Here is an 86844-nt window from a genome sequence, read left to right on the forward strand (position 1 = left end):
TCGAATCATCGCTGCACGGTTTTTGAGGATAAAGACCTATTATTTGTGCATTAATTATAGCAAATATCGCCAAAGAAATATTCATAATCAATGGGTTGTATTTACTGAGCAGGCTCTAAATAGCTTTTTTCTTCATTGGGCCCGAAGCGCCGTTTGCACGGCGCTTCGGGCCTTCAATAAACCGAACGGGGTTTCTCGGGAGCAACCATTTCCGTTCCGTTCGCACCGCCGTTTGCTGTCGGGGATGCGGCCGAGTGCACGCCGAACACCGACGTGAGCGCGGCAGTAACCAGCTACTGCACGTCCGAGCAAACAAACCGGGGGCGTAAGTAAGACCCCAAGCGATCGAGAGCACTTGTTGCCGGCATTTCTGATCATCCATGATCTGTAATTTGCCGTATTGGCCATGCCGTAACCAATATGAAGAGCCTGGTGAGCAATAAAGCGTCCCTACTTATCCCAAACTCCGATATGACTAAAGACGTCTTTTTTACAAGAATCGTCGAAACTTCTTTGGGCTTTCCTAACAAGCCGGACTGGCATGCTCATTGCCTTATCCAAAACAGCTTCGATTTAATCGGAAAAATGATTTCCCGCAAACCGTGCGAGCCGATTCATATCAGTACACTCTTCGCAAGCGCATAAAATTTCTTCCGCTCATTGATGCCGTTTAATCCTCCGTTAATCGAAATACTGATGAATTCGACCGGTGACACGTCATGCACCACCCCTCCATATTTCTTCTTCAGAATATCGCTATCGGCATGATTGGCGGCATCGTTCAAATGCCGCCCGCCCCAAAACTCACAGGCGCTCCAGACTGCATATTCCGGCTGCTCGAGCAATTCGGGGGAATTAATGAACAAATCATCCTGGCCTTTCTTGACGCCCAGTTGCAAATAATTCGCACGCCCGGTGGTTTGAAATATACCCCGCCCCTTGAATCTTGAGCCGTCTCCGGTGTGCGTATTGCCCAAATCCTTACGGCCTTCATAGGCATTGCCCGATGCATACTCTTGGAGCGTTCGGAAACGGTCGGTCTCGTGACAAGCCTGCGCCAAAAAATGCGCGTATTCCTGCGGCGTATCAATTTCGTAGCCGGGGCATGTCTTATTGATCCAATCCGCAAGCTCTCCCATCATCTGTGTGGATTTTCCCGCAATGGCGGCCAGGTGTTCTTCGGTAATTATGAATGCCATAAATAAAATAATTCCTCATACAAAGCAAAATCAGTTATCTTCTCAACCGAGGGCACATTCCGAATTCAGTGGCTGAAAATAATTTTTAACGCAATGAAAAATTTTTGCCATGATCAATTCAGCGCATAGGAACAAACCTTCCAATCCGCGGCGGCCCACAATTCCCCTTCACCACACTGATTTTTAGTATAAATCATCGGAAAGCCCATATATACCGATAACACTCCGCTCTTTTTCTAGCCGGATGCGGGAAACTTTCATGAGCCTAACGATCGCTATCTAGCGTTTTTTATATTACTCCTTTTTTACCCGCATACAAGAATAAACTTACGTGCTAGCCTTCTTAAATCCAGTTCCACGCCCCGACATTACGTGAAATGTTGCCTAACGTCATTCGACCTTGAACGTACTCATCATGCCGGCTTCGGCGTGTTCGAGAATATGGCAGTGGTTGGCCCATAGACCTTTATCGAGCGGCACCAAACCGACATCAACCGACTGCTTGGGTCCGACCAGCAGCGTATCGCGCCAGAAATTCTCCTGCGCGGGCTCGCCGTCCACCGCAAGAAGTTTGAAAAACTGGCCGTGCAAATGCATCGGATGCAGGCGGCCCGATTTATTGGTATAGCGCAAGCGGCTGAATTTACCGTAAGGCAGTGTCGCCGCCACATTTTCGTGCCCGATCTTGCCGTCGATGGTCCAACTGATGCCATAAGGACCGCCACGTTCCGCATTCAGGATAAACTCATGCGCGACAGGCGCGGCAAGCGCCTCAGTCCAAGCCGGAAAATGCGCCGCCTTCGGAGGCTCGAATGTCGGTGTTTTGACAACCGTTTTCGTCGCCACATCCAAAAAGGCAAGCGTTTGCTGTGAGCGACCAAAGCGATTGGACACGACCAGCAATTTACCCGCCGCTTCTTTCGGAATCACCAGATCCAGATCGAGACGATTGCCCGGCGCCAGATTAAACTGCGACAAAGGAAAGGGCGCGCCGGCCGGCATACCGTCGACCGCAATCACTTTAGGCGACAAGCCGTCAAACGCCGGCGAGAAAACGCGTCCATTGGCGGCATTGATCAGCCTGATCCGCAGCCTTTCACCGGCTTTTACCGGAATCGACGGCAAGTACTTGCCATTCACGGTCACGACATTGCCCCAGCGCCCGTCATGCGCGAGATCATGGCCGGTCACGAATTGCCCATAAATGCTGGCGCCATTCTCGAACAACCAGTCATCCATCACCCAGACCAGATCCTGCGAATAGCGGGGCTCCTTCGAGTCTTCCACGATCAACGCGCCATGCAGCCCGCGCTCGATCTGTTCGGGCGAATTCAAATGCGGATGAAACCAAAAGGTGCCGGCGTCTTTCGGCGTAAATTGGTAGGTAAAACTGCCGCCGGGTTTGATTGGCGGTTGCGTGACGCCGGGAACACCGTCCATCGCATTCGGCACCCTGATCCCATGCCAATGCATCGTGGTCGATTGCGCCAAATTATTGGTCAATTTGACCTTCAACGTTTCGCCCAGCTTGATGCGCAGCACCGGACCCGGCACTGTGCCGTTATAGGCCCAGACGGCGGTCCGGTAGGGCGGCACGACGCCCCATTCGGCCGGAGCGGCAGTCAACTCGAAACTTCTGACCTTGCCGACCGGATCAAGGCGTTCGCTATACGCACCTTTGAACTCCTGTTCCAGTTGCTGCGCGAGCACGCCGGTATCCGCCGACGGCGTTGCGGCCGCGAATTCGGAAAAGGTAAGAAGCCCTGTCAGCAAAACGCTGACTGTTATCGGTCCTGGAAATTTGATCATTACGCTTTGTATTTTTGCAGAAGCCGCCGTTTGCGAATAGTGGATATTTTAACAGAATGACATAGACCAATGCGTGCAGGTTCCCTGCTCGGCAAAGATCATGAATTTGATAGGCAACAGTGCACAGAACGCTCCCGCAAACTCCCGCATTTGCAATAACTGATTGTAAACTTTGACGCTCTTTTGCTGCCCTGCTTTGAGTGCCGTTTTGCAGGAGTGGGGAGGTATCGCGCAGTTCCATTCCTCGCTCACGCCAAGTGAAAAAACGGCATCACAGCGTTTTAACATGTTGTAATTAGAAACAAAGTTTTTTCCGCCAAGCCCTATCGAATGGGTTTATCGCTCTTGAGAGCAAGGCGTATCCCACGGAGAAACAACGGCGGAACAGGCTCCTGCAACCACGCCAAGAGTCCAATGCCCTCCCCTCAGTTATTGGTCCAATTCGGCAAATCCGCCTCCACGCGGAATTGCGTATGAACCGGCTCTTTCATGTTTATACTGCCAATGCGGCTCAGACTGAAGAGGCCGCGCCATGGAGACGCCATTTTATAAGACATGCTACCCGACACTCCATGGGGAACGAAAACGTCCCGGACATCGGAGTCGTAAGGCGTCCAGCCAGCGCAAATTGCGTCGTTGAAATCGTCGAAGATGGCGGCGCGGACGGAGGAAATTCCCAAAGGCGTCGAGAAATCCGCAAATAGGGAATGCCGATATGGAATGATAAGTTCCAAACAGATAGTTCGATAAACTCATTGCCTATGACTCTCCTGTATGATCTGACTGTGACGGTGCGACGCAAGTTGCGAACCTCCTTCCACGAGATACCGTTAGCTTCCCATGCAATATTTGTTTTATTATGACCCGTATTGCGCTAGACTTTAGTTTCGATTCGATACAAAATTCCAGTACGGCCATAGAGGTGCACCATGAAACACAAGATACTTCTTTTGCTGAGTGTGTTGTTATTCAGCGTAATAGGATTCTGCGGCATCGGAGTTGCCAGCACGGATAAACCCGAGTTTGAACAACTCAAGAAGAATTATTATGACGCGCACCCCGGCAAGGGCTCGCACGCCGCCTTTTGGGAACCAATTCCGATCCAGAAGTACTGGAACCCCAAAGATTTCTACAAGCCGCCCAAAACCGTGCAGGGCGAATTCGGACGCGATTCCTGTATCGCCTGCCATGAAGCTTCCAGCCCGGGCGCGTTCCATGCCTGGAAAAATAGTGTCCACAGTAATCTGGCCGCCATTCGAAATCTGCCGGACAGCGATGTACGCGCCTACAAAAAGCAAAAACTGGCCGAAGTGGAAGCCAACCTCGTCAAATTAGGCCTCCTTGAAAATGGCCGGCAGCTCGATCAGGTCGGCTGTATCGATTGTCACGGCGGCGTCGGCAAGCAAACCATCAACCATGCCGAGAATCTGGTGATGCCGGACCGCGCCGCCTGCGGCACGTGCCACTTGAATGAATTCGCCGAAGCCGAATCGGAAAAAAACCAGGAATGGCCGCAGAAACAATGGGGCAAAGGCCATCCATCCCACGCGACCGACTGGGAAGCGAACGTCGAAAACACCATCTGGGCTGCGATGCCGGAACGGGAAGTCGCGCAAGGCTGCGACATGTGCCATTACCAGCAAAACAAATGCGACGGCTGCCATACCCGCCACACCTTCTCGGCCGCCGAGGCCAGGCAGCCGGAGGCCTGCTCGACCTGCCACAATGGCGCGGACCACAACGAGTTTGAAAACTTCATGATGTCCAAGCACGGCACCGTGTACCAAACGCAGGGCAAGGCCAAGTGGAATTTCGAAGTTCCGCTGAAAGACGCCATCGCCAAAGGCGGCTATACGGCACCGACATGCCAGGTCTGCCATTTCGAATACAAGGGCGGATACTCGCACAATTTGGTCCGTAAAGTACGCTGGGCGTTCAACCCGACACCGGCGATCGCTGACAACCTTGGCCATCCCTGGTTTGAGGACCGTAAAGCGGCGTGGGTCGACACGTGCAGTCTGTGCCATTCGGCCAGCTTCGCCAAGGCCTATCTGGATGCAGCCGATAAAGGCACCATTCAGGGCTTGGCCGTGGAACAGGAGGCAAAAAAAGTCGTCACCAAACTTTATGACGACGGCCTGCTGGTCGGCCAGAAAACTAACCGTCCCAATCCCCCCGCTCCTGAAAAGGACGCGGCGGCCGGATTCTTCCAGTTGTTCTGGGCGAAAGGCAACAACCCCAGCCGCGTGGAACGCATCCATGCCGACATGTGGGAGCATGACGTGATTAAACATTACAAGGGCATTTTCCACGCCAATCCGGGCGGCTTCACCTACACCGAAGGCTGGTCGAATCTGATGAAGGACTATGCCGAAATCATGGATGAAGATACGCGCCTTCGCGAAAAGACCGGCAAATCAGCGGCTGTCAAGGCAGCACCGGCGGCGACAGCTTCTTCTGCAAAGAGTGAAGAAAAAAGCGGCGGCCTCGGCATCGGCGGCCTGCTCTTAATCGTGCTCGGCTTGGGCGTGGCTTATAAGGTGTTCGGCCCTTTTGGAAGTAAAAAAGTAGAGGACGAGCAAGGCGAAAAACCTCAATGATGCCTGAAAAACTCAGCAAGGGCCTGCTTTTGATGACTAGTATCATGCTGCTTGCAACGGGCGGCATGATGGTGTACCGGCAATGGATATTCGCGCCATCGGCGACGGCGGATGGCGTGAAAGACGCTGAGCAACTCAGCACCCGACACGCGCCGGAACCACAAACTGCTATACAGGGGCATTTCCCCGCACAGTCGGTCGAGCGCTATATCTTCAGCCAGGACGGCAAGGATTTATTCGAGTTGCTCGTTGCCCTTTATCAGGATAAGGACGGCGTTCGGCAGAGCGCTGTCTTGTTTCCGAAGGACGCGCAGGCTATTGCTTCCAGCCCAACCGGATCGCGCCACGACATTTGGCATGCGGCAGCCGAGGTCATTGCCCGCAAGGCGCCGAAAGACGCTCTGTTTTTAAGTTGGTGGGACGACGGCCAGCGCCTGCATTACCTGAGCGGCAAGGATCCTTGGTTGCGCAAGCCCGCCATGAAGACCTTTGCGAATCCGGTCTGGAATGCACTGCGAGATACCCTTCCTTTGGCATCGGATGAGGAGAACGCACGGCTGACGCAAATGGCGCGCTGGCTGTCCATGGACAGCGACAAAGCCATTGCCGAGATCGCCGTATATTTCGGCGCATCAAGGCCGATCTATCTGCTGGTCGATAATGATCTGCTGTTGCATCTGGCCGAGTTCAGCGCCTACGGCGGCACACCGTTGCTGCTCGATTCGAAAAATATCCCGGCAAGCAATGACCTGCACGGAGACATTGCTCAAGTCAAACGCTGGGCCCACGAAAGCGGTGACGGCAATTATCTGGCGCAGAAAGAAGGCAATTATTACCGCGTCTGGTCCACGCCCGATACGAAAGCCAAAAATACGCTGCTGGTGAGATTGCTGCCTTTTGTCGATTCGCTAAAGAAATTGCCCGAGGGCGTCAGTCTGGTCTACCAGAGCCATTGGGGCGGTTTTTTATCTGTTTACAAGATTGATAAGCAGCCTGGACATTGAAGTCATCTGTTACGTCTTGGATGCTAAATCACTATAGCGTGTATGTTAAACGCCATGATCTTAAATTAACAAAGTGTCAATTTGTACCTAAGCCCCAAAGCCATTATTGAAGATTTTTTACCCGGGGTAGCTGATGGCTTGAAGCGCCATAACATGACCCGTAAATTTATATCACATAATCAATCAACGTCCGCTAAAACCAAATTTCAAAACGAAGATGCAGGCTTTCCTGATCAAGATCATAAGGATGTGACTTCGCGATTTCAGACTCATGCGGCAAAGGCGGTTTTACCCCGCTCAAATAACACGGGGTAAAAACTAGAGCAGCCCTCCTCATGGGCGATTTTTTGACGTTTTATAGATGGTCTGATTGCTACTGAGTGATGCCTGCTCCATCCAGGAACAAAAACGCCTTCAAACCCCAGCTTTGGGTGAATTAATTTACCAACTCTTTGTCGAATTTCCATTCGATTTGAAGTTTTTTCGTACAATAACCCGAGGGGAAGGGAAAATATGGACAACGACATTCTGATAAATCAAGCGCGGCGCCTCTACGCTGTATTATGCGTCGAACAATTTACGTTATCCATAGACAACAAAGCGCGGTTTGATCGTCTTGACCTCCTCGTAAGGCACGCTTATTGCCGATATCAGCGCCGGTTAAATCGCTGCGTTATATGTTATCGGCAGCGGATACACGACTGCAGGCGGGATATGCGGTCTCGGTGTAGTAAAAGACATCCAAGAACGCTGACGCCAGCCCCCTCGATGCCTCAAAGCTTCATCGAGGAGGCCTGACTGAACGAATAAAACCCATGTCCTTACACACAAGTTCATCATTCCGCCATACCCGCAAGACGAGGGGATTGCCGAAATTCAAGGCTGAGAAGCATTCTGGCTTGCCTCTTGGCGCTGGTTACAGTGCATAAACGCCCATTGTGGTCGATAGAGCCCATGCCTTTATACATAAATGCCGCCATACCCGCCGGGAAATGGGTCGACTTGTGTATAAGGGTAAGTCGATAGCGTCGATAATTTACTTCATGAATGTCCATGCGGCGAATGTGAGTGATACCCAAGTGCTGGCATGATATTAGAAGGCGCGGTGGATAAAAATAAATCCATCATGGCTTTTTCAGGGAATGCGGGATACCGAGAGGCAGCGGTGAAATTTAGCGCCAAAACCCTGGAACGGCCGTTGCCTATTTCGGAAAAGATTGAAGGGAAACGGGCTGTATTGCCCACGGAGGGCCGTCGATGGGACCTTTTCCTGGCTCGGCGGTTTTCGCCTCTTGGCTAAAGATTTCAAAATATTACCGCAAACCTCCGAAAATTTCATTCCCATCGCTATGATGAAAATAATGCTGGCTATATGCGGTTAATGTTTTGTCCGACAGCTTCTAAAAATTGCTTGATTAGGCGTTTTTTAAGGTCTGGACCGAATGCTCTGCCCTACCTTTCACGCGCGACAATATGTCACATTCAAAATATAAGTAACACCTGATATTCTATTAAACATTGCTTATGCTCATAGCAATACTCCCTTCTCTCAAATCCGGCTTCGCGCCGGATTTTTTTTGCCTGGAGATTTGATGTTGCCGCAAAGTTGGTTGATACCTGTAATAGCCATAAGTGCTTCGCATGAAACTCGTTTGCAATAGTCATTTGGTAAATCAACGACTTGCACTATCCTAGTAACACAAACGAATTTCTGCTGCCCACTTAGAACTGAGATGACTGATGAAAGAGTTTTTATGCTCTTAAATCTATGCCTGAAATGGTTTAATACATTCGTAGACTTCTAATGGCGGACTTTATAATGCACGCAGAGCGATCAAGAAAAAACTCCGATCCTTTATTTTCTCTGTTCTTTTCATGACTATTTTTAAAAAAAATTATCGAGGTGGCTATGCCTGTCAAGCTTCAACAAATCGGCCTTGCTTTCAGTTTTACTCTGGTACTGTTCGGTTGCGCCATAAACAACTCAGCATCCGCGCCTACCAATCCGCCCTCAACAAGCGCTCAAGCGACACTCGAAAAGATCAAGACTATAGTTGTGATCTACGCAGAAAATCGTAGCTTTGATAATCTCTATGGACTTTTTCCAGGAGCCGACGGCATCCGTAACGCCTTAAAACAACCCGCTACCTATTTACAACTCGATCGTGACGGCAAGATGGTTTTACCCACTTTACCGCCGGTTTGGACCAGCAACGATCCTAACTGGTCCTTTGTCGGCCGTTTACCCAACAAGCCATTTCGGATCGATGCCCCTCCGGGAGGCACGCCCTCGGCTAACGGCATCAAAGTTTCATCGCCGGATTTAGTGCACCGGTATTACATCCATCAAATGCAGCTTAACGGCGGCAGTAACAATCAATTTGCGGCGTTTTCAAATGCCGGCGGCTTGACGATGGGATACTACGACGGATCAAGTATGGCGATGTGGCAGCTTGCCAAGGAATACACGCTTGCCGACAATTTTTTCATGGGCGCATTCGGCGGCTCGTTTCTTAACCATTTCTGGCTGGTATGTGCCTGCACACCTGTTATGAAAAACCCACCAGCCGACCGGATTTCGATTCTGGATGAACATACCGGCATGCCGGCGTTCAAGCGCACGAGCGCGTTAAAGGCTGCCCCGCAATATACGGGCGATTTAACTTTCACGCCGGCGGATAAAACAACTTCGCTCAGTTACGCGGTGAACGCTGTGCAACCTCCGTTTCAGCCTAGCGGAACCAAGCCGGCTGAACATGGCGATCCAGCACTTGCAGACCCTGATGCCACAGGCGAGGCATTTGTGCTCGAACCTCAAACCGCTAAAACCATCGGCGACACCTTGTCGGACAAACAAATCGATTGGGCTTGGTACGCTGGGGCCTGGCATGCGGCTGTCGCCGACGGTATGCAAAGCCCTTCTCAACCGCGAAAAGTCATTTATAACAGTTCCGCAGGCTCCCCCAACTTTCAAGTGCATCATCAGCCTTTTAATTATTTCAGCCGCTTTGATCCCGCCACCCTTAAAGGACGCGAGCAACGGGCTGCACATCTGAAAGATTACACCGACTTGCAGATAGATATTGCTAAGGGCAGTTTGCCGCCCGTGGTTTTTTATAAACCTCAAGGCACTTTGAATCAACATCCGGGCTATACCGATGTGATGTCAGGCGACGCGCATATCGCCGAGGTCGTCAGGCAGTTACAAGCCGGCCCTCAATGGCCGGGTATGTTTATCATAGTAACTTATGACGAAAATGGAGGACTTTGGGATCATGTACCACCTCCTAAAGCAGATCGTTGGGGACCTGGTTCACGGATTCCGGCAATTTTGATTTCCCCGCTCGTGAAGAAACATACTATTGACCACACCCTTTACGATACGACATCCATCATCAAATTCATCACCCGCAGGTTTGGACTTGATCCGCTGCCGGGTGTGCGGAAAAATATGGGGGATTTCACGAGTAATCTCGAATAAATGAAATAACGCGCAAAACATTGCTGGTACCGACTGGATTTTGACCAACCGGGCCGGTTGAAATTTGATCAAGCGTTTTTCTTCAACCTTTTAAATTTATAGGAAGACTCTTGTCAGTTCCTTGGCCGATAAACATAAAGTGTTAATTTCGTTATCACTCTGCCTAATTGAAGGAGGTAAGTATGAAGCAGGATAACCACCAAATTGTTGTTTATTACGATGGCGCCTGTCCGAAATGCGTCAAGGACAGGCAAAATTATGAAAAACTGGCGGGTAAAGCGGGCGATAATGTCTGCTGGATAGATATCACCGGCAAGGAAGAAGAGCTGCGTGAAATCGGTATTGACCCTCGCAAGGCGTTAACCGAACTGCATGTGAAAGACGAGAATCAGCAGATTTTTTCCGAGATGGATGCTTATATTTTGCTTATGAATAAAGTGCCTTTGCTGAAACCTCTTTCATGGCTTGCCGGGATGCCGCTTATTCGTCCGTTGCTCGCCAGAATCTATCACTGGCAAGTTAACCGGCGACTAAGACTCAGCGGACGACTGTGATAGCTATCGGATTGGTTAATCGTGAATTAAAAAATCCAAGCTACAGTCGTCACGGTTTCCGAACTTGCGTCTTCAGTTATTCATCTGATCGAGACTAACCATGAAAAGAATCAAATGGAGTATTTCCGCCCTATTGCTGGTGCTGACGAGCTTATGGTTACTTGCCGATACCTTGGCCCCAACCCCTTTTACGTATTTTTCGTTTCGCACCGTACTGATCCAATTTACCGGGGTCATCAGTATGGGGGCCATGAGCGTCGCCATGCTTTTGGCCGTGCGACCGAAATGGCTGGAACCTTACCTGGGTGGACTCGACAAGATGTATCGCCTGCACAAGTGGCTGGGGATTACCGGGCTGGCAGTTTCCATCATTCACTGGTGGTGGGCCCAGGGCACCAAGTGGATGGTAGGCTGGGGCTGGTTGGTCAAGCCGGCTCGCAAACCGGCCGCTAATGAAGCCCAGGGCATGATGGAGACTTGGCTGCGCGGGCAGCGCGGCCTGGCTGAATCTCTCGGCGAATGGGCTTTTTATGCGGTAGTGGCACTGATCGCCCTGGCCCTGATCAAGCGCGTCCCCTACCATCTGTTCACCAAGACTCACAAATGGCTGGCGGCGTTCTACCTAATCTTGGTCTATCATACTCTTGTCTTGTTCCGATTTGCCTATTGGTCCCAGCCGGTAGGCTGGTGCATGGCGGCGTTGATGCTAGGTGGAACGGGGGCAGCGCTGATAGCGTTGTCTGGCCGCATCGGTGCCAGCCAGCGAACCCAAGGCAGGATCGAGTCGCTGACCTACTATCCCGAGCTACGTGTTCTCGAGACATCCATCCAATTGCAGGACGATTGGGTGGGGCACGATGCCGGACAGTTTGCTTTTGTCACTTCCAACAAAAGGGAAGGAGCGCACCCCTATACCATTGCCTCTGCCTGGAATCCGAAAGACCGGCGTATCATATTCATCACCAAGGCGCTGGGCGACCATACCAGCAAGTTGCACGACAACCTGAAAGTTGACCAGGCAGTGACGGTGGAAGGTCCCTACGGCTGCTTCGATTTTCACGATCAACGTCCGCGTCAAATCTGGATTGGAGCCGGCATCGGCATCACGCCGTTTATCGCCCGGATGCAGCACCGCGCGCAAAACCCAAGCGCCCAGATAATCGACCTGTTCCATCCGACGGCCGATTTCGAGCAGGCGGCAATCGACAAGCTGACAGCCGACGCACAGGCGGGCAACGTCAGGCTACATTTGCTGGTGAGCGGCAATGATGGTCGACTCGATGCCGATTTCATTCGCAATACCGTGCCGGAATGGCGATTGGCCAGCATCTGGTTTTGCGGCCCCCCCGGATTCGGTCAGGCGTTGCGAGAAAACTTTGTTGCCCACGGCTTCGCGGAGGCTGATTTTCATCAGGAAGTATTTCAGTTGCGATAAATCGGTTTGCAAAACGGCGTATGATATTTGCCAGCTATTGATCCGGCCCTTTAATGTTTGAGTTTTCCCGCCTTTAGCCATTCGCAAGTCCATGCTAAATAAGGCTTCGGCAAGGCCAAATCAGTCTTTTAAATGATCAACAAATCTTAGGGTAGACGTTTCGGCGACTTGGCTGATCTTGCGCCATGAAGCATTTCCTTGTCTGATGAGATGCAAGACTTCTTCGGAGGCTAAAAATCTTTCGGAATCGTAGAAAAAGTCCGCTCCCGGTTCATGTCTTTCCGAAAGCTTAATTTCTTTGCTTCTGCGCTTCCAAGCGGCGACAGTATCTTGCGATGCCTTAAGGTCATTGAAAATGCCAATGATCGATTTTCGGTATTCAACGATATACGACTTGGCATCTGAAAGTTTATAGGTGCCCCATTTCCGGTTTACCTTGAACAGCTTGCTCCAGACCGACACGGTAACATCAAGACTATCAAAGCAATCAGCTGTCCCGGACAGGATTCTCCTGGGCTCGAATGCAGCCATATAGACTTTGCCTTTGTTTAATCTGATCCGTTTCGATCCGGTCGCCTCGTAGATTGATTTTACTATGTCGTAGAACCGCTCTTTAGCCGTAATGGAAAGGGTATCGATCTCCTGATCTGACAAACCTACTCTCTTGAGCCATCGATAGGTCAATACCGCTTCGAATTTATTTCTAAATTGCCGGTGGAAATATTCCACCGGCAAAATTTCCATTTGATATTCAAAGCCGCTTTTTTTAAGGGTTTTAACTAAATGACCAAACAAATTAAAGAATTGTTCGGTTTGCCCATTGACGCCACCTAGCAAATTTGCGCCTTCGGACATATAGCTGTAATTGACATGGTGCGCATCGGGAAACACAAAAGTAGCCATATCTATACTTCCACCACAGGACGTCTTGTTGCCGAAAGTCGGAGAGCCGTGTACGGCATGGACATCGAAATAAACTGCCGCGTTTTCCGCCAATTTTGTTACAACTAAGTCCAGATATTTCCGTATATCCTCGACAGTGATGGGATGGTCTAATGAAAACCCCATATCCCGTTTTAGAGCATACTCGAAAATTTTTTTTAGAAGTGCAGGACTATCCGAAAAATAGAGAAAATGCGCAAACCGCAAATGGTTGCCTACCCGGACAATGATTGCCGCCTTTTCATTATCGATTTCACGATAAAAGGGAAGCTCGATGACAGCCAGGACGCCAGCCGTATTGATACCATTTTTTCTTGCGGCAGCGCTATAAATATACTCATGGACAACTTCAGTCATGCTTGCCATGCCGTCCTTATGGCTTTGCCTGGGATGGTTGAACCATGCCAAGGGAGTAACCCCCGTCCCTTTTAACACCACATCCAAATATCGAAAACTCCCGGGGTGTGGCTCACTGACAATTTCTCCTACCCAAATTGCACGCCCATCGCCCAAGGCACTCCCTTCGGATTTGTTGTCCGAATCTTGATAGCGGGTGGCAAAATAAGTCTTGACGGTTTTACTGTCGGTTATTGGACCACTTTGTTGGTCTGCGCATTTAAACCAAGCAAAGTTTTCGAGCATGATCCTTTCAAGCTCTTCATCGGACTCAGGCAAATCGAGATTCAATTCTTGTGCTAAGTCCCTATTGAAAAGAATCAGCCGCGCTCCAGGTATATTTTCGACATTGATATCGACGTAATAATCAGACCCCAGCGAACGGTAAGAATGGTTTCCATTAGAAATTTCGGTAAAAGAACAATGGGATTCATGAGCTCGATTTTGCGATTTTGCAAGCCACGACAATAAAAGTGAGCGCATTCTTGTATTTATATGACGAGGATTAAAAACAAACTGTTATAACCAGCTCCGTCATGTCGGCATACCTTGAAGGACACACTAGTGGATTCATGACAGGCTTCAGCCAAGCCATCAAGGATTAATCCAAATCCGCTCCTAGCGGATTGGCGTCGATTTCCAAGCACCAGGAGCAGGTTTGGAACCCATGATGATGGATACCCGCTCCCAATGATTATAAAAGGCATAGGTGCAAGAGTGCCCAAAAAATCGGATTCAAGTCAGTTGCCTGGATGGAGCTTGCGGAAGCGGGGGAAAACTCAGCATTTAGCAAAGAATTTGATTGATGAAGCTGGAAACATCCTCTATTTCCTTGCCACAAGTTCGATGTCCGATAGGATATTCATGCCACTGGACCGGATAATATCGTTCTTGCAAGACGTTAAACGCTGCTTTGCCGCTTTCTATTGCTACCGACGTGTCCTCGGTACCGTGGGCCATAAATATTGGAATATCTGCATTGGCGGCGGAAGCTTTTTTGGCCAACACGTCAGCCGTTGACAGATACGTCGACAGGGCGACAATCCCGCCTAACCGTTTCGGATAACACAAGCCAGTGTGCAACGCGATGCAGCCACCTTGCGAAATCCCCATCAATAAAATATTTTCACTGGAAATGCCCGCCGCTATTTCTTGGTCAATTAATTGGTTAATCGACCTAGCCGATTGGTCAATACCTTTGTAATCTGCCCTTGCGTTTAAAACGATTTCTGAAATGTCATACCAGGAACGCATGGTTACACGCCGCTCCCCGCTGGTCATCATCTCCCGAACCGGCGCATTCGGCGAGATAAAGCGGATATGGTCGCGTTTGTTTAATTCTAATTCCGGCGCTATGTTGTCAACATCATGTCCGTCAGCGCCAAAACCATGTATCCAAAAAATTGAATAAAACGCTGTTTGGCTGCTAGGGATCTCAACGAAGCTTAGAGCCTCCCCCGCTCCCCCTTTATCCTGCTTAAAAAAATTAATGAAATAGTTATACATTTTAAGATCGCATATCAGACTTGTTGTTTGCAAAAAGCGCGCGGTAAGAGCGCCGAGTTCAACGACTGGTGAAAGGCGAGAGCCCATCTTATTCAGGAAACTCCAATTTTTCGCCAAATATCTGCTGGGCTAACTGGTTTCCGGCTTCGACCAGCGGATGAATCGTAAAGTCCGCGCCGAGCTGCCTCAATTGCTGTTGCTCTTCGGGAAGATAGCAAATCGTACCTATTCGCTCTTGATAACCCCTTTTTCTCAGCTGGCGTACCGCCGAGCAACGCGCATCAAATTCGGGCAGAGCCAGAATAATGCCTTTCACCCTGCCCAACGGCAGTCCCGACCAGAGCTCGGGGTCTTCGGCATCCCCGTAAATTACGCGCCGCCCCTCGGCCAGATGACTTTCCACCACGATCGGGTCGGCATCCAGGCCGACAATCCGCTTTTCCCGCCTGTACAAAGCCAGATAAGCCGACAAGCCGGTACGTCCCATGCCTACGACCAGCCATTCCGCTACGCCGATGGACTCGGGAAGCCGGTCCGGATGCCTGGCTTTTTTCTCGAAACGGATCAGCAGCGGCTCGTACCGTAAAAACAACTCATGCGAGTTCCGGTTGATCGGCGCCGCGACCGCCAACGATCCAGCCACCGCCAAGGCCATGATGGAATTCCAATCCGGCTCCAGCAGATTCGCCTTCACCATCGTGTCGGTGACGATTAGGGCGAACTCACTGTATGTCATCAGTGCGAGCGTCGAGATAAAGGCGGTGCGAGAACGCAAGCCGGCCAGCAAAAACAGCGCGAAGAACAAGATGCCCTGCAACGGCAACATTCCCAGTAACCCGAACGCGTAGATGACTTGAATGGGATTCGGCAAGTCGGCCAGGCCGATTTGCAGAAAAAAAGCGACCAGAAAGACTTCCTTGAGACTCCAGAGTTTCTCGGAAAGATCGCCGATTTGAGGATGAGCGGACAGCATCACGCCCATCAACAAGGCACCGATATCGGGTGAAACGCCGGCTTTTTCCGCCGACAAGCCGCCGGCCAACGCGAGGGAAACGCCCAGCAGCAGCCTCAACTCATTGCCCTGGCTAACGTTGAGCAATCGATGCGCAAAGGGACGCAGCAGCGGCAACAGCAATAAGGCGAACGCCCAAAACGAGAACTGCCTGCCATCGGCAAAAGCGAGCAAAGCGATCGCCACGATATCCTGAAGAATCAGGATACTGAGCACGTCCCGGCCGTGCAAGGAAGTCAGCTCGCTATTGTCTTCCAGTACCTTGATCGCCAGCACGGTACTGGAAAAAGCGAGGCTTGCGCCCAGGATTAATCCGCCTTCCGTCTGCTCACCCAGCAGCAGAAAAATGATGCCGGATACGCCGGTGACAATAACCAGATGCAAACCGCCGACGCTTAACACTTCCTGCCGCAGCAGGGAGCGCAAATTAAGCTTCAAGCCTACCGTAAACAGCAACAACTCGATGCCGATGTCGGCCAGATGCGTCAGGGTTTGAGCAGACTCTACCCCGAATATGTGGAGAATATAGCCGGCTGCCAAATACCCGACCAGCGGCGGGAAAGACAAACGGCTGGAAACCAGACCGCCGAAATAAGCTGTACCAACCCAAACCAATTCCATCATGTGTTATATCCTCTTTTATTTGAGTACATTCCTGATATCGTTTGATGATCTTGCCCTGATCTAGCGGACACCCGGCCAAGAGAGTAATCTCTAACTCTGGAGTTAACAATGAAAACCAAATCGAACTTTAAAAGGGCATTGTTCGTCCTTCCCAGTCAACATGAGAACGAAGGGTTGCCCTCGCCAAGGCATCCTCGGCCTTATGCCAACCTTCACAACTATTGCGTCCCCTGCGGCCTCTTGTCAGATTAAGCAGGCTTTTGGCTCTGGCGTAGATCATAAAAAACAGAAGAATCAGTCGTTGCTTCCAAGGAGAAATTGGTAAATAGCTACATATCAGTTTGTCGTCATACACCCCCTGGTCGATCATTCTAATCGCCCCCAAAGCAGGAACTTTTACCGTTGCACCCAATGGAAGGCGCGGCCCGAGTACTACGGCATCCAGAAGATCGCCGTCCAGTCCGATGAATGCCGGAACCGATCCATAGTTGAATGGGCAGGGAAAGGGAGAGATAAAATCCAACTCTCCGGTGGAGCCTCGCTTCAAAAAATTACCCTGTGGTATCTCGATGATGACGTCAACCAGGGGGGCTTCTTTGTGTATATCCATTGAAATCATTGATGCAGATGGAATTTCTGGTTTATTTGATCCTATCAATTAGCAGGCATTCCTAAGTTAAAAAAAGAAAAAACCCACTATGATCTTACTCATTCCAAAGTGGTAAGGACAAGATGAATTTCATAACTATCTCTCAAAACCGATCTATTTTCAAAAAATATCCTGTCGTTTATTCATGCTGCTGAACGGGATCTGTTTCGCGCTGGAAGCCATCGCTGAACTCCAGCTCATCTCGGATGATTTTTCCGCTAGCCAAATCGCATAGCACACCCCACTTCGAGCCATCATGCGTAGATATTTCAAAGATCATCCAAAAATTTTCACCAGAATGCAGTTCGCGTTGCACCTCAACAAAGCCTGCATGCAAAATCTGCACATCTCGATTGCATGATTCGAGGTAAATTTTACTGGGTGGCAACGCGTAGCGTCCGCTATCGAAAGCATCCGCGCCGGTGCCGGTGGTTCCCAAAAAGACGCCCAGAACCAGCAAGTAGGGACAAATTTTCATCGCTGAAACTCCCCTCTACTGAATAGCATCTAAAACCAGATTCAATGTCAATACGCTGCCCCGAGGCTCTCGGAGAAAACTCCGCTGCCGGCCTTCGGTACGCGTCTGCACCATTTCTTGAATCTGCAACTGCATTGAAGGGGTGTTCCGAACCGTCCTGTACCGAAATTCTCCTTTCCGCACTTCAGACAAAAACAGCGTCTTGATCGAATCATACATTTTCCTCTTCGTACAGACGGTAGCCTATACCCGCTTCGGTCAGCAAATATCGAGGACGTGCCGGATCGGATTCAATCTTGTGGCGTAATTGCCCCATGTAAATTCGCAAGTAGTGGCTATGTTCGACATAGGAAGCTCCCCAGACTTTTTCGAGCAATTGCCTGTGCGTGACCACGAAGCCGGCGTTACGAACCAGTTCGGAGAGCAACCGGAACTCGATCGGTGTCAGATGGACTTCCTGATCAGACACAAAAACCCGGCGTTTGGTCAGTTCTATTTTCAATTCACCGGCCTGAAAAACTTCCTGAACGCCACCGGGATGCTTGACAACACGCCTGAGCAGAGCTTTTATGCGGGACATCAGTTCGGCATTGCTGAAGGGTTTCGTCAGATAATCGTCGGCGCCATTATCCAACGCCTGGGTAATATCAGTTTCCCGATTACGGGCCGAAACTACGATGATAGGCAACTCGGACCACTTGCGCAGGCGACGGATAATTTCTTGTCCGTCAATATCCGGCAATCCCAGGTCAAGAAGTAGCAAGTCGGGTTGTTGGCTGCGGGCCGCAATCAATCCCTCTTTTCCCGTTTCGAGGGCAAGCACCCGATAATCCTGGTTTTCCAGCGTAGTGGCCAACAACAGCCGAAACTGTGGATCATCTTCAATGAGTAAGAGTAATGGGCTTAACGCTTTCATGGCATCTGTTCGTTTTCTTCCGGGGCTATCGTCGGAGGGCATTCCAGAAACGGTAGATGCAACTGAAACACCGCCCCGCCTCCCCTGCGATTGGTTACCTGGATATCGCCGCCATGCGCTTCCACAATGGCACGGCAAATGGACAAGCCCAAACCCACACCGCTTTGCGCGCTTTCCGGATGGATGCGGAAAAATTTGTCGAAAATCTTTTGCTGTAACGCCTCGGGGACGCCCGGCCCGTTATCCGCCACGGTAATCGACAGGCCAAAGGGTGTGGTTTCGACAGCAATATCGATGGGACGCCCTCCGGGGGAGTATTTGGCAGCATTGTCCAACAGGTTCACCAAGACCTGTTGCAGCAATACCGCATCGACCTGGATCAACGACAAGCCATCCGCCATATTGACATTGAGCTGCCTCGTTTTAAGCTTTTTGTCGAGTCGGCGCAAGGCGCTGCCGACAATTTCCTCGGGCGAATACCACTGCCGGTTAAGCACCACTTCGCCCGCTTCTAGCCGTGCCATTTCCAGAATTTTGGTGGTCAGCTCCGACATGCGCTGAGCTTCCTCATTAATTGCGCCCGCCAATTTTCTTTTGGTGTCCTCGTTCAGATGATCGTCCGTTTCCAGTGTGCTAGCGGCACCAATGATAGTGGCGAGTGGAGTCCTGAGGTCATGGGAAATACTGCTCAGCAATGAGTTGCGCAGCGTCTCCGCCTGCATTTTCAAGGTGGCTTCCTTGGCCTGTTCAGCGAGGCTTGCCCTTTCCAATGTATGGATGGTTTGATTCACGAAGGTATCCAGCAACTGCCGTTGCTCGGGCGAAAAGAGTTGCCGCAAGTTGACCGCTTCGAGCACCAACACGCCGATAGTTCCCGTTGAGCCGTTGAGGGGCATGTATACCGCGGCCTCATCTGAAAAGATCTCCGTGCCGTTACCGGCCATCTGTCCGTGCTGAAATACCCAGCGAGCCACCTCCAAATCGGCGCCTTGCAAAGAAATGTCCAAGGGTGGTTCGTCTGGATAATCCACTTGGCCATTGTGATCAGGGAACAAAAACGTATTTCGCCCGCCAAATTCGGCATGGAGATGACGTACACCGATTTCGATAATTTCTGTTTCCAAGCGGGCCTCGGCCAACTCTTTGCCTAATCGATAAAGGACAGATGCCCGCCGTTCCCCTTGCTCGGCCACACGGGCTTGGTGGCGGACATTTTCCGCCAGCTTGCTGGTCACCGCACCGACCAACATCGTGACCGCGAGCCCGGCAAGATTTTCCGGTTCGGCAATGGCCAATGAAAAAATCGGGGGGGCGAAAAAATACGCGAAGGCGGCGGCATTGGTCAACGATGCCAGAATGGACGGCCAAAACCCGAAGCGGATGGCGACAAAAAACACCCCCAGCAGATAGAACATCAGGATGTTGCTGGCGGTGAGGATGTCGCGGAAAGGCCAGTCGATTAAGGTCAGGACCAAAGGAATGGCGATGCCCCAGAACCAATGCTTATAGTTGTGTTCGGCTCTCATAGGGTTTAACGAGTTATTCACCGATCTGGCCTTGGTTTTCAAGACAAGTGGACCTTCAGCTTCAGGAAGATAAAAATCAGGGTCTGGACCAGACATGGCACACCGGCAAAAAGAAGGGCGTTACGATGTCCAGTGTCTTTTCGGAAAACCGGGATTCTTCCTGAAAACCAGCCCTAAAAAAGCCAAGCAAACGTCCCTCAACACATAGCGGATAATTTCCATAAGACTTCTCGGTTATACGAAATATTACTGCGAAGCCGCAAAGGCTTTACTCATGTGTTCCTTTAATTGATTGTCATTGTCGTAGATGAGCAGCACTTTGAGCTTCTCCGCTTCCGCGATTCGAGACGCTTCCTCCTCGCCCATGCACAGCAGGGCGGTATCCCAAGCGTCTGCCCAAGCCGGATCGTCGTGCATCACGGTAACCGAGCGCAGGTGGTGAGTCACCGGCCGACCGGTCTTGGGGTTCAGGATATGAGAATAAGTTTGCCCGTTCTCCTCGAAGAAATGCTGGTAGGTTCCTGCCGTCATGATGGCGATACCCTGTTGCTCCCTGACGTCAATGATCTTTTGTATCTCTCGTGTTAATGGCGTGGGTTTTTGGATGGCAACCCGCCAGTCATCGCCATTGGCCTTGCGGCCCTTAACCAGCATTTCCCCGCCAATTTCCACCAGGTAACTTTTTATACCTAAAGCTTCCAGGCGGCGAGCGACTAAGCCCACACTGTATCCTTGAGCAATGGAAGACAAATCGATCTTGAGCTTGGCATCTTTCTTCCTAATGCGCTGATTGGTCGCGTCCACCTCCAGAAGTTGCATGCCCACATGCGGCAGAAGCGTGTCAATTTCGTTCTCAGTAGGAACCCGATTTTGGTGGCGGGAAAAGCCCCACAGATCAAACAACGGCTTCACGGTCAGATCATAGCAACCACCCGAGCGTTCATAAACCGTCTGGGCGATGACCAACAGCCCCGCGATCTGTTGCGGCACCGGCTGCCACTCGGTGTTTTCCTGCCGGTTAAGACGTGAAATCTCGGAATCTTCGCGGTAGTTGGACATTTGAGCATCGATTTCGGCCAGCGTCGCGGAAACTTCTTGCCGAACGTCCTCCAAAGATGTTGAGGTACCGTCCAGAACAATCTTGATGTGGTAAGTCGTCCCCTGCGCCTCTCCTGATATTGCGGCATCATTAGACGACTGCTGGCATCCCGGCAGGGCAAAGGTCATCAGCAATACGGCAAAACCCTTCTTCATTTACAGCAAGTCCTCTCATATCTGAATTACAGCGATCCCATTACAGGAATTCGTCAAAACTGGACGACCGCATCAATACCCAACAGAACCTGGTCGATCTGATGCCCAGCATCGAAAGGAGCGAGTTGTGCCTCGCTCCAGTCGTAACGCACTTCAGGCCGGATCATCAACCAGCCCTTAGGTTTCCAATTTAACCCCACCGTCATCGCGTAATAGCCCGCCTCGCCCGCCGAATAGCGAAATCCGTTTTGATCGCGGAACCACTCCCCGCGTAAACCGACGCCCAATTGATCGTCAATGTCATAGGTGAGGTATTGGACGATGGAATACCAATCGGCATTCTGTCCCTGAGCGATGGCATTCTGTTGGGCTCCCCGGTCATGCTGCAGCACGTAGTGCCATTTTCCGAGATTTTGCTGGAGAATCGCCGAATAATACACCAGTTCAGAACTCTGGTTTTTGTAGACATCGCCCTGCATTATCGAAAAAGAAACCGTGGTGCCGGTGTCGGCATTCGTCCAGGTCAGTCCGCTCATGTGGCTCCAGGCACCTAAATCCCTATCGAAATTGTCCGCGCCGGTCACCGCACCGAGGTTTACGCTCCATTGCTCGTTGAGCGCATAGCTAAACAGCGCGCCGGTCGTGGTAAACGGTGAGGACTTGAAGCTGTAGGTGTGAGAGGAAAAGAAATTCGGCGGCGACGGTACCGACTCGTAGCCGATGATGGTATAAAAGTGCCCAAACTTTCCGCTCAGGCCGTTACCGATGGGCGCAAACACTTCCACGTAAGCCTGCGGCAGGGCGATGTCATAAAAGCGCAGGTCGCGTTGGCTGATCAGCCCCATATCCCAATGCCCGGTCGCTTGGGTATAGCGGGTATCGGTGCCGAACATGAAGTCGAAGCGTCCTCCCACATCCCAGGTGGAAGCCTTGGTGACGGCTTTTTCGATAAACAGATTCAACTGATACAAATGAAACTCTTCGTTCCGGTCAGTCATTGATACCGGGCCGTTACTGCGATCACTGGGGTTATTAATGTTGTAATTGATGCCGCCAGCCGCCCAACCGCCGATATTCACCCCATATTTTTGCAAACCGGTCCAACTGGAAGCATCCCTCCCTGTTAGCGCTTGACTCATGCCAATTGGAGTCGCCTCATCGGCGCTAGCCACAAGAGTGACAGCCATGAACCCGCAGGCACCAAGCAGAGATTGGACATTAAGGCGGCGCAAAAACATCATGTTGTTACAGAGGGCTGTTAATTGGAGTTTGGGGACTGCATGTTATTTGGGAGTAAATGACTGTCTTTTAGCTAAGGGTAAGCAACAGGGCTTAACGCTTTAGTGAATCGAAAAGGCTAAAGGCTGCGTCTCATCAGCGCATTTTTCAACGGATCAGTCATTCCCCTGAGTCTGATATTGCGACCAGCAATGCGGCGACAATACCGACGGACATGAGACCAACGCCCCAGAGATAATACTTGAACATCAAATCATCGCCGTCGTACGTCCGTTTATGCCGAACCAGTATCCGATAACTGACAACGAAGGAGGCAAGGGCTGGCACCTGCAACATTGGACTGAAAAAGCGGTGCCAGGGATCGTGCGGTAAATCTCGAGAAAATAGCGCCAAGGCCAAGAAAAATGTCGCAATTCCAAAACAAATGGCGATCTGGAATATCCAATAATGCCTGATCCTATCCAGGGCAGACCGAGTTAGCCATGTTCCGCAACTGCATTGTTGCGATGTTCCTAGCCGTCCAGTGCCGAAATGGGTTTTACCGCATTTCGGACATGAACAGCGGTCAATTCGATTCATCTACAAAGTTCGCTATAGTATCGATAAGTCCGAGAGCCTTTAACTTCTCTTTTACATCCTCTGATTGCTTACAACTTGGATGATATGAGGAGAGTTCTCCCAATCACTGTGCAAAACAGAATCAAAAATAAGCGGCATTGATCCAAAAATGGACAGCAATACTGGCGAAATAGCCTAGCAAAATCATCGGCATCCAGCGGAGGTGCAGTCCGAAGGTGTAGTCTTTAATCTGGCCGAGCAAACCCACTCCGGGGGCCGATCCGATCGCGAGCAGACTGCCGCCCACGCCCAACGTCAAGGTCAGCAATAACCATTGCCCGGGTGGAAGATCGGGATGCATGCTCAACACGGCAAACATCAAGGTGCCGTTATCGATGAACGCCGAGGAAAGGCCGATCATGATGTTAGCCATCGTCGGGCTGATCTGCCCAAACAGGAAATGTGCAATCGCGTCGAGGTAGCCGATGAAACCCAACGCGCCGATAATCATCATCGCCCCATAAAAAAACAGTAGCGTATCCCATTCGACATTAGCTACATTCTTGAACACGTCAAAATCTTCTTTTCTATTATTCGTCGGGCCGTCAAGGTGGAAAAACCTGTAGACATGGTCATAATCGCCTTTGTAATTTTGTGCCGTCTTGGTCAGATAAAAGCTGAAAAACTGCAATAAACCGAGGCCAGCCATCATGCCGGCGGCAGGGGGCAACTCCAGGGCGACATTGGACCACACGGTGATAATCAGCGTTACGATAAAAAGAAAAATAACGCGTTTGCTTCCACGGCGAAGCCAAATGCAGCTGGCGGAAGCTTCCGGGGTTTCTTTGGGGATGAAAAAATGCATGACAACGGCGGGTATAAGAAAGTTAACCAGGCAAGGAACCGCTATCGAAAAAAACTCGGTGAAATGCAGGATATGCTTTTGCCAAACAAACAGGGTGGAAATGCCGCCCAGAGGGCAGAACGACCCTCCGGCATTGGTCGCCACAACAACATTCACGCAGGCCAAACCCACGAATCCCGGTTTATCTTTACCTACTGCCGCCGCTACTGCGCCCATGATTAAAGCCACCGCCAGACCGCTGATCACGGTGGATAGAACAAAAGCTAGAACACCGGTAATCCAGAACAGTTGCCGGTAACTGTATTGGCGGCTTAACAGCCAAATCCGAAGTCCGTCAAAAATACCGCGCTCTTCCATGGCATTCAGGTAGGTCATCGACACCAGGATAAACAGCAGCAGCTCGATATAGGCGAGTAGATTGCTTTCAAACGCCAATGCCGCCGTCTTGGCTTCTCCATGCAGCGCATAATAAATGCAAATCGCAAACCAGATAACAGCCGATCCCAGGACCATGGGCTTGGACTTGCGCAACTCGATCACATCTTCCGACATGGCGGCCACATAAGCACAAACGGTAACAAACAGAGAAAGGTAACCTATGACGTGGCGGGTTAGGTTTAATGCTGCGGTCGAGTTGGCAGCAGTAGTCTCTTCCGCATAACTCAACGAGGGCACGAGAAAGACCAAAATCAGAACTACCAAATGGCGAACATGGATAAGGGTGTTGAATTTTTTCATTTGAACTTGCTTTTGATCTTAAATATTAGGCAACCGGACAAGGGCAGCAAGACGATGAAATCTTCTGGGCACACTGGATATTCATAGATTCACAGCCGTTGCCAAAGCTAAAAAATACAGGTTTATTAGCCTACCTGTAGATTTAGCTGATAAATACGGTTTTAACGGTGGGGAATATTAGAAGTTCCTAGGTAAAAATTCTGTTTATATTTGATTTCTATTTGTTGATAGTCTGTTTTCTATTATTAAACAATTAACGATGAGTGGCAAGACATGAGCCGTGAGTCTGTGATTGCCATGAATACAGCATGGATTCGGCAAGCCCTATTCTCGACTCCTTGCTGACATCGTCTTTGAGGGGAAACACAGAATTTGGAAAAATAGTACGCTAAGAATTTCTGAACGGTCGTAGCGGCTAAATTTGCTACGCAGCAACGACATCCTGCTGCAAAATCCGCTTTTCTGCCTCGTCACTGAACTTCACCTGTTTCTCGGTCGCCAAGTTCAAGGCCGCGCCGGCCAGACTGAATGCAGCTCAATCTTTCATATTAAGTGTGGCCTTGCCCAATGAAAACTATATATAGTTGTAATTTTTATATTTTCATCCATGTATAGTGTTTTTTGTTGACATAGATAATTCGCCAATGTTAACTTAAAAGGCGTACGGTTCTCACGATCAATTTGAAAGTGAATTAAAAGGGAATCCGGTGACAGATAAATCGACACGTTCATCTTAAAACCGGAGCTGCCCCCGCAACTGTAATCGAAGAGTGTGAAGTCAATCATGCGCCACTGAGTCGGATACCATTCCGGCTTGGGAAGGCCGAACTCATGCGATGACCCGAGAGCCAGGAGACCTGCCGTACATTTTTGTCAACACGTTTGAGGCGGGGTGTCCTCGGCAGATGGTCAGGTTCAGTTTGCGTATTTCCTCGTAAGCTCTTCCTCGCCGCCATGCTGGTCTCTAAGACTGGCGCACGGTTCAGTACCGCTTTATCGATAAGTTTCCAAACTTGTCGGGATGCAAAGGGTTGCCGGACTGTCGCGTCTTTCCAGTCATTCCCGCTCCTACTCTTAAGGAGCTATCCATGTACGATACCGTAATCCCTACACCATCGGGTGTATTTTCAAATGCGAAACAGCCTTCATCGAATTTACCCGTATTACAAGTGATTCGACGCAATGGCGAGGCCGTCCCGTTTAACCCGGGAAAAATCTCCATTGCCATCAGCAAGGCATTTTTGGCGGTCGAGCATGGCCATACCACGCTATCCAGCCGAATGCGCGAACAAGTCACTGTGCTGACCCAGACGGTTATAACCGCACTGATGCGCCGCTTGCCTTCCGGCGGCTCGGTGCATATTGAGGACATTCAGGACCAGGTCGAATTGGCTTTAATGCGCTCAGGGGAGCACGACGTCGCAAAAGCCTATGTCCTATACCGGGAAAAACATGCCGCCGAGCGGGCCAGCCGGACACACGACGCAGCACCATTGCATATCACGGTTAATGGCAACAGGCAGCCATTAGATGTCGTCAAACTGACCGAAATGGTGATGGAAGCTTGCCGGGATTTAGGCGCAGACGTCAGTCCGAAGCTCGTGGTCGAGCAAGCCGTGCGTGATTGTTATGACGGCATTTCGTTTAACGAAGTGCGCCGCGCCTTGATCCTTTCCGCCCGCAGCCTGATTGAGCGTGAACCGGCATACAACTATGTCACCGCGCGTTTGCTGTTGGATCTGATTCGATCCGAAGTGTTGGGCGAAAGCGTCGATCATGGCGCGATGCAATCCGGTTATGCCGAGTATTTTCCACGCTACATCAAGTTGGGTGTCGAAACCGGCTTGCTGGATAAGCGTTTGGCGCAGTTCGACTTGACCCGATTGGGTCAAGCATTGGTGGCGGACCGCGATTTCAAATTCGGCTATCTCGGCCTGCAAACCCTCTATGACCGCTATTTTTTACATATCGAGGAGCGGCGTATCGAGCTGCCGCAAATCTTCTTCATGCGCGTGGCGATGGGGCTGGCGATTAACGAGATCGAGCGCGAAGCCCGTGCCATCGAGTTTTATCAGGTGTTGTCAGGCTTCGATTTCATGAGTTCCACGCCGACGTTGTTCAATAGCGGCACGGTGCATGCGCAGCTTTCATCCTGCTATCTCAGTACCGTCGATGATGACCTCGACGGTATCTATCAGGCGATCAAAGAAAATGCGTTGTTGCAGAAATATGCCGGCGGCATAGGCAACGACTGGACGCCGGTGCGCGCCTTGGGCTCGCGCATCAAAGGCACCAACGGCAAGAGCCAGGGCGTGATTCCCTTCCTGAAAGTCGCCAACGATACCGCCGTGGCGGTCAATCAGGGCGGCAAGCGCAAGGGCGCGGTCTGCGGCTACCTGGAAACCTGGCATCTGGATATCGAAGAATTTCTGGATTTACGCAAAAACACCGGCGACGACCGCCGCCGCACGCACGACATGAACACCGCGCACTGGATTCCCGATCTGTTCATCCAGCGGATCAGCGACAACGCCGAGTGGACCTTGTTCTCGCCCTCGGATGTGCCGGATTTACACGACAAGTACGGGCATGCCTTTGCCGCGGCTTACCACGAATACGAGCGCCGCGCGGATCTCGGCGAAATCAAATTATTCAAGCGCGTCCCGGCCCTGCAACTGTGGCGCAAAATGCTGTCGATGCTGTTTGAAACTGGCCATCCCTGGATTACCTTCAAGGACGCCTGCAATCTGCGCTCGACGCAACAGCATGTCGGCGTCGTGCACAGCTCCAACTTGTGCACCGAAATTACGCTGAATACCTCCGCGACTGAAATCGCGGTGTGCAATTTGGGTTCGGTGAATTTGCTCGCGCATCTAAAAGAAGAAAACGGAACATTGGCGCTGGATCAAGCCAAGCTAAAAGCCACCATTACTACCGCGATGCGCATGCTGGACAATGTGATCGACATCAATTTCTACGCGGTAGGGAGTGCCAGAAATTCGAATCTCCGCCACCGGCCGGTGGGTTTGGGCATCATGGGCTTTCAGGATTGCCTGCATGCACTGGCCATCCCTTACGCCTCAATGGATGCGGTCGAATTCGCCGATCACTCGATGGAAGCGGTGTGTTACCACGCGTACTCGGCATCGAGCCGGTTGGCGGAGGAGCGCGGTCCGTATTCCAGCTTTAAGGGCAGTTTGTGGGATCAGGGTATTTTGCCGCTGGATACGCTGAACCTGTTGAGTGAAGCGCGTGGCGGCCAGGTGGAGGTCGATCGCAGCAGCACCTTAGATTGGGAATCCTTAAGAGCCCGCATTCAGCAACACGGAATGCGCAACTCGAATTGCGTAGCGATTGCGCCGACGGCCACGATTGCCAATATTGTCGGCGTTTCCGCGAGCATCGAACCGGACTATCAAAACCTGTATGTGAAATCCAATTTATCCGGTGAATTCACCGTCGTCAGCGAGGCATTGGTCAATGCGCTCAAGGCGCTGGATTTATGGGATGAGGTGATGGTCGCCGACCTCAAATATTACGACGGCTCGCTAGCCAAAATAGACCGAATCCCTGCCGAACTCAAAGCGCTCTTTGCCACGGCTTTCGAGATCGATCCGGCCTGGCTGGTGGAGGCGGCAGCGCGGCGGCAAAAATGGATAGACCAGGCGCAATCGTTGAATCTCTACTTCGCCATTCCTTCCGGCAAAAAGCTGCACGACACCTACCTGCTGGCATGGCGATGCGGTCTGAAAACCACCTATTACCTGCGCTCGCTTGGAGCGACCTCGGCCGAGAAATCAACCGGGGCCGGCGGTGGGCTCAATGCGGTTGCATCCGTCATCCCTGCACCCAAGCAATGTTCGATTGAAGATACGACCTGCGAAGCCTGCCAATAACCTTTGCGTACACGCCATTTAAAGTTTACAAGGAAATACCATGTTATTATTCGAAGAAGATATTGTTACCGAAGAAATGCCGGACACGCTCAAACCCGTCTCAACGCCGGTTTTGGAACGGCCTTCGGCCAACCCGCCGTCTGCATCCGGCCGCATCAATGCCCACGACAAGCGCGTGATCAACGGCCAAACCGACGTGAATCAACTGGTGCCGTTCAAATACCATTGGGCTTGGGATAAATACCTGGCGGGCTGCGCCAATCACTGGATGCCTCAGGAAGTCCCGATGAGCCGCGATATTGCTCAATGGAAAGACTGCACGGCGTTGACCGAAGACGAGCGCCTGATCGTCAAGCGCAACCTCGGTTTTTTTACCACCGCGGATTCATTGGCGGCCAACAACATTGTGCTGGGGACTTATCGCCACATCACCGCCCCGGAATGCCGTCAATACCTGCTACGGCAAGCCTTTGAAGAAGCCATCCATACCCATGCCTACCAATATGTCGTCGAGAGCCTGGGCCTGGATGAGAGCGAAATATTCAATGCCTATCGGGAAATTCCCAGCATCCGCGATAAGGATAATTTTCTGATTCCGTTCATCAATACCTTGACCGATCCCGCCTTCAAAACCGGCACCTTAGCCTCGGATCAGCAATTATTGCGCTCGCTGATCGTGTTTGCTTGCATCATGGAAGGCTTGTTTTTCTACGTGGGTTTCGTGCAGATTCTGGCGCTAGGGCGGCAGAACAAGATGCAAGGGGCGGCGGAACAGTATCAATATATCCTGCGCGACGAATCTCTACACTGCAATTTCGGCGTCGATCTGATCAATACCATCAAACTCGAAAATCCGCCGCTGTGGACCGGCGAATTTCGCGATGAAATCAAGGCGCTGATACGACAGGCCGTGGAACTCGAATACCGTTATGCCGAAGACACCATGCCGCGCGGCGTACTCGGCCTGAATGCCGGCATGTTCAAGGAATACCTGCGTTTTATCGCCAACCGCCGCTGTCAACAAATAGGCTTGGACGCGCTGTATCCGGGCGCGGCCAACCCGTTTCCGTGGATGAGCGAAATGATCGATCTCAAGAAAGAGAAAAACTTTTTTGAATCGCGGGTAACAGAGTATCAAACGGGGGGCGCACTCAGCTGGGATTAAGCCCGTTCACCCCAGGCCGCAAGGATGCGGCCTGGGGTGAAGTTAAAGCGCAATCACCCCTTCGACTGCGCATGCGCAATCAACCACTGAATATATTCCAATTGCACGTCTTCGTGACGGGTTGCCAGATACATGGTTTTAGTGAGCGGCAAGTTGTTAAACCTTAGGCTGACCACATCCGGATTTTTAAGTTTATCGGCCAGCAGCCATTCCGGCAGCAGGCAAACGCCGCGCTGGCTGGCTGCCAGTTGCAACATAATATCGGTTTCTTCCACGGTGACATGCGCAAGCGGTTCAATGCCGGCGGGTTGCAGGACTTTCCTGAACATATCCAGACGCTCGCGTTCGACGGGGTAAGTCAGAATGGTCTCTTGCTGTAACTCGGACGGCTCGATGAATTGACGACCGGCCAACCGGTGTTGCCTGGAAACAATCAACACCAACTCAAAATCAAATAACGACTGGTAATGCAGCACACCGTTAAACACCGGGTCGGACGTCAACACCGCGTCCAGCTTGTATTGCTGGATAGCCTCGAACGAATTAAACCGGTAGCGAGAGGTAACTTCGACAGCCAAATCCGGCCAGGCTTGCAGATAAGGCTGGAGAATGGTGCGAAACCATTCGTAGCAGGCGTGGCAGTCGATGCCGATAATCAATTTTCCGGTCTTTCCTGCGGCCAGCAGAGTCAGGTGCTGTTCGGCGGAAGCCACGGTCGCAATGACCGATTCGGCGACCTCGGAAAGATAATGCCCCGCCTGGGTCAGCACCAAGGTGCGTCCTTGTTTGCGCCAAAGAACGATGCCTAAACGCTGCTCCAGGTTTTTCATCTGGTGCGATAAGGCCGATTGCGTTAAATGCAGCGACTCGGCAGCCGCACTCAAGGTGCCGCATCGTTTAAGTGCTAACAGAATACGAAAATGGATCAGCTCCATATTGATGAAATTTCCTCATAAAAGCGTGAGAAACTATCAATATTTAACATATTACACAAGCGCTACAATGTCGTTTTTGTTAATAATCACATTGTGGAGCCGTATTGATGACTAAAACGCATAACCTGGGATTTCCGCGTCTGGGCGAAAATCGCGAACTCAAATTTGCTCTGGAACGCTATTGGCGCGGCGAAATCGATCACAGCATTTTACACGCGACGGCGGCCGAACTTCGCCAACGTCACTGGAAACTGCAAGCCAACAGCGGACTGGATCTGATTCCGGTCGGGGATTTTTCTTACTACGATCAGGTTCTGGATACCAGTATTATGCTCGGCGTTATTCCGGAACGATTCGGATCATCCATCAACCTGGATACCTATTTCAGAATGGCGCGCGGCCGTGCCAACGATGGCGTTCCCTTTCGAGCTTGCGAAATGACCAAATGGTTCGACACCAATTATCATTATCTGGTGCCTGAGGTGGCAGCGGATCAGCAATTTGAACTGTCCAGCACAAAATTATTCGATGAAACGCGCGAACTGCAAGTGCTAGGCTATCAGCCGAAACCGGTTTTACTGGGACCGTTAACTTGGTTATGGCTGGCGAAAACGACCGGCGACTTCAATAAGCTCGATTTATTGGAGCGCTTGCTGCCGGCTTATAGCAACATTCTTCAGCGCTTGGCCTACCAGGACGTGGAATGGGTGCAAATCGATGAACCGATTCTGGTATTGGATTTGCCTAATGCCTGGCGAAACGCATTTGAGCTCGTCTACAATCGGCTGCAAAGTTGCCCGGTTAAAATCCTGCTTGCCACTTATTTCGGCGAACTGGGCGAACATGCCTCATTGACTTGCAAGCTGCCGGTTGCCGGACTGCATGTCGACTTGGTCAGAGCGCCGGAACAATTGACGGCCGTTTTAGACAACTTCCCTAATCATAAAATATTGTCATTAGGCCTCATCGATGGCCGCAATATCTGGCGCACCGATTTAAACGCCGCACTGGCAACCGTCAGCGTGGTACGGGAACGCTTTAAAGGCGAGCTTTGGCTGGCACCGTCCTGTTCCTTGCTGCATGTGCCCATTGATCTGGAACTCGAAAAAGATTTAGAACCGACCATCAAGTCCTGGCTGGCGTTCGCGCGGCAAAAACTCACCGAGTTGGAAGTTTTACGCCTGGCTATAGAAGAACCGGAAGCAGCCGAACCGGAGTTGGCCGCTTCAGCGGCGGCAATCCGTGCACGCCGGGAGTCCGGTTTGACTCATAATCCGGCAGTGCAAACAAGGCTCTCGACGATTAACGACTCGCTGACGCAACGCCAAAATCCCTTTCCTGTGCGCCAGGAGCAGCAGCGGGCCAAACTCAATCTGCCCGCTTATCCGACCACGACCATCGGATCTTTTCCGCAAACGCCTGAAATCCGCAAAGCCCGTGCTGACTTCAAACGTGGATTGATTAGCGAGGCCGACTATATCAGGCAAATGGAACAAACGATTGAATTCTGCGTCAGGGAACAGGAAGATCTGGGGCTCGATGTGCTGGTACATGGCGAAGCGGAACGCAACGACATGGTTGAATATTTCGGCGAACAACTGGACGGTTTTTTATTCACCGCCAACGGCTGGGTGCAATCCTACGGCTCCCGTTGCGTCAAACCACCGATCATCTATGGCGACGTGAGCCGGCCGACACCGATGACGATCCGCTGGAGCCGGTATGCCCAATCGCTGACGGCCAAACCGATGAAAGGCATGCTGACCGGGCCGGTAACCCTGCTGAACTGGTCGTTTGTGCGTGACGATCAGCCGCGCGCAACTACGGCGTATCAATTGGCATTGGCATTGCGTGACGAAGTGACCGATTTGGAACATGCCGGCATCCCGGTCATTCAAATCGATGAGGCGGCGTTCAGAGAAGGCTTACCGCCACGGCAATCGCGATGGCACGATTACCTGGATTGGGCGGTACGCGCTTTCCGCATTTGTTCCAGCGGGGTGAAGGACAGCACGCAAATCCACACCCATATGTGCTATTCCGAGTTCAACGACATCATTACCGCCATCGCCGAGTTGGATGCCGACGTGATTACCATCGAAACCTCCCGTTCCAACATGGAACTATTGGATGCTTTCATCGATTTTAATTACCCGAACGAAATAGGGCCTGGCGTCTACGACATACACAGCCCAAATGTGCCGACAACCCAAGACATGATTGCTTTGCTGAAAATAGCTGGAGAAAGAATTGAACCCGACAAGTTATGGGTTAATCCGGATTGCGGTTTGAAAACACGTCAGTGGCAAGATGTTAAACCGTCATTAGCCAATATGACCGCGGCTGCCCACACATTAAGATCGAGTACATAGAAATCTTTTACAATCGCCAAAGGCGGCATTCGAAAATTGGTTGCCTCTTGCCGGCCGCCTTTGCCCAACGGACACAAGCTTGAATTGTGAAAGCTGTATCGATGGCGTCCGCTACTGACGACCTAGCTCATGTCAATGAAGCGCAAAATAATCCGCTGCAGCCGGATATTTATTACTGCGGCTTCGTCGCTTCCCCTTTGCTCGGCTTGCCGCAAGGTCTTTTCGACCTACGTGAACGGCGTCCGCGTCAACGAGCCGTTCGGGGATTCGGTCAACTGGGATCTGATTCCGCGCGGCGCAATCGATACGATGGAACTGTATCCGGGCTCCAATCCGTTGTACGGCTTGAATAGCCTGGGTGGGGCCATTTCCATGAAGACCAAGACCGGTTTCTCGGCGCCGAAGCATCAGTTCGAGGCGTACGGCGGTTCCTGGGACTGGCATTCGGAGGAATTGACCAGCGGCTGGAATAACGCCACCTTCGGCTGTTTCATCGACCTGCATCACTTCGCCGAGCAAGGCTGGCGCAACTTTTCGCCGGCCGAGGCGAATCAAGTTTTCAGCAAGTAGCCTCGATGGAGCTTGCGGAATCGAGGATAAACGAAGCCGCATGCCTTAAAAAATCTCCCTGTCGTTTCTGGTTGAGACTTCGATGGCTTCCGTTGGACAATTGTAACTTGCCGGTTTCGATAACCTCGATTCCGCTGACGCTTCATCGAGGCTACCTTACTGGCGCAACTTTTCGCCGGCCGAGGCGAATCAAGTTTTCAGCACGCTGAGCTGGCGGGGCGACAAGGGTACGATCGATCTGACTCTGGGTGCGAACGACAACGACATGCGCGGCAACGGCGCGATACCGATTCAGTTGCAGCAGCAAAATCGGGAGGCGGTGTTTACCCATCCCGACCAGACCATCACCCGGATGTTTTTCTCCGAATTAGCCGGCAGCTATGTGCTGACCGACAAGATCGAATTGAGCAGTAATGCTTTTCGCCTATTAGAGGTGATTTCATGGGCATGAAATGCCTAGTGTTGGTAATCCCAACTGCTGTCTACGTAATCGTTAGACCTTGGCGGCTTGACAGATCGGGGTTTGCAACACCGGCCCTAGATGTCCTTGCTACTTTGATAAAACGATACGAACGGGTTTAGCCGGGGGTTCGGTTCAGACGACATAGACCTGCCAGGTTTTTAAAGTTTGATAGGCCTATGATAGGGCAATTATTTTAAACCCATTCCTTAGCCGCCGGTTTTTCGAGGCGGCGCGATTCTGAATGACGTCAGCCAGGTTTCGATTTGTTGCGCATTCAATGCGCCGCTGACGCCGACCCGGTTGTGCTGTGGGTCATAGAAGTAACTGCGTGGCATTTCGCCGTACCAAGCCGGATCGATCATATAACGCAGGCGTTCCGCGCTGGTCTGCGAAAACACCCAGGCGTCGGTGATGGCGAGGCGATACTTCACCAATACAGAGGAGATTTGTCCGGAAAGCTCGGCCGGGTCGGTGGAAATCAACACCAGATGTAAATCGGGATGCCGCTTCTTGATCTTGCCGAGCAAATCCAGTTCCTTGCGGCAGGGCGGACAATCGAGCGACCACAAGACCAGCAGGAAAGGCCGGCCGGCATAAGCGACCTGAATCTTTTCGAGGCTGTCGGTTTCAAAAGCGCGTAAGGATGTCCCGGCAGCGGCCGGTTTGGCGGTTGCACAAATCAAAATCATGCTGAGAATAAACAGCAGCATGCAGACGAACGATTGCATTTTTACGGTCATCTTAGAGCCCTATTTTAAGCAGCCGAATGCGTTTGGCCTGCGTGTCCAGCCAGGAAAAATAGGCATTGCCGCCGGCCTCTGCCAAGGTCGGCAGATTCGGCCATTCGAAGCCCGTTTCCCAGTTGGGCTTGCTCAGTTCGCGTTCCGCAAGCACCTGTCCTGAGGCCGATACCAGCGCGGCTTGCAGCGAGGGACCCTCGGGCGTGGTGCGAATCCACTGCACCAGCGCATGATCGTCATCGATCATCGCCATCTTGACTTCGCCCTGCGGCTGATGCTTAGGGTCGACATCGATCGGCGCACTGAAGCTTTTGCCGGGGTCGCCAGCAAAGGCCGCCTGCACCTTGCCTTTGCCGCCCGCCGCGGTAAACCAGGCGACGCCGAGCCGGTTCGCGGAAGCGGCGGCGCCGACGTTTTGTCCGGGACAGCCGTCCAGCACCCAGTTATCCGGATGCACGCGTACCGGTTTGGCTATCTGGATGCCGGGCCAGGGCAGCACTGCAATGTCGCGCACTTCGCCGGGCAGCCGATCGCGGTAGGTCACGTAAAGCTGATCCTTATAGCGGATCGGCAGCAATTGGCAGCAGGAGCAAATGTCGTCATCGACCGCGAAATCGTGCTCGACCTGCCCCTTGGTCTCCATCACCGCGCCCATTAGATACTGCGTGCCCCGGTCTTTTTTGCGGTGCCGTGCATCCGACCAGAATACCGCCATCCTGCCTTCGGGCAGCGGTGCGATATTCGCATTGTAGCGGGCGGTTTTTACCTTGCGGTCGCTGTTGGCCTTGACCGGTTGGCTCCAGGTCAGACCGCCGTCCGCCGAATGCGCGACATAGACTTCATTACTCGTCTGCTTTTTGGATTCGGCCAAGGTGCCCCACACCGCGCCGAATGCGCCGTCGTCGAGCTCTATCACTTTCGGCAGATCATAAATGGCGGGCAGGCTGACGACGTCGCGCGGCGCTGTCCAGGCTTTGCCGTCGTAAAGCGCAAATTTGAGGGTTTTTCTTGATTTTTTACCGGGCTCGACCCAACTCAAAATCAACTTGCCGCCGCTGCCTGCCGACAGATGCGCCTGGCTGCTCTGTACGGGGCTGGGCGCTTCCATGTCCTGCACCGAGAGCGCGGGAACAGGAGCCGCCACGGTCGTCGGAGCGGCAAACAGGCACAAGGACGCCCAGGCCAGGGCCACCAAGGCGCTTGTCCTTTGGCGGGCGAGCCCTGGAATAGAAAGCGAACGCTTCGGTTCGCCGGTGATTGGTTGTCTCATGATGAGGTCTCGTTGCTAAAACGTAGGTAAAAAACCGGATCAACATTTAGGTTTTGCTGACGCTATTAAGACGTTTCAGAGCGGCAAATACCTACCCGGTTCAGGAAAATTTTTATCCGTCCGTGCTTCTTCGAAGAAGGCGTAACCTTGTTTGTCAGCGACTCCTCGACGCAAAAAGTCATTGAGTATGCCAAACGAAACGGCTGAGTCATATCACCCAGATCCATTGCGGCAAATGACACAATTTTGTTCGCCAAGGTGGGTGGACCCCGCGGAAACCGGAAAACCCGTAGGCGGCGCGCATTTTGCACGCAAAATGCGCGCCGGACCTAACTGATGAATGCCGGCGGAATATCTCGCCAACATCACGGATAGCATTTCTTGAACGCCGACGCATTGTTTCTGGATCACCGCGAATCGCTGACCGCGGTCATTTTCCGTATTGTTGGCTGTCCGGAAACCGCAGAGGATCTGGCTCACGAAGCGTATCTGCGTTTTACCCAAGCGGTGCAAAATCAGGACATCGCCGCGCCCAGGCCGTTCCTGTTTCAGGTCGGCAGAAATCTGGCGCTCGATCATCTGCGCAAGCAAAAACATCGGCAGGCCGTCGACGACGACGGCGAAGATTGCGTTGACAGTATTTGGGAGCGGCTGCCTTCGTCCGTGCCGACACCGGAGCAGACGTTGGAAAATCAACAGCAGGTGCAGTTGATGATCCGAGCCCTGGAAGGTTTGAGCGAACGCCGGCGGCAAATTCTGCTGCTGCACAAATACCATCAGTGGACTTACGAACGCATCGCCAGGCATTTCGGTCTTTCGCGCAGCGCGGTCGAAAAAAATGTGCGCGCGGCGCTGGCACATCTATTGGTGGCGCAAAGCGGAGGGGGCTAGGGCGGATGCCGCGCGTCGGCGTTTCGGTTCGTCTGCTCATGTGCGCATCGGCTCGTTTCAAACGTCTTATCTTGATAAAATCCCGGCTTGCCATTTTCCTGACTCGTTTCGATTACCTTGAACTCCCTACCCGATCCTGCCCCAGAGTCAGCCGCCGTACTGGATGAAGCGCTGACCTGGTTCGCGCGCCTGCAGGACAGCAAGGCCGGGCCGGAGGTGCGGAGGGCTTTCGCCGCCTGGCGCGACGCCTGTCCCGAACATGCCGAAGCCTATGCGCAGGTGATCGAGTTGTGGCAAGCGCCGGCCTTGGATGCCGCGTTGGCGCATTATGCGGTGATACCGTTGCCGGTGCGGCGAACACCGCTGCGGCTGTGGGCGGCGGCCGCCTGTCTGTTATTGACGATGGGATGGGGGCTTCATGCCGGCGGCCTGCTCGACCGCTGGCGCGCCGATTATGTAACCGTGGCTGGCGAGCAGCGCCGCATCATGCTGGCGGATGGCTCAGCGGTAACACTGAACACTGATACCGCCCTAGTCTCCGACTTCGACGGCGAACGACGCGGCATCCGGATTCTGCATGGCGAGGCTTATTTCGAGGTCAAGCCGGACAGTGCGCGGCCGTTCATTGTTACCGCGGAGGCTGCGACGGTCCGCGTCGTCGGCACCCGCTTCACGGTGCGCGCCGGTGGCGATACGCTCGTTGCGGTCGAAAGCGGCATCGTCGCCTGTGCCGCTGGCACCGGCGCTACGCTGCGGCTGACCGCCGACCAGCAGGCCGCCATTTCCGCGCACGGCGTCGAAAAACGCAGCGATGCCGATAACGGCCCCGCTTTCGCCTGGCTGCAAGGGCGGCTGATTTTTCAGGACCGGCCGCTGGCCGAAGTGATCGCCGAACTCGACCGCTATCATCCGGGCATCATCTATCTGGCTGGCGGCAAGCTGGCTGTGACCCGCATCACCGGCAATTACAAACTCGGCGATACCGGTGCCGTGATCCGGAGCCTTGCCAACATTACCGGCGCGCAGGTCATGCATTTATCGCCGTATTTGACGGTACTGAAGATGTAGTTTTTACGGTAGTCGCGCCGAAGGCGTCACTCCCACGACACATTCACGGTAATAGCAGTGCCGCTCGACCAGCAATATAAAATATTTCTTCTGCTCAGGTATGTGATCGTCCTGTTGAAACGTCTCTTTCTCCATCCGCGCCGCCATCGCGCGTTGAAAACTTTTTCAACCCACAGGAGAAAGCATGACCTATACCGACACCACCGCGCGGCCCGCACCCGGCGCCTGGCACAAACTGACTGCCGCGATCGCCTTGACCTTGCCGGCCGCGATCGCGCCGCAGGCCCTTTACGCCGGCGGCGTTGAAAGCCATCCGTCAGCGCTTGGCGTGAAAGCTGTCGACTTCAACATCGGAGCCAAACCGCTGGCGGGGGCGATCAATGACTTCATCGCGGTCACCGGCTGGCAAGTCGGTTTCGCCTCCGCGTTGACCCAAGGTGTTCGCAGCACTAGCGTCGTGGGCCGCTATACGCCCAGACAGGCGCTGGAAAAACTGCTGGCGGGTACCGGCGTGAGTTATCGTCTTGGCGGCAGCGACAGCGTGATTTTGGAGCGGGAAACCGAGCCGTCGGCGCCTGCCGGTCAGTCCGGCGCGGCTACCCTACCGGCGGTGCAGGTCAACGCCGATGCAGGCTATGATGTCCATGATCCGTACAACAAGGACTACGCGGCGACGGCAGCTTACGCGGCAACCAAAACCGACACGCCGCTGATGGAAACGCCGGTCAACATCCAGGTCGTCCCAAAAGCCGTATTGGACGACCAGCAAACGATCCAGATGACCGCGGCGTTGAAAAACGTCGCCGGCGCGTCGGTCAGTTCCGGCTCCGGCGGGCTTTCGGACGATATTTTCCTGCGCGGTTTTCGCACGTCCACCTATTTTCGCAACGGCTTCAGGATCGACAGCCAGTTTTCCTCGATCGGCACCCGGCAAATGGCCAACGTGGAGCGTCTGGAGGTGATCAAGGGCCCGGCGTCTATATTGTACGGGCGCATGGAGCCGGGCGGCATGGTCAACGTGGTCACCAAGCAGCCGCTGGCGAAGCCCTATTATGCTCTGCAACAGCAGTTCGGCTCTTTCGATCTGTACCGCACCACATTGGATGCGACCGGACCCTTGATGAAAGACAAGTCCCTGCTGTACCGATTCAACGGTTCCTTTGAAAGCGGCGGCTCGTTCCGCGAACTGGTCGATAACGAAAGGACGTTCCTGGCGCCGGTACTGACATGGAACATCGGTCCGCGGACCCAGGCAACGTTGGAGCTGGAATACCGGCACGACAATCTGAATTACGATACCGGCGCCTGGCCTTACATCAACGGCCAATTCATTCCGATGCCACGGTCGCGCAACCTGATGGAGCGCACGCCGAGCGGTGTTGAAGAAAAACTGATCGGCTTCAATTGGTCGCACCAGTTCAATGACGACTGGGCCATCAAGCAGCGCTTCGTCGCCGACTTGCTCGATACCGAGCAACGCTGGACGTCCGCTGCTTCCAGCGCTTTAAATCATGGCAACACCCTGCCGCGCAGCCTCTATTATATTCCTGGCCGGAACGCGACCTATTTCACCACGCTGGATTTGACCGGGCATTTCGATAACGGCATTTTCAGACACACGCTGCTGGTCGGCGGCGACTATTACCGTACCGACCACAGCGGGCATCCGTATGTCGCGAGTTTGGCGCCGATCGATATTTACAATCCGGTGCACAATCCGACGCCGATCACCCCCTTCACGACCGCCTGGTCGCCGAGCGACAACAGCGCCGATTACTTCGGCCTGTATGCGCAGGATCAGATCAAATTGCCTTACGGCCTGCATGTGATGGGCGGTTTGCGCTATCAATACGTCAAGCAGTGGGATAATCTGGCGAAAACCGAACAACCCGCCGACGATGCGGTGACGCCTAGGGTCGGCGTGCTCTGGCAGGCGCGCGACTGGCTGAGTCTGTACGGCAACTATGTCGAAAACTTCGGGGGGTCGAATCAATGGGCCAGGACCCGAAGCGGCAAGCCGTTGCCGCCGGAAAGCGCGCAGCAGTGGGAACTCGGCAGCAAATTCGAATTTTTCGGCGGGAAACTCAGCGCCACCCTGGCTTATTACGACATCACCAAACAAAACGTCGTGACCCGCGATCCGACCGATTCGACCGGCAATTTATCGATCGCCGCCGGGGAAGTCCGCAGTCGGGGGCCGGAAGTCGAGGTTCGCGGCGAAGTGCTGCCGGGCTGGAACTTGATCGCGACTTATGCCAATTTCAACACGCGGGTCAGCAAGGACAACAGCGGTCTTCTGGGCAACCGCCTGTACGCGGTGCCGAGAAACCTCGGCAGCCTGTGGTCGACCTACGATTTTCAGCGCGCCGACCTGAACGGCCTGAAAGTCGGCGGCGGCATCAATTTGCGCGACGGCGCCACCGACGGCTCGCGCAACGGCTACGAAACCGCCGGTTATGCGACGGTCGATTTGCTGGCCGCCTACAGTTGGAAAGCCGGACCGTCGAAACTCACCGCACAATTGAACGTGAACAATCTGCTCGACAAAACCTATTTTTCCGACGCCTATCTGTGCGGCGCATGCAGTTCCCGCACGATCGGCACGCCGCGCGCGTTTTTGGGATCGATCAGGGTGGAGTTTTAAGTGTGCAGGATGGGCTGCCTGCCATGGCAGCCCAATATTGATTGCGTTGCGCAGTGGAGCCGGTCCATACGAGTGTCCTGGCCGATGCGCCATCCAATGAATCATTTCCGCCAGCCTTCCAGGTGGACTTACCGAGACGTTACTGTTCCACCGTCACAAACGCCAACTTGGTGATGCCGGCATGTTGCGCGGCGGCCATCACTTCCGCTACCTTTGAATAAGCCCTGTAAGTCGGGCACGCTTTTTGTGCTCGACATTTCGATATGTCTGGAGCCTAACGCGTAAGGAGGATGCACGTCACGGCAGCAAGGATGCTGGAGGTAGAGTACTCTTTGGCAGGTCGTGGCTTGTAACCTGATTTGACTACTTTGCCAAAACGTTACGGACGGGTTTACGAAACCCGTCCAGCCGGAAGAAAGGGAATTAAGGGGTATTAATTTTAGCCCCCCCCTATCCCCTCTTTTTCAAAGAAGGGACTGAGCGCTTACCTGGGATGCAGGTCGAAAAAGGAATCGTTTTAATGGCAGTTGCATGTAATAAGACGTATCAGCTTGCCAAATCCTCGCCCTCGGTGAAAAAAGTTTTTATCTGCCTGGGATTTTCGAAGCGGTCAGGATACTGGCAATCGATGCGATATCGGCAAATGACAACGGTCAAGAAACCGCAGATCTTGAGGCATATCACTCGGAGCGACTGCGGCAGAAGAGGGCGGCGATAATGTGTTCGAGCACTTGCCTTCGGTCCTGCCGACGCTGGAGCAAACGTTTGAGCGTCAACAACGGGTGCAACTGCCGATTCGAGCGTTGGCGGTTGGTTGGGGCTGCCTGTTGGCGGGTTGCTTGACCGCTGGCGCACCGATTATATCACCACGGCAGGCGAGCAGCGCCAAATCGGGCTGGCGGACGGTTCCCACTTCGTTAAGCATGAATGCGCCGGCGCTTTTTCAACCAAATCACGACGCCGGTGACCGATAACGTCACAATCGACACGCCGAGAAGGCACACGAAAATCCGGTACGGCAGCCCGAACACGTTGGCCATGTGCAGCGCCGAAAGCCAGCTCGTGATCGTCGTGCCGTTATATTGGCCGCTCGGCAACAACAGCATTTTTTGTTCGCCGGTATTGGCGTCGAGGATAAGGCGGGTCTGGCCGTTTTTATCCTGAAAGTCTTTATCGCTGCGCATGCTCAGCGCGTAAAATCCTTTGCCGGCGTTGTACCAAACGGCGGCCGGCGCTTCAATCTTGAAACCTTGTTCAATAGCTGCTTGCGCGAATTGCCGGCGGCCGAGCCGATAGGCCTCTTTAAGACTCAGCGCCGGATTTTCCAGCGGCTGCTCCAGCGTGGCCATGTCGCTCCACGGCTCGTGAAAATCGCTGACCGTTTGCATGACCTTCTGATAGACCGTATCGGCCATATTCATATAGACGCTGGACCAGGCAAAAATCAACAGGACGAGCCAAAGCCACAAGCCGCCGGCGCGGTGCAGGTCGTAATTGATCCGAAACGCGGAGCCGCGCCATTTGATCGACCACGACCGCTGCCAGCGTCGAGGCCACGGTTGCGACGCGGAGCCCGCGCCGAAAGCCGGCAAGGTCAAATAAAAACCGACGAAACTGTCGAGCGTCCATACCAAGGCGGTAATGCCCAAAATCCACATGCCGGTATCGTCGAGCGCCAGGTTGAAATGCAGCTTGTAAATGAATGGCATCAAGTTGATCGTGCCTTGGGAGATGGCGCCCCAGGTTCGGCGGCCTAATTCCTCTCCGGTATAGGGATCGAGAATCAATTGGTCGTAATCCAGGGCGTAGGGTTGGCCGGTGTCCGGCTTGGAGCGGGGCGCAACAGAAAGGTTCGCGGCGTTGGGAGTGAGCCACAACGAGCGGATTTGCACTTCCGGAGCGTGGCCTTCGGCTTTTTCGATCAATATATCGAAATCGAGAGGGCTGCGCCCGTCGGCATCGACGTAAAATGAAGGATTGACGGCGCGGTCCAGCTCGGCATAAAACGCGAGCAGGCTGCCGGTCAAGCCGACGATGATCAGAAACACAGTCATCGCCAAACCTGCATAGCGATGCGTCAGCACCCAAAACGGGCGAATTTTCATGGCAAACTCCGTAAATAAAATCGTAGCGGTGAAGGCGGGTATGCGAAGGCAACCCGACCTGACTTGGAGCCAGGTGCTTTTCTACGTTAAGACGAATGAACGCTCAAAAGTCCCACCCGGAACAAAAAAATTTCCGGACTTTTTGTTCATCGAGCGAATAGCCAATTTGAACCCTGTCATACCGAGAGGATCGCAGTCCGGTAGATCGGACACGCTTTGTGTACCCGACATTTTCGATGAGGTGATAGGAGCCGCGTAGGTTAGGGTGCACCCTTCGGGCATAAAACGATAGGAATCCAAACAATCAAGCATACGGGGCGACCGAATTGTTGGGGTTCGCACTCTCGCCCCAACCTATGCGTTAGATAATCAAATCTTCACAATTAAAACTGTAACCTTATCGATCCCATCACCGAAAGTGGATTGCCGGTAACAATCGAATTGCGTGAACTTGCCCCCACGTAATAACCTTTATCCAACAGATTATTGATATTAACTTGCGTGGTCAGACGCGTTTTGCCGACAGGTATCGTATAAGCCGCCATAGTATCCATCGTGACATATCCTGGCAAATCAACAGGATTGTTATTGTCGCCATTACGTTTGCCTACAACTACACCACCGATTCCAGCTTTAAAACGCTCGGTAAATTGATAAGTTCCCCACAAACTGGCTTGGTTTTCAGGGACACCGATAGGACGCTGACCGAGCAAGTTTGCATTAGCATTAATATAACGAATATCCGTAAAAGCATAGGTCGTAACCAGATTTAACTTTTCAGTTACCTGCCCTTTAATATCAATTTCTACTCCGCGGCTTCTGACCTTGCCTGCGGTAACTTGGAAAGTAGGATGAGCAGGATCGGTGGTTGTCGTATTGGCTTTAGTCAAGTCATAAAAAGAAACAGTACTTGAAAGTCGTTTATCGAAAAACTCAGTCTTGAAGCCAGCCTCATATTGCTCTCCGGATTGTGGTTTAAAATTCTGACCGGTAAATGAGAGGCCGGAGTTTGCCGAGCCCAAAGACTCCGTGTAGCTAGTAAACAAAGAAAGCCATTGCCAAGGCTGGTAAAGCACACCTACGCGCGGACTGAATTTCTGGTCTTCTTGGTCACTGTAATTGGCCTTTGCCAGATCAAAGGATTTACTATTAGAACCTGTGCCATAAGTGACCCAGTCATAACGGCCGCCGCCCATAATATGCAGCTTGTCAAACAGCGTAATTTGATCTTGAAAGTAAACGCCAAATCTTTCTTCTTTGCGGAGAAAATTCCAGCTGATAGGTAATGCATCAAGTGTTGCCTGACTAATGACATTATAAATCGGATTAAAAATATTAATCGGCGTTGTCGCAGTGAAATATTCATTCTCACCATTAAAAGCATTATTGTAATAATCTCCACCCAAAAGGACATCATGCTTGGTTCCAAGCAGGTTAAATTTGCCTGACAAATCCAGATTAGTTGAATAGGTTTCCTGATTTGCAGGCCCACTAAATACAGTACGATTTAGAGTTTGGTTATCGGCCCGTAATGCACCAGAACCACCTATATCGTTATATTGCATATCCCAGTTTTCCCATAGAAAACGATTTTTAAGTTTCCAGTCGTCGTTAAACTTAAATGCCCAATCATAAGCCACTAAGGTAGTGTCACTGACAGGCCCGTTAGCGCTGTCCAGATAACTGCGGCTTAAAGGTACAGGAGCGGGGCGGTTGCCGATGGATGGAATACCGAAGTCATTTACTTTTTTCTCGTGCTTATGTTCGAATTCGAGATTAGCGTCAAAACGATCATTAGGGCGCCAGCTTAGCGTAGGAGCAATGAAGTAACGCTCATCATTAACAAACTGCTTAAACGAACCAATATCCTGATAAGACATATTGACGCGGTAGCGTAATTTGCCGTCTTTATCGATAGGCCCTGTGGCATCGGCGGTGGTACGGTATTGGTCATAGGAACCGAATTGCTGCTGCACGGAATAAGTAGGTATATCCAAGCCTTTTTTGGTGACGTAATTAATCAATCCACCCGGTTGAGCCCGCCCATACAGCATGGAAGCGGGACCTTTGATGACCTCGAATTGTTCGATGTTGGAGGGGTCGTAAGTGTTAAAACCGCGTAATAAACCATTACGGTATATATCGATGGTTGAAAAACCGCGAATGATAAACCTTTCGTATATATCGCCTGAGTCGTGACCGGCTTGGACGCCGCTGACATTCTTAGTTATTGCATCGACAATATTGATGTCTTGCTGATCGTCCATCACGGATTTAGTCACCACTTGAATATTCATCGGCGTTTCCATGATCGGCGTGTCGGTCTTGGTGCCGGTGGTGGCATTCGGCAGGCTGTAGTCCGTATTGTAAGGATCGGCCGAATCAAACTCCGCCTTTCCCGAGACCGTCATCGGCTGCAATGTTTCCACATGGGCTGCCTGTCCGGCTGTAATCGCCACCGCTTTATCGCCGTTAAACCTGTGGCTTAAACCGCTGCCGGACAACAGCCGCGCCAAGGCTTGTTCGGCAGTGAAACGGCCGGCTACCGCGCGGGAATTTTTACCAGCGGCAATGGCATCGGAATAAAACGGTTTGATGCCGGTCTGCCGAGCCAAGGCGTCCAACGCGGACGACAGCGGCTGCGCGGGTATGTCGATGTCATAGGTTTGCGCCTCGGCAAGAACGGCGGCGGAACAAAGAGTAAAGGGCGCGGCCAGCAGCAGGTGTCGGTTCAAGGTCATCGGGTCTCCTGATTGAATGAAGGGTTTCCCGTATGAACGTTTGATCCGATGCAAGCACCTCAAGAAATTTTAAAAATTTTGACGTTTTTTTGATTGGGCGAATGAATTCGCCCCTACGGACAGGCCCGTGATGATTCCGGCTGGAGTCCAAAGCTTGCTTTGGTTGTGCGCGGGAACCATCCAACGCGAGCTTTGAACTTCGGCGTGCCGCTTCACCGATTCGCCCCGAGCACAATACGCGTCGGCGACAGCCGCGTGACTTTGACGCCCAGGCCGTTGGCCAGCGTGTGCAGGCTCTCGTCCAGATCGCTGGTCGAAAAGCGGCCGCTGACCTCCAGGGTGTGCAGTTTCGCATCCGGCAGCTCGAATTCGACCCGATGGTAGCGGGCGAGTTGCCGCAGCACTTCCGGCAAGGTTTGCCGCCGGAAGATCAAGAGTCCTTGCCGCCAACTGCCGGCGGCATTCGCATCGCCGGCAGTGACCGGGCGGAGCCGGCCTTCGGCGTCGAAGCCGCTTTGCTGGCCGGCTTTGACCGACTGTTCGGGGCCGGCGTCGGGGCAGAGCGCCACTTCGCCTTCCGTCACTTCGACCGCAGTACTGCCCAAATCGTTGATCACGTTGAAGCGGGTGCCGACATCGCGGATGCGGCCGTTGCCGACGACGACCTCGAACGGATGCGCCGCGTCGTGTTCGACATCGAACCAGGCTTCGCCGCGCTCCAGCCAGACCGTGCGCGCGCCGAACAGGCGCGCAACGCGCAGGTCGCTGTCGGTGTTCAGTTCGATGCGGCTGCCGTCGGCCAGATCGATCGCGGTCTGTTCGCCTTTGGCGGTCTGGTAGCGTTCGGCGGTGAGTTTTAACGCCAGTTGGGGTTGCAGAACGCACAAGCTGACGGCAAGAGCGAGGGCCAGCAGGGTGGTATTGCGCCTGCGGCGCGCGGCCTGGGCTTTTTGCGCATAGCCGCGCGCATCCTTCAGCCGGGCGCCGGCGGCATCGGTTAGGCCGCCGAGCTGCTGCCAGAATTGTTGCGCCTGGACATACGCTTCCGCGTGTTCGGGCGCCGTAGCGAGCCAGTCTTCGAACGCGTGCCGGTCCTGGTCGCTGCACGCGTTGTCGCGCAAACGGGACAGCCATCGTAAGGCTTGCCGTTGCGGTTCGGACAGTGCGTTGTGGGTTGGCGAATTCATCAATTACACACTCGATGTGACTTGGGCGAGCGAGGCGGCGAAGCAATGCTCCAATGCCGTATAAAAATGCCGCTCGACGCTGCTGCGCGAAAGGCCGAGCAATTTGGCGATCTGAGGATAAGTCAGGCCGTCAAAGCGATGCAACAAAAAAACCGTGCGCGGCAACGGCGGCAACGCATCCAGGGCCTGCAGGCAGCGCTCGAGCATTTGCCGATGATGCAGCACCGTTTCCGGGCATGGCGCGAGCGAAGGGACTTCGTCGATCTCGTCGAGATCGGCATGGTATTGGGCACGCACGGCCGCTTTGCGGTGATGGTCTATCACCGCATTTGCGGTCAACTTGTAGAGATAGGCGCGGTGGTTGGCAATCGTGCCGATGTCCGGGTGTTGCAGCAGGCGCAAAAACGAAAGCTGGACCAGATCTTCCGCCGCGTCGCCGGCCCTCTGGCCGGCAAAGCGGAGCAATTCTTGATGGTGGCTGCGAAACAATTGGTCGAGAAGTGCTTTAAGGGTCATTCCGGTTTGATACTTGCGCTCAGGATTCAACGATGGCCATCGGATGAAGAAGGGTATCAGCAACCAGCAGAATGTGTGCCAATGATAGGAAGGTCACGCAAGCAGGGGCTTCGGAAAGGGGCGGACGGGCTTTGATTGTGGCATCTCACGCAACGCGGCTTACGGCGGTTTTGATCAAGGCGGCATTGCAGATCGGAGTGAATACGCCGGTTGGGTAATAGGGGTGTGTGATTTGACGCAGTGGCTGTGTCAAATCACACAGGGGTTGCGGAAGCGGGTGGCGATGGCCTTGGCTTCCGTAACACGCGATCGGCTTAGCTTAATGGCAGTGAGGCGACCGCAACCTACTGTTCCACCGTCACGAACGCCAGCTTGGTAATCCCCGCATGTTGCGCGGCGGCCATCACTTCCGCTACCTTTGAATAGATGACGCCCTGGTCGGCGTACAGATGCACCGCCGTTTCCGGGTTGTTTTTGAGTTCTTCGGTCAACGCGGCTTCCAGCGCGGGCAGGTCGGCGAGCGGCTTTTTGTTCAGCGTGACCAAGCCCTGCGCATCGATGCCGAGTTGCAGCGGCGGGTCTTTCACGTCCGGCGTCGTTTCGGCTGTTTTCGGCAGGTTGACCTTGACCGATTGCGTCAAGAGCGGTGCGGTTACCAAGAGAATGATCACCAGCACCAGCATTACGTCGACCAGCGGTGTGACGTTGATGTCGCTGATCGCGTCCTGTTCTTCCGAGGATTGCGTATTAAAGGCCATCGTGGTTACCCTTGGTTGCCGTCGGCGTTGAATACCAGATGCAGAAAGCTGCCGGCGAAATGGTCCAGCGCTTGGCGGTGTTGTTTGGCGCGGCGGCCGAAAAAGTTATAGGCCAGCACCGCCGGTACCGCGACTGCGATGCCGACCGCGGTCGCGATCAAGGCGTCGCCGATCGGGCCGGCCACCACGTCGAGGCTGGCCGAGCCGCTTTGGCTGATTTCGTGCAGCGCGTGCATGATGCCGAGCACGGTGCCGAACAGGCCGACGAACGGCGCGGTGCTGCCGATGCTGGCAAGCAACGTCAATCCGCTTTCGAGTGCGCATTGCTCTTCCTGCGTTTGGATGCGCAGAGTCTGGCCAAGCAATTCTTCCGGCGAACCGCGGAATTTGAGCGCCTGTGCAGAGGTTGAGCGCATTTCGCTCAGCCAGCCGAAACCGCGTTGTGCGATGCGCGCCTGCGGGCCGCGAACCGCCATGATCGGTATCGCTTTCGCGCTTTCTAGATCGGACGCTTCCCAAAATGCGTTGCTGAAGCGCCGGTTCTGGTAGCCGTTGCGGGCAAACTGCCAAATTTTGAACACGATCAGCGACCAAGTGGCGATCGAAAACGCCAGCAAGGTATAGAGGGTTCCGTCAACGATGACGGCGGGATGGATGTGGTGGGGCATTGATGTCTCCTGCTATCAATTGTTTAACGTGAAAATGATCGGCACGATCACTGAACTGGCGACCGCTGTGCTGCCGCGCATCGCCGGAATGAATTTCCATTTTTCGACCGCCGCGACCGCCGACTCGTCGAGGATGTCATGGCCGCTGCTGCGGTGGATTGCAACACTGTCGCTGAAGCCTTCGGCGGAGACCTGGACCTTCAGCAAGACTTTGCCTTCCCAGCCACGGTTGCGCGCCAGGCGGGGATACTCGGGTTTCGGGTTGAAGCCGTAATTGGCGCGGAAATTCGCTTCGGTAAAGGTTTCCGCGGGCGCTGCGGCGGTTTTGACCGGCGGTGATGGCGGTGCGGGCGGCGACGGCGAGGTCTCCGGTTCGGCAGCCTGGGTTTCCGCGGGTTTAGGCAAAGCCAAGGCATCTTTCGACAACGGCTTGGGTGGCTTGCGCACGTCCGGCTTCTTCTTCGCGACGGGCTTTTTCTTCGGCTTGGGTTTGGGCGGCTCCGGCGGTTTCGGCGGCGCAGGCGGAGCGACATTGGGCTGCTGTTTCGGCGCGGCGACGAGCGACACTTCCATCATCAACGGTTTGGCCTGGGCAACCGGTTCGCTCGGCGCGAATAGCCAAAGCAGCGCCGACACGTGCAACAGCAAAACCACCAGCACGATTTCGCCGAACAGATAGCCGGGGCGTTTTTCACGGCGCAATGCTTGAAGCAGCGCCTGCCACGAAGAATGCGGATCGGTTGCCGCGCCGCCCGGATAAGCGAAATCCGGTGCTGACGGCCCGCCATCCCGGCTATTGAATAGTTGCATAAAAATTTTACCGTACAATCATGGAGTCGTTTGATCGGCGCGGGGCAATGGGGCGTTCGATCCCCCCCTCTCCTCTCTATTCATGTCCAGCCTCCCTTCAACATCATTAGTGACGAACAACGAAGCAGGGCTTGGCGTATTTTTTTACCCGACCCTTAAATTAAGGATGCGCCTAATTGTTATAAGACGTTTCAGAACACAAAAACCCCACCTCAGTGAAAACAAAATTGTGTCATTTGCCACAGTTGTGCTGGACATGGCCTAGCGGGCGGGACAACCGTGCTTGGGTATTAATGGCTTTCGAGTTTCTTTTTGCCGGCTTCGGCGTCCTTGCCGACCTTTTCGATCGTTGCACGGTGCTCGGCCTGCGCGGCATTGGCGCTGTCGGCAATGATTGCGTTGTCGGTGTTCGCCTCTTTCACCAGGCATTCGTAATAGGTCTTCGCCTGTTGCTGCCAGGCATTGACCTTGGCGACGCTTTTGTTGAACACTTCGACGTTGCTTGGTTCGATCACGGGCGTTTCGGGTGGGTTGCCGCAGTTCGAGGGGGTCCATTTGCCATTCGCGATCGTGCCGGCGTTGGCGTGCATGGCACCAGTCAAGGTGGCAGTCAGTATCAGCAGAGTGTGTTTTATCATGTTATTTCTCTGGTCTTGAATTGAATTGATTTAATAGTTCGTTTGAAGAGTCCCGGCGCAGCCAGCGCAGCAACCATTGCACGCCGTTGTCGAAATCCTGCAGCACCGCATAACAGGCCGGAATCAGGATCAACGTCGCGGCCATGCCGAACAACAGGCCGAAGGTCAGCGACAAGGTCATCGGCACCAGAAATACCGCCTGCTCGCTGGTTTCGAACAGCATCGGAAAAAAACCTGCCAGATTGGTCAGGGCGACCAGCACAATCGGCCGGAAACGGCTTGCACAGGCATCGACGATCAGCGCACTCAGGGACGACGTATCGGCGCGGCGCTGCCGAATGTAGTCGAGCAGCACGATGCTGTCGTTGACGACCACGCCGCTGGCGGCGACCGCCCCGATCACCGATTGAAAGGTCATCGTCATGCCTAGAGCCCAGTGGATCAGCAACGCGCCGAGCCAGGCTACCGGCACCGCCAGCATGAACAGCAAGGGCTGCGAATAGGAGCGGAAGCTGACCGCGATCAGCGCATAGATCGCGACCAGCGAAATCAGCGTGTTGCGCTTCAGTCCTTCGGTCACCCGGTCGGCTTCTTCCTTGGCCGCGCCGCCGGAAATTTCGAGGCCAGGATAACGGTTCTCCAACGTTTCAAAGGCGTCAGCCTGCAGCTCCTTGAAGATTTGCTCGCCGGTGATCGCCTGGCGTTTGTCGAGACGGGCCTGGATCGAGACGATGCCGCGCCGGTCTTCGCGAGTCAGTTCACCGAAACCGGGGGCGAAGCCGATCTTAGCCAGTTCGCCGAGCGGGGCTTGGCCGCCGTCCGGCAGCGCAACCGATAACGCACGCAGGCTTTGAAAATCCTGCCGTTCCGCGCGCGGCGTGCGGATCATGATCTTGATCTGATCGCGTCCGCGAATGAAGCGCTGCGCTTCGTCGCCGAAATAGGCATGGCGCACCTGTTCGGCCAGTTCGCGCAGGCGCAGCCCCAGCCGCTCGGCCGACGCAGTCAATTCGAGGCGCAATTCGGGCTTGCCGGGGCGGCGCGAGTCTTCGATTTCGGTCACGCCGGGAAAGGCGGCGATTTTATTTTTCAGTTCATCGACCGCCGCGCCTAGCGAGACCGGATCAGGCCCGGTCACCTCGAGTTCGAGATCGATCACATCCTGTTCGGTCGGGGTATGGAAATCCGGGCGAAAGTCGCCGACATCGCCGACGTGGTCGTACCAGCGCTTGATCAGATCACGGATGTGAAAGTTTTTGCGCGCCTCGCTCGAAAACTCGACCCAGATGGTCGGATCGGTTTCCTCGATGAACACGTCCAGACCTTCGACCACGCTCGGCGAGCCGGGCGGCTGGGTTTGATTCAACTCCTGTTCGGCCTTTTTTAGCGCCGCCACGAATTGCTCGATACGGGCGCGTGTTTCCGCGTAGGGCGTGCCGAGTGGCGGGCGCAGGTGGATGTGAAAATTGTCGTAGCTGACGTCTTCTTCGAGCGACAGCTTGACATAATCGTGCTTGACCAGGGTCAGGCCGACGATCACCGCGCCGGCGAACAGCGCGACGGTGGCATAACGCCAGGCCAGCACCCGACGTAGGAACGGCTGAAAGCCGCGTTCGTTGCAGAAAGCCAGGCCGCCGTTCAACGCCACGCGCAGGCGCACAATCCGGGGCCAGGCCTTGGCCTGTTTCGGTTCGTGTGCGAGATGGGCCGGCAGGATCAACAGCGCCTCGACCAGCGAAAACGCCAGCGACAGAATCATCACCACCGCAACCGGCTTCATGAACTTGGTCGCCCAGCTCGGCGGCACGAACAGGCCCGGCAAAAAAGCGATCAGGCCGATCAACACGCCGAGCGTGACCGGCACCGCGACGTCGCGAACGCCTTTGATCGCGGCTTGCAGCGCGCCGACGCCCCGACATTGCAGTTCGTGAATGCGTTCGCTGACGATGATCGCGTCATCGACCAGAACCCCCATCGACAACACGAAACCGAACAGCGACAGCATGTTCAAGGTCACGCCGCAGGCCGGCATCCACCACAAGGCGCCGAACACCGAAATCATCACTCCGACCGCGGCCCAGACCGCGACCTGGGTGCTCAAAAACAGCCACAGCACCAGCAACACCAGCAAAAAACCGCTGACGCCTTCGAACATCAGCGTGTCGAGTAGTTCGGAAAACGAGCGTGCATTGTCGCGTCGGGTTCTGATCTGAATGCCTTCGGGCAGGGTTGGGCGCAGGGTTTCGACGTAGCGGGCGACCTGTTCGGCCGCGCCGACCAGATTATGCCGGGCGATCACGCCGATCGTTTCGGACGGCTTGCCGTCGCTGTAATATTCGAAGCCTTTTTCGGCATAGCCGTCGGTCACGGTGGCGATGTCGCCCAAGGTCAGGCGCGTGCCGTCGGGATAGGTGCGGAGCGTCAATGCCAGCAGCTTGTCGCGCGTGTCTGCGGTGCTTTTCGCACGCAACTGGAATTCACCGGTCGGCGCTTTCATCACGCCGCCGGCCAAATCCAGAGATTCCCGGCGAACCGCAGCAGCCACATCGTCTAGCGTCAATTGCTGCTGCTTGAGTCGCTCGGCCGGAATTTCGACCGCGACCTCGAATTCGACTTGATTCCATAACTCGGCCTTGCGTACCTCGCCCAGTTGCGCCAGATCGTCGCGCACCGTCTCGGCTAGACGGCGCAAAGTCAGTTTGTCGGCATCGCCGGACAAAATCACCGAAATGGCCGCATATTCCCAACCGGAATCCTCGATATCGATACGCTCGACTTCTTTCGGCAGGTTCTTGATCGCCTGCACCCGAGAACGGATCGCGCCGGACAATTCGCGCAACGGATAGTCCTGCAACACCTGCACGCTGACTTCGCATTTGTCGCCAGTCGCGGTGCTGTTTAGCTTTTTGATGCCTTGCAGGTCATGAATCGCTTCCTCGATAGGGATGCAGACGCTTTGCTGGATTTCGGCCGGACCTGCGCCCGGATACGGCGCGGTCACGCCGATCCGCTCCGGCGCGAAACGCGGATAGGCTTCGCGGTCGGTTTGCTGCAAGGTGTGGATGCCGCCGATGAAAATCAGCAGCATCAATAGATTCGCCGCGACCGGATTGCCGGCAAACCAGCCGAGCAGCGAACGGCTGCCTCGGGGCCGCGTCATGACCGTCCTCCCGGCGCAACCGTCTTGATCACGACCTGCATGCCGTCGATCGGCAATTCGATGCCCGAGACCAACACCCTTTCGTCCGCATTGAGGCCCTTGCCGATCACCAGCCGGTCGGCCTCCGTGCGTACGATTCCGACATGGCGCATACGCAAGCGATTGTCTCGATCGACGACGTAGACCTGATAGCCGCCATGCAGCGCCGCGCGCGGAATATTGATCAGATCGCTCCGCTCGCTGCCTGCAATCTCCGCCTGTACGAACAGGCCCGCCGCCAGCGGCGGATGGCTCGGATGATAGGCATAAGGATCGCGGATTTCGGCCACCGCGTACAGCATGCCGGTTTTGTCGTCGAGCATGCCTTCGGTGCGCACGATGCGACCCTGCCAGGTGTGGATTTTTCCGGCGAATTGCGCGCGGAGCGTGACGCTCGGACCGGCCGCGGGCTGTGCGGCATTCGCATAAAACAGCGGCAAGTCAAGAAATTCGATTTGCTCGCTCGGAACCGGCAGGCGCACTTCCGCAATGTCGGTCGCGTAGATGTTCGCGACGATCTTGCCGCTTTCGACGTATTGGCCGATGTCTGCCTGTTTCTCGCGCACCCGGCCGGCGAATGGCGCGCTCAGGTCGCAGCGGCTGCGCTTGAGGCGCGCGGCGGCTAAATCCGCTTCCGCCGCGGCCAGTTTGGCGCGGCGCTCGGCCAGATGCGGCTTGTGCAGCACGAAATCGTTTGCATCGCCGCCGCCCAGTGCCTGCCATTCGTTTTGCGCCTGCTCCGCTTCGGCTTCTTCGCGTAGCAGATCCTTGCGGGCCTCGGCGACCTGCGCCTGGGCCTTGGTGATCGCAAAGTCGTAATCGCGCGGATCGATCGCGATCAAGCGGTCGCCTTTTTTGAAAAAGCCGCCTGCCACAAAGGCCGGATGAATCGCAACGACCTTGCCGGACACTTCGCTGACCAAATCGATTTCGGTGCGCGGCCTGACCACGCCTTGCGAGGCCACGTCCATGCGTAAGGTTTCCAGGCGCGCCGTCGCCACCGTGACTTGCGGCGGCGGCTTGCCGCCAGCTTGCGGCGCGACGGCCGGTTTGTGCGCAATCAGCGCCCAGCAGGCGGCCGCGGACGCCGACAAGATGATGATCGGAAGAGTGATTTTTACCCATTTCATAAAGTCGGTTGATTCCTAAAAGCCGCCGCCCAAAGCCAGGTACAGATTGATGCGGTTGTTCAATAATTGCCGGTGCGCGGTCAAATGTGCGCTTTGTGCATTCAGCGTGCTTCGGTAGCTATCCAGCAGAGTCAAAATTTCGATCAGACCGTGCTGGTACGAATACACGGCCAGCTTGCGGCTGGCATCGGTTTGCTTGACCGCTTCCTGCAAAGCGTTTTCTTGTTCGCGCAAACGGTCTTCGGCGGCCAGCGTTTGTTCTACTTCGCGGAAGGCATTCAATGCGGCATTACGGTAGCCGTTCAGCGTTTCCTCGACGCGCGCTTCCTGCAACTGGATCTCGCCATGTAGACGGCCGCCGGTAAAAATCGGCTGTAACAAGCCGAGCGCCAGATTCCAGGCCGCCGCGCGCGGATCGACCAGTTCGCTCAATGCGGCGCTGCCGGTACCGCCGCTCGCGGTCAGCGTGAAGCGCGGCAACAGAGCCTTGCGGGCACTTTCGAGCCTTTTGTCGGTGGCGCAAAGGCGGGCGAAGGCCGCGTTCAGGTCGGGACGGCGTTCGATCAAGTCGGAAGGTATGCCGACCGGAGCGGTCGGCGGCAGCGGCGGCAGCGTCTCGGCTTCGGCAAAATGCCCTTCGGGATATCGTCCGAGCAGCACTTCCAGATCGCGGGTCAGGTTTTGTACGCGGGTGCGCTGCACCGCAAGCTGGGCCCCCGCATTCGCCAGGTCGGTCAACGCCAGACGCAAATCCAGCGCATGGGTCAATCCGCGCCGGAAGCGTCCGCGCAGCAGTTCGACCAGCGTGCGGCGGTCGCGCATCGATTGTTCGGCAACCTTGACCTGTGCGCGCGCCTCGGCCAGTTCGATGTAATTCTGCGCGCTGCGCGCCGCCAGCGAAAGACGCGCGGCCTGCCAGTCGGCGGCGGCCGCTTCGGCATCCTGTCCCGAAGCAAGCTGCGTGGCGCGAATCCGCCCCCAGACGTCCAGCTCCCAAGACAGACCGAACAGCGCTTCGAAGACGTCGGTTTCCGATTCGTTCGCGCCCTGATCGCCGCGCCGGTAGCCGGCCAGTAATGACAGCTGCGGCCAACGTCCCGCGCCGTCGATGCGCATCCGGGCGCGCGCCGCCTCGATGCGCGCGGCTGCCGCACGCAGATCGAAATTACCGACGAGCGCCGCGCGCACCGTTTGCGTCAGCCGCGAATCGGCAAAGGTCTCCAGCCAATGATCCTGGTGCGGAGATTGCGGTTGCGGCGCTGCCGACCATTGCGCCGGCAGCGGCGGCAGCGCGGCTTGCCGCTCGCGTGCGGGCATCGTCGTGCAACCCGCCGACAGCAGACAAAGGAGCCCAACAACGGACACTGTCAATTCGTGCGACATGTGAGGGGTAGCAACTTCCGTTTCAGACATCAAGGTTAAGAAATGCGATGGGTTTGTTTTCAGTACGCGGCATCCGCGACATTCGATGGTCCGGGCTCAAAACGACTTTCCGTTTTTTTCCCGGAATCGCTTTGGCGGGCGTTTTCTCTAGTCTGGTTAAGCTGCAATTGCAACTGCATTTCGGCAATCTGCTGATTGGCTTTTTCGACTTGCAGGCGTAAATCACCGATGGTTTCGTGCAGATATTGGAAATGAATCTGAAAATAACGGGCCGACGGAAACGGTTGCTCGGGCGGCGAATGCTCTGCGCTTGTGCTCGATTTTTTCATTCTCATCATAAACATCCGGAAATGCGAAATAGGCCGATGACCGATGATCAGTCGTCAAGCCTTGCTTTCATCTTCAGGCCCTAAAGGATCATTTACTCAGTAAGACGTTTGAGATGCGGAAAACCCCACCTCGAAGACAGAAAAAAATTAGCCTGCCGGTATCGCCATTTGACGCACTGATTGCTCAATGCGTCTTTAAAAAAGCCGCTTGCTGACGCCCGTAACGCGCCGGGGTTCTTGCCTGTCGCTGAGCGTGCAGGCGCTGAGGATAAGAGTGCCGGTTGATTTTGGCTTCGTTGTTTGTGTCATATGACACATAATCGCTGTGGCATACGACGTATTACCCCTCGTTCCCAAGCTAGAGCTTGGCGAGAAGGATTCCCATCGTTGACGTTGGAAACTGGCATCAACCCGTTATATCGGGAAGTTATTATTGACGTAATCCTGAGCAGTTCCAACAACGCTTCATCATACTGAACCGTCGATCCGAAACGCCGGCTCCGATTGTGAATCAAGGAATAACGGGAACAGGTGAATCTGTGGAGTTCCATCGGTTATAAAGAACACCAGCTCTTATGATGGGATGGAACTTTTTACATCTATTGTGGCGTAAATATTGCCTATTATTCGCGCATTGACTTTTTTGTTAATGATCCGCGTGCCTTATGATTGGATGTACCGCAAACGATATTGCCGATTTTATGCAAAAAGCATCGCTACGAATTGCTGCGTTTTTTATCGTATCGCGTCAGTTATTCCGAAACGGCTCAAGATCTTTTCCAGGAAACGTTCATCCGATATGCAGGCTACGACGGCAAAACATCGGTCGAAAATCCGCGTGCGTTTATTTTCCGGATTGCGGCGAACCTAGCGACCGATTATTTGCGCGGCCGTCTGCGCCGGTCGGAAGCGGAGCAGCAAGAAGACAGCATCCCGGCCGAAAGTGAAATTCTGGGCTTGCCGGAGTTTCCCTGTTGATTTTCACATTCGGCCGGCTAACGGACGGGTTTTGCAAAGCAAGAAGACAGCATCGTTTCATCGAAGCGGCAAGAGGGATTTGAAACGTCCAGGTCGAGGTCATAAACCCCGACTTCGCTTCAGCCGGATAAGGTATGTTGTCACGACCACAAGATTTCCCGCATGATTGAGATATCAAAACGTTAGGAACGGGGTTTCAAACCCCGTCCCGCGTGGAAAAGCCAGCCTTCGGTTACAGACTTACACCTTATCTATAAATTCTTCTCGATAAATTCGCGATCTTCTTATGCCGCCATCGCACAATCCCTGTTCCAAACAATAATACGCAAGCCAATCCCGAAAGGCACACCATCACTCTTCCCGCCATGCCGAACGCCTGTCCGGAATGCAGCGGCCATTGCCAATGCGTTAGCACTTCGCCTGCAGTGCCTGCGGTCGGATCGTCCACATCCAGAACCGTGCCGCTGTAGCGGTCAATCACGACGCAACGCCGATGTATCAGGCTGCCGGTTTGTTCGACATCGTTCTTGCACACGGTAAAGGTTGACGTCGGTTGCGTAGCTCCGTAGATGAAATGGGTGCGTCCGCTGGGATATAAGCGGTCAGCAATCGCCACCGCATCGGCCATGCCCAACGAGGGTACAGATTCAATGGGAGTGGATTGAAACCAGTAGCGGTAGGTTGCCGGTGAAAACAGCTCTACTACCGGCACCACATAGTTAGGTTCGGTGATGTAAATACCGGAAAACAACACCGGCAACAGGACCATAGCCGAATAAACGCCGGCGGTTTTGTGCAAATCGAACGTCAAGCGCTCGGCGCTGGCCTTGACTTTGATCGTCAACGCCTGCCGCCATTTCCCGGTCAACGGCCACCAGACGATCAGCCCGGTCAGCATCGAAAGGATGGACAATACACCGATGAGACTGACGATCAATTCGCCGGAGTCGCCCAGAAACAGCGAATAGTGCAGGAAAAAAACAAAGTCGACGAAAGTTTCCGGGAATGTTTCTTCGGATGACCAACGTAAGCGTTTGCCGATAAACTTGGCCCTATAAGGATCGACAGTGGTCTCCCAAAACTCGGTCGCGCCGCCCGGTATCGGCACGGCGTAACGTAGCCTAAAGGCGGCTTTAGCGTTGCGCGGATAGGCGGCAAAGGCTTGCTGGGCATCGCTCGGCATCGCGGCGGAACTGGCCGCGATGATTGCCGCAAGCGATCGATACGCCGACGTCTCGGACGGCGGTTCGACGGTCATGAGCTCCGGCGTCAGCCATTCATCGATCTCGTCATGAAATACCAGGATGCTGCCGGTCAGGCCGATCACGGCAAGATAGGCCCCGAACAACAACCCTAGCCAAAGATGGACCTTCAGCCAGAGTTTACGGTGGCGCTTGCGCCGGGCCAAGCGCGCGTTATCGAGCGTTGCCAATTGCCGAACAGTGATACTCATCCGGCACCCGCTAGAAGCGATACTCAATGCCGCCGTAGACAGTACGGGTCGCGCCGGGATGGAATTGCGCCTGGTCCGTGCCCCCCGCGTCCCCCATCGTCCAGAGGGTTGCCGCGTAATGCTGATTGGTCAAGTTGCGGCCGTCGACAAACAGTTTCCAATGTTTGCCGTCATCCCAACCGATCCGGGCGCCGAGCAAGGCATAAGGTTTTGCGGCCAGCGTATTTTTGTAATCGACCCAGTTGGAGCCGACGATCCTGGCATTCGGGCCGATGTAGAACCCGCTCGGATGCTGATACAGCGCCTCGACAAAGGCTACGTGCTCCGGTATGCCGGGAATGCGGTTGTCGCCCAACACCGGGTCGTTGTCGAAGGTGAAGTTGTTCCAGGTGTAGTTGCCGCGCAGACGGATTTGGTCGCCGTTGGCGATCGCATTGATCGGCAGCGAGCTCTCCAAGCCCAGTTCGACGCCGGAATGCAGGGTCGTGCCGTTGGCGTTCGTCGCGGTAAAATCAGTCGGATTGATAGGATTTGCGATAATCAAATATTCGTTGTTCACCCAGGCGTGGTAATAAGCCAGATCCCACTCCAAATAATCGGTTTGCCCACGTGTACCGACTTCTACCGTACTGGCTGTTTGCAAATCCTTGGCGGGAAACAGATCGGCCAGGTTCGCCAATGGCGGCGGTTCCGAACTGCGGCTGACATTGCCGTAAATCTGTGCCTCACGGGTCGCCTGCCAGGTAAAGCCGAGCTTGGGGTTGGCGCTAAAATAATCCTGATCGGCTTGATTGGTCGTTCCGGCAGCACTGGGGAGGGCGCCCTCGTAGCGTTCATAATTAACATTCCGCCAGTTCAGCTGCACACCGGCGATCAAGGTAAACTGGTCGGTCAGACGGAGTTGATCCTCCAAATACCCCTCGACATTCAGCCAGCGATCGCGCTCGGCGTTTCTTAACTGGCCTCGCCGACGATCCGGCAAAGTCGCATAGTTATAATCGTTAATGAACTGCCATTGGGTCAGACCTCCCCATACGACTCTATTATCCAGACCAAACAGTTTCCTGTTGATCTCATGCCGCCAGTTGAAGCCGGTGTCCTGCCATCTGTCGTGGTTGTAACCGAAGGTATAGTCATAGGCATAATGCTTGTCCTGGTAATAAGCCCCCACGTCGAACTTGTCGCCGCCATCCAGGAGGATCGAGTGCTTCAGGTCGACGCGGTATAAAGGAAAGCCGCTTGGGAAGGCGAAACTGTTGTCGTTCTGCTTCGGATTGTCTGCAATTTGTTGCAGGGTCAGCGGCGAAGTCGACAAAAAGTTATGGTTCTGAATATCGAAATACAGGCGCGTTTCTTGCCTGTCGTTCCAGCGGTAGCCGACGTTGCCGTGACCGTAGAACTGTTCCTGCTTGTTGTTTTCCCGCGTAGTATCGGTGCTCAGGTAGGCAAACGAACCGTAGACATCAAAGCCATTGTCGAACACCTTGCCGAAACTCAGCGTCGGATTGACGAAATCGTAGGTGCCCCATTTCATCCCCAAGCGCACGCCTTCGGCGGTGTAGCCGGTCGGCGTGATCAGGTTGACCGCCCCGCCGAGATTGCTGCCGCCGTACTCCAGCGCGTTGGCGCCTCGATAGATATCGACATGATCGAGCGCGAACAAATTGATCGATTCGGTATCCGAGGAGCCGTCTGCGCTGGTGAATGGCATGCCGTTGCGAAGCAATTTGATGCCACGGATGGGCGAGATGATCGAATTGGCGTCGGAACCGCGGATTGAAATACGCGACCCGCCCGTGACTCCTGCTTGAGAATCCGCAACATAGACGCCCGGCGCGTTGACAAAGACGTCGTTGACCGTCAGCGGCGCGCCTTCATAAATTCTCTCGGCATCGATCACGCTCGTCCCGCCGGGAACCTGATTCAATTTGACGCGTGACTCGTCGATCGACGGCGTGGTAAGGCTGGGGCTGTCACTGCTGCCATCGCCGGTTTGTCCGGTCACGGTCACGGCGGGCAGGGTGGTAGCGGCCTTCGACTCTAATGGGGTCTTTGTCGGCGCGGCCAGTTTTTCCAACGTGACGCTGCCGCTGCCGGTTTCCCTGGGTGCCAACCCGCTGCCGGCCAGTAGTTTATGCAGGGCCTGCTCAGCGCTGTAGCGGCCATTCAAGCCTGGGCTGCTCTGGCCGCGCACCAGATCGGCATTGAACAGCACCTTCTTGCCGCTGGTTTCGGAAAATTGCAGCAGGGCGCCGGAGAGCGAGCCTTTGGGAATCGCGAAGTCGAAAATCGTCTGGCCGGCGCTGTCAGCCGCCGAGGCCATGGCGGCTTGCGGAGGCATGGCGAACAATAGCCCGGTGTAGAAGGCGGAGACGGTCAGGGCCAAGGCGCGCGCCTTGGCCGGGGCGCCATGATGAGGTGGGACGATGCCGTGACGAAGAGGGGAAGGGTTGCATGTGGTTTTACGGGTCATTAGTGCTCCTGGGGTTGTTTCCATGTCAGTCGGCTCGCCGTTCGCAGAAGGTAAAACGGCGGCTTGGAGTTAATGACGAAACAGCCGGAGCGGAGTATCCATGCCGCAGGCAAAAATTTTTTTACTTTTCTGGCGGGCAAAAGAAAAGGTTTTGCTTCCAAAGATATTTTTTCGCTTGAAATAAGTATCCAATCGGATACGATCTGTGCTACGGATTACACTATCCTGCAAACTGAGACCTTTGCGAAATGGCATGCTTCGCTGCGTGACTTGCGTGCTAAATCGCCATTTCCAGACGCATCGATGTAGGCGCCTGCTACCGGATTTATTTTGTGTTGAGTAACCGGATGGTTTTAGTTCTGCTGAGGCCGGCGGCGACAAATCAACTCAGGATGCCGACATTAAGCGGGCAATCAAATTGTCTCAGGAGATTGAAACATGAAAGAAAAATTATTGCCTTTCGATATGGTCGCCATGCTCGATAGCGACGAATCGATCAGTGAATATCTTTCCCAAGTGTTGGCGGATGGCGACAGCGATGAACTGATTCGCGCCTTGGGTTATATCGCCAAAACCAAGGGCATGGCAAAAGTTGCCGATGCGTCCGGACTTGGCCGGGAAAGCCTTTACAAGGCGCTGGCGCCGGGGGCAAAGCCGCGTTTCGATACAGTGCTGAAAGTGGTGCGGGCGTTAGGCATCAAGCTGCGCGCGGAGCCGGCTTGATCGGCTCATCTGGCCGACAGCAGCACCAGTCCGCCCGGCAGCTTGCGGACGCTGACCGGCAAACTCTGTTCGATGCTGGCAAGCGCCACGTCGGTGTCGGCGATGCCGAAGACGCCGGTGATCGGCAGCTTTTCAATCGCGGCGCTGATGATCAGGAGTTTACCGGGACGGTAGCGGTCCAGTTCGGCGACGACCTCGGCCAGCGGCCTGTCCTGAAACACCATGCGCCGGCGATGCCAGGCGGCGGCGCGTTGCAGGTCGATGCGGCCGGCGGGCTCCAGGCGGTCGCCGTTGAATTGCAGGCGTTCCCCTTCTACAAGTCTGCCCTTGACTGCTCCGCTGCGGTTGGTGACCTTAACCGCATGTTCGAACACGGTCACAAAGGCCGTTTCGCCCTCGCGTTTGACGTCGAAGGCCGTGCCCAGTGCCTGCACCTGGCCGGCTTCGGTCTGGACGATGAACGGCCGGCCGGGGTTGGCAGCAACGGTGAAGAAGGCCTCGCCGCTGTGCAGGGTGACGAGCCGACGCTCTGGCGAATAATCCACCGACACCGCGCTGGCGGTGTTCAACAGCAAGGTCGACCCGTCTTCCAGCGCTACCTGCCGTTGCTGTCCGGTAGCGGAACGGTAATCGGCCAGATAACTGTCGAACTCCGGGTCAATCAGGCCGACCAACAGCAGCACCGAAGCGGCCAAGGCCAGTCCGGTTCGCCAATGATGCTGTTTGGGACGGAGCGGCCGGATTTTTTGGGGTGGCGCTGCGGTGTCGGTGCCTAGATCATCCAGGCTCACGCCGTCCAGGCCGTTCCAGAAATCGTTCACCGCGCGCCAGGCGGCGGCATTTTCCGCGCTTTGCGTCAGCCAGTTCTCGAAGGCGAGCCGTTGCGCTTCGCTGAGCCGGTCTGAGCTCAGTTGGGCCTGCCATTCCATGGCTTCGCGTTCGGCGGCGTTTTGTTCAGGTTGAGATAGTGTCATGAACGGGGATTATAGCTGAATCATCGGGCGGCCAATATCTTCCTGATATTGGGCCCAAACCAAAGGGAAAAGGAAACTACATTTGACCGGCTTAGACGTCACAGCCCCGCCTAAGCATCCATACCGCCTTAGCGCACGGCCTAAATTTTTTTGAATGCGCGGCAATCAATGGTCTTCCGCTTCGAGTTCCCGCATGCGCCGCCGGCAATGCTCCATTGCTTTGACGATGTGTTTCAGCACGGTGTTTTCGGCAATGCCCAACTCGCTCATGATTTGCGAATAAGGATAGTGTTTAAATTTATGCAGAATGAACACCTCGCGGCAACGCGGCGGCAGTTCGGAAATGGCGAGACGCAGATGGACAAGCTGCTGCCGGCCGTATAATTGCCGCTCCAGGCCTGGCGCGGCATCGGCATGGTCCTGCAATTCTTCTTCGTCGGCATGTCGGGCCTGCTCGCGCTGCACCTTGCGCTGGTGATCGATGGCCAGATTGCCGACGACCTTATACATAAACGCCTTGGGATTGTCGATGCGCTGGCTGGATTCGAATTGCGTCAGCCGAAAAAACGCATCCTGCAAGATGTCGGCGGCGACTTCCGGGCAATTGACGCGGTTGACCAGGAAACCGGTCAGTTCGTCGCGGTGTTGCTCGAGCAGTAGAGTAGTAAAGTCTGGCGTGAATTTGAACATGAATGATACTTCGGTCTGGGTTCGGCAAAATAAAGTCAATATTCATGCCAATACCGGCGGCAAACCCGAATGAGGCCGTTAGCCGATCAATCCGGGCGTGACCGTTTGCCTTGGGAGTTAAGAAACATGTTTTTAACTCCTCGGTATGCGATTACTTATGAAACGTTTGAAGGTGCATGGTCCTGTGTCCATTTCGCTTCGGTAGGTCGGGGTTTGTAACCCCGGCTTAAACGTTTCAAGCCACTTTGCAGTTTCAAAGCGTTGCGGGCGGGTTTGCAAAACCTGCCCGGCGGCAATCATTGAACTGTGTCATATCACGCATCTTGTGTGTTATCTGATCCAATTTCGATGCGTTCGGGCCCATACAGAGTGTCCTCAAACAGACGCGGCAGCGCGCCGGATTTGCCGATAAAGTTAGGATGGCGTGTTCAACAGCAACTTAAAAACCTGACTATAGGGGATGGCAAAGTTTTGGCGCAGATATTGCTTTCTCTTGGGCTGCACTTCGTACCGCGGCGCTTTGACTCGCGAAGCGGGTCCGACTTCCACAGTAAACATCCTGGAATATTCAATGAAAAGTCAAACAAATCTGTTCGATGCGGCCGCCCTGATCGCTGCCGCGTTCTGCTGGGGAGCAATCAGTTTTCAGGCTTGCGCGCATGAAAGCAAATCGGCGAACCCTACGGAAGCCGACAAATTACCCAAGCCGGCCAAATGCCGAGTATTGACAGCAAACCGGCTGTTTGACGGCTTCGAACTTCATGCTGATTGGGGTGTGTTGCTGATCAAAGATAAGGTCGCTCAAACTGGCCCGGCGGCGGCAATGAAAAAGTCATGCGCTCGAAAAAACCAGCTGGGCGACGCCACCATTCTGCCGGGTTTCATCGAGTCGCATGCACACGTCTCGTTCCAGGGCGTGCCTAAAATCACCGTCTTGCGGAACGGCATCACGACGGTTCAAGACACCGGCGGTCCTTTGTCGCCGCCCGAAGGCGGCGACGGCCGGCTGCGCTTGCTGAGCGTCGGCCCCATCATTCAGGCGCCCGGCGGCTATCCGCTGAACATCTTCGGCGGCGAGGGCGGGCTGGATAAAATTGGTTACCCTGTCGCCTCCATAACCGAAGCGGAAAATGTGGTCCAGCAACTGGCCGATGGCGGCGCAACCGCCATCAAGATTGCGTTGGAGCCCGGCGGCGAACCCGGTGCTCCCTGGATGATGCCGCACGGCGAAAGCCCGGCGCCCGCGGCGCCCTGGACCATCCTTTCCCAGGACATTGTCAATGCGATCGTAGTTAAGGCGCATGCGCTAAACAGACGGGTCATCGTTCATGTGGGCGAAAACGTCGGGTTTGAGCGCGCACTGAATGCCGGCGTCGACGAATTCGCGCATATGCCTTGCGGGCCAATCAATTCAGGGCTGTTGCAAGAGGCCGCCAATACGCCAGGATTAATCTTTGTGACGACTATCGACACGCTCTCGTCCTGCGTCAAAGACGGCATCGGCATCCACGCCAATACCGCGCAACTGGCAGCCAAAATCGCCGATTGCGAAGCGGCGACGCCCGGCAAGTGCGCCGGATTTTTGTACGGCTCCGAAATCGGCCACGACAACGTGCCTTGGGGCATCAACGGCGAAGAGATGCACATGATGCTGCATCTGACCAGCGGCCAGTCGATCGATTTCACCGACGTGCTTAACGTGTTCAAGGCGGCGACATCCAAAGCCGGTGAAAATCTCGGCAATCCGCTCCTGGGCACATTGCTGCCGAATGCGCCTGCGGATGTGATTGCCGTCAAAGGAAATCCGTTAGAACGATTTAAATTGCTGGAGAACCCGGATTTGGTGATTTCTGGCGGACGCGTCGTCGTCAACCATTTTGAAGAATAACCTGAGCCATTAAAACAGGGTCTTGCCGTCAGTTCAAAAATGAAGCGTTGAACAGGGTGATGACGTTCATGCCCGTCAGCAAGATCAGGAAAACATTCGACAAGCGCTCAAGAAACGGCATCAACAACTTGCCGGTCGTCTTTATGCCCTTGAGGATACCGAGCTTGTCGAAGGTCTTTCTTATTCAGAGTTTCCTAAATGACCTCGTTGCATTAATCGATACGCATTAATTGTCGCTGGCTAAGCGGAGCCAAAGCCAGTGGTCTTGCCGGCAATCAAGGGCACCGGCTGGCCTCTGTGCCTCGTCATTCGGGCTGCGTGTGGCTCAAATACGATCAACAAACGGGGCCATTACGCGGCTTGAATTTCGGCACGGGTGTTTACGTCCGGGGGCAGCGCGAAGGCGACAACGCCAACAGTTTTGAACTGCCCGGTTATGCCCGTTGGGATGCGAGCGCTGGCTATAGCTTTAACTACAAAAAATCAAAGATTACGACGCAGTTGAATGTGTACAACCTGCTCGACAAGACTTATTACGACCATTCGAGCAACCGAGGCAACATTCGTCCAGGCGAACCGTTGACCTTACTGGGATCGGTACGGGTTGAGTTCTAACAAGGGTCGATGAATTCGAACGCCTCCAGACCGGCAGAAAAATTCACCATTGATAGGGCGAAGCCGTATCGGGTGCCGACCGGCTTTATACGAAAGGACGTCCTGATTGGATTTACGGCATTTCCTCGCCGCTCAGCGGTTACACAGTCTGCAAGGACGGAGTACAGGAGTCCGGCCGCCTGTTTCACCGGCGCTGCGTCATGATAGCTCAATACTCCGGCGCGATACTCGGCGTGGACGATCCCGCCGACCGTTCTGCCACGGTCGGCAAGGTCTTCATGCATTGGCAGTGGTCGCTGCATTCCGGCTAGGCATTCGGCTGGAGCGGACGTATTCTGGTCTTGCTGCGGCTGGCTTGTTTGCCGCTGTTTGTGGAGGGACTCATCCGCCGGCTGCAGAAACGCCGCGCCAAACGGCATAAGGCAGGATACGGTAAATTAATTTCGTAGCGATCTTTTCACGGTCAACAGCAATCGCGTCAGCGCCCGCCATAAAGCCGCGGCCTGCGGCAGCGCTTTCCGCCCCCCTTTGATGCTCAGCCGCCAGATCATCAGACTCAGACGGTATGCCCTGGTCATCACCCGGAAACCCGTGTCCTTCAACGGAGTTAAATTGACCGGCCGATCCGCAATGGCGCCGCGCCGGCACAACCATCTGAATAACCCGCTCAGGTACAGGAAGAACAGCGCTTGTCCGGCCAGGAACCATAGCAAGCGTCCCGTAGCGCCCAAAGCTTCACCCGAATGCAGCGGCCATATCCAGGTCGCGATTGTTTGTCCAGCCGAAAACTTGGCCGGATCGCGTACCTTCTGGATATGGCCACTCCAGCGGTCCACCCAGACCGTGGTGAAGGGGTGGCGCTGATTGATTTCGTATTCTTGTCGGAAATGAATTTCAAAGACGCCGCTGTCGCCGACCGGGGTGGTGATGCGCCGCAATTCGGCGCGAGAGAAAGGGGCGCGGGCGATGAATTCGGCGCCTTCCAGTCCGAGAGGATGGTTGTTCGGCACCGCGGTGCTGATGATTGTGCGGTCGTCTTCGCCGTGCCCCATGCCGGCTGTGCCGGTCAGTTTTTCCAGGGTTTTCGGGTAACTTAACAGAAAGCCGGTACTCGCCAGCATCATAAGTGCCATGGCGATTAGAAAACCTGTCATCCTATGCAGGTCGGTGGCAAAGCGCAGCATGCCGGAGTGCCGCCTGATCGTCAGCGCCTTGATTATGCCCTTCACGCCCGGCCACCACAACACCAGTCCGCTCCCCGCCGAAAGCATCAGCAACAGCCCCAATACGCCGACCGTGTTGCGGCCGGACAGGCCAAGATGCAGGTGGCTATGCAAGTCCAGCAGCCAGGTGGCGAATGTGGCTCCCCAAAAGCGGCTGGCGACGACCTCGGCGGTATAAGGATTGACCGAGACCATCAATGGCGCATACCACTCGAAATAGGATTCCCGTGGCTTGTCGAACCAGGCGGTAATCATGCCGTGCGGCGATCTCGGCATTTCGAGGGTCCAGGCGCCGTAACGATCCGGATGCGCCGAGCGCACCGCCGTGATGATCTTGTCCAGCGTTTGATAGTCACCGCTGGGTTCGTCGATGGCCAGCCGGGGATTCAACAATTCGTCGATGTCTTCCCGGTAAATGCTGAGGCTGCCGGTCAGACCCAACAAGGCAAACAAAAAACCGGCGCCTAGCGCCAGCAATAGATGCAGTTTGAGCCAGGCGGCCCGGCCGCGTCGGGCCTTGATGATCGCAAAAGACATGGGGAGGAAAGGGTTCAGCAAAGAGCTAATTATCCCATGGATCGGTGTGTGTTGTTAGGTGAGCGAGCAATCGGGATTTTTTTTTCGGAACGCGGTTATATAAATGCCGCTTGCGATCGTCATTACTGATAAAGCCGACATGATCGCCGGAAGCGAAGCGTCTTTTCTAACAAGGAGTCTCGATGAGTAAACCCTCCTACCTTCACCTTGGCGTGTCTAACCCTGACGCGCTGTTAGCTATGCCGCCGTTGGCGGCCGCCGACGCCGCCAAGCGCTTCGGCATCGCCGCACAACCGTTGGCCGATGCGTTACTGCAATTTTCGGTCGGAGAAAGAATGACTGGCATTCTCAGTGATGCCGAACTGCTGTTCTTGGGCAATCACGGCCCCGGCACGGCATCACCCGTTCGGACTCATTGGTGATCAACAAAACCGACCTCGCCCCACATGTCGGCGCGTCGCTCGAGGTGATGAACCGCGACGCGAAAAAAATGCGCAGCGAGCGCCCCATTGTGTTCACCAATCTGAAAAAAAAGCGAGGGCTTAAAGGATGTCGAGGACTTCATCATTACGGTCGGCATGTTGTAGCCGATTGATGCCGGCTTGATCAGCGCATGGCCGGCCGGTTTGATCGAAATCGGGGCATATGACCTTGTTTTGAGCTGAATGACTGTGTCAAATCACGTAGCGCTATCCGCGGCAGGCCGCGACTTGTTGCAAAAGGCCGCTTAGCTATTGCTTGTCAGGAATATGGTCCGGTTATTGCTAGAAAAAATTCGGATGCATTGATTTTGCTCCAAAGACGCAAACGTCAAGCGCGTTTCTCCGAGCTTAAAATCAGTGCGATTGCCGTTTAACCTTGTCAAGGGGAACCGATCATGAGCGAATTAAACCCTTACCGTATTCCTGGGGAAACTTATTTTTTCACGCTGGCATTTCCGGAATGGAGCACGGGCGCGACGTTGCCTTCGATCCGGGCGCTATGTCTCGAATTGGTCAAGATCAAGCAGAAACTTCCGTTCAATCTCGATGCATTGGTGATCTTGCCAAAATATATGCAAGGCATGCTGACGTTGCCGGGTGACGCGGAGGCGGCGGCATTGCTTTGGCAGAAGATTAAAAACGAATTTGCCAAATTGGCCGGCGACGCTGATGGGAGTCAAGTCGACGATGACGCCGATTTCGAGCGCAAACGCTTTTTCGGTTATGTGCTGCGCGGCGATCAGGACTTTGCCCGCCATATGAATTTTCTGCATTACAATCCGGTCAACCAGGGGTTAGTCAAGCTGGTTGCCGATTGGCCGTATTCGACTTTTTTCCAGTATGTGCAGCAAGGCGTCTATCCGCTATCCTGGCGAATGGAAAGCCAGATGAACGAATTGCAGGCTGGTATTGAGCTTACGCCCACGGTTTTTCCATAGACGCCAGCATTTCTCCAGCCAGGCAAGGGATCTTTCCACGATCCACCGTTTCGGCATGACTTCGGAGGTATGCAATTCGTTACGCTTGGCGACTTGAACTGTAGCCTCGATCTTATCCTTGACGGCAGTGGCAAACGGTTGTCCGAAATAGCCACCATCCTCCAGCACACTCGTGACTTATTGCAAGTTGGAGGCGCAACGCGTAATCGCCCTCAATGCTCCGGCCCGACCCGTCACATCGGCCGTAGTCACCGTGATGGCATTGAATAAACCGAGCATGCCTACCGTAATATGACGTTTGATGCCCGAGACTTTTTGTTCGGCACTAAGCAGGTTGGAATCGGCGGTTTCGGCGCCGGAGTAGTCGATGCCGATATAACGCTTAAACTGTTGCATGGTGAGTGCCCCTTACCTCATCCCGTCAGTCATCAATCGCCACCGCAGCCGCCTCCACAGCCACTATCGCCGCCGTCACCATCACCGTTTCCGCCATCCGACCAGTCGCCGAAGCCTTCGGTACTGCCGTCGAAATCGCTGCTGGAGAAATCGCCGCCGCAATACGGGATGTTGGTGTCGCTGTCATCGCTGCGACGAATGCCCCGGCAATCCGGCACATAGATGAAGCCATCCTCGATATTGAGTTTTTTATCGATCGCGAACAGCAGCGGCAGGCGGCTGGGCTTGCGCGGGTCGATGTTTTCCTCGCGGCAGGTCAGCCACCAGATGCGGCGCAAGCCGGTGTTGTTTTGCCGGTTTCTGCTCAACACCACGGCCGGCGTATGGTGTAGAAAGCCGCCGAAGGCTTTCTTGCAGAAAGCATCGTAATGGCGGGTATACAGGATCAGTTCGTGCCATAGATCGTCGACCACTTGCGACGGCATTGACACGTAACGGCAGCCGCCCTGCAAATAGGCCAGGAAAAACTGTCGTAACGCCCGCCCGACCAACTGGCAGTCTTTCAGCGCCAGTTCCGGCCGGCGCTTTTGCAGCTTGGCGTACAAGGCCGGCGGAAAGGTGTAGGCACGGATATAGTCGGCGCGCACGCTGCGCCGCCAGCGTCGCCACAGCGCTGTCAACAAGAGCAACAGCGTGGCGATGATGGCGAGCGCGGCAATACTCATGCGGCTTGTCCGACGGGCAATAGTGCTCCGTGCAGCACGGCTTCCAGCAGACGGCGGCTGTCGGTGGCGGTGTCGGTAAGTTGGGTTTCCAGTTGGTCGCACAGCGCCATCAGTTCATCGACTTTGGCGACGATGCGGTGTTGTTCGGCTAGGGGAGGCAGAGAAATATGAAGTAGACTGATTTCGGTTGAATTTATATTTTTAAGACCAACCGCAGATCTTATAGGAATTTCAATTTGATCTCTGGCATATGTTGAGTTGAGAGCAAGAACTAAATATCTTGGAACAACGTTACCTTTACTAAATCTCAGCCTTACCAGATAGCCCGCAAAGCTATAGCCAATGCAATGACTTTCAACTAAAGCAGGACGACCAACGATATGAAGGCTTCCGTTGGATCGGATCATTAAAATATCCCCATCCTCCAATCGAAATTCATCAAGTTCACGCTGCGATAGTGATCCAAACTTTAGGTCTGTACTATCAATACGGCCGTTATCGATATTTGGTATACGAAGTACTGGGGAACCAACCTGTTCATAGGAACATTTTATTGATGTTCCATACCGTAGGCTCAGCGCTAGCTCTCCAAGTGTTGCCCAACCCCATGAAGAAGGAAGATCAAACAGTTTTTCCCCAAATTCCCGTTTGTTATTTGAACCGTCTTTTTTAGAAAGACACCCTTTTTCTATTTGAATTCGTTTTAACAGTTCACTCGCCGGCTCATCATTCGGGTCTTGCGGCACCAGCTTGCCTCGCACGGCGAGGTTGAGGATGGTCTGGCGCAGTTGCTTGATGTGTTCCGGGCGGGTGGTCAGGCGCGGCAGATGGTTGAAGAGGAAATGGGCTTGTTCGCGCTGGGCTTCCAGGGCATTAACGGCCTCATCGTCGGCGGGCTGATTCAGTCGGTGCAGGCTGGCGGCCACCAAGCGGTCGCGGTTTTGTTCGCGCTCGTTTTGCGCCGCCTGCAACTGGTCGCACAGCGCCATCAGTTGATCGACCTTGGCGACGATGCGATGTTGTTCGGCCAGGGGTGGTAGCCCAAGAGGAAAGTTTCGAACGAGCCCAGTGTTTAAATTTAACTGAGCCATGCCCCGAGCCATTTTCAAGGCGTAAGATTCTAAAGTTTGGAGCAGTATAAAGAAAAAGTCCTTTGATATTTCAGAATCAGGAAAATAAGGAAAAGCTAAATATCCGTCATGAATGCAACCGCCCTCAAACCCTAGAAAAATAGGTACACCAATGGTAGCACTATTAGTCATGATGAGTGTACCTTTTGGCAGTAGCACACTCTTTTCCATTCCTGCTTCGGTTAGAAACTCATCAGTGTCATATAGCACTCTATTCTTTGAATGCTTGCGAATATCGGAAATTTTGATCCAATGATAGCCGGTTCTTTCGACTGAAAAATATTTTGGATCACCCTTGGGACGTGGAGATGCTCCACGAATTACTGTGAGAAGACCGCCAATTCGAGTAGGTTGCCAACTCGGAGGAATTTCATATTCGATCTCACCATCATTTATGCTTGGCAGTGGTTCCTGCAATTTAACTTTGCCTTCTTTAACCAAGCGATGTTTTTCAAGCTGAATCCGTTTCACCAACTCACTCGCCGGCTCATCATTCGGATCTTGCTCGACTAGTTTCCCGCGCACGGCCAAATCCAGGATAAACCGCCGCAACCGCGCAATGGCATCCGGCGCTTCGCTGATGCGGTCGAAATGTTGCAGTAATTGTTCTGCGTTCATCTCAATAAAGCCTCTGCCAGAATGCTTTTGAGCTGATCGCGCAGCTTGGCGGCAGTTTGTTCGTCTTGTTCTAGTTTTGCCAGCAGTTCTGCCGGATTGCCGTGGTCGGTGGCGACGGTATGCGGATTTTTGTAGTCCAGGTTGTAGTTGCGCGCTTTGATGTCGGCAATGGTGACTTTCCAGGTTTGTTCAGTTTCCTGGCGGCCTTGCCTATCCGCACCTCCCCACCAATCGACGCATCCTTTGAGATGTTCGACTCGAATGGGTTTGGTCATGGAATAGGCTTTTTGTGTGGCCGGCACCTGATGCTCGTAAAACCAGACTTCTTGAGTCGGCTGGCCTTTTTCAAAGAACAACAGGTTGGTGCCGATGCTGGCGTAGGGCTTGAACACGCTGTTGGGCAAACGGACAATCGTGTGCAGGTTGCATTCCTGCAGCAGGTGTTCTTTCAGGCGGGTTTTGACGCCTTCGCCGAACAGCGAGCCGTCCGGCAAGACGATCGCGGCGCGGCCGCCTGGCTTCAGCAGGCGGATGAACAGCGCCAGGAACAGGTCGGCGGTTTCCTTGGTGCGGAAGTGGGCCGGAAAGTTGGACTCGATGCCGTCTTCCTCGCGGCCGCCGAACGGCGGATTGGTCAGGATGATGTCGACTCGGTCGGCCTGGCTCCAACTGATGTAAGGCCGGGCCAATGTGTTATCGTGGCGGACGAAGCTCGGGTCTTCGACGCCGTGCAGCAGCATGTTGGTGACGCAGAGCATGTGCGGCAGCTGCTTTTTTTCGACCGCACGCAGGCTGGCTTGCAGGGCTTGTTCGTCTTCGGGTCTTTTGACATAGCGGTCGCGCATGTGGCGAATCGCGCAGGTCAGAAAGCCGCCGGTGCCGCAGGACGGATCGAACAGGATTTCGCCGGGCTTGGGGTCGATGCGGTCGACCATGAAGGCGGTGACCGCGCGCGGGGTGTAGTATTCGCCGGCATTGCCGGCGCTTTGAAGGTCGTTGAGCAGTTGTTCGTAGATGTCGCCGAAGTGTTTGCGCTCGGCCAGGTTATTGAAATCGATACCGCTGATTTTGTTGATCACCTGCCGCATCAACTGGCCGGACTTCATGTAGTTGTACGCATCTTCGAACACGCTTTTGACGACGCGGGCGCGGTTGGCCTGATTGCCGGCGGCGGGAAGCTCCTTGAGGGTTGGAAACAATTCGCCATTGATAAAGGCCATAAGAGCGTCGCCGGTGATGCCTTCGGGATCGGCGGCCCAGTTGCGCCATTGGGATTTTTCCGGGATCGGCGATTGGTAATCGTCCTGCATGATTTCCAGTTGTTGGTCCTGGTCGTCGATGATTTTCAGGAAAAACATCCAGCACAGCTGGGACAGGCGCTGGGCATCGCCATCGACGCCGACATCCTGGCGCATGATGTCCTGGATGGATTTGACGGTGTTGCGGGCTGACATGATTTAGGCGATTTCCTCGTAGAGCGCGGCTTGCAGTTCGTGCACGGCGTGTTCGAAATTGGCTTTGCCGCCGAATTGTTTGATCAGTTGGATGGGCATCCCCATGCTATTGAAGGGTGCGATTTCGAGTATTTTGACGTTATCCAGGCCGGTAACGACGCCTTCGTCCTGGTATTTGTCCAGCAAGGCTTCCAGCACGGCGCGCGCTTGCTCGCCATATTGGGTGAATACGTCGCGTTTTTTGACGTTGTTAGCGCGCTCCCGGCGGGTCAGCGCCGGACGGTCGAAGGCGATGTGGCAAATCAGGTCGAAGGGATCGAGGTCCTTGCCGACTTCTTCCAGCAGCGGATCGAGCAACAGACCTTCTTCGGCAAGTTCCTCGATGATCGCGTCCTTGCGCTCGGTGTTCTTCCAGCGTTTCAGGAATTGGTCCAGACTGGCGTAGTGGGCGCGGATGGTTTTACGTGAATAGTCGCGCAACGATTCGGTGATCAGCTTGCCGTTTTCGTCGAGGTATTCGATACGCTCTTTCAGCACGCTAACCGGTTTGCCTTTGACGCGGTATTTGGGCGCCGGCTCTGAAATCACCGGCGGTTCCTGGCCGCCGGGCGGATCGGCCAGGATTTCCTCATCGTTGCCGGGCTGCTCGGGAATCGGCTCGTCCGGATCACTGGACGGCGGAATGTCGTCGGGCGGGGTTACCGGATCGTCCTCGGCCGGTTCATAGATTTGTACCGGTTCGCCGTCGAAGGCTTTGTCGGCAAAGTGTGCGCTGGCTTGGCGAAAGTCGATCAGGGTGAAATAGAATTTCTTCAGGTCTTCATACAGCCGGGTGCCGCGTCCCAGGATTTGCTTGAACTCGGTCATCGAGCCGACCGGACGGTCGATCACGATCAATTTGCAGGTTTGCGCATCCACACCCGTCGACAACAGGCGCGAGGTGGTGACGATAACAGGATAAGTCGATTCCGGGTCGATGAAGTTATCCAGTTGCGCGGTGCCGGCCGCATCGTCGCCGGTGATGCGCATGATGTAGCGTTCGTTCTTCAGCACTTCGTCCTGATTTTCCAAAATCAGTGCCTGACGCATCAACGCGGCGTGTTCGGTATCGACGCAAAAGACGATGGTTTTTTGATGACGGTCGCCGCTTTGTTTGAGGTAATCGGAAATCCATTTAGCGACGCGTTGGGTACGGCTGTCGATGATAATGGTGCGGTCGAAGTCTTTGATGTTGTAAATGCGGTCATCGATAACCATGCCGTTCTGGTCTTTTTCGCTTTTCTTGGGACGGTAGCCTTCGACATCGATGTCCAGATGGACTTTGATCACTTTGTAGGGCGCGAGAAAACCGTCGCTGATGCCCTGCTTGAGCGAGTAGGTATAGACCGGTTCGCCGAAGTAATAGATATTGGAAACGTATTCGGTTTCCTTGGGGGTGGCGGTCAGGCCGATCTGGGTAGCCGGTTTGAAATGCTCCAGAATCTCGCGCCAGGCGGAGTCTTCGGCGGCGCTGCCGCGATGGCATTCGTCAACAATGACCAAATCGAAAAAGTCGGGCGAAAGTTCGCGGTAAATCTTTTGCCGCTCTTCCGGGCCGGTCAGCGCTTGGTAAAGGCCCAGGTAGATTTCGTAGGCGGTATCGATGCGGCGTTTGTTGTCGATGGCGGTGGTTAAATCGATGGAGGTGCCGTCGTCGCGTTCGATGGTCTTTGAATTGGTGCTGAGCTTGGCCATGGCTGGACCGAACGGTCGAAAGTCGTTGACCATCGTTTGGTTGATCAGCACGTTGCGGTCGGCCAGAAACAGCACTCGCTTTTGATAAGCCCCATCCCTGGGGCTTACCCTGCGGGCATCCTGCGGATGCCCAAATTCGCTCCCGACGAATTTGTGACCGTGTTGGCGCCAGTTCGATTTCCAGAGGCGCCAGATGATTTGGAAGGCGGTATAGGTCTTGCCGGTGCCGGTTGCCATGACTAGAAGAACGCGCTCTTGACCCTTGGCGATGGCTTCGATGGTGGCGTTGATGGCATTGCGTTGGTAGTAGCGCGGCTCTTTTCCGCTACCGTCGCCGTAATAGGGCTCCAGAACGATGCTTTCTTGTCCGGAGTCCAGCTTTTTCCAAATACGGTAGTTTTGCCATAATTGGCCTGGGCTTGGAAATTGTTCAAGCGTCAGGTTTTGTTCCAATAAAATGGACTTACCGGTTTTGTCGTGAAATAAAAAACCGTCGCCGTTGCTGGAGAATACAAACGGTACGTCCAAAGCGGCCGCATAATCCAAAGCCTGCTGCATCCCGTCGCCGACCGAGTGGTTGTTATCCTTGGCTTCGATTAAAGCGATGGGGATGTGCTGATAATACAGAACGTAATCGGCTCGCTTGGCTTTGCCCCGCGTAACCAGTCTGCCGCGGACTATGATGCGACCTTTGGTGAAAAAGACTTCCCTGCGGATCTGCGTTACTTCATCCCAACCAGATTGGATCAGGCTTGGGGTAATGTACTTGGCGCAGATGTCGGATTCACTGAGATTTTTTTTGGCCATCATCGCATCGAAACTTATCCTAAAACCGATGTCGTTAAATATCTTGTGATGGAACTGCCTTCTGAGAATCCCCTTTTTATTAAGGAGCTTCAGATTTTTTGGAGTGTAACCCCAGAAATAAAAAAGGGTTTAGATTTGCATCTAAACCCTTGATTTATCTGGAGCTGGCGATGGGACTCGAACCCGCGACCGGCTGATTACAAATCAGCTGCTCTACCAACTGAGCTACGCCAGCTAAGAACCGGTAATTATACAGAATAATTTGATTCTGACCAGCACTTTTTGAACGCTTGAAATCGGGCTTGATGGCTCAAGCCCGATTTCATTTCGAAAAATCAATCAAAATCATATTTGTACGCACAGAAAATCATTTCGACCTCTTGGCCGCGCGCGGGTTGACGCCAGTACGCTCCCGTTTTTTCCCGATCAATCCCGCTTCCTGTCCGGTGTGCTTGGTCCTGAAGTGTTGCACCCTTTCGGTAGGGACGCCGGTGCCTTTGGGCTGGAAGGACGGGATCAGGTGGTACTTGCCGTTGCCGATCAGGTCGCTGCGCCCCATCTCCTTCAATGCTTCGCGGAGCAACGGCCAGTTGTTCGGGTCGTGGTAGCGCAGGAAGGCCTTGTGCAGACGGCGCTGTTTAACACTTTTCGGGATGAAAATCTTGTCGGCGCCGCGACCGACCTTATGTAGCGTGTCGAGGCCGGAATGGTACATTGCGGTCGCGATCGCCATCGGCGACGGCAGGAAGGCCTGCACCTGGTCGGCGCGGAAGCCGTGGCGTTTCAGCCACAGGGCCAGATTCAGCATGTCGAGGTCGGTCGTGCCGGGATGCGCGGCGATGAAATAAGGGATCAGGTATTGCTCCTTGCCGGCTTCCTTCGAATATTTGTCGAACATCTCCTTGAAGCGGTCGTAGGTGCCGATGCCCGGTTTCATCATTTTCGACAGCGGGCCCTGCTCGGTGTGTTCGGGGGCGATTTTCAGATAGCCGCCGACATGGTGTGTGACCAGTTCCTTCACGTATTCGGGTGAGGTGACCGCAAGGTCGTAGCGCAGACCCGAGGCGATGAATATTTTCTTGATGCCGGGCAAGGCGCGCGCGCGTCGGTAAAGCTTGATCAGCGGCGTGTGGTCGGTATTCAGATTCGGACAGATGCCGGGGAACACGCAGGAGGGCTTACGGCAGGCCGCCTCGATCTTCGGGTCCTTGCAGGCGAGCCGGTACATGTTCGCGGTCGGGCCGCCCAGGTCCGAGATGTGGCCGGTAAAGGCCGGCGAGGTGTCGCGGATCGCTTCGATTTCGCGGATGATCGAGTCTTCCGAACGACTCTGGATGATGCGACCTTCGTGTTCGGTGATCGAACAGAAGGAACAGCCACCGAAGCAGCCGCGCATGATGTTGACCGAATGCTGGATCATTTCGAACGCGGGAATGTTCGCCTTGCCATAGGTCTTGTGCGGCAGGCGCGAATACGGCAGATCGAAAACGCCGTCCATTTCCTTGGTGGTCAACGGGATCGGCGGCGGATTGATCCAGACCTGGCGCGGACCGTGCTGCTGGATCAACGGGCGCGCATTGCCGGGGTTGGTTTCGCCGTGCATCACCCTGGAGGCATGCGCGTACAGAATTGGATCGTCCTTGACTGCCTCGTAGGCGGGCAGGCGGATCACGGTGTTCGCGCGCTGGCTTCTGAGCAGGGTCTTGTCGAATTTGATCACGCTTTCGCCCGCCGCAGCCTCCGGCGCTTTGGTCTCGCAGGCCGGCTGTTCCTGATAAGGATCTTGCGGCGGCATCAGCGCTCCCGGCTTGTCTACTTCGGTCGAGTCCTTGACCGCGTAACCGGCCGGAATATCCTTCACGAAGTGCGCGGTGCCGCGAATGCCGGTAATGTCACTAATCGCTTCGCCATGCGCCAAACGATGAGCAATTTCGACAATCTGCCGTTCGCCGTTGCCGTAAACCAAGAGATCGGCCTTCGAGTCGAGCAGAACCGATTTCTTGACCGTATCGGACCAGTAGTCGTAATGCGCAATGCGGCGGAGGCTCGCTTCGATGCCGCCGATGATAACCGGCACGTCCTTAAACGCTTCGCGGCAGCGGTGCGAATAGACGCTGACTGCACGGTCGGGACGCTTGCCAGCCGCGCCGTCCGCGGTGTAAGCGTCGTTCGAGCGGATTTTTTTGTCGGACGTGTAGCGGTTCACCATCGAATCCATGTTGCCGCCGGTCACGCCGAAAAACAAGTTCGGACGACCGAGCTTGCGGAAATCGTCCACGCGGGTCCAGTCGGGCTGCGAGATGATGCCGACACGAAAACCCTGCGCTTCGAGCACGCGCCCGATCAGCGCCATGCCGAAGCTCGGATGATCGATATAGGCATCGCCGGTCACCAGAATGATGTCGCAACTGTCCCAGCCCAAGGCATCCATTTCCTGCTTGCTCATCGGCAGTTCGGGGGCCACGCCGAAACGCTGCGCCCAAAATTTACGATAGCCGAATAAATACGGCTCGGCGGAAAAAGCAGGATGGGTCATTTTGTGATTACTCGGTTGATAACGCTGGAATTGGATTTGATGAGGGCTTTCAGAAAGCTTGAAAAGTCGAGACCATAAATTTGTTCGAGCGCTTCCGCCCGGCTGCGCAATGTCTTCAGCGAATACTGCGGAGCGCCTTTGTTGAAGGCCAGAGCGATGATATTGTCATGGGTTTTGATCGGCAAATACAGCACCCGCTCCTGAAAGGCCTTATTCAGCCAATCGCAATAGGAAGCGAACAGATCCTTGTCGGTATTCCATAGATTCACGACCAGCATGCCGTCATCCGTCAGCAAAGCGCGGCAGGCATCGAAAAACTCTATGTTCGACAGCGATGGCGACATGCCGTCATGATCGAAAATATCGACGAACAAGAGACAGAAATAGCCCTGTAAAGTTTCAGAGCGGCGGCGCACGTAATGGCCGCCGTCGTCCAGGATCACCTTCAGGCGCTTGTCCAGCGGCAGGCCGAAATGGCTGCGCGCGACCTTGACCACGTCTTTGCGGTACTCCACCGCAACTAACCGGCAATCCGGAAAATGATATAATAGGTGCCGGGCGAGCGAACCGCCGCCCAAACCAAGTAGTAGCCCATGCTCCGGAGCGTTTTTAAACAGCATCCAGCTATTCATCGCGCGCAGATAGGCCAGCTCCAGATTTTCCGGATCGTCCAGGCGTATGCTGCTTTGCCTTGCGGAGGAACCGAAGTGCAGCGACCTGACGCCGTTTTGTTCGACCACTTCGATGACGCCGTCGTCATCGTGGCTTTGATAAATCAGCCGGCCCTTGACTTTGTACATGCCTTTGTCGCAAGTTTCCAATATACTGTCTGTCATTATACCCCAAGATGTTTTTTAACCTATTGAATTTATTGTTTTCAACGGCAAAGCACCGGGCAATATACCGCTTGAAAAAACGCGTATCGCCCTAATATCGCTTCGAACCGTCCGCTCCTGCGCAGCAGGTCAAATCGATTGCTTATTTTCCCTTTAATCATCCCGAGAATCATCATGAAACAGTTTCTTTTGCTTGTTTTATTGTCTTCCTCCTTCGCCGTTTTCGCTGACGACCCGAAAAACGAATGGCATAACACCTCCTTGTCCGATGCGACGATCAAGAAAATCCAGGAATCCCAATTCGAATACAAAAAATGCGCGGATGCCGAAATGCGCAAAACCGCTTATCAGTCAATCGATGTGCGCAAAGGCGCCGAGCAGGTCGTCAAGCAATGCGAGCCGGTGCTGGCGAAGGTGCGCGACGTCTATGCGGCCGAAAAAGTGCCCGAGGTGATCATTGGCCGCCATCTGAAGCAGATGCGCATGCAAACGACCCGCGCGGTGCTGCAAAACCTGATGTTTGCGGCCGCCGCCCGCGAAGCCGGCCAAGCCAAATAAGGAGTGATTATGAATATGCAATATGCAATCGATCTGTCCCTACGACCGACCACCTTTGACCTTTGGCACGTTTGCCTGGCCGGAGCCGCCGCCGTTTTGGCGCTGATCCTGATCTTCGTGCTGTTGTCGATGTTGATCGCGATGTCTCGATGCCGAAAGAAACATGCCTGCACGGCAACTGTTGCGCCTGTCGTTGCGCCAGCGCCGGAACCGATCGTGAAGATCGTCGAGAAAATCGTCGAAGTCGAAAAAATCGTGCCCGGCCCCGCGCCGGAGCCGGTGATCCTGAAAGAATCGACCCCGGACGCGGCGCTGCAATTGCTGGGGCTTTTACAGCAGCAGGCGCGTTTCATCGACTTCATCAAGGAAGATCTGTCCGCCTTCAACGATGCGGACATCGGCGTCGCGGCGCGCGTCGTGCACGAAGGCTGCAACAAGGTGATTAACGAGCACTTTACCCTGGCCACCGTGCGCAGCGAACAGGAAGGCGGCAAAGTCACGCTGCCGAAAGGCTTCGATGCGGCGAGCGTGCGGCTGACCGGCAAGGTGACCGGCGAGGCGCCGTTCACAGGCACGCTGGTGCACAAAGGCTGGCAGGTCACGCAAATCCGCTTGCCGAAACTGACGCAAGGCTATAACGCCAATATCATCGCCCCGGCGGAGGTGGAATTATGAGCGAAGACAATCAAGCGATTGAAACCGGCCCGCGCTTTTCGGTCGGCATCGACCTCGGCACCACCCATTGCGTGTTGTCCTATGCCGACCTGAGCAAGGTCGAAGACGACGACTTCTCGCCCGAAGTGCTGGCGATTCCTCAGCTGACTTCGCCCGGCGCGGTCGAAGACAAACAGCAATTGCCTTCGTTTTTATATCAGGCGCATGAGGCTGAACTGGCCGAAGGTTCGACCGCCCTGCCCTGGTCGCAAAAACCGGATTATCTGGTCGGCGAAATCGCCCGCGCGCTCGGCAGCAAGACGCCGATTCGTCTGGTCGCGAGCGCGAAGAGCTGGCTCTGCCATGCGGGCGTCGATTGCAAGTCGCCCATTCTGCCGAGCGATGCGCCCGAGGAAGTCGAGCGCGTGTCGCCGTTCGCGGCGACCACCGCGTATTTGCAGCACATGCATGATGCCTGGCGGAATCTCCATCCCGATACGCCGCTCGAAGATCAGGACGTGGTAATCACCGTGCCGGCATCGTTCGATCCGGCCGCCCGCGAACTGACCGCCGAAGCCGCGCGCGCGGTCGGCCTGGGTCAGGCAATCCTGCTGGAGGAACCGCAGGCCGCGCTGTACAGCTGGATCGAGCAAAGCCACGGCGACTGGCGGAACTATGCGCAATGCGGCGACATCATCCTGGTCATCGACATCGGCGGCGGCACCACCGACCTGTCGCTGATCGCGGTGACCGACAACGACGGCAACCTCGAGCTGACCCGTGTCGCTGTCGGCGATCACATCCTGCTCGGCGGCGACAACATGGACCTCGCGCTCGCCTATACGGTCAAAGCCAAGCTCGAAAAAGACGGCCGCCGGCTCGAACCGTGGCAGGTGCAGGCTTTGACGCACAGCTGCCGCGATGCGAAGGAGAAAATCTTCAGCGATGCGGCGATCGAGCAACTGCCGATCGTGGTCGCGAACCGCGGTTCGTCGCTGATCGGCGGTGCCTTGCGCACCGAACTGACCCGCGACGAAATCAATCAGGTGCTGGTCGAAGGCTTCATCCCGAAGGTCGGCGCCGCCGACCGGCCGGTGGTCAGACCGCGTACCGGCCTCAGAACGGTCGGCCTGCCTTATGCGCAGGATGCCGCGATCACCCGCCACCTGGCCGCCTTCCTGGCCAAACAGCAAAGCGCTGCCGCTGACCTGAAAGACGTCAACCTGCCCAAGGATGCGACCTTCCTGCATCCAACCGCAATCCTGTTCAACGGCGGCGTGCTGAAGGCCGAACCGTTGGCCGGACGCTTGCTCGAGGTGTTGAATGCCTGGCTGACAGAGGAAGGTGCGCCCGAGGCAAGACTCTTGCCCGGCGCCGACCTCGATCTGGCGGTCGCGCGCGGCGCGTCGTACTATGGCGTCGTCCGCAAAGGCAAAGGCGTGCGGATCAAGGGCGGTACCGCGGCGTCGTATTACGTCGGCGTCGAAAGCGCGATGCCCGCCGTGCCCGGCCTGCCGCCGGAACTGCAAGCCTTGTGCATTGCACCGTTCGGCATGGAAGAAGGCACCCGGGAAGAACTGCCGGACGACGAATTCGGGCTCGTGGTCGGCGAAGCGGTGCGCTTCCGTTTCTTCGCCTCGAACTCGCGCCGCGACGACCAGGTCGGCGAGCGCTTGACCTATTGGAGCGACGAAGAACTGACCGAACTCGACGAGATCGAAGTGACGCTGCCTCCGGAAAACCGCCGTCCCGGCGAAGTGGTGCCGGTGCATCTCGGCGCGGCGGTCACCGAAGTCGGCACGCTCGAATTGCAAGCGGTTTCGCAAAAGGACGGCCAGCGCTGGAAGATCGAGTTTGACGTCCGAGCGGGAGAAAATTAAGCCCGAAATCCACGGCCGGACGGGTTTTGTAAACCCGTCCACACGTTTTATCGTAACTTCGAAGCTGGCGTTAAACTTTCAGGACGGGGTTGAAAAACCCCGTCCTGCCGAAAGGTTATGCGGCGTGCCCTGAAAACTCCATGTACCAACTCTGTTTCTACGTACCTGAATCGCACCTTGAAGCGGTCAAGGCAGCGCTGTTTGCGCAGGGCGCCGGCCACTACGAGGCCTACGACCGGTGCTGCTGGCAGGTGCGGGGCGAAGGTCAGTTTCGGCCGCTGGCAGGCAGCCGACCGCATGTCGGAGAAAGCGACAGGCTGGAAAGACTGGCGGAATACAAGGTCGAGATGATCTGCCGGAACGAAGTAATTCAAGCCGTTGTGCAGACCCTGCTGGCCGTCCATCCCTACGAAGAGCCAGCCTATCATTTTTACAAAATCCTGACCGCCTCGGACCTATAAAGACTCCGACTCCGGCGCATCTTATTGCCGGTACCGCTTCAACTCTTCCAACAGCCAGCGATCGCTGTCCTGGACTTTTTTATCCCCGCAAAACACCCGGTATTTTTTCCCGCTCATCTCGCTCTTCGTCGCGCTCAGCGCGATGAAATCCTCCGCCGTCGTAATCTCGTCCTTGAAATGAGCGTATTTCTTTCGGATATGTTCGGCTGCTTCCTTGCCGCCGTGCATCTTGCCGTTGCGCTCGTAACGGCATTGGGTCCCTTCGACAAATTGTAATAGGTGAGCTATTTCCGCAACGGCTGTTGCTGCCTGCGCCGTTGCCGCGAAGCCTATCGATAATAAGAAAATGAAACGTTTGCAGATCATGTTCATGGCTGTTTAAAGAATGAATTTATGATGTGCCACAGGGTCGAAGAGTTGTTAAAAAATGCCGCGTAACCCATAAGAGAGCCTCATTATCAATAATTTTTGCCCCGAAAAGCAAAGGGGAAGGACATGTCATCGAATATTACCATCCTGAAATGGCTGTTCGCGCTGGTTCTGATTTTTGGCGGCTTTGTGGTCCACAAAATCTTCGGCGTGCTGGCAACCGATCTTTCCGACAAGGAATATGTCTGGCTGCTGAAACTGATCTCGGAGTTTGGCTTGTTTACCTCAGTCGTGATTTCGGTCGGTTTTTTTCACCATTGGATCATCGCGACCGAAGAACGCCGGGAAACCGAAAAAATGTTTCAGAACGTGCTGACCCAATATATCGATGGCACCGTGATCAACGCCACCAAACGCGGCTTTGTCGGCATCACGAACAAAGAGCTGGATTTTTCCGAGCTCATGCACGGGCTTTATCCCGGCGATTATGTGTATTGGCTGATTACCTTTGATCCGCGCTATAAACATCATTGCCGGGAACTGGAACATGCCATCCGCAAGGGCGTGCACTTCCGGATGCTGATTTTAAAGGATTGCCCGATTTCCGAACTGTGCGCAAGTGAAATCATCGGCTACGGCACCGAGGAGTTTCGCCAATACAATCGCTTATTCCTGTCTTCGCTCGAAGATATCGCCGGACGCATCGATGACCGCAGCGAAGGGTCGTTGGGCGTTTTCGTCTATGACACGCTGCCGAGCATCCCGCTGTTCATCATCCTGCGCAACGCGCCGAAAATGCTGGAAATCTACAACAGTTTTTATCTCTCCGAACCGGTCGGCAGAATGCCGTATCTGCACTGGCAGGCTGAGCAAAAGACCAACGCGGAATATTCTTTTGAATCGGCTAACTGGAACATGCCCGACCTGTTCGCGGACTATTTCCAAAGACGCTGGTGCGCCGAGCGCAAAAAACTCGGATTGGCCGAAAAAGATAATTTCCCCTATCCGGATTTTCTCTATGCGCCGGCGTCGGCGAAGCAAAAATGCACGCAGCTTACCAGCGGATTGGGGAGTAAACAGAACGACAAGACATTGCCGAGTTGATTCGACAGGGTTCTTAGGCAAATCGCCGCCAATCTATGCATGGCTAAGTGTTGGGGCAGATTGTCACAACACTAGCGATGGCAATTCAAGGCGTAGCGACTACGATTACACCTAAGAGCTTCCCCCTTACTTAGCGGTCCGCATGGTAGGGTTTGTAAATTTTGTGATGGCTATCCGTCAATCTCATTTTCTGGTTCAGATGCTATGCATAAGAACCAGAAAGAGTCAGCTGTTAACGAAACCCTTAGTGTTTTTTCCGGCTTTTTTTGGAAACGGATTTTTTTATCTCGGGCGCTTTGGCAGGTTCAAAAGCTCGGCCTTTGATGCGCAGTTGGTCCGATAACTGTTTAACCGTATCATTCATCGCGGCGCGGGTTGCCTGTCCTAAGGCGCTGGCGGCAAAAGCGCTTTCGCCGCCGCCAATACCGAATACCGATACGCCGCTGCTGGCCGATTCCGCGGAGAAACTGCCGTGCGAAACGATGGTGCCGACCATGCGCCCGCTATTGGGCTCGACGACTTGCAAATCCAGTCCAACAGCGCCGGTACGGCGAGCCTTGGTATTTTCCCAGGTCGGATTTGCGGCCGAGACCGCCGCGCCGGCAATACCTGCGGCCGGCGTTCCGGAAATCGCTCCGGCAACTCCCAATACCGTTCCCGCCCAACCCAGCGAGCCACCCTGGCGCTCGTTATTAGCTTCCGCTACCTCGCTAAATTCGGTGACAGTGCCTTTAATCACGAAAGGCCCAACCTCGCCGGGACGTAATAAGCTCGCCGGATTATCCGCATTCTTCAAGTAATGATCGTAATCAATCACTACAATATTTCCCGAGTTGCCGAGGGCGCTCAACAACTGCGCGGCAATGCCTTTGCCAACTTTTTCGCTCATGCCCTCTAAGTGGCCTTCATAGGCGGTGGGAGCCGGGGTGCCGCCGCGCGGACCAATCCAGCCGAACGGCCCCCATCCGGAATAATTTCCTCTGGATTGCCCGCTGCTCGGGGGCGGTCCGCCGGCGGAACCGCCCGTGCCGACCTGCAAGGGTTCAACCGTAACGACGTAGATCGGCTGAGCAGAATCAAAGGGGATGTGCACTGTTTCAACCTGCATCGAAGTCGGAGTAGCCGACGTGGCCTGGACGGAATTTTTGTCTACCGTTGCTGTGCAACCGGTAATTAGCGTCAAGCCAACGCTTGCAATCAATACTTTTAACCTCATATTCTCTCCCAAAAATAAAATTTTTGATTTTTCCGACGGCGTTCGGAAAACTGACAGGTTCACAACCTAGCATAGACTAGCATTTGTAGTGCAATGATCCAAGTCTGGTCGTCAGGGAGCGAATTGCCTCAAATTAAAAGTAACCCAAGACCTCGGTAAAAGAGGGTCGTTGCCTCACATTGTGTGTAACCGAACAGCATCGGATTACAGCAATGGGAAAACACGAACGACGCGCTTATTTACAAGCCATCCAAAAACGCTATCGACAAAGCGAGAGAGCGGCGAAACAAACGATCCTGAACGAGTTTTGCGAGGTCTGCGGCTATGCCCGCAAGTATGCGATTCGCTTGCTCAATCGCAAAATCGATAAAGCCAGCGCATCGCCCAAACGGCCCGGCCCCAAGCGAAAATATCAAGCCGAGGTGCTGATGGAACCGTTGCGCCGCATCTGGTTCGCCAGCGATCAATTGTGCGGCAAGCGCCTGAAGGCGGCGATACCAATCTGGCTGCCGCACTACGAAGAGCAGTACGGCCCCTTGGCTGACAGCCAACGCGCCAGCTTGCTGAAGGTGTCGGCCGCGACCTTGGATCGCTTGCTCAAACCCTTGCGCGTCCAGCATCCCAAAGGCCTGTCCGGCACCAAACCCGGTTCGCTGTTGAAAGCCCAGATTCCCATTCGCACCCAGCATTGGGACGAAACCCAGCCTGGCTTCGTCGAAGCCGATACCGTCGCCCACTGCGGCACGTCTTTGGCCGGTGATTTTGTCTGGAGCCTGACGATGACGGATATCGTCACCGGCTGGACCGAATGTCGGGCGACCTGGAACAAAGGCTCGCAAGGCGTCTTGGCGCAGATTCAGGCCATCGAGGGCCTATTGCCGTTCCCTTTGCGCGGCTTCGATTGCGACAACGGTTCGGAATTTCTCAACCAGCATTTGTTGCGCTATTTCACCGATCACCCGCAACAACCCGCCTTCACACGTTCCAGACCCTATAAGAAAAATGATAACGCCCACGTCGAGCAGAAAAACTGGACCCACGCCAGGCAATTATTCGGCTACGACCGGCTGGACAAAGCCGCGCTGGTGCCGCTCATGAACGAGGTGTACAGCTCACTTTGGTGCCCCTT

The 86844-nt window shown here is 54.4% G+C and carries 69 protein-coding genes, 1 tRNA gene, 3 pseudogenes and 1 riboswitch; of the genes and pseudogenes, 29 read left to right on the forward strand and 44 right to left on the reverse strand.

Annotated features, from left to right (window positions below; all coding sequences use genetic code 11):
- Positions 1 to 277 (forward strand): hypothetical protein (locus U2W12_RS08500; RefSeq protein ID WP_326500246.1); only part of this gene is annotated, 277 nt, incomplete at its 5' end.
- Positions 278 to 614: 337 nt separating this feature from the next.
- Here the strand turns inward: U2W12_RS08500 and U2W12_RS08505 are convergent.
- From U2W12_RS08505 to U2W12_RS08515, 3 genes are all read right to left on the reverse strand, one after another.
- Positions 615 to 1199 (reverse strand): hypothetical protein, encoded by a 585-nt coding sequence (locus U2W12_RS08505; protein ID WP_326500247.1) that lies wholly within the window; start codon positions 1197 to 1199, stop codon positions 615 to 617.
- A 390-nt stretch (positions 1200 to 1589) separates the two neighbouring features.
- Positions 1590 to 3008 (reverse strand): multicopper oxidase family protein, encoded by a 1419-nt coding sequence (locus tag U2W12_RS08510; RefSeq protein ID WP_326500248.1) that lies wholly within the window; start codon positions 3006 to 3008, stop codon positions 1590 to 1592.
- 48 nt (positions 3009 to 3056) lie between these two features.
- A complete protein-coding gene (locus tag U2W12_RS08515; RefSeq protein WP_326500249.1) occupies positions 3057 to 3296 on the reverse strand; it encodes a hypothetical protein in 240 nt (79 codons plus the stop codon).
- Between the two features lie 641 nt (positions 3297 to 3937).
- On the opposite strand from U2W12_RS08515, the gene U2W12_RS08520 reads away from it, so the two are divergent.
- From U2W12_RS08520 to U2W12_RS08545, 6 genes are all read left to right on the forward strand, one after another.
- On the forward strand, positions 3938 to 5608 hold the full coding sequence (locus U2W12_RS08520; protein ID WP_326500250.1) for a multiheme c-type cytochrome: 1671 nt from the start codon (positions 3938 to 3940) through the stop codon (positions 5606 to 5608).
- Complete coding sequence (gene haoB / locus U2W12_RS08525; RefSeq protein WP_326500251.1) at positions 5605 to 6612, forward strand: hydroxylamine oxidation protein HaoB; 1008 nt, start codon at positions 5605 to 5607, stop codon at positions 6610 to 6612. The genes U2W12_RS08520 and haoB overlap by 4 nt, the downstream gene beginning before the upstream one ends.
- A 1087-nt stretch (positions 6613 to 7699) precedes the next feature.
- The gene (locus U2W12_RS08530) at positions 7700 to 7912 is read left to right on the forward strand and encodes a hypothetical protein (protein WP_326500252.1); all 213 of its coding nucleotides are present in this window, start codon (positions 7700 to 7702) and stop codon (positions 7910 to 7912) included.
- A 609-nt stretch (positions 7913 to 8521) separates the two neighbouring features.
- Positions 8522 to 10093, forward strand: coding sequence for an acid phosphatase (gene acpA / locus U2W12_RS08535; protein WP_326500253.1), 1572 nt, complete (start codon positions 8522 to 8524; stop codon positions 10091 to 10093).
- Between the two features lie 182 nt (positions 10094 to 10275).
- Positions 10276 to 10647, forward strand: a complete 372-nt coding sequence (locus tag U2W12_RS08540) for a DUF393 domain-containing protein (RefSeq protein ID WP_326500254.1) — start codon at positions 10276 to 10278, stop codon at positions 10645 to 10647.
- 100 nt (positions 10648 to 10747) lie between these two features.
- Complete coding sequence (locus U2W12_RS08545) at positions 10748 to 12082, forward strand: ferric reductase-like transmembrane domain-containing protein (protein ID WP_326500255.1); 1335 nt, start codon at positions 10748 to 10750, stop codon at positions 12080 to 12082.
- A gap of 120 nt (positions 12083 to 12202) precedes the next feature.
- Here the strand turns inward: U2W12_RS08545 and U2W12_RS08550 are convergent, their stop codons facing one another.
- From U2W12_RS08550 to nhaD, 10 genes are all read right to left on the reverse strand, one after another.
- Positions 12203 to 13903 carry a protein adenylyltransferase SelO family protein gene (locus U2W12_RS08550; RefSeq protein ID WP_326500256.1) on the reverse strand — a complete coding sequence of 567 codons (1701 nt, stop codon included), beginning with the start codon at positions 13901 to 13903 and terminating at the stop codon, positions 12203 to 12205.
- A 303-nt stretch (positions 13904 to 14206) separates the two neighbouring features.
- Complete coding sequence (locus tag U2W12_RS08555; protein WP_326500257.1) at positions 14207 to 15043, reverse strand: alpha/beta hydrolase-fold protein; 837 nt, start codon at positions 15041 to 15043, stop codon at positions 14207 to 14209.
- The gene (locus U2W12_RS08560; RefSeq protein ID WP_326500258.1) at positions 15015 to 16562 is read right to left on the reverse strand and encodes a cation:proton antiporter family protein; all 1548 of its coding nucleotides are present in this window, start codon (positions 16560 to 16562) and stop codon (positions 15015 to 15017) included. The genes U2W12_RS08555 and U2W12_RS08560 overlap by 29 nt, the downstream gene beginning before the upstream one ends.
- 127 nt (positions 16563 to 16689) lie before the next feature.
- Positions 16690 to 17220, reverse strand: coding sequence for an inorganic diphosphatase (locus U2W12_RS08565; RefSeq protein WP_326500259.1), 531 nt, complete (start codon positions 17218 to 17220; stop codon positions 16690 to 16692).
- 130 nt (positions 17221 to 17350) lie between these two features.
- Entirely contained in the window at positions 17351 to 17689 is a 339-nt protein-coding gene (locus U2W12_RS08570; RefSeq protein ID WP_326500260.1) for a hypothetical protein, read from the reverse strand.
- Positions 17690 to 17900: 211 nt separating this feature from the next.
- Complete coding sequence (locus tag U2W12_RS08575; RefSeq protein WP_326500261.1) at positions 17901 to 18605, reverse strand: response regulator; 705 nt, start codon at positions 18603 to 18605, stop codon at positions 17901 to 17903.
- A complete protein-coding gene (locus U2W12_RS08580) occupies positions 18602 to 20131 on the reverse strand; it encodes an ATP-binding protein (RefSeq protein WP_326500262.1) in 1530 nt (509 codons plus the stop codon). Before U2W12_RS08580 ends, U2W12_RS08575 begins: the two co-directional genes overlap by 4 nt.
- 246 nt (positions 20132 to 20377) lie before the next feature.
- Positions 20378 to 21385 carry an FAD:protein FMN transferase gene (locus U2W12_RS08585; protein WP_326500263.1) on the reverse strand — a complete coding sequence of 336 codons (1008 nt, stop codon included), beginning with the start codon at positions 21383 to 21385 and terminating at the stop codon, positions 20378 to 20380.
- A gap of 53 nt (positions 21386 to 21438) precedes the next feature.
- Positions 21439 to 22524 (reverse strand): porin, encoded by a 1086-nt coding sequence (locus tag U2W12_RS08590; RefSeq protein ID WP_326500264.1) that lies wholly within the window; start codon positions 22522 to 22524, stop codon positions 21439 to 21441.
- Between the two features lie 800 nt (positions 22525 to 23324).
- Entirely contained in the window at positions 23325 to 24785 is a 1461-nt protein-coding gene (gene nhaD / locus U2W12_RS08595) for a sodium:proton antiporter NhaD (RefSeq protein ID WP_326500265.1), read from the reverse strand.
- Positions 24786 to 25432: 647 nt separating this feature from the next.
- Positions 25433 to 25665, forward strand: a riboswitch (cobalamin riboswitch).
- Between the two features lie 208 nt (positions 25666 to 25873).
- Between nhaD and U2W12_RS08600 the strand changes: the two genes are divergently transcribed.
- Positions 25874 to 28681: a ribonucleoside-diphosphate reductase subunit alpha gene (locus U2W12_RS08600; RefSeq protein ID WP_326500266.1), complete on the forward strand. Its 2808-nt coding sequence runs from the start codon at positions 25874 to 25876 to the stop codon at positions 28679 to 28681.
- Positions 28682 to 28721: 40 nt separating this feature from the next.
- A complete protein-coding gene (locus U2W12_RS08605; RefSeq protein ID WP_326500267.1) occupies positions 28722 to 29846 on the forward strand; it encodes a ribonucleotide-diphosphate reductase subunit beta in 1125 nt (374 codons plus the stop codon).
- Positions 29847 to 29899: 53 nt separating this feature from the next.
- On the opposite strand, the gene U2W12_RS08610 is transcribed toward U2W12_RS08605, so the two are convergent.
- On the reverse strand, positions 29900 to 30781 hold the full coding sequence (locus U2W12_RS08610; RefSeq protein WP_326500268.1) for a LysR family transcriptional regulator: 882 nt from the start codon (positions 30779 to 30781) through the stop codon (positions 29900 to 29902).
- 107 nt (positions 30782 to 30888) lie between these two features.
- Here U2W12_RS08610 and metE point away from each other — a divergent pair, with 107 nt between their 5' ends.
- The 3 genes and pseudogenes from metE (at position 30889) to U2W12_RS08625 (ending at position 34174) form a co-directional block, all read left to right on the forward strand.
- Positions 30889 to 33153 carry a 5-methyltetrahydropteroyltriglutamate--homocysteine S-methyltransferase gene (gene metE, locus U2W12_RS08615; RefSeq protein ID WP_326500269.1) on the forward strand — a complete coding sequence of 755 codons (2265 nt, stop codon included), beginning with the start codon at positions 30889 to 30891 and terminating at the stop codon, positions 33151 to 33153.
- 128 nt (positions 33154 to 33281) lie between these two features.
- Positions 33282 to 33714, forward strand: a pseudogene (locus U2W12_RS08620) (Plug domain-containing protein); the annotation flags it as partial.
- 274 nt (positions 33715 to 33988) lie between these two features.
- Positions 33989 to 34174 (forward strand): hypothetical protein, encoded by a 186-nt coding sequence (locus tag U2W12_RS08625; protein ID WP_326500270.1) that lies wholly within the window; start codon positions 33989 to 33991, stop codon positions 34172 to 34174.
- A gap of 218 nt (positions 34175 to 34392) precedes the next feature.
- Here U2W12_RS08625 and U2W12_RS08630 read toward each other — a convergent pair whose 3' ends face one another.
- Both U2W12_RS08630 and U2W12_RS08635 read right to left on the reverse strand, forming a co-directional pair.
- Positions 34393 to 34926 (reverse strand): hypothetical protein, encoded by a 534-nt coding sequence (locus U2W12_RS08630; RefSeq protein WP_326500271.1) that lies wholly within the window; start codon positions 34924 to 34926, stop codon positions 34393 to 34395.
- A gap of 1 nt (position 34927) precedes the next feature.
- On the reverse strand, positions 34928 to 36196 hold the full coding sequence (locus tag U2W12_RS08635; RefSeq protein ID WP_326500272.1) for a sialidase family protein: 1269 nt from the start codon (positions 36194 to 36196) through the stop codon (positions 34928 to 34930).
- A gap of 381 nt (positions 36197 to 36577) precedes the next feature.
- Between U2W12_RS08635 and U2W12_RS08640 the strand changes: the two genes are divergently transcribed.
- From U2W12_RS08640 to U2W12_RS08650, 3 genes are all read left to right on the forward strand, one after another.
- Positions 36578 to 37087 carry a sigma-70 family RNA polymerase sigma factor gene (locus U2W12_RS08640; RefSeq protein ID WP_326500273.1) on the forward strand — a complete coding sequence of 170 codons (510 nt, stop codon included), beginning with the start codon at positions 36578 to 36580 and terminating at the stop codon, positions 37085 to 37087.
- 117 nt (positions 37088 to 37204) lie between these two features.
- Entirely contained in the window at positions 37205 to 38155 is a 951-nt protein-coding gene (locus tag U2W12_RS08645) for a FecR family protein (RefSeq protein ID WP_326500274.1), read from the forward strand.
- A 184-nt stretch (positions 38156 to 38339) separates the two neighbouring features.
- The gene (locus U2W12_RS08650; RefSeq protein ID WP_326500275.1) at positions 38340 to 40799 is read left to right on the forward strand and encodes a TonB-dependent receptor; all 2460 of its coding nucleotides are present in this window, start codon (positions 38340 to 38342) and stop codon (positions 40797 to 40799) included.
- Positions 40800 to 40938: 139 nt separating this feature from the next.
- Here the strand turns inward: U2W12_RS08650 and U2W12_RS08655 are convergent.
- The 13 genes and pseudogenes from U2W12_RS08655 to U2W12_RS08715 all read right to left on the reverse strand — a co-directional run.
- Positions 40939 to 41019, reverse strand: a pseudogene (locus U2W12_RS08655) (biopolymer transporter ExbD); the annotation flags it as partial.
- A gap of 697 nt (positions 41020 to 41716) precedes the next feature.
- Positions 41717 to 42904: a PepSY-associated TM helix domain-containing protein gene (locus tag U2W12_RS08660; protein ID WP_326500276.1), complete on the reverse strand. Its 1188-nt coding sequence runs from the start codon at positions 42902 to 42904 to the stop codon at positions 41717 to 41719.
- A gap of 383 nt (positions 42905 to 43287) precedes the next feature.
- Positions 43288 to 45645 (reverse strand): TonB-dependent siderophore receptor, encoded by a 2358-nt coding sequence (locus tag U2W12_RS08665; RefSeq protein ID WP_326500277.1) that lies wholly within the window; start codon positions 45643 to 45645, stop codon positions 43288 to 43290.
- A gap of 212 nt (positions 45646 to 45857) precedes the next feature.
- Positions 45858 to 46832, reverse strand: a complete 975-nt coding sequence (locus U2W12_RS08670) for a FecR domain-containing protein (RefSeq protein ID WP_326500278.1) — start codon at positions 46830 to 46832, stop codon at positions 45858 to 45860.
- Positions 46833 to 46835: 3 nt separating this feature from the next.
- Positions 46836 to 47348 carry an RNA polymerase sigma factor gene (locus tag U2W12_RS08675; protein ID WP_326500279.1) on the reverse strand — a complete coding sequence of 171 codons (513 nt, stop codon included), beginning with the start codon at positions 47346 to 47348 and terminating at the stop codon, positions 46836 to 46838.
- A gap of 344 nt (positions 47349 to 47692) precedes the next feature.
- Entirely contained in the window at positions 47693 to 48106 is a 414-nt protein-coding gene (locus tag U2W12_RS08680) for a biopolymer transporter ExbD (protein ID WP_326500280.1), read from the reverse strand.
- A 5-nt stretch (positions 48107 to 48111) separates the two neighbouring features.
- The gene (locus U2W12_RS08685; protein WP_326500281.1) at positions 48112 to 48774 is read right to left on the reverse strand and encodes a MotA/TolQ/ExbB proton channel family protein; all 663 of its coding nucleotides are present in this window, start codon (positions 48772 to 48774) and stop codon (positions 48112 to 48114) included.
- A 15-nt stretch (positions 48775 to 48789) separates the two neighbouring features.
- Positions 48790 to 49584 carry an energy transducer TonB gene (locus U2W12_RS08690; protein ID WP_326500282.1) on the reverse strand — a complete coding sequence of 265 codons (795 nt, stop codon included), beginning with the start codon at positions 49582 to 49584 and terminating at the stop codon, positions 48790 to 48792.
- 290 nt (positions 49585 to 49874) lie between these two features.
- Positions 49875 to 50222, reverse strand: coding sequence for a hypothetical protein (locus U2W12_RS08695; protein WP_326500283.1), 348 nt, complete (start codon positions 50220 to 50222; stop codon positions 49875 to 49877).
- Between the two features lies 1 nt (position 50223).
- On the reverse strand, positions 50224 to 53382 hold the full coding sequence (locus U2W12_RS08700) for an efflux RND transporter permease subunit (RefSeq protein ID WP_326500284.1): 3159 nt from the start codon (positions 53380 to 53382) through the stop codon (positions 50224 to 50226).
- Positions 53379 to 54551, reverse strand: a complete 1173-nt coding sequence (locus U2W12_RS08705; RefSeq protein ID WP_326500285.1) for an efflux RND transporter periplasmic adaptor subunit — start codon at positions 54549 to 54551, stop codon at positions 53379 to 53381. The genes U2W12_RS08700 and U2W12_RS08705 overlap by 4 nt, the downstream gene beginning before the upstream one ends.
- A gap of 15 nt (positions 54552 to 54566) precedes the next feature.
- Complete coding sequence (locus U2W12_RS08710; protein ID WP_326500286.1) at positions 54567 to 55964, reverse strand: efflux transporter outer membrane subunit; 1398 nt, start codon at positions 55962 to 55964, stop codon at positions 54567 to 54569.
- A gap of 29 nt (positions 55965 to 55993) precedes the next feature.
- Entirely contained in the window at positions 55994 to 56272 is a 279-nt protein-coding gene (locus U2W12_RS08715; RefSeq protein ID WP_326500287.1) for a hypothetical protein, read from the reverse strand.
- A gap of 681 nt (positions 56273 to 56953) precedes the next feature.
- Here U2W12_RS08715 and U2W12_RS08720 point away from each other — a divergent pair.
- Positions 56954 to 57241: a sigma factor gene (locus U2W12_RS08720; RefSeq protein WP_326500288.1), complete on the forward strand. Its 288-nt coding sequence runs from the start codon at positions 56954 to 56956 to the stop codon at positions 57239 to 57241.
- A gap of 247 nt (positions 57242 to 57488) precedes the next feature.
- Here U2W12_RS08720 and U2W12_RS08725 read toward each other — a convergent pair whose 3' ends face one another.
- Both U2W12_RS08725 and U2W12_RS08730 read right to left on the reverse strand, forming a co-directional pair.
- Positions 57489 to 58694: a PepSY-associated TM helix domain-containing protein gene (locus U2W12_RS08725; RefSeq protein WP_326500289.1), complete on the reverse strand. Its 1206-nt coding sequence runs from the start codon at positions 58692 to 58694 to the stop codon at positions 57489 to 57491.
- A 10-nt stretch (positions 58695 to 58704) separates the two neighbouring features.
- Positions 58705 to 61167, reverse strand: a complete 2463-nt coding sequence (locus U2W12_RS08730; protein WP_326500290.1) for a TonB-dependent receptor — start codon at positions 61165 to 61167, stop codon at positions 58705 to 58707.
- A gap of 72 nt (positions 61168 to 61239) precedes the next feature.
- On the opposite strand from U2W12_RS08730, the gene U2W12_RS08735 reads away from it, so the two are divergent.
- Positions 61240 to 61476: a hypothetical protein gene (locus U2W12_RS08735; protein ID WP_326500291.1), complete on the forward strand. Its 237-nt coding sequence runs from the start codon at positions 61240 to 61242 to the stop codon at positions 61474 to 61476.
- A 129-nt stretch (positions 61477 to 61605) separates the two neighbouring features.
- A complete protein-coding gene (locus tag U2W12_RS08740; RefSeq protein ID WP_326500292.1) occupies positions 61606 to 61890 on the forward strand; it encodes an addiction module antidote protein in 285 nt (94 codons plus the stop codon).
- 5 nt (positions 61891 to 61895) lie between these two features.
- Here the strand turns inward: U2W12_RS08740 and U2W12_RS08745 are convergent, their stop codons facing one another.
- Both U2W12_RS08745 and U2W12_RS08750 read right to left on the reverse strand, forming a co-directional pair.
- Positions 61896 to 62864, reverse strand: a complete 969-nt coding sequence (locus U2W12_RS08745; protein WP_326500293.1) for a FecR family protein — start codon at positions 62862 to 62864, stop codon at positions 61896 to 61898.
- Positions 62865 to 63029: 165 nt separating this feature from the next.
- Positions 63030 to 63554, reverse strand: coding sequence for an RNA polymerase sigma factor (locus tag U2W12_RS08750; protein WP_326500294.1), 525 nt, complete (start codon positions 63552 to 63554; stop codon positions 63030 to 63032).
- A 571-nt stretch (positions 63555 to 64125) separates the two neighbouring features.
- On the opposite strand from U2W12_RS08750, the gene U2W12_RS08755 reads away from it, so the two are divergent.
- Positions 64126 to 65442: an amidohydrolase family protein gene (locus U2W12_RS08755; protein ID WP_326500295.1), complete on the forward strand. Its 1317-nt coding sequence runs from the start codon at positions 64126 to 64128 to the stop codon at positions 65440 to 65442.
- Positions 65443 to 65667: 225 nt separating this feature from the next.
- The gene (locus U2W12_RS08760; RefSeq protein WP_326500314.1) at positions 65668 to 66057 is read left to right on the forward strand and encodes a TonB-dependent receptor; all 390 of its coding nucleotides are present in this window, start codon (positions 65668 to 65670) and stop codon (positions 66055 to 66057) included.
- A 437-nt stretch (positions 66058 to 66494) separates the two neighbouring features.
- On the opposite strand, the gene U2W12_RS08765 is transcribed toward U2W12_RS08760, so the two are convergent.
- Positions 66495 to 67817: a PepSY-associated TM helix domain-containing protein gene (locus U2W12_RS08765; RefSeq protein WP_326500296.1), complete on the reverse strand. Its 1323-nt coding sequence runs from the start codon at positions 67815 to 67817 to the stop codon at positions 66495 to 66497.
- A 182-nt stretch (positions 67818 to 67999) separates the two neighbouring features.
- On the opposite strand from U2W12_RS08765, the gene U2W12_RS08770 reads away from it, so the two are divergent.
- The 3 genes from U2W12_RS08770 to U2W12_RS08780 all read left to right on the forward strand — a co-directional run bounded on the left by U2W12_RS08770 (position 68000) and on the right by U2W12_RS08780 (position 69237).
- A complete protein-coding gene (locus U2W12_RS08770; protein WP_326500297.1) occupies positions 68000 to 68239 on the forward strand; it encodes a hypothetical protein in 240 nt (79 codons plus the stop codon).
- Positions 68236 to 68412 (forward strand): hypothetical protein, encoded by a 177-nt coding sequence (locus U2W12_RS08775; protein ID WP_326500298.1) that lies wholly within the window; start codon positions 68236 to 68238, stop codon positions 68410 to 68412. The genes U2W12_RS08770 and U2W12_RS08775 overlap by 4 nt, the downstream gene beginning before the upstream one ends.
- A gap of 282 nt (positions 68413 to 68694) precedes the next feature.
- Positions 68695 to 69237 (forward strand): hypothetical protein, encoded by a 543-nt coding sequence (locus U2W12_RS08780; RefSeq protein ID WP_326500299.1) that lies wholly within the window; start codon positions 68695 to 68697, stop codon positions 69235 to 69237.
- Here U2W12_RS08780 and U2W12_RS08785 read toward each other — a convergent pair.
- From U2W12_RS08785 to U2W12_RS08820, 8 genes and pseudogenes are all read right to left on the reverse strand, one after another.
- A pseudogene (locus tag U2W12_RS08785) lies at positions 69163 to 69561 on the reverse strand (transposase); the annotation flags it as partial. The gene U2W12_RS08780 and the pseudogene U2W12_RS08785 overlap by 75 nt on opposite strands.
- Positions 69562 to 69665: 104 nt before the next feature.
- The gene (locus U2W12_RS08790; protein ID WP_326500300.1) at positions 69666 to 70358 is read right to left on the reverse strand and encodes a hypothetical protein; all 693 of its coding nucleotides are present in this window, start codon (positions 70356 to 70358) and stop codon (positions 69666 to 69668) included.
- Positions 70355 to 72106: a restriction endonuclease subunit S gene (locus tag U2W12_RS08795; RefSeq protein ID WP_326500301.1), complete on the reverse strand. Its 1752-nt coding sequence runs from the start codon at positions 72104 to 72106 to the stop codon at positions 70355 to 70357. Before U2W12_RS08795 ends, U2W12_RS08790 begins: the two co-directional genes overlap by 4 nt.
- The gene (locus U2W12_RS08800) at positions 72103 to 73560 is read right to left on the reverse strand and encodes a class I SAM-dependent DNA methyltransferase (RefSeq protein ID WP_326500302.1); all 1458 of its coding nucleotides are present in this window, start codon (positions 73558 to 73560) and stop codon (positions 72103 to 72105) included. Before U2W12_RS08800 ends, U2W12_RS08795 begins: the two co-directional genes overlap by 4 nt.
- A 3-nt stretch (positions 73561 to 73563) precedes the next feature.
- Entirely contained in the window at positions 73564 to 76104 is a 2541-nt protein-coding gene (locus tag U2W12_RS08805) for a DEAD/DEAH box helicase family protein (RefSeq protein WP_326500303.1), read from the reverse strand.
- A 156-nt stretch (positions 76105 to 76260) separates the two neighbouring features.
- Positions 76261 to 76336, reverse strand: a tRNA-Thr gene (locus U2W12_RS08810).
- Positions 76337 to 76468: 132 nt separating this feature from the next.
- Positions 76469 to 78637, reverse strand: coding sequence for a YgiQ family radical SAM protein (locus U2W12_RS08815; protein ID WP_326500304.1), 2169 nt, complete (start codon positions 78635 to 78637; stop codon positions 76469 to 76471).
- Positions 78634 to 79473 carry a spermine synthase gene (locus tag U2W12_RS08820; RefSeq protein ID WP_326500305.1) on the reverse strand — a complete coding sequence of 280 codons (840 nt, stop codon included), beginning with the start codon at positions 79471 to 79473 and terminating at the stop codon, positions 78634 to 78636. Before U2W12_RS08820 ends, U2W12_RS08815 begins: the two co-directional genes overlap by 4 nt.
- Positions 79474 to 79647: 174 nt before the next feature.
- Between U2W12_RS08820 and U2W12_RS08825 the strand changes: the two genes are divergently transcribed.
- The 4 genes from U2W12_RS08825 (at position 79648) to U2W12_RS08840 (ending at position 83026) form a co-directional block, all read left to right on the forward strand.
- On the forward strand, positions 79648 to 80031 hold the full coding sequence (locus U2W12_RS08825; RefSeq protein WP_326500306.1) for a hypothetical protein: 384 nt from the start codon (positions 79648 to 79650) through the stop codon (positions 80029 to 80031).
- Between the two features lie 9 nt (positions 80032 to 80040).
- Positions 80041 to 80706 (forward strand): DUF2760 domain-containing protein, encoded by a 666-nt coding sequence (locus tag U2W12_RS08830; RefSeq protein ID WP_326500307.1) that lies wholly within the window; start codon positions 80041 to 80043, stop codon positions 80704 to 80706.
- Positions 80703 to 82565, forward strand: a complete 1863-nt coding sequence (locus U2W12_RS08835) for an Hsp70 family protein (protein ID WP_326500308.1) — start codon at positions 80703 to 80705, stop codon at positions 82563 to 82565. The genes U2W12_RS08830 and U2W12_RS08835 overlap by 4 nt, the downstream gene beginning before the upstream one ends.
- An 89-nt stretch (positions 82566 to 82654) precedes the next feature.
- Complete coding sequence (locus tag U2W12_RS08840) at positions 82655 to 83026, forward strand: NGG1p interacting factor NIF3 (protein ID WP_326500309.1); 372 nt, start codon at positions 82655 to 82657, stop codon at positions 83024 to 83026.
- A gap of 21 nt (positions 83027 to 83047) precedes the next feature.
- Here U2W12_RS08840 and U2W12_RS08845 read toward each other — a convergent pair whose 3' ends face one another.
- A complete protein-coding gene (locus U2W12_RS08845) occupies positions 83048 to 83398 on the reverse strand; it encodes a DUF5329 family protein (RefSeq protein ID WP_326500310.1) in 351 nt (116 codons plus the stop codon).
- Between the two features lie 123 nt (positions 83399 to 83521).
- Here U2W12_RS08845 and U2W12_RS08850 point away from each other — a divergent pair, with 123 nt between their 5' ends.
- Positions 83522 to 84499, forward strand: a complete 978-nt coding sequence (locus tag U2W12_RS08850; protein WP_326500311.1) for a hypothetical protein — start codon at positions 83522 to 83524, stop codon at positions 84497 to 84499.
- 244 nt (positions 84500 to 84743) lie between these two features.
- Here the strand turns inward: U2W12_RS08850 and U2W12_RS08855 are convergent, their stop codons facing one another.
- The gene (locus U2W12_RS08855; RefSeq protein WP_326500312.1) at positions 84744 to 85715 is read right to left on the reverse strand and encodes a hypothetical protein; all 972 of its coding nucleotides are present in this window, start codon (positions 85713 to 85715) and stop codon (positions 84744 to 84746) included.
- Between the two features lie 212 nt (positions 85716 to 85927).
- On the opposite strand from U2W12_RS08855, the gene U2W12_RS08860 reads away from it, so the two are divergent.
- On the forward strand, positions 85928 to 86844 hold a 917-nt coding region (locus tag U2W12_RS08860; protein WP_326500313.1), incomplete at its 3' end, for an integrase.

It is taken from the genome of Methylomicrobium sp. Wu6, from assembly GCF_035916875.1.
Lineage (GTDB): Bacteria > Pseudomonadota > Gammaproteobacteria > Methylococcales > Methylomonadaceae > Methylomicrobium.

Bases quoted from the DNA above. Each gene is read 5' to 3' on its own strand.
- U2W12_RS08740 (WP_326500292.1), top strand. From the start codon at position 61,606: ATGAAAGAAAAATTATTGCCTTTCGATATGGTCGCCATGCTCGATAGC.
- U2W12_RS08650 (WP_326500275.1), top strand. From the start codon at position 38,340: ATGACCTATACCGACACCACCGCGCGGCCCGCACCCGGCGCCTGGCAC.
- U2W12_RS08830 (WP_326500307.1), top strand. From the start codon at position 80,041: ATGAATATGCAATATGCAATCGATCTGTCCCTACGACCGACCACCTTT.
- U2W12_RS08510 (WP_326500248.1), bottom strand. From the start codon at position 3,008: ATGATCAAATTTCCAGGACCGATAACAGTCAGCGTTTTGCTGACAGGG.
- U2W12_RS08770 (WP_326500297.1), top strand. From the start codon at position 68,000: ATGAGTAAACCCTCCTACCTTCACCTTGGCGTGTCTAACCCTGACGCG.
- U2W12_RS08700 (WP_326500284.1), bottom strand. From the start codon at position 53,382: ATGACGCGGCCCCGAGGCAGCCGTTCGCTGCTCGGCTGGTTTGCCGGC.
- nhaD (WP_326500265.1), bottom strand. From the start codon at position 24,785: ATGAAAAAATTCAACACCCTTATCCATGTTCGCCATTTGGTAGTTCTG.
- U2W12_RS08540 (WP_326500254.1), top strand. From the start codon at position 10,276: ATGAAGCAGGATAACCACCAAATTGTTGTTTATTACGATGGCGCCTGT.
- U2W12_RS08715 (WP_326500287.1), bottom strand. From the start codon at position 56,272: ATGATGAGAATGAAAAAATCGAGCACAAGCGCAGAGCATTCGCCGCCC.
- U2W12_RS08520 (WP_326500250.1), top strand. From the start codon at position 3,938: ATGAAACACAAGATACTTCTTTTGCTGAGTGTGTTGTTATTCAGCGTA.
- U2W12_RS08580 (WP_326500262.1), bottom strand. From the start codon at position 20,131: ATGAGAGCCGAACACAACTATAAGCATTGGTTCTGGGGCATCGCCATT.
- U2W12_RS08780 (WP_326500299.1), top strand. From the start codon at position 68,695: ATGAGCGAATTAAACCCTTACCGTATTCCTGGGGAAACTTATTTTTTC.
- U2W12_RS08665 (WP_326500277.1), bottom strand. From the start codon at position 45,645: ATGACCTTGAACCGACACCTGCTGCTGGCCGCGCCCTTTACTCTTTGT.
- U2W12_RS08755 (WP_326500295.1), top strand. From the start codon at position 64,126: ATGAAAAGTCAAACAAATCTGTTCGATGCGGCCGCCCTGATCGCTGCC.
- U2W12_RS08750 (WP_326500294.1), bottom strand. From the start codon at position 63,554: ATGTTCAAATTCACGCCAGACTTTACTACTCTACTGCTCGAGCAACAC.
- metE (WP_326500269.1), top strand. From the start codon at position 30,889: ATGACTAAAACGCATAACCTGGGATTTCCGCGTCTGGGCGAAAATCGC.
- U2W12_RS08560 (WP_326500258.1), bottom strand. From the start codon at position 16,562: ATGATGGAATTGGTTTGGGTTGGTACAGCTTATTTCGGCGGTCTGGTT.
- haoB (WP_326500251.1), top strand. From the start codon at position 5,605: ATGATGCCTGAAAAACTCAGCAAGGGCCTGCTTTTGATGACTAGTATC.
- U2W12_RS08675 (WP_326500279.1), bottom strand. From the start codon at position 47,348: ATGACCCTTAAAGCACTTCTCGACCAATTGTTTCGCAGCCACCATCAA.
- U2W12_RS08730 (WP_326500290.1), bottom strand. From the start codon at position 61,167: ATGACCCGTAAAACCACATGCAACCCTTCCCCTCTTCGTCACGGCATC.
- U2W12_RS08600 (WP_326500266.1), top strand. From the start codon at position 25,874: ATGTACGATACCGTAATCCCTACACCATCGGGTGTATTTTCAAATGCG.
- acpA (WP_326500253.1), top strand. From the start codon at position 8,522: ATGCCTGTCAAGCTTCAACAAATCGGCCTTGCTTTCAGTTTTACTCTG.
- U2W12_RS08695 (WP_326500283.1), bottom strand. From the start codon at position 50,222: ATGATAAAACACACTCTGCTGATACTGACTGCCACCTTGACTGGTGCC.
- U2W12_RS08505 (WP_326500247.1), bottom strand. From the start codon at position 1,199: ATGGCATTCATAATTACCGAAGAACACCTGGCCGCCATTGCGGGAAAA.
- U2W12_RS08820 (WP_326500305.1), bottom strand. From the start codon at position 79,473: ATGACAGACAGTATATTGGAAACTTGCGACAAAGGCATGTACAAAGTC.
- U2W12_RS08550 (WP_326500256.1), bottom strand. From the start codon at position 13,903: ATGCGCTCACTTTTATTGTCGTGGCTTGCAAAATCGCAAAATCGAGCT.
- U2W12_RS08710 (WP_326500286.1), bottom strand. From the start codon at position 55,964: ATGTCTGAAACGGAAGTTGCTACCCCTCACATGTCGCACGAATTGACA.
- U2W12_RS08690 (WP_326500282.1), bottom strand. From the start codon at position 49,584: ATGCAACTATTCAATAGCCGGGATGGCGGGCCGTCAGCACCGGATTTC.
- U2W12_RS08605 (WP_326500267.1), top strand. From the start codon at position 28,722: ATGTTATTATTCGAAGAAGATATTGTTACCGAAGAAATGCCGGACACG.
- U2W12_RS08590 (WP_326500264.1), bottom strand. From the start codon at position 22,524: ATGAGTCAAGCGCTAACAGGGAGGGATGCTTCCAGTTGGACCGGTTTG.
- U2W12_RS08660 (WP_326500276.1), bottom strand. From the start codon at position 42,904: ATGAAAATTCGCCCGTTTTGGGTGCTGACGCATCGCTATGCAGGTTTG.
- U2W12_RS08825 (WP_326500306.1), top strand. From the start codon at position 79,648: ATGAAACAGTTTCTTTTGCTTGTTTTATTGTCTTCCTCCTTCGCCGTT.
- U2W12_RS08680 (WP_326500280.1), bottom strand. From the start codon at position 48,106: ATGGCCTTTAATACGCAATCCTCGGAAGAACAGGACGCGATCAGCGAC.
- U2W12_RS08745 (WP_326500293.1), bottom strand. From the start codon at position 62,864: ATGACACTATCTCAACCTGAACAAAACGCCGCCGAACGCGAAGCCATG.
- U2W12_RS08530 (WP_326500252.1), top strand. From the start codon at position 7,700: ATGATATTAGAAGGCGCGGTGGATAAAAATAAATCCATCATGGCTTTT.
- U2W12_RS08835 (WP_326500308.1), top strand. From the start codon at position 80,703: ATGAGCGAAGACAATCAAGCGATTGAAACCGGCCCGCGCTTTTCGGTC.
- U2W12_RS08815 (WP_326500304.1), bottom strand. From the start codon at position 78,637: ATGACCCATCCTGCTTTTTCCGCCGAGCCGTATTTATTCGGCTATCGT.
- U2W12_RS08570 (WP_326500260.1), bottom strand. From the start codon at position 17,689: ATGAAAATTTGTCCCTACTTGCTGGTTCTGGGCGTCTTTTTGGGAACC.
- U2W12_RS08795 (WP_326500301.1), bottom strand. From the start codon at position 72,106: ATGAACGCAGAACAATTACTGCAACATTTCGACCGCATCAGCGAAGCG.
- U2W12_RS08805 (WP_326500303.1), bottom strand. From the start codon at position 76,104: ATGATGGCCAAAAAAAATCTCAGTGAATCCGACATCTGCGCCAAGTAC.
- U2W12_RS08635 (WP_326500272.1), bottom strand. From the start codon at position 36,196: ATGAGACAACCAATCACCGGCGAACCGAAGCGTTCGCTTTCTATTCCA.
- U2W12_RS08845 (WP_326500310.1), bottom strand. From the start codon at position 83,398: ATGAACATGATCTGCAAACGTTTCATTTTCTTATTATCGATAGGCTTC.
- U2W12_RS08790 (WP_326500300.1), bottom strand. From the start codon at position 70,358: ATGAGTATTGCCGCGCTCGCCATCATCGCCACGCTGTTGCTCTTGTTG.
- U2W12_RS08850 (WP_326500311.1), top strand. From the start codon at position 83,522: ATGTCATCGAATATTACCATCCTGAAATGGCTGTTCGCGCTGGTTCTG.
- U2W12_RS08765 (WP_326500296.1), bottom strand. From the start codon at position 67,817: ATGTCTTTTGCGATCATCAAGGCCCGACGCGGCCGGGCCGCCTGGCTC.
- U2W12_RS08585 (WP_326500263.1), bottom strand. From the start codon at position 21,385: ATGAAGAAGGGTTTTGCCGTATTGCTGATGACCTTTGCCCTGCCGGGA.
- U2W12_RS08545 (WP_326500255.1), top strand. From the start codon at position 10,748: ATGAAAAGAATCAAATGGAGTATTTCCGCCCTATTGCTGGTGCTGACG.
- U2W12_RS08725 (WP_326500289.1), bottom strand. From the start codon at position 58,694: ATGAGTATCACTGTTCGGCAATTGGCAACGCTCGATAACGCGCGCTTG.
- U2W12_RS08575 (WP_326500261.1), bottom strand. From the start codon at position 18,605: ATGAAAGCGTTAAGCCCATTACTCTTACTCATTGAAGATGATCCACAG.
- U2W12_RS08705 (WP_326500285.1), bottom strand. From the start codon at position 54,551: ATGAAATGGGTAAAAATCACTCTTCCGATCATCATCTTGTCGGCGTCC.
- U2W12_RS08685 (WP_326500281.1), bottom strand. From the start codon at position 48,774: ATGCCCCACCACATCCATCCCGCCGTCATCGTTGACGGAACCCTCTAT.
- U2W12_RS08735 (WP_326500291.1), top strand. From the start codon at position 61,240: ATGACGAAACAGCCGGAGCGGAGTATCCATGCCGCAGGCAAAAATTTT.
- U2W12_RS08630 (WP_326500271.1), bottom strand. From the start codon at position 34,926: ATGACCGTAAAAATGCAATCGTTCGTCTGCATGCTGCTGTTTATTCTC.
- U2W12_RS08515 (WP_326500249.1), bottom strand. From the start codon at position 3,296: ATGTTAAAACGCTGTGATGCCGTTTTTTCACTTGGCGTGAGCGAGGAA.
- U2W12_RS08610 (WP_326500268.1), bottom strand. From the start codon at position 30,781: ATGGAGCTGATCCATTTTCGTATTCTGTTAGCACTTAAACGATGCGGC.
- U2W12_RS08625 (WP_326500270.1), top strand. From the start codon at position 33,989: ATGCGCGGCAACGGCGCGATACCGATTCAGTTGCAGCAGCAAAATCGG.
- U2W12_RS08800 (WP_326500302.1), bottom strand. From the start codon at position 73,560: ATGTCAGCCCGCAACACCGTCAAATCCATCCAGGACATCATGCGCCAG.
- U2W12_RS08855 (WP_326500312.1), bottom strand. From the start codon at position 85,715: ATGAGGTTAAAAGTATTGATTGCAAGCGTTGGCTTGACGCTAATTACC.
- U2W12_RS08670 (WP_326500278.1), bottom strand. From the start codon at position 46,832: ATGAATTCGCCAACCCACAACGCACTGTCCGAACCGCAACGGCAAGCC.